The sequence below is a fragment of the Micromonospora sp. WMMB482 genome, assembly GCF_019038635.1.
In the GTDB taxonomy this organism is placed as follows: domain Bacteria; phylum Actinomycetota; class Actinomycetes; order Mycobacteriales; family Micromonosporaceae; genus Micromonospora; species Micromonospora marina.
This window is the reverse complement of the sequence record NZ_JAHOPD010000020.1, coordinates 4,196,795-4,308,954: the sequence shown is the minus strand read 5'-3', so window position 1 is coordinate 4,308,954 and position 112,160 is coordinate 4,196,795. Positions and strand designations below refer to the sequence as shown.

General features: G+C 72.6%; 104 protein-coding genes, 6 tRNA genes, 2 pseudogenes and 2 riboswitches (2 of these 114 running past the window's edge). Of the genes and pseudogenes, 46 read left to right on the top strand and 66 right to left on the bottom strand.

The window, feature by feature from the left end; all coding sequences use genetic code 11:
* Positions 1-30, bottom strand: the 5' portion of a protein-coding gene (locus tag KSK32_RS33540) for a cellulose binding domain-containing protein (protein ID WP_289256354.1). 303 nt of this gene lie to the left of the window's left edge; 30 of the gene's 333 nt are visible here — the first part of the coding sequence; it begins with the start codon at positions 28-30; the stop codon falls past the left edge of the window.
* Positions 31-259: 229 nt separating this feature from the next.
* On the opposite strand from KSK32_RS33540, the gene KSK32_RS21490 reads away from it, so the two are divergent.
* Both KSK32_RS21490 and KSK32_RS21485 read left to right on the top strand, forming a co-directional pair.
* On the top strand, positions 260-1,105 hold the full coding sequence (locus KSK32_RS21490) for a class I SAM-dependent methyltransferase (RefSeq protein ID WP_216932816.1): 846 nt from the start codon (positions 260-262) through the stop codon (positions 1,103-1,105).
* A gap of 137 nt (positions 1,106-1,242) precedes the next feature.
* Entirely contained in the window at positions 1,243-1,572 is a 330-nt protein-coding gene (locus tag KSK32_RS21485; RefSeq protein ID WP_216932815.1) for a cupin domain-containing protein, read from the top strand.
* Between the two features lie 292 nt (positions 1,573-1,864).
* Here the strand turns inward: KSK32_RS21485 and KSK32_RS21480 are convergent, their stop codons facing one another.
* The 4 genes from KSK32_RS21480 to mraY all read right to left on the bottom strand — a co-directional run bounded on the left by KSK32_RS21480 (position 1,865) and on the right by mraY (position 5,477).
* Positions 1,865-2,842, bottom strand: coding sequence for a phosphotransferase family protein (locus KSK32_RS21480; RefSeq protein ID WP_216932814.1), 978 nt, complete (start codon positions 2,840-2,842; stop codon positions 1,865-1,867).
* Between the two features lie 181 nt (positions 2,843-3,023).
* Positions 3,024-3,920, bottom strand: a complete 897-nt coding sequence (locus KSK32_RS21475) for a hypothetical protein (protein ID WP_216932813.1) — start codon at positions 3,918-3,920, stop codon at positions 3,024-3,026.
* On the bottom strand, positions 3,917-4,300 hold the full coding sequence (locus KSK32_RS21470) for a PadR family transcriptional regulator (RefSeq protein WP_216932812.1): 384 nt from the start codon (positions 4,298-4,300) through the stop codon (positions 3,917-3,919). Before KSK32_RS21470 ends, KSK32_RS21475 begins: the two co-directional genes overlap by 4 nt.
* A gap of 73 nt (positions 4,301-4,373) precedes the next feature.
* On the bottom strand, positions 4,374-5,477 hold the full coding sequence (gene mraY, locus KSK32_RS21465) for a phospho-N-acetylmuramoyl-pentapeptide-transferase (protein ID WP_216932811.1): 1,104 nt from the start codon (positions 5,475-5,477) through the stop codon (positions 4,374-4,376).
* Positions 5,478-5,604: 127 nt separating this feature from the next.
* Between mraY and KSK32_RS21460 the strand changes: the two genes are divergently transcribed.
* Positions 5,605-5,814 carry a hypothetical protein gene (locus KSK32_RS21460; RefSeq protein ID WP_216932810.1) on the top strand — a complete coding sequence of 70 codons (210 nt, stop codon included), beginning with the start codon at positions 5,605-5,607 and terminating at the stop codon, positions 5,812-5,814.
* 95 nt (positions 5,815-5,909) lie between these two features.
* A complete protein-coding gene (locus tag KSK32_RS21455; protein WP_216932809.1) occupies positions 5,910-6,758 on the top strand; it encodes an aminoglycoside adenylyltransferase domain-containing protein in 849 nt (282 codons plus the stop codon).
* A 58-nt stretch (positions 6,759-6,816) separates the two neighbouring features.
* On the opposite strand, the gene KSK32_RS21450 is transcribed toward KSK32_RS21455, so the two are convergent.
* The 7 genes from KSK32_RS21450 to KSK32_RS21420 form a co-directional block, all read right to left on the bottom strand.
* A complete protein-coding gene (locus KSK32_RS21450; RefSeq protein WP_289256353.1) occupies positions 6,817-7,746 on the bottom strand; it encodes an ECF transporter S component in 930 nt (309 codons plus the stop codon).
* The gene (locus KSK32_RS21445; protein ID WP_216932808.1) at positions 7,743-9,374 is read right to left on the bottom strand and encodes an ABC transporter ATP-binding protein; all 1,632 of its coding nucleotides are present in this window, start codon (positions 9,372-9,374) and stop codon (positions 7,743-7,745) included. Before KSK32_RS21445 ends, KSK32_RS21450 begins: the two co-directional genes overlap by 4 nt.
* Complete coding sequence (locus tag KSK32_RS21440) at positions 9,371-10,573, bottom strand: CbiQ family ECF transporter T component (protein ID WP_216932807.1); 1,203 nt, start codon at positions 10,571-10,573, stop codon at positions 9,371-9,373. Before KSK32_RS21440 ends, KSK32_RS21445 begins: the two co-directional genes overlap by 4 nt.
* Entirely contained in the window at positions 10,566-11,495 is a 930-nt protein-coding gene (locus KSK32_RS21435) for a hypothetical protein (RefSeq protein WP_216932806.1), read from the bottom strand. The genes KSK32_RS21440 and KSK32_RS21435 overlap by 8 nt, the downstream gene beginning before the upstream one ends.
* A complete protein-coding gene (locus KSK32_RS21430; RefSeq protein ID WP_216932805.1) occupies positions 11,492-12,946 on the bottom strand; it encodes a cell wall anchor protein in 1,455 nt (484 codons plus the stop codon). The genes KSK32_RS21435 and KSK32_RS21430 overlap by 4 nt, the downstream gene beginning before the upstream one ends.
* Before the next feature lie 159 nt (positions 12,947-13,105).
* Positions 13,106-13,178, bottom strand: a riboswitch (cobalamin riboswitch).
* Between the two features lie 127 nt (positions 13,179-13,305).
* Positions 13,306-13,791 (bottom strand): hypothetical protein, encoded by a 486-nt coding sequence (locus KSK32_RS21425; RefSeq protein ID WP_216932804.1) that lies wholly within the window; start codon positions 13,789-13,791, stop codon positions 13,306-13,308.
* Between the two features lie 35 nt (positions 13,792-13,826).
* The gene (locus KSK32_RS21420; protein WP_216932803.1) at positions 13,827-14,870 is read right to left on the bottom strand and encodes a peptidase; all 1,044 of its coding nucleotides are present in this window, start codon (positions 14,868-14,870) and stop codon (positions 13,827-13,829) included.
* A gap of 97 nt (positions 14,871-14,967) precedes the next feature.
* A riboswitch (cobalamin riboswitch) is annotated at positions 14,968-15,114 on the bottom strand.
* Between the two features lie 296 nt (positions 15,115-15,410).
* Between KSK32_RS21420 and KSK32_RS21415 the strand changes: the two genes are divergently transcribed.
* A complete protein-coding gene (locus KSK32_RS21415) occupies positions 15,411-16,514 on the top strand; it encodes an FUSC family protein (RefSeq protein WP_216932802.1) in 1,104 nt (367 codons plus the stop codon).
* Positions 16,515-16,565: 51 nt separating this feature from the next.
* Here KSK32_RS21415 and KSK32_RS21410 read toward each other — a convergent pair whose 3' ends face one another.
* Positions 16,566-17,333, bottom strand: a complete 768-nt coding sequence (locus tag KSK32_RS21410) for a helix-turn-helix domain-containing protein (RefSeq protein ID WP_216932801.1) — start codon at positions 17,331-17,333, stop codon at positions 16,566-16,568.
* Between the two features lie 29 nt (positions 17,334-17,362).
* Here KSK32_RS21410 and KSK32_RS21405 point away from each other — a divergent pair, with 29 nt between their 5' ends.
* A complete protein-coding gene (locus KSK32_RS21405) occupies positions 17,363-17,803 on the top strand; it encodes a nuclear transport factor 2 family protein (RefSeq protein WP_216932800.1) in 441 nt (146 codons plus the stop codon).
* 50 nt (positions 17,804-17,853) lie between these two features.
* Here the strand turns inward: KSK32_RS21405 and KSK32_RS21400 are convergent, their stop codons facing one another.
* The 3 genes from KSK32_RS21400 to KSK32_RS21390 all read right to left on the bottom strand — a co-directional run bounded on the left by KSK32_RS21400 (position 17,854) and on the right by KSK32_RS21390 (position 21,118).
* Positions 17,854-18,240 (bottom strand): glyoxalase/bleomycin resistance/extradiol dioxygenase family protein, encoded by a 387-nt coding sequence (locus KSK32_RS21400; protein WP_216932799.1) that lies wholly within the window; start codon positions 18,238-18,240, stop codon positions 17,854-17,856.
* Positions 18,241-18,244: 4 nt separating this feature from the next.
* Complete coding sequence (locus tag KSK32_RS21395) at positions 18,245-19,219, bottom strand: hypothetical protein (protein ID WP_216932798.1); 975 nt, start codon at positions 19,217-19,219, stop codon at positions 18,245-18,247.
* A 942-nt stretch (positions 19,220-20,161) separates the two neighbouring features.
* Positions 20,162-21,118, bottom strand: a complete 957-nt coding sequence (locus KSK32_RS21390) for a YafY family protein (RefSeq protein ID WP_216932797.1) — start codon at positions 21,116-21,118, stop codon at positions 20,162-20,164.
* 58 nt (positions 21,119-21,176) lie between these two features.
* Here KSK32_RS21390 and KSK32_RS21385 point away from each other — a divergent pair, with 58 nt between their 5' ends.
* Complete coding sequence (locus KSK32_RS21385) at positions 21,177-21,920, top strand: alpha/beta fold hydrolase (protein WP_216932796.1); 744 nt, start codon at positions 21,177-21,179, stop codon at positions 21,918-21,920.
* A gap of 28 nt (positions 21,921-21,948) precedes the next feature.
* On the opposite strand, the gene KSK32_RS21380 is transcribed toward KSK32_RS21385, so the two are convergent.
* The 5 genes and pseudogenes from KSK32_RS21380 to KSK32_RS21365 all read right to left on the bottom strand — a co-directional run bounded on the left by KSK32_RS21380 (position 21,949) and on the right by KSK32_RS21365 (position 25,865).
* Entirely contained in the window at positions 21,949-22,458 is a 510-nt protein-coding gene (locus tag KSK32_RS21380; RefSeq protein ID WP_216932795.1) for a DinB family protein, read from the bottom strand.
* A 450-nt stretch (positions 22,459-22,908) separates the two neighbouring features.
* Positions 22,909-23,217, bottom strand: coding sequence for a hypothetical protein (locus tag KSK32_RS33535; RefSeq protein ID WP_289256352.1), 309 nt, complete (start codon positions 23,215-23,217; stop codon positions 22,909-22,911).
* The gene (locus KSK32_RS21375) at positions 23,214-23,393 is read right to left on the bottom strand and encodes a hypothetical protein (RefSeq protein WP_216932794.1); all 180 of its coding nucleotides are present in this window, start codon (positions 23,391-23,393) and stop codon (positions 23,214-23,216) included. The genes KSK32_RS33535 and KSK32_RS21375 overlap by 4 nt, the downstream gene beginning before the upstream one ends.
* 258 nt (positions 23,394-23,651) lie before the next feature.
* Positions 23,652-24,863: pseudogene (locus KSK32_RS21370) on the bottom strand (helix-turn-helix domain-containing protein).
* A gap of 219 nt (positions 24,864-25,082) precedes the next feature.
* Positions 25,083-25,865, bottom strand: coding sequence for a transposase family protein (locus KSK32_RS21365; protein ID WP_216932793.1), 783 nt, complete (start codon positions 25,863-25,865; stop codon positions 25,083-25,085).
* Positions 25,866-26,475: 610 nt separating this feature from the next.
* Here KSK32_RS21365 and KSK32_RS21360 point away from each other — a divergent pair.
* On the top strand, positions 26,476-26,766 hold the full coding sequence (locus KSK32_RS21360) for a barstar family protein (protein ID WP_216932792.1): 291 nt from the start codon (positions 26,476-26,478) through the stop codon (positions 26,764-26,766).
* Positions 26,767-27,343: 577 nt separating this feature from the next.
* Here the strand turns inward: KSK32_RS21360 and KSK32_RS21355 are convergent.
* The 4 genes from KSK32_RS21355 to KSK32_RS21340 form a co-directional block, all read right to left on the bottom strand.
* A complete protein-coding gene (locus KSK32_RS21355; protein WP_216927931.1) occupies positions 27,344-28,609 on the bottom strand; it encodes an IS701 family transposase in 1,266 nt (421 codons plus the stop codon).
* Between the two features lie 569 nt (positions 28,610-29,178).
* A complete protein-coding gene (locus KSK32_RS21350) occupies positions 29,179-29,892 on the bottom strand; it encodes an IS3 family transposase (protein WP_216932791.1) in 714 nt (237 codons plus the stop codon).
* The gene (locus KSK32_RS21345) at positions 29,889-30,200 is read right to left on the bottom strand and encodes a transposase (protein ID WP_216932790.1); all 312 of its coding nucleotides are present in this window, start codon (positions 30,198-30,200) and stop codon (positions 29,889-29,891) included. The genes KSK32_RS21350 and KSK32_RS21345 overlap by 4 nt, the downstream gene beginning before the upstream one ends.
* Positions 30,201-30,235: 35 nt before the next feature.
* A complete protein-coding gene (locus KSK32_RS21340) occupies positions 30,236-30,925 on the bottom strand; it encodes a tetratricopeptide repeat protein (protein ID WP_289256351.1) in 690 nt (229 codons plus the stop codon).
* Between the two features lie 1,129 nt (positions 30,926-32,054).
* Here KSK32_RS21340 and KSK32_RS21335 point away from each other — a divergent pair.
* Positions 32,055-32,534 (top strand): DUF4279 domain-containing protein, encoded by a 480-nt coding sequence (locus KSK32_RS21335; RefSeq protein ID WP_216932789.1) that lies wholly within the window; start codon positions 32,055-32,057, stop codon positions 32,532-32,534.
* 86 nt (positions 32,535-32,620) lie between these two features.
* Complete coding sequence (locus tag KSK32_RS21330; protein WP_216932788.1) at positions 32,621-32,812, top strand: hypothetical protein; 192 nt, start codon at positions 32,621-32,623, stop codon at positions 32,810-32,812.
* Here the strand turns inward: KSK32_RS21330 and KSK32_RS21325 are convergent.
* A protein-coding gene (locus tag KSK32_RS21325) for an IS3 family transposase (RefSeq protein WP_216932787.1) occupies positions 32,800-33,968 on the bottom strand; the annotation gives its coding sequence in 2 pieces (ribosomal slippage) (positions 32,800-33,681 and positions 33,684-33,968; 1,167 coding nt in all). The two genes, KSK32_RS21330 and KSK32_RS21325, sit on opposite strands and share 13 nt — an antisense overlap.
* Here KSK32_RS21325 and KSK32_RS34590 point away from each other — a divergent pair.
* The gene (locus tag KSK32_RS34590; RefSeq protein ID WP_216936519.1) at positions 33,861-34,409 is read left to right on the top strand and encodes a hypothetical protein; all 549 of its coding nucleotides are present in this window, start codon (positions 33,861-33,863) and stop codon (positions 34,407-34,409) included. The two genes, KSK32_RS21325 and KSK32_RS34590, sit on opposite strands and share 108 nt — an antisense overlap.
* A 150-nt stretch (positions 34,410-34,559) precedes the next feature.
* Here KSK32_RS34590 and KSK32_RS21315 read toward each other — a convergent pair.
* The 3 genes and pseudogenes from KSK32_RS21315 to KSK32_RS21305 form a co-directional block, all read right to left on the bottom strand.
* A pseudogene (locus tag KSK32_RS21315) lies at positions 34,560-34,775 on the bottom strand (transposase); the annotation flags it as partial.
* A 622-nt stretch (positions 34,776-35,397) separates the two neighbouring features.
* A tRNA-Val gene (locus KSK32_RS21310) sits at positions 35,398-35,472 on the bottom strand.
* 50 nt (positions 35,473-35,522) lie between these two features.
* Positions 35,523-36,062: a TIGR02611 family protein gene (locus KSK32_RS21305; RefSeq protein ID WP_216932786.1), complete on the bottom strand. Its 540-nt coding sequence runs from the start codon at positions 36,060-36,062 to the stop codon at positions 35,523-35,525.
* Positions 36,063-36,336: 274 nt separating this feature from the next.
* Between KSK32_RS21305 and KSK32_RS21300 the strand changes: the two genes are divergently transcribed.
* Positions 36,337-36,768, top strand: coding sequence for an SsgA family sporulation/cell division regulator (locus KSK32_RS21300; protein ID WP_007457244.1), 432 nt, complete (start codon positions 36,337-36,339; stop codon positions 36,766-36,768).
* Between the two features lie 73 nt (positions 36,769-36,841).
* Here KSK32_RS21300 and KSK32_RS21295 read toward each other — a convergent pair whose 3' ends face one another.
* Positions 36,842-37,618 (bottom strand): RhlG family 3-oxoacyl-ACP reductase, encoded by a 777-nt coding sequence (locus tag KSK32_RS21295; RefSeq protein ID WP_216932785.1) that lies wholly within the window; start codon positions 37,616-37,618, stop codon positions 36,842-36,844.
* 187 nt (positions 37,619-37,805) lie between these two features.
* Here KSK32_RS21295 and KSK32_RS21290 point away from each other — a divergent pair, with 187 nt between their 5' ends.
* Both KSK32_RS21290 and KSK32_RS21285 read left to right on the top strand, forming a co-directional pair.
* Positions 37,806-38,723 (top strand): helix-turn-helix transcriptional regulator, encoded by a 918-nt coding sequence (locus KSK32_RS21290; protein WP_216932784.1) that lies wholly within the window; start codon positions 37,806-37,808, stop codon positions 38,721-38,723.
* A 7-nt stretch (positions 38,724-38,730) separates the two neighbouring features.
* Positions 38,731-39,186 carry an Rrf2 family transcriptional regulator gene (locus tag KSK32_RS21285; protein WP_013284925.1) on the top strand — a complete coding sequence of 152 codons (456 nt, stop codon included), beginning with the start codon at positions 38,731-38,733 and terminating at the stop codon, positions 39,184-39,186.
* Between the two features lie 19 nt (positions 39,187-39,205).
* Here the strand turns inward: KSK32_RS21285 and KSK32_RS21280 are convergent, their stop codons facing one another.
* Positions 39,206-39,769 (bottom strand): flavin reductase family protein, encoded by a 564-nt coding sequence (locus tag KSK32_RS21280; protein WP_216932783.1) that lies wholly within the window; start codon positions 39,767-39,769, stop codon positions 39,206-39,208.
* 361 nt (positions 39,770-40,130) lie between these two features.
* Between KSK32_RS21280 and KSK32_RS21275 the strand changes: the two genes are divergently transcribed.
* Both KSK32_RS21275 and KSK32_RS21270 read left to right on the top strand, forming a co-directional pair.
* Positions 40,131-40,304 (top strand): DUF4236 domain-containing protein, encoded by a 174-nt coding sequence (locus KSK32_RS21275; RefSeq protein WP_064498970.1) that lies wholly within the window; start codon positions 40,131-40,133, stop codon positions 40,302-40,304.
* Between the two features lie 113 nt (positions 40,305-40,417).
* Positions 40,418-40,936 carry a potassium channel family protein gene (locus tag KSK32_RS21270; RefSeq protein ID WP_216932782.1) on the top strand — a complete coding sequence of 173 codons (519 nt, stop codon included), beginning with the start codon at positions 40,418-40,420 and terminating at the stop codon, positions 40,934-40,936.
* On the opposite strand, the gene KSK32_RS21265 is transcribed toward KSK32_RS21270, so the two are convergent.
* Together KSK32_RS21265 and KSK32_RS21260 are read right to left on the bottom strand one after the other, a co-directional pair.
* Positions 40,902-41,804: a hypothetical protein gene (locus tag KSK32_RS21265; protein ID WP_216932781.1), complete on the bottom strand. Its 903-nt coding sequence runs from the start codon at positions 41,802-41,804 to the stop codon at positions 40,902-40,904. The genes KSK32_RS21270 and KSK32_RS21265 overlap by 35 nt on opposite strands.
* Positions 41,805-41,852: 48 nt before the next feature.
* Positions 41,853-42,374, bottom strand: a complete 522-nt coding sequence (locus KSK32_RS21260) for a VOC family protein (protein ID WP_216932780.1) — start codon at positions 42,372-42,374, stop codon at positions 41,853-41,855.
* 50 nt (positions 42,375-42,424) lie between these two features.
* Between KSK32_RS21260 and KSK32_RS21255 the strand changes: the two genes are divergently transcribed.
* On the top strand, positions 42,425-42,895 hold the full coding sequence (locus tag KSK32_RS21255; protein ID WP_216936266.1) for a MarR family winged helix-turn-helix transcriptional regulator: 471 nt from the start codon (positions 42,425-42,427) through the stop codon (positions 42,893-42,895).
* Positions 42,896-42,943: 48 nt separating this feature from the next.
* A complete protein-coding gene (locus KSK32_RS21250) occupies positions 42,944-44,503 on the top strand; it encodes a tetratricopeptide repeat protein (protein ID WP_216932779.1) in 1,560 nt (519 codons plus the stop codon).
* A 4-nt stretch (positions 44,504-44,507) separates the two neighbouring features.
* On the opposite strand, the gene KSK32_RS21245 is transcribed toward KSK32_RS21250, so the two are convergent.
* On the bottom strand, positions 44,508-45,911 hold the full coding sequence (locus KSK32_RS21245; RefSeq protein WP_216932778.1) for a cell wall metabolism sensor histidine kinase WalK: 1,404 nt from the start codon (positions 45,909-45,911) through the stop codon (positions 44,508-44,510).
* Entirely contained in the window at positions 45,908-46,564 is a 657-nt protein-coding gene (locus KSK32_RS21240) for a response regulator transcription factor (RefSeq protein ID WP_216932777.1), read from the bottom strand. The genes KSK32_RS21245 and KSK32_RS21240 overlap by 4 nt, the downstream gene beginning before the upstream one ends.
* A gap of 95 nt (positions 46,565-46,659) precedes the next feature.
* Here KSK32_RS21240 and KSK32_RS21235 point away from each other — a divergent pair, with 95 nt between their 5' ends.
* Entirely contained in the window at positions 46,660-47,778 is a 1,119-nt protein-coding gene (locus tag KSK32_RS21235) for a sigma-E factor regulatory protein RseB domain-containing protein (protein ID WP_216932776.1), read from the top strand.
* A 241-nt stretch (positions 47,779-48,019) separates the two neighbouring features.
* Complete coding sequence (locus KSK32_RS21230) at positions 48,020-50,239, top strand: AAA family ATPase (protein WP_254188352.1); 2,220 nt, start codon at positions 48,020-48,022, stop codon at positions 50,237-50,239.
* Positions 50,240-50,795: 556 nt separating this feature from the next.
* On the opposite strand, the gene KSK32_RS21225 is transcribed toward KSK32_RS21230, so the two are convergent.
* Positions 50,796-51,218, bottom strand: coding sequence for a hypothetical protein (locus KSK32_RS21225; RefSeq protein WP_216932774.1), 423 nt, complete (start codon positions 51,216-51,218; stop codon positions 50,796-50,798).
* Between the two features lie 265 nt (positions 51,219-51,483).
* On the opposite strand from KSK32_RS21225, the gene KSK32_RS21220 reads away from it, so the two are divergent.
* Positions 51,484-51,858 carry a hypothetical protein gene (locus KSK32_RS21220; RefSeq protein WP_036346738.1) on the top strand — a complete coding sequence of 125 codons (375 nt, stop codon included), beginning with the start codon at positions 51,484-51,486 and terminating at the stop codon, positions 51,856-51,858.
* A gap of 62 nt (positions 51,859-51,920) precedes the next feature.
* On the opposite strand, the gene KSK32_RS21215 is transcribed toward KSK32_RS21220, so the two are convergent.
* The 3 genes from KSK32_RS21215 to KSK32_RS21205 form a co-directional block, all read right to left on the bottom strand.
* Positions 51,921-52,910 (bottom strand): sporulation protein, encoded by a 990-nt coding sequence (locus tag KSK32_RS21215; RefSeq protein ID WP_216932773.1) that lies wholly within the window; start codon positions 52,908-52,910, stop codon positions 51,921-51,923.
* 103 nt (positions 52,911-53,013) lie between these two features.
* Positions 53,014-53,790: a DeoR/GlpR family DNA-binding transcription regulator gene (locus KSK32_RS21210; protein WP_216932772.1), complete on the bottom strand. Its 777-nt coding sequence runs from the start codon at positions 53,788-53,790 to the stop codon at positions 53,014-53,016.
* 34 nt (positions 53,791-53,824) lie between these two features.
* Positions 53,825-55,834 (bottom strand): beta-galactosidase, encoded by a 2,010-nt coding sequence (locus tag KSK32_RS21205; RefSeq protein WP_216932771.1) that lies wholly within the window; start codon positions 55,832-55,834, stop codon positions 53,825-53,827.
* Between the two features lie 279 nt (positions 55,835-56,113).
* Here KSK32_RS21205 and KSK32_RS21200 point away from each other — a divergent pair, with 279 nt between their 5' ends.
* The 4 genes from KSK32_RS21200 to KSK32_RS21185 are packed head-to-tail and all read left to right on the top strand — an operon-like array spanning position 56,114 to position 61,512.
* The gene (locus KSK32_RS21200) at positions 56,114-57,445 is read left to right on the top strand and encodes an ABC transporter substrate-binding protein (protein ID WP_216932770.1); all 1,332 of its coding nucleotides are present in this window, start codon (positions 56,114-56,116) and stop codon (positions 57,443-57,445) included.
* Between the two features lie 22 nt (positions 57,446-57,467).
* Complete coding sequence (locus KSK32_RS21195) at positions 57,468-58,424, top strand: carbohydrate ABC transporter permease (protein ID WP_216932769.1); 957 nt, start codon at positions 57,468-57,470, stop codon at positions 58,422-58,424.
* Positions 58,421-59,302 carry a carbohydrate ABC transporter permease gene (locus KSK32_RS21190; RefSeq protein ID WP_216932768.1) on the top strand — a complete coding sequence of 294 codons (882 nt, stop codon included), beginning with the start codon at positions 58,421-58,423 and terminating at the stop codon, positions 59,300-59,302. The genes KSK32_RS21195 and KSK32_RS21190 overlap by 4 nt, the downstream gene beginning before the upstream one ends.
* Complete coding sequence (locus KSK32_RS21185) at positions 59,299-61,512, top strand: alpha-galactosidase (protein WP_216932767.1); 2,214 nt, start codon at positions 59,299-59,301, stop codon at positions 61,510-61,512. The genes KSK32_RS21190 and KSK32_RS21185 overlap by 4 nt, the downstream gene beginning before the upstream one ends.
* Positions 61,513-61,519: 7 nt before the next feature.
* On the opposite strand, the gene KSK32_RS21180 is transcribed toward KSK32_RS21185, so the two are convergent.
* Positions 61,520-62,086, bottom strand: coding sequence for a hypothetical protein (locus KSK32_RS21180; RefSeq protein WP_216932766.1), 567 nt, complete (start codon positions 62,084-62,086; stop codon positions 61,520-61,522).
* Positions 62,087-62,251: 165 nt separating this feature from the next.
* Complete coding sequence (locus KSK32_RS21175; RefSeq protein WP_216932765.1) at positions 62,252-63,640, bottom strand: cellulase family glycosylhydrolase; 1,389 nt, start codon at positions 63,638-63,640, stop codon at positions 62,252-62,254.
* 295 nt (positions 63,641-63,935) lie between these two features.
* Between KSK32_RS21175 and KSK32_RS21170 the strand changes: the two genes are divergently transcribed.
* Together KSK32_RS21170 and KSK32_RS21165 are read left to right on the top strand one after the other, a co-directional pair.
* Entirely contained in the window at positions 63,936-64,898 is a 963-nt protein-coding gene (locus KSK32_RS21170; RefSeq protein WP_216932764.1) for a TIGR03557 family F420-dependent LLM class oxidoreductase, read from the top strand.
* Between the two features lie 180 nt (positions 64,899-65,078).
* Positions 65,079-65,735 carry a GAP family protein gene (locus tag KSK32_RS21165; protein ID WP_216932763.1) on the top strand — a complete coding sequence of 219 codons (657 nt, stop codon included), beginning with the start codon at positions 65,079-65,081 and terminating at the stop codon, positions 65,733-65,735.
* Here the strand turns inward: KSK32_RS21165 and KSK32_RS21160 are convergent.
* The 6 genes from KSK32_RS21160 to KSK32_RS21135 all read right to left on the bottom strand — a co-directional run bounded on the left by KSK32_RS21160 (position 65,722) and on the right by KSK32_RS21135 (position 71,020).
* Positions 65,722-66,519 (bottom strand): endonuclease/exonuclease/phosphatase family protein, encoded by a 798-nt coding sequence (locus KSK32_RS21160; protein WP_216932762.1) that lies wholly within the window; start codon positions 66,517-66,519, stop codon positions 65,722-65,724. The two genes, KSK32_RS21165 and KSK32_RS21160, sit on opposite strands and share 14 nt — an antisense overlap.
* 4 nt (positions 66,520-66,523) lie before the next feature.
* Complete coding sequence (locus KSK32_RS21155) at positions 66,524-68,014, bottom strand: phosphatase PAP2 family protein (protein WP_216932761.1); 1,491 nt, start codon at positions 68,012-68,014, stop codon at positions 66,524-66,526.
* A 98-nt stretch (positions 68,015-68,112) separates the two neighbouring features.
* Positions 68,113-69,114, bottom strand: a complete 1,002-nt coding sequence (locus KSK32_RS21150; protein WP_216932760.1) for a YihY/virulence factor BrkB family protein — start codon at positions 69,112-69,114, stop codon at positions 68,113-68,115.
* Positions 69,107-70,117: a diacylglycerol kinase family protein gene (locus KSK32_RS21145; RefSeq protein ID WP_216932759.1), complete on the bottom strand. Its 1,011-nt coding sequence runs from the start codon at positions 70,115-70,117 to the stop codon at positions 69,107-69,109. The genes KSK32_RS21150 and KSK32_RS21145 overlap by 8 nt, the downstream gene beginning before the upstream one ends.
* Positions 70,118-70,208: 91 nt before the next feature.
* Positions 70,209-70,784, bottom strand: coding sequence for a Clp protease N-terminal domain-containing protein (locus tag KSK32_RS21140; protein WP_216932758.1), 576 nt, complete (start codon positions 70,782-70,784; stop codon positions 70,209-70,211).
* Positions 70,784-71,020 (bottom strand): HTH domain-containing protein, encoded by a 237-nt coding sequence (locus KSK32_RS21135; RefSeq protein WP_216932757.1) that lies wholly within the window; start codon positions 71,018-71,020, stop codon positions 70,784-70,786. Before KSK32_RS21135 ends, KSK32_RS21140 begins: the two co-directional genes overlap by 1 nt.
* 98 nt (positions 71,021-71,118) lie before the next feature.
* Here KSK32_RS21135 and KSK32_RS21130 point away from each other — a divergent pair, with 98 nt between their 5' ends.
* From KSK32_RS21130 to KSK32_RS21115, 4 genes are all read left to right on the top strand, one after another.
* Complete coding sequence (locus KSK32_RS21130; RefSeq protein WP_216932756.1) at positions 71,119-71,919, top strand: PP2C family serine/threonine-protein phosphatase; 801 nt, start codon at positions 71,119-71,121, stop codon at positions 71,917-71,919.
* A gap of 83 nt (positions 71,920-72,002) precedes the next feature.
* Complete coding sequence (locus KSK32_RS21125) at positions 72,003-72,830, top strand: universal stress protein (protein ID WP_216932755.1); 828 nt, start codon at positions 72,003-72,005, stop codon at positions 72,828-72,830.
* 128 nt (positions 72,831-72,958) lie between these two features.
* On the top strand, positions 72,959-75,361 hold the full coding sequence (locus KSK32_RS21120) for a phosphoketolase (protein WP_216932754.1): 2,403 nt from the start codon (positions 72,959-72,961) through the stop codon (positions 75,359-75,361).
* On the top strand, positions 75,358-76,224 hold the full coding sequence (locus tag KSK32_RS21115) for a universal stress protein (protein ID WP_216932753.1): 867 nt from the start codon (positions 75,358-75,360) through the stop codon (positions 76,222-76,224). The genes KSK32_RS21120 and KSK32_RS21115 overlap by 4 nt, the downstream gene beginning before the upstream one ends.
* A gap of 1 nt (position 76,225) precedes the next feature.
* Here KSK32_RS21115 and KSK32_RS21110 read toward each other — a convergent pair whose 3' ends face one another.
* A complete protein-coding gene (locus KSK32_RS21110; RefSeq protein ID WP_216932752.1) occupies positions 76,226-78,574 on the bottom strand; it encodes a heavy metal translocating P-type ATPase in 2,349 nt (782 codons plus the stop codon).
* A 166-nt stretch (positions 78,575-78,740) separates the two neighbouring features.
* On the opposite strand from KSK32_RS21110, the gene KSK32_RS21105 reads away from it, so the two are divergent.
* On the top strand, positions 78,741-79,751 hold the full coding sequence (locus tag KSK32_RS21105) for a nitroreductase (protein WP_216932751.1): 1,011 nt from the start codon (positions 78,741-78,743) through the stop codon (positions 79,749-79,751).
* Between the two features lie 93 nt (positions 79,752-79,844).
* Positions 79,845-81,512 (top strand): GAF domain-containing sensor histidine kinase, encoded by a 1,668-nt coding sequence (locus KSK32_RS21100; RefSeq protein ID WP_216936265.1) that lies wholly within the window; start codon positions 79,845-79,847, stop codon positions 81,510-81,512.
* A gap of 7 nt (positions 81,513-81,519) precedes the next feature.
* Here KSK32_RS21100 and KSK32_RS21095 read toward each other — a convergent pair whose 3' ends face one another.
* Positions 81,520-82,158, bottom strand: coding sequence for a response regulator transcription factor (locus tag KSK32_RS21095; RefSeq protein WP_216932750.1), 639 nt, complete (start codon positions 82,156-82,158; stop codon positions 81,520-81,522).
* Between the two features lie 187 nt (positions 82,159-82,345).
* On the opposite strand from KSK32_RS21095, the gene KSK32_RS21090 reads away from it, so the two are divergent.
* Positions 82,346-83,320, top strand: a complete 975-nt coding sequence (locus KSK32_RS21090; RefSeq protein ID WP_216932749.1) for a nitroreductase — start codon at positions 82,346-82,348, stop codon at positions 83,318-83,320.
* Between the two features lie 33 nt (positions 83,321-83,353).
* Here KSK32_RS21090 and KSK32_RS21085 read toward each other — a convergent pair whose 3' ends face one another.
* Positions 83,354-84,355: an NAD-dependent epimerase/dehydratase family protein gene (locus KSK32_RS21085; RefSeq protein ID WP_216932748.1), complete on the bottom strand. Its 1,002-nt coding sequence runs from the start codon at positions 84,353-84,355 to the stop codon at positions 83,354-83,356.
* Between the two features lie 1,066 nt (positions 84,356-85,421).
* On the opposite strand from KSK32_RS21085, the gene KSK32_RS21080 reads away from it, so the two are divergent.
* Positions 85,422-86,000, top strand: a complete 579-nt coding sequence (locus tag KSK32_RS21080; RefSeq protein WP_216930105.1) for a hypothetical protein — start codon at positions 85,422-85,424, stop codon at positions 85,998-86,000.
* A gap of 65 nt (positions 86,001-86,065) precedes the next feature.
* Here the strand turns inward: KSK32_RS21080 and KSK32_RS21075 are convergent, their stop codons facing one another.
* The 3 genes from KSK32_RS21075 to KSK32_RS21065 form a co-directional block, all read right to left on the bottom strand.
* A complete protein-coding gene (locus KSK32_RS21075) occupies positions 86,066-87,712 on the bottom strand; it encodes a PKD domain-containing protein (RefSeq protein ID WP_216932747.1) in 1,647 nt (548 codons plus the stop codon).
* A gap of 167 nt (positions 87,713-87,879) precedes the next feature.
* Positions 87,880-87,951, bottom strand: a tRNA-Val gene (locus tag KSK32_RS21070).
* 11 nt (positions 87,952-87,962) lie between these two features.
* Positions 87,963-88,035, bottom strand: a tRNA-Gly gene (locus KSK32_RS21065).
* A gap of 158 nt (positions 88,036-88,193) precedes the next feature.
* On the opposite strand from KSK32_RS21065, the gene KSK32_RS21060 reads away from it, so the two are divergent.
* Positions 88,194-88,439, top strand: coding sequence for a DUF6458 family protein (locus KSK32_RS21060; RefSeq protein WP_216932746.1), 246 nt, complete (start codon positions 88,194-88,196; stop codon positions 88,437-88,439).
* Between the two features lie 136 nt (positions 88,440-88,575).
* Here KSK32_RS21060 and KSK32_RS21055 read toward each other — a convergent pair whose 3' ends face one another.
* The 4 genes from KSK32_RS21055 to KSK32_RS21040 all read right to left on the bottom strand — a co-directional run bounded on the left by KSK32_RS21055 (position 88,576) and on the right by KSK32_RS21040 (position 89,772).
* The gene (locus KSK32_RS21055; protein WP_216932745.1) at positions 88,576-89,394 is read right to left on the bottom strand and encodes an isocitrate lyase/phosphoenolpyruvate mutase family protein; all 819 of its coding nucleotides are present in this window, start codon (positions 89,392-89,394) and stop codon (positions 88,576-88,578) included.
* Between the two features lie 112 nt (positions 89,395-89,506).
* A tRNA-Val gene (locus tag KSK32_RS21050) sits at positions 89,507-89,581 on the bottom strand.
* A 13-nt stretch (positions 89,582-89,594) separates the two neighbouring features.
* A tRNA-Cys gene (locus tag KSK32_RS21045) sits at positions 89,595-89,665 on the bottom strand.
* Between the two features lie 34 nt (positions 89,666-89,699).
* A tRNA-Gly gene (locus tag KSK32_RS21040) sits at positions 89,700-89,772 on the bottom strand.
* A 274-nt stretch (positions 89,773-90,046) separates the two neighbouring features.
* On the opposite strand from KSK32_RS21040, the gene KSK32_RS21035 reads away from it, so the two are divergent.
* Positions 90,047-90,649 (top strand): TetR/AcrR family transcriptional regulator, encoded by a 603-nt coding sequence (locus tag KSK32_RS21035; RefSeq protein WP_216932744.1) that lies wholly within the window; start codon positions 90,047-90,049, stop codon positions 90,647-90,649.
* Positions 90,650-90,679: 30 nt separating this feature from the next.
* On the opposite strand, the gene KSK32_RS21030 is transcribed toward KSK32_RS21035, so the two are convergent.
* Positions 90,680-91,492 (bottom strand): hypothetical protein, encoded by an 813-nt coding sequence (locus KSK32_RS21030; RefSeq protein ID WP_216932743.1) that lies wholly within the window; start codon positions 91,490-91,492, stop codon positions 90,680-90,682.
* A 190-nt stretch (positions 91,493-91,682) separates the two neighbouring features.
* Here KSK32_RS21030 and KSK32_RS21025 point away from each other — a divergent pair, with 190 nt between their 5' ends.
* From KSK32_RS21025 to KSK32_RS21010, 4 genes are all read left to right on the top strand, one after another.
* Positions 91,683-92,351, top strand: coding sequence for a methyltransferase (locus KSK32_RS21025; protein ID WP_216932742.1), 669 nt, complete (start codon positions 91,683-91,685; stop codon positions 92,349-92,351).
* A gap of 9 nt (positions 92,352-92,360) precedes the next feature.
* Positions 92,361-93,524, top strand: coding sequence for a cytochrome P450 (locus KSK32_RS21020; protein WP_216932741.1), 1,164 nt, complete (start codon positions 92,361-92,363; stop codon positions 93,522-93,524).
* A gap of 133 nt (positions 93,525-93,657) precedes the next feature.
* Positions 93,658-94,590, top strand: a complete 933-nt coding sequence (locus KSK32_RS21015; RefSeq protein WP_216932740.1) for an ABC transporter ATP-binding protein — start codon at positions 93,658-93,660, stop codon at positions 94,588-94,590.
* Positions 94,587-95,408 carry an ABC transporter permease gene (locus tag KSK32_RS21010; protein WP_216932739.1) on the top strand — a complete coding sequence of 274 codons (822 nt, stop codon included), beginning with the start codon at positions 94,587-94,589 and terminating at the stop codon, positions 95,406-95,408. Before KSK32_RS21015 ends, KSK32_RS21010 begins: the two co-directional genes overlap by 4 nt.
* 21 nt (positions 95,409-95,429) lie before the next feature.
* Here the strand turns inward: KSK32_RS21010 and KSK32_RS21005 are convergent, their stop codons facing one another.
* Genes KSK32_RS21005 through KSK32_RS20990 form a run of 4 tightly spaced genes read right to left on the bottom strand, consistent with a single transcriptional unit; the run spans position 95,430 to position 99,616 of the window.
* On the bottom strand, positions 95,430-96,107 hold the full coding sequence (locus tag KSK32_RS21005) for a response regulator transcription factor (protein WP_289256349.1): 678 nt from the start codon (positions 96,105-96,107) through the stop codon (positions 95,430-95,432).
* Entirely contained in the window at positions 96,104-97,702 is a 1,599-nt protein-coding gene (locus KSK32_RS21000; RefSeq protein WP_289256348.1) for a sensor histidine kinase, read from the bottom strand. The genes KSK32_RS21005 and KSK32_RS21000 overlap by 4 nt, the downstream gene beginning before the upstream one ends.
* Positions 97,703-97,748: 46 nt before the next feature.
* Positions 97,749-98,483: a dethiobiotin synthase gene (gene bioD, locus KSK32_RS20995; RefSeq protein WP_216932737.1), complete on the bottom strand. Its 735-nt coding sequence runs from the start codon at positions 98,481-98,483 to the stop codon at positions 97,749-97,751.
* On the bottom strand, positions 98,480-99,616 hold the full coding sequence (locus KSK32_RS20990; RefSeq protein WP_216932736.1) for an 8-amino-7-oxononanoate synthase: 1,137 nt from the start codon (positions 99,614-99,616) through the stop codon (positions 98,480-98,482). Before KSK32_RS20990 ends, bioD begins: the two co-directional genes overlap by 4 nt.
* A 161-nt stretch (positions 99,617-99,777) precedes the next feature.
* Here KSK32_RS20990 and bioB point away from each other — a divergent pair, with 161 nt between their 5' ends.
* Genes bioB through KSK32_RS20975 form a run of 3 tightly spaced genes read left to right on the top strand, consistent with a single transcriptional unit; the run spans position 99,778 to position 101,506 of the window.
* Positions 99,778-100,773 carry a biotin synthase BioB gene (gene bioB / locus KSK32_RS20985; protein WP_216932735.1) on the top strand — a complete coding sequence of 332 codons (996 nt, stop codon included), beginning with the start codon at positions 99,778-99,780 and terminating at the stop codon, positions 100,771-100,773.
* 7 nt (positions 100,774-100,780) lie between these two features.
* Positions 100,781-100,996 (top strand): hypothetical protein, encoded by a 216-nt coding sequence (locus KSK32_RS20980; protein WP_216932734.1) that lies wholly within the window; start codon positions 100,781-100,783, stop codon positions 100,994-100,996.
* A 3-nt stretch (positions 100,997-100,999) separates the two neighbouring features.
* A complete protein-coding gene (locus KSK32_RS20975; protein ID WP_216932733.1) occupies positions 101,000-101,506 on the top strand; it encodes a GNAT family N-acetyltransferase in 507 nt (168 codons plus the stop codon).
* Positions 101,507-101,569: 63 nt separating this feature from the next.
* Here the strand turns inward: KSK32_RS20975 and KSK32_RS20970 are convergent, their stop codons facing one another.
* Both KSK32_RS20970 and KSK32_RS20965 read right to left on the bottom strand, forming a co-directional pair.
* On the bottom strand, positions 101,570-104,005 hold the full coding sequence (locus KSK32_RS20970; RefSeq protein ID WP_216932732.1) for a non-reducing end alpha-L-arabinofuranosidase family hydrolase: 2,436 nt from the start codon (positions 104,003-104,005) through the stop codon (positions 101,570-101,572).
* Between the two features lie 205 nt (positions 104,006-104,210).
* Positions 104,211-107,081 (bottom strand): glycoside hydrolase family 9 protein, encoded by a 2,871-nt coding sequence (locus tag KSK32_RS20965; protein WP_216932731.1) that lies wholly within the window; start codon positions 107,079-107,081, stop codon positions 104,211-104,213.
* Positions 107,082-107,508: 427 nt separating this feature from the next.
* On the opposite strand from KSK32_RS20965, the gene KSK32_RS20960 reads away from it, so the two are divergent.
* Positions 107,509-109,089 carry an aldehyde dehydrogenase family protein gene (locus tag KSK32_RS20960; RefSeq protein ID WP_216932730.1) on the top strand — a complete coding sequence of 527 codons (1,581 nt, stop codon included), beginning with the start codon at positions 107,509-107,511 and terminating at the stop codon, positions 109,087-109,089.
* Between the two features lie 176 nt (positions 109,090-109,265).
* Here KSK32_RS20960 and KSK32_RS20955 read toward each other — a convergent pair whose 3' ends face one another.
* Together KSK32_RS20955 and KSK32_RS20950 are read right to left on the bottom strand one after the other, a co-directional pair.
* Complete coding sequence (locus KSK32_RS20955; RefSeq protein WP_216932729.1) at positions 109,266-110,354, bottom strand: GNAT family N-acetyltransferase; 1,089 nt, start codon at positions 110,352-110,354, stop codon at positions 109,266-109,268.
* A gap of 80 nt (positions 110,355-110,434) precedes the next feature.
* A complete protein-coding gene (locus tag KSK32_RS20950) occupies positions 110,435-111,139 on the bottom strand; it encodes an amino acid-binding protein (protein WP_216932728.1) in 705 nt (234 codons plus the stop codon).
* Positions 111,140-111,290: 151 nt separating this feature from the next.
* On the opposite strand from KSK32_RS20950, the gene KSK32_RS20945 reads away from it, so the two are divergent.
* On the top strand, positions 111,291-112,160 hold the 5' portion of the coding sequence (locus KSK32_RS20945; RefSeq protein ID WP_216932727.1) for a phosphotransferase family protein. 204 nt of this gene lie beyond the right edge of the window; only the first 870 of its 1,074 coding nucleotides appear in the window; it begins with the start codon at positions 111,291-111,293; the stop codon falls past the right edge of the window.

Genomic DNA, 112,160 nt, shown 5'->3' with positions numbered 1-112,160 from the left:
CACGTTGCCGGCCGCGTCCCGGGCCCGCACGTAGTACAGGTTGCGCAGCGGCGTCGGCGGGGCAGCGACGCCGTGTGCGTGGTGCCCGGCACGGTGGCGACGCGGGTCGAGGTGAACCAGCCATCGAACCGGTAGACGTCGTACCTGAGCCCGCCGGCGTCGTCGGTCGACGGCGCCCAGGAAAGCGTGGCGGTCGAGGCGGTCACCTCGCCGCGGGCTGACGCCGGAAGCCGTCGTCGGCTAGCGTGAGGACACACCATTGATCTGCTTCCTCGGGCGGGGCGTTGCCGACGACGACGGTTTCGACGACCACGAGCGGTCTCGATGGGCAGGACGATCAGCGGCCTACGAGCGGAGCTTCGCACCGCTCTGCGCCTACTCCGCAGACGCCCTACTGGACGCCGCGTGCGTCGAAGCCGGTAGCAGGGTCCTCGATGTCGGGACCGGACCAGGAACGGTCGCGGCGCTGGCATGCGGCCGGGGTGCACTTGTCACCGCGGTCGATGCCGAGCCCAGCATGGTGGATCTGGCGCGCCGACGGCTTCCGAAGGCCGAGGCGGTGCGCCACGCGGCCCTGCCCGACCTGCCGTTCCCGGATCGGCATTTCGACGCGGCAGTGGCGAACTTCGTGATGAACCATGTCGGACACCCAGCAGCCGCGATCGCCGAGCTTCGACGGATCGTGCGGCCGGGTGGCCGCATCGCGGTGACGATCTGGCCATACCCGCTGCCGCCCTTGCAACAGCTGTGGGGGCAGATCTTCGATGCCGCGGGCGGCAGGCGTCCGGCCGTCGCGCACAGGGTCGATCCGGACAAAGACTTCCCGCGAACCGCGGAGGGCCTGACGAGCCTACTGGCTGGTGCCGGACTCGACGGCTCGCGATGCGACACCATCACCTGGGTGCATCGCACGGATCCCGAGGACTGGTGGAGCGGTCCGGCCAACGGCATCGGAGCCCTGGGGCTGCTGCTGGAGAGCCAGCCACCGGAGATGGTCGTTCGCATTCGGAAGGCGTACGACGAGCTGACGGCCGCTTATCGGGACGATGACGGACTCCTCGCTCTGCCCACCGCCGCATTGCTGGCATCAGCCCTCGTCGCGTAGCGCTGTCCACCCGTCCTGCCCTCCCCGGCGTCGGGCGATCCGGCCGGGGCGAGGCCGGCAGGCCTCTCCGGTATGCCAGAGTCGATCCGAGCCGGCCGGCTCGGGTAGACCGGTAGGACGAGAGGACGGGACACCTCATGCAGAAGTCATCCCTGACCGCACTGGCCCGCGAGCATCTGAAGCTCGCGCACGCCTCCTCCAGCGGCCGCAGCAGCTCCACCGTCTACGGCGGACACGAGCACAAGCTCCGCCAGACGATGATCGCGCTGACCGCCGGCCAGATGCTCAGCGAGCACGAGAACCCAGGCGAGGCCACTGTCCACGTCCTGCACGGCCGGGTCCGGCTCGGCGCGGGCGAGACGTCCTGGGACGGCGCACCCGGCGATCTGCTGATCGTGCCGGACCGTCGGCACACGTTGGAGGCGCTCGAAGACTCCGCTGTGCTGCTCACCGTCGCCAAGCGCTGACGGCCGCGAGCCCCGGGGAGGCGTCTCGCCCGCTGGTGGACGGCGGCCGGCCGCCGAGCTAGACGGCTTCCGCCCGGACCGGACGAGTCCGTTCACCCCATCGGACGACCGCCGGAGCGACCAGTCCGACCGCGACGAAGACGGCGCCCATCAGCAGCCAGCCCGGGGGGCGCCAGAGGCGATGCAGAGCAGGCCCAGGACGGAAGGGGCGGCGACGTTGGCCAGACCTGGGCCGACCCTCGCGCGCGGATGAGCGGATGTCGCGTCCCGGTCCTCCGGTGCCGGGCTGCCCTCAGGTTGCGGCGATCGCCCTGATGATGTTCCGCTCGGCGAGGTCCAGCATCCACTTCCGGTCCGGGAAGTCGGTGTCCGCGATCCGCAGTGGCCCTTCAATCAGGGACAACGTCTGCGCGTACCGGTAGAGCGCCAGCCGGCAGGGATCAAGATCGACCGGACGCAGCGCCGGGTAGGCGTCGCCGAAACGCATCCGCAGCCAGGCATGGTCCCACTCGACATCGAAATACGTCAGCCCCTCGAAATCGATCATGACGGCCTCGCCGGCGGTCGTGACGAGCACGTGATCCGGCCCGAGTTCACCGTGAACCAGCCCGTACTCCTCGCGCGGGGTGACCGCGCTCCTGAGACGGCGTACGTGGGCGGTGATCCGGTGATGGGCATCGGCCAGCCGGGCGTCGCGGGCCGCCGCCGCGTCGAGGTGGCCGAGCGCCCGGTCGACGATCACGTCCTCCGTGCGCCGCGTCTGGGACGCCTCACCTCGGGCGACGGTAGCGACCTTGCCGTAGTGCGGCCCGAAGGCGGTGTGCATTCGGCGCAGGGCGTCACCGAGCGCGGACAGCGGCGTGGCGGCGATGGCCGGATCGTGTTCCAGCAACGCCTCCAGCCGCAGTGCGCCGGCATCCTCGACAAGCGCGATGTCGGCGTCGAGGTGACGGCCGTCCCGGTCGATCATCATCAGATGCGGGACGCGCACTCCTGCTGCGGTGAGGGCCGCGTGACCGGCGGCGAAGAGATCCGCGCCCGACGCGTCCGTGAACGGGTCGTCCGGGACGGTCGGTGACGGAGGCCAGTAGTTCTCGTCCGCGGCCCACACGTACAGCATCACGGTCGTGCGGTCGTTCAGCCGGAGCCGGTAGACGCCCTTCTTGGTGCCGCCTGTCAGTCGGTCCAGGACAGCGAGCCGCCGGTCGGAGCCGAACTGGTCCGACACGAGGTCGTGCAGGTCATCCGGCTGCAGGAAGGTCCGCGTCATGGCCGCCTCTCGTCAGACCGAGGCAGCCAGGTTGCCAGGCCGGGCAGCGGCGCACAACCGAGTTGACCGCCGTCCGGTGCGTCATCGCCCGGTCCGCGACCCGCCACCACAGCGCTGCGGCCGGTCGGTACTCGATTCTGCGCCGGGCGGTCCGGCCGGGGCCGGACCGCCCGCCCGCCGATCAGGCGCGAGTGCGCTGCCGATGCCGGGTCGACACGACCGCGACGACAGCCATCAGGACCGCGACGGCCAGGGACGGCAGGGCGTCCGGCCGGCGCAGCAGCTCCCCCGCCGACGCGGCGTTGTCCAGTTGGTGCAGCGTGCCCAGCAGGAGGGTGGGGACGACCGCGATCAGCATTCGCTGGTCGGCCGTCGCCACCCACAGGAAGGCGGCCACCCCGGCGATCACCATGACGGCGGCGACGATCCGCGGACCCGCGTCGACCATGCGGAGCCCACCCGCGGGAATCAGGTGCAGGGCGAGGACACCGGCGGTGACCAGTACGGCGTTGGCCCGGGGCGCCGGCGGCACGTCCGCCGGCCGCCGCAGGCCCAGCACGACCAGGGGCGCGGCGACGACCGGCGCCCACCACTGCGGCAGGCCGTTGAGGAACAGGTACGGGGAGATCACGGTCGGCACCACCGCCGCGGCAACCGCCAGGACGGCGGCGGTGCGGGTGCGGCCCGCGACGAGCGCCACCAGCACCGCGCTCAGCACGACCTCGTGGACGCCTTGATTCCGCAGGACGGTCAGGGGGTCCGAGAGCCCGCCGTACTGAAGCGCCTCGATGATGTCGTCCAGGCCGATGAGCACACCCAGCGCCAGCACCGCGACGGCGCCGAGGTGGATGCCCTGCCAGAACAGCACCGCGGTGGGCCGAGGCGCGGTGCTGCCGCCGTACACCCTCAGGCCGCCCCGGACGAGCGAGGCCGCCTCCCGGAGGCTGGGCCAGCGACGGGCGGTGGGTTCGTCACCGATCAACGTGTCGAGCAGCTCGTCGGCGCGTTCGCGACGGTAGCCGGCCGGGTAGGCCCGCAGCAGCATGCGGTAACGCTTCTCCAGGACATCGGAACTCATGCGGGTCTGATCCTCACGGTGGAAGGTTGACGGGCGCTTGCCTGCGATGCGGCCCGGCGCGGCAGGCGGTCCATGACCACCCGGGCGGCCTGGGCGAGCCGGTCGGCCTCGTCGGTGAGTACGCGACAGCCCTCGTCGGTGAGCCGGTAGTAGCGGCGCGCACGCCCGTTGACGATCTCCTCACCGTCGGCGGTGACGAGGCCCTCGCCGAGCAGCCGGTCGATCACCGAGTACAGCGATCCGGCGGCGAGGGTCACTCGTCCGCCGGACAGCTCGGTCACCCGCTTGATCACGGCGTAACCGTGGAGCGGCCCGCCGAGCAGGGCAGCGAGGACGAAGTACGACGGTTCCCGTAGCGCGGGACGCGGAGCTGATCCCATGAGTATGAATATACAAGTTGCTTGAATATCCAGCCAGGGCGAACATGCACAGTGGCCGCACGACCGCGGCTGGCTACCCCACGGCCGCGAGGAAATCCGAGTAGAACAGGCCCAGGCCGGCCGCGACGCAGACGCCGGCCACGATCCAGAACCGGACCACGATGGTGGACTCGCTCCAACCGGCCAGCTCGAAGTGGTGGTGCAACGGCACCATCCGGAAGACGCGTCGTCCGGTGGTCCGGTACGAGACGATCTGGATCACCCAGGTCGTGGTGATGATGACGAACAGCCCGCCGATCAGGATCGAGAGCAGCGTCGTACGGGTCACCACCGCGAGCCCGCCGATCAGGCCGCCCAGCCCGAGCGCGCCCACGTCACCCATGAAGATCCGCGCCGGGGACGTGTTCCACCACAGGAAGCCCACGCAGGCGCCGGCCGCCGCTGCCGCGATCATGGCGATCTCCAGCGGATCGCGGACCTGGTAGCAGTACTCGTTCACGCGGGCGTACCCGTCGTCGGCGCACCAGTGCCGGTACTGCCAGAAGCCGATCAGCGAGTACGCGCCGAGCACCAGGATCGACGCGCCGGTGGCCAGGCCGTCGAGGCCGTCGGTGAGGTTCACGCCGTTCGACATCGCCGTGATCACGAAGATGAAGACCAGAACCGCGCCGACCTTGCCGACGTCCAGCCAGCTGATGTCGCGGATGAGCGAGATGTGCTCGCTGGCCACCGTCTGGCCGTTGGTGCTGGGCACATACAGAGCGGCCACGCCGAACCCGCCGCCGACGAGCGCCTGCCCGAGCAGCTTGCCCTTGGCCGACAGCCCGTCGGAGTTGCGCTTGCGCACCTTGAGGAAGTCGTCGAAGAAGCCGACCGCGCCACAGAAGACGAACAACCCGAGCAGCACCAGGGCCGTCATGGTGGGCCCCTCCTGCGCGATCTGCCGTTCGGGCAGGGTGGTCAGGGCGAGATGCCCGGCGACGTACGCGAGGACCGTCGCCACGATGAACACGACGCCGCCCATCGTGGGCGTGCCCACCTTGTGCTCGTTGCTGGCCAGCCCGATGGACCGGATCGGCTGACCGGCCTTCAGCGCGCTGAAGACGCGAACCGCCACCGGCGTGCCGAACAGGGAGACGACGAACGCGACAGCGGCCGCGACGATGACCGCCCTCATCGGCCGGCCTCCACGAGACCCGGAATCTCATCGATCACGACATGTGAGCTTGCCATCCGGCGGCGGACGGAGCAGCCCCTGAGCTTCACCACGCCGAAGCTGGCGCGTAAGCCGTAGCGTCGACGGCATGAGAACGATTGTGGTGTCGCTCGCGGTGGCCGTGGTGGTGGTGCTCGCGCTCGTCGTCTTCGTCGCCCGGCGGGACCGGACGAGGCGCCCGCCGGACGAGGACTCGGCTGCGGTCCGCCGGGCCGCCGCCGACCAGCACCGGCACGACGCGCAGCGGCAGGCCGCGTCGGGCCTCGCGGAGCGCCACCGCAACCCGCCGAGCACGTAGGCGCGCCCGGGACGCCGACGCCGAATTTCGCGTACGCGTGCAGCCAGTCGGCTTACTCGGTGGCGATCCGGCGAGCAGCAGCGCAGGATCACCTGGTGGTCCCACCCGACATGGTTCTCGCCGATCTCCGTGAGACGTGGCGCCGCGCGCTGGCCGGCCGGCTGCTGGGTCTCTATCTGCACGGCTCGCTCGTGGCAGGCGACTTCGCCGTGAACCGCAGCGACCTCGACCTGGTCGCGATACTCACCGACGACCCGGACGAGAAGCTCCTCGACGTACTCGCCGAACTGCATGCGGACCTCGACCGGCGGCACCCGCGGTGGGCCGGCCGGGTCGAGGTGGAATACGTGTCGCTGGACGCGGTACGCGACGCAGCGCACGGCGACGGCCGGGACCACGTGATCGCCCGGATCAGCCCCGGTGAGTCGTTGCACCTGCTGCCCGCCACCACCCACCGCGTCGTGACCTGGGCCGCTGTTCACGACCACGGCCGAGCGCTGCTGGGACCGCCGGCAGGCGAACTGCTGCCCGCCGTCGAACCCGGCCGCGTCCGGGCGGCCCTGCTGGACCACGTCCGCGACTGGCCGACCTGGGTGCTCCAGATGACCACGCCGGGCGCCCAGTCGTACGCGGTGCTCACGCTCTGCCGGGCCTTTCAGCGTCTGCGCAACGGCCGGCAACTGTCCAAGCGGCAGGCCGCCGAGCAGACCGTCGTCGCCTGCCCTCGATGGGCGGACCTGATCGTCTGGGCCCGCGACTGGTGGTACGACTCCGGCCAGGACACCGATCCCAGCCGGTTCGACGAAGTCCGGGACTTCGTGCACGAGCTGAGCGCTGCCGTCCTCGCTCCGGAACGCGACGCGGAAGAAGTCACAAGCATCTCCGCCGGGTGTTCACCTACCCGGCCGGCGAGCACACCAGCACGCGGATTTCCGGAAGAATGACCACGGTGGCCGAGACCGCGGCCGCCGCCCCCTCGACCGCCCACGCCTTAGCAGATCACTACTCACTGTTCGGCACCATCGCTTCGCCCGTCGGCTGTGGCCGGGCGACGTCGCGGCGGTCAGGGTGGGGTGGCTGCGGCATGCGGGGCGAGGTCATGTCGTCACGATCCATCAGGGGCGTGGACGGGCCGGGCACCGCCGCGAAGGTGACGGGCGCGCCGAACGCGGCCCGCCGGGAGGCGCGGCGCAGCGCGGCGAGGACGGCCGGACCGGCGAGGACGATCGCCACGGCGGTGGTGATCGCCCGGCCGGTGTCCCAGCCGAAGGTGGAGGTGACGGCGGTGAAGAGGGCGAGGCGGTGCAGGTTCTCCAGGACGGGCGCCCCGGCGACGTACGACAGCTGGGTGTCCGCGCCGACGCTGAACGGCCAGAACCACAGGTTCATCAGCAGGCCGTAGCCGTAGGCGGCGAGCGCGCCGTAGCCGGCCAGGACGGCGGTCTCGGCCCGGCCGCGCAGCCGGGCCGGAAGCAGGCCGGCGCCGAGGCCGATCCAGGAGGCGCAGAGCATCTGGAACGGTAGCCACGGTCCGACGCCCGCGGTGAGCAGGGCGGACGCGAACAGCGACGTGGAGCCGAGCAGGAACCCGAAGCCGGGTCCGAAGACCCGGCCGGCGAGGACGAGCAGGAAGAACACCGTCTCGATGCCCGCGGTCCCCGCGCCCAGGGGGCGCAGGGCGGCGTTGACGGCAGCGAGTACGCCGAGCATCGCGAGGGCTTTGCTGTCGATGCCGCCGGAGGTGAGTTCGGCGAGGGTGAGCGCCACGAGTACCGGCAGCATGACGAGGAAGACCAGCGGCGCCTCGGCGGTTCGGGCGGTGCTCTCCGGGTGCGCGGGGACGAAGAAGGGCCAGGTGAAGGTGGCCAGCGCGGCGGCCGAGGCGAGGGTCAGCACCACTGCGGTACGCGGGGCGACCCGCAGCACGCTCACGCCGGTTCCCTGGTGACGCTGATCGCGGCGGCGACCTGTTCCACTGTCAGCCAGGGTGCGGGTGCGAGGACCTTGGCCACCTGCGGCGCGAAGGCCGGGGAGGCGAGCATGACCTCCGCGGTGGTGCCGTCGGAGACCATCTCCCCCTCGGCCATCACGATCACCCGGTCGGCGAGGGTCGCGACGAGTTCGACGTCGTGGGTGGCGACGACAACGGCTCGACCGTCGCCGGCCAGCATCCGGACGATGGCGGTGAACTGCCGCTTGGCGTGGTAGTCCAGGCCGCGGGTCGGCTCGTCGAGCAGGATCACCGGCGGAGCAGCGGTGAGCTGCACGGCGAGCGCGAGGGCGAGCCGCTGTCCCTCGGACAGGTCCCGGGGGTGCCGGTCGCCGGGCAGACCGGGGGTGATCCGGTCCAGCAGTGCCCGGCAGGTGCCGGCCGCCGCGCCGGTCTCCCGGTCGGCCTGGGCGCATTCCGCGTCGACGGTTTCCAGGTAGAGCAGGTCGCCGGAGTTCTGCGGGACGAGGCCGACGTACCGGCGGGCCTGCCCGGCCCGCAGGGCCTCGGGGTCGGCGGTGCCCTGCGGCCCGGCCACGGCGACGGTGCCGCCCTGGCGGGGGCCGCTGCCCTGTACCGCCCAGAGCAGGCTGGACTTGCCGGATCCGTTGCGGCCCATCAACGCGACGATCTCGCCGGCTCGCAGATCGAGGTCGACGCCGGCCACCGCGACGGTTCCCGGATACCGTACGACGATCCTCCGTGCGGTCAGCGTGGGACGGGTGGCCGCGACCACCGGGGCCGGCGGCGGCTCCGCGCCGGCGAGCCGGTGCCGCAGGCCGGAGGCCCGCCGGCGGGCGTCGCGGACCGACAGTGGCAGCGGTGTCCAGCCGGCGAGGCGGCCCAGCTCGATGAGGGGCGGCGCGATGTCGATGTGGGTCAGCGCCGTCGCGGGCGTGCCGTCGTGCACGTGGCCGTCGCCGGGCAGGTACAGCAGCCGGTCGGCGTACTGGAGCACGCGCTCCAGCCGGTGCTCGGCCAGAACCACTGTCACGCCGAGGTCGTGCACCAGCCGGGTGACTGTGGCGAGCACGTCCTCCGCTGCGGTGGGGTCCAGCGCGGAGGTGGGTTCGTCGAGCACCAGCACCCGGGGGTGCGCGGTGAGCACCGCGCCGATGGCGACGCGCTGCTGCTGTCCGCCGGACAGCGTCCGCAGCGGCCGGTCCCGCAGATCGGCGATGCCGAGCAGGTCCAGGGTCTCCTCCACCCGCTTGCGCATCACCGCCGGCGACAGGCCGAGCTGCTCCATCCCGTACGCCAGTTCCTCCTCGACGGTGTCGGTGACGAAGCCGGCCAGCGGGTCCTGGCCGACCACGCCGACGACGTCGGCGAGGTCGCGCGGCGGGTGCGAGCGGGTGTCCCTGCCGTCGACCGTGACGGCACCGTGCAGGGTGCCGCCGGTGAAGTGCGGGACGAGGCCGTTGATCGCCCGCAGCAGCGTCGACTTTCCGGCGCCGGTACGGCCCGCGACCAGGCAGAGTTCGCCCTCGTCGATGTGCAGCGTCACGTCCCGCAGCGACGGCGGGCCGCCCTCGGCGTACTGGACGGTGACCCGGTCGAAAGTGATCATGAGCGGTCCCCCGATGAGGGTGTCGTCGGCAGGGGGACGGGCGGGTCCGCCACCGGCGGGCGGTGGGCCCGTACCACGGGCGGTGGTGGTGCCAGCCAGGCCGGCGCCGCGGCGACGCCGACGGCGAGAAGCATCAGCGGGGTCAGCTGGGGCCAGGTGAGCGGGCTGACCGGAGGGTAGAGCAGCTGGGGGTCCACCGTCCCGGCGAGCATGGTCAGTGCCGCGGCGGCCACCCCGCAGCCCGCCACGAGCAGCTCGGCCGGGCGCCAGCGGTCCGGTCGGTAACGGCTGCGGCGTACCCGGCGCCCGGCCAGCAGCATGCCGGTCACGGCGGCCGCCAGTCCGGCCAGAAGCATCGGCAGCCCCAGATAGCCGGGTCCGGCGCTGTCGAGCAGCCCGTAGGTGCCGGCACAGACGCCGACCAGCCCGCCGAGGACGAGCCCGCCGGTGACGGTCCGCTGCCCGGCGGGCACCGCGCCGGTGCGGCCGTAACCGCGGGAGTCCATCGCGGCCGCGAGCGCCAGGGACCGGTCCAGCGCATCGGCCAGCACCGGCAGGGCGATCCCGCGCAACGCCCGCATCCCCCGCCCGGTCGCGCCGCGCAGCCGCCGGGCCCGGCGGACCCGGAGCACGCTCTCCACCAGCTGCGGGGCGACCGACAACGCGACCACGACGGCGGTGCCGACCGCGTACAGGGCACCGGGTACGGCCTTGAGCAGCCGCTTCGGATTGGCCAGGGCGTTCGCCGCGCCGAGGCAGATCAGCATCGTCGCCAGTCGCAGCCCGTCGTAGAAGCCGCCGAGGATCTGCTCGACGGCGACCGGCCCGAACAGGCGGATGCCCGCCGCCCACTCCGGTAGCGGGATCTCCGGCAACCGGACCAGTACGTGCTCGCCCTGGCCGCCGCCGAACACGATCCGGAACACCACCCGCATCGCGACGATCACCACGCCGAGCCAGACGTACATGCGGAACGCCAGCGCCCACGGGGCGTCGCCGCGACGCCGCACCACCACCAGTGCGGCGACGGCGACGAGCAGGGCCAGCGGCAGCGGATTCGTGGTGTGGCTGGCCGCGGTGGCCAGGCCGAGCGCCCACAGCCACCACGCGCCCGGGTGCAGCCCCCGGGGCAGCAGCCACCATGCGGACCAGCGAGCCGGCCGGCGACCAGCGTCAGCGGTCGTGCCCGCGTCAGTCATCCGGGTCGGTGGCACGCCGCCGTCGCGCGGCGACCAGCGCGCCGGCGGCGAGCACCGCGAGCAGCAGCACCCCGGCGATCGTGCCCAGTGGCAGACCGTCGTCCTCGCGGGACGCGGCGACGTCGGTCACCACGGGCTCGTCGGAGGAGCCCTCCGGTGCCGCGCTGGTAGCAGCGCCCGGTGTGACGCTGGTGCCAGCGCCCGGTGTCGCAGCCGAGGCCGGGCCACCCGGCGTGCTGGCCGACGGTGACGTACCGGCGGGAGTCGACGGGCCGGACGTGCCGGCCGGCCGGCCGGGCTCACCGGGTCGGCCGCCGCCGGCCGGTGGCGGTACGACGGGTCCTCCCGCCGGTGGTGGCACCGCCGGCCCGCCGCCTGCCGGTGGCGGTGGTGGTGGCGGGGGCGGTGGTGGCGGTGGTGGTGGGGCGGGTCGTTTCGGCGCCACCCCCGGGCGCGGCGCGTCGCTGGCGTTGCGGTTGAGCGAGAACGACCAGCCCTCGAAGCTGCCGGCCGCCGGCTTGCGGTTGAGCACGCCCTTGTCGCTGTACGTCCAGCTGCCGCCGTTCGGGGCGTGCCAGTACGACCAGTAGGCACTGGCCGGCGGCGTGTCGACACACTTCTCCGCTGCGGCCGACGGCTTGCCCTCGATCCGGCAGATGAACCCCTCGCCCCAGCGCAGGGTGCCGGTGATCTGGAAGCCCGCGTTCTTGAGCGCCGCCAGGCCGGTGGCCTGGGTGCCCCGCGCGCAGCGCACCACAGTCCCGCCGCCGAGTTCGTTGAAATCGACCACGACGGTGACCCCGGAGGCGTCCGGGCAGTAGCCGGCCGACCCGGCGGCCGCCGCGATACCGCCCGGCCCGATCACTGTGCCTGCGGTGACCAGGGCGATGACCAGCGCGCTGCGGGCGGTACGGAGGCTCATTCCGCCCGCCGCCGGCCGAGCACGAGCAGCGTCACTCCGCCACCGACCAGCAGCAGCGCGACCAGCAGGTAGCTGCCGATCGCCGCGCCGGTGGTCGGTAGCCCGCCCAGTCCTGAGGCGGCCGGGGTCGTGATCGGCGGAGCGGCGGTGGTCGGCGCGGCCGTCGTGGGCGCGGGGGTACCCGCAGGGCTGGTCAAGCTCGGCGTCGGGCTGGCCGTGCCGGTCGGCGTCGGCGACGCGGTGGCCGTGGGAGACACCGTGGGCGAGGTCGTCGTGGTGGGCGAGGCCGTGCCGGTCGGGGTGGGCGACGACGTGGGCGGCGCGTCGAGGCCGATCCGGCCCAGCGGAACCTGGGCGAGCCCGAGCAGGGCCTGAGCGGTGGCCCGGCGCCACTGGTCCCGGTCGGTCTCGGTGATCCCGTTCGCCTTCGCCGCCGTGATTCCGTCGGTGTTGTAGGCGATGGCACCGGTGTCGGCAGAGGCTGCCCCGCCGTTGCCCGCGGTGAGCTGCAACGCGGCCAGGGCCTCCGCCGCTCGGGCGGCCTCGTCGTCGCGCCCGGCGGCGGCGAGGGCCTGCCCGGCCAGGCCGGTGCTGTTGGAGTTCGCGCCGGTGGTCGGTCCCGAGCCGCCGAAGGACCCGTCGGCGTGCTGCTGGGTCACCAGCCAACCGGCGCCCTTGCGCGCGGCGTCGCCGGCGCCGGTGGCGCCGCCCGCTGCGGCGGCCAGCAGCGCCTGCACGGCCATCGCGGTCGAGTCGACGTCGAGGACGGCGCCGGCCTGCTCGTCGCAGGACGGCGACGGCCCGTCGGCGGTGTCCGGGTAGAGCCGGAAGCCGCCCGCGGTGCACTGTTGCCGGATCAGGAAGTCCACGGTGTCCTGCGGCAGGTCGCCGCTGCGGGCCAGGCCCAGCACGGCGAACGACTGGTCGAAGGTGTTGCTGGCGTCCGGGCCGCTGTCGGCGGTGGTACGGCTGGTGATCCGTCCCCGCTGGTGACCGGCGTCCGCTCCGGCGATCAGCGACAGCGTCTCCGCCCGCAGGTCGTACCCGCCGAAGTCGGTGGGGTCGGCGCCGGCGGCGGAGGCGGCGTAGAGCAGCTTCGCGGTGGCCCCGCCGTCGGTGAAGCCCTCGTAGCCCCAGTCGTCGATGCTGTTGTAGGACCGCACGTGTGCCGCGACCTGCGCGGTCGCCGCCTGCCGGGTCGGCGCGTCCACGCCGGTGGCCGAGAGCGCGACCAGGCCGTCGATGGTCAGCCCCCAGTCCTCGGGGGTGAACGGGCCGGGAAGCGAGCCGTCGGTGAACTCGCCGGCCAGCCAGGACCCGGCGTCGCGGGCGGCGGTGACGTGGGCCGGGGCGGGTGCCGCGACCACGGTCAGCGGAGCTCCGGTGATCATGGCAAGGGTCGCCACCGTGGCTGTACCGAGACCGGTGGTGAGACGCCGGGGCAGGGGCATCAGGGGTGCCTTTCGCAGAGCGGTCGGTGAAACCTCCGGAAAGCACCCCGAGAAACGGACACCCCGCTCCGCGTGCTGCGGTGAGCGGGGTGGGCCGGACCTCGGCGGCCCGGACTTCACCCTGTAGACCTCGACAGTGGAAGCCGCTCGTCCCGGGCGGGGCATTCCGGCTCGCGAAAGGGGACTCTCGCTCACGGTTGCGGGTCAGCGCCGGTTTCGAACCGGCTTCCCCCCGCTCGGGACGTATGCAGTTGTGTGCCCGGCGCACCGGGTGCCGACACCGTACCGCCCGGGCGCGCGTCGACGCCAGAGCGGAGGCCGGCACCCGGTGCGCCGCTGGTCACGCCGCTGCCGGCGGCTCAGGGTGCGGCGATGCCCGGCGGGGCGCCGGCGCCGAAGGACCAGCCCTCCACGCTGCCCGGCGCGGGGTTGTAGCTGGTCGCCCCCGAGGTGCTGTAGGACCAGGAGCCGCCGCTGGGGGCGTGCCAGTACGACCAGTACGCCGTGACCGGCGGGGTGTTGACGCACGGCTCGGTCGCGGCGGTGGGCTTGCCGTTGATCCGGCAGACGAAGGCCAGCCCCCACCGCTTGGTGCCGGTGACGGTGAAGCCGGCGCCCTGCAGCGCGGCCAGCCCGGTGGCCGGATCGCCCGGGGCACAGCCGACCTGGACGCCGCCGCCGAGCGCGGCGAAGTCGACGACCACGGTGACTCCCGAGGTACCGACGCAGGCGGCGGCGTGCGCCGCCCGGGGCGTGGGTTCGACGGCGGTAAGCGCGACGCCCGCCACGACGGCGGCCAGCAGACCGGCCAGCCAGTTGCGGACTGTGGAACGGGGACGGAACACGGGTCCTCCTGTGATCGGGTGAGCGGCGAGAGGGTTCACGGGCAGGCGAGCGCCGGTGCGCCGGGTTCGGCGCCGGCGGCGGACAAGCGGGCGTACCCGGTCCCGGTGAGACCGAGGACGGCCTGGGCGGTGGCCCGGGGTGCGGTGGCCGGGTCGAAGCCGCCGCCGTCGAAGTCGACCGCGCCCCGGTCCGCCGGTGCGGCGGCGCAGCCGAGCTGGAGACCGGCGAGGAACCCCCGGGCGCGCGCCCAGGCCAGCGGCCGATGGCCGTCGCGCAGGGCCTGCGCGGCGAGGCCGGTGCTGTTGGCGTTGGGCGTGCCGGCGACGTTGGTGAAGCCGCCGTCGGCGCCCTGAACGGACACCAGCCAGCGCACCCCTGCGGCGGCGTCGGCCCGACGCCCCGCGGCGCGCAGCGCCTGCGTCGCGAGCGCGGTGGCGTCCACGTCGGACACGCAGACCGGCTGCGCGGGCAGCAGCGGGTAGCCGCCGTCCGGGCATCGGGTGCCGGCCAGCCAGGCGGCCGCCGCAGGAGGCGCACCCAGCGCGGTGCGGTCCAAGGCGAGGACCGCGAAGGACTGGCTGAACGCGTTGCTGTAGTCGCCGTACGCGGACCGGTCGCTGAACCGCCCGGCCGGCGTCTGGAGCGAGCGCAGCCGGGCGATCAGGTCCACCCCGCCGACGTCGCCCGGGTCGCCGCCGCGCACCTGCACGGCGAGCGCGAGCTTGGCTGTCGCACCCGCGTACGCCTCGGAGACACCGTCGCCGAGGTAGCCGTCGCGGACGTCCGGCCGGGTGACCCAGGCCAGCGCGTCGGCGCCGTAGTCGTCGGCGGCGCCCGCAGCGGCGAAGGCGAACACGGCGTCGAGGGTCAGCCCCTGGTCGGGGTAGGCGACACCGTCGAAGACCGCCTCGAAGCGTTCGCCGTCGACGAGTTGCCGGGCGAGCCAGCCGGCGGCGGCCTCGGGGCGGGTGGCTCCGGCGCGCTCGGGTGCGGCGACGGCTGGTGTGGTGAGGGTGAGGGCGGCGAGCGCGCCGCAGAGGAGCGCGAGCAGGCGGTGCCGGCTTCGGCGGACGACCATCGGAAGCGCCTTTCCGGCCCGGCGGTCGTCGAAAGCCCTACCGACGCGGCAACGCCGGGTCGGTAGGGACTCCGACCCGTGGGCCACGACGGGTGGGGAGCGGATGCACGCGTACGACGGGTATTCGGGCTCGCCGCCCAGAGTCCACTGGACGGCCTACCGTTGCGGGCCAGCGCCGGATTTCGACCGGTCTTCCCCCGCACGCACACGCGTTGGTTGAGTTGTCGCGACAGTCTTATGTGGCCGCAGCTCCGATGTCAATGCGCCAGGAGCCGGACACGTGCCGTGACGGACGGCGGAGGCGGCGGTCTCACGTCCCGCCGCCGTCGGCGAGGGTCGTGGACCTGCGATCAGCCGCTGCCCCTGCGGCTCCCGAAGCCCGGCACGCTCTTCGTGGCCGCCGACAGTTACCCGGCGAGCCCTCGAACGAGCCGCCCGTCACCCGAGCGATTGAGCAGGTCACAGCCGGGGTAGTGGCCCTCCTCGCGGAAGATCGATCGGCGGCCGGGCCCGGTCTGCCCGGCGAGAGGGGTACCACCGGTGCGGACCTGGGTGCGCGACGCCGCCGCGCGGTTGCGCAGCGACGGGATGACGGTGGTCGAGCTGACCGCCGCCGCTGTGGTCGCGTGGATCGTGGCGGCGGTGGTGATCCGTCACCCGGACCCGTTCTTCGCGCCGACCGCCGCGCTCGTCGTGCTCGGCGAGTCCCGCGGGCGACGGCTGCGGCAGACCGTCGAGATCCTGCTCGCCGTGGCGGCCGCCGTGCTCGTCGCGGAGCTGCTGGTGTACGCGTTGGGTCCGGGCACCGGGACGGTCCTACTGGTGCTGCTGCTGACCACCACGACGCTCGTGGTGATCGGGGCCCGCCGCGCCCTGGTCGTGCAGGCCACCCTCTCGGCCATGTACCTGGTCGTGGTCTCCGCGCCGAACGGGACGCTGATGCCGTTCCGCTTCGTCGACGCGCTCATCGGCGGCGCCGTCGCGCTTGCCGCCAGCCAGCTGATGGCCGCCCGTGACCCGCTGGCCCCACTGGTGGCCCAGGCCCGGCGCAGCTACACCGACCTGGCCGACCTGCTCGACCGGGTCAACGCGGCGCTGCGGGGCTGCGACGAGGACGCCGCCCGCGCCGCGCTGGACCGGGCGCGGCAGGTGGACGACTGCGTCGCCGAGATGCAGGCCGCCGTGCTCGCCACCGGCGAGACGCTACGGCTCGGACTGCGCCGCCGGCACCTGGGCAAGCTCGCCGAGGTGGAGGCCACGCTGCGGCAGCTCGACTACGCCGCCCGCAACATCCGGGTGCTGGCCCGGGCCGGCGTGACCCTGACCCGCCGGCACACCGCCACGCCGCCGGAACTGGCCGCCGCGATCGGCGCGCTGACCTCCGCCGTACGGTCGGCCGGTGAGGCCATGGCCCACGACCTCACCGGCGCCGACGCCGACCGGCACGCGCAGCGGGCCGACGCGGCGGCCCTGGAGGCGGTACGGCTCGCCGCGGGCCTGCTGCGGACCGATCCGCCGCTGCCGGTCACCATGATCGTCGGGCAGATCCGGGCGACCGCGATCGACCTGCTGCGCGGTGTCGGCCACGACGACGTGACGGTGCTGGACCGGGTGGACGAGGCGCTCGGCCTGAGCCGGGCATGACACCCGGCTGCCGTGGGCGACGTTGCCGGCGCCCGTCGCCGAGGCAGCACGCTACGTCGTGAAGTAGGCGGCGCTCTCCGCGTCGGCCGGGTAGTAGGACTCGATCGCGATCTCGTCGATCGTGATGTCCGTCGGGGTGCCGAATGTGGTGATGGTCGAGAACAGCCGCAGCTCCCGTCCGCCGACGCGAAGGATCATCGGTATCACGACGTCCGTTTCGATCCGCCGGCCCGGCGTGTCCTCCGGTTCGGGCGCCAGCAGCTCTTCGTAGAGTGCGGTGAGCTCAGGGTCGGGAGCAGTGGCGAGCTGGCGTGAGATCCGGCTGCGGAACACCGCGCGCACGTCGGCCAGATTGACGACCATGCGCCCGAACCCGCGCGGGTCCAGTCCCAGCCGTACCAGGTTGACCGGCGGCCGCAGCAGGTCCGGAGCCACCTGCGCGAAGAACGGGTCGACGGCGCGGTTGGTCATCACGATGTTCCACCGGCGATCGAAGACCACCGCCGGGTAGGGCTCGTGGGCGCGGAGCACCCTCCGGACGGCGTCGTGAACGGCTGCCAGTGAGTTGTGGTCGAGCGGCCGCTCGGCGTACCGAGGTGCGAAGCCCCCGGCGAGCAGCAGCCGGTTGCGATCACGCAGCGGCACGTGGAGCTGATCCGCGAGTCGAAGGATCATGTCGGAGCTCGGCTTGGACTTACCGGTCTCGACCAGGCTGACGTGACGAGCCGAGACGTCCGCAGCGATCGCGAGATCCAGTTGGCTGAGTCCCCGGCGCTGCCGCCACTGCCGCAGGAGTTCCCCGACCGTGTGCACGCTCATGGAGCGTACTCATCGTTGACCGAGAAGCCATGAAATCCGAGTTCATCGACAATCGCAGCGGGCACGCGAACACTGCGTCCATGACCACGGCGAACAAGAGCATCGTCCAACGGGCGCTGGCAGGACTGATCGAGACGGGCGACGTCGATGCGCTCGCACCGTTTCTGAGTGATGACTTCGTCCACCACAGGCCGGGTACCACCACATCGACCAAGGTGGAATGGCTCACCGCGGTTCGCGCCGCGCTGGTACCGCTCGCCGGCATGCAGGTCGAGATCCATCAGGTGCTGGCCGACGGCGATCACGTGGTGATGTACTCGCGGCGCTGGCTTCCCGACGCAGGGCCGGAGATCGCGGTCGTCGACATCTGGCGGATCGACGACGGGCTGATCGCCGAGGCGTGGGAGATCATCGAGCCGGTGGCCCAGGTGGACGCCAACCTCGCGTGGTGGAAACCTGCGCAGCACTGACCGTGCGTATGCCACCTGCGATGCCGGATCGCAGCAAGCGGCCGGCAGCCTCAGAGGGATTGAACGATCTGGATCGGGTTGCCGTCGGGGTCGGCGGTCCACGCGATCAGTAACCGGCCGAGCCACACGTGTGGAGGCGCGAGAGCGGGTGCTCCGCCTGCGACCAGGCCCTCGTAAGCCGCTGTGGTGTCTTCGGTCCAGAGGACGACCGCGACGCGCTGGCCTTCGGCGACCGGGTCCAAGCCGTGGTCCTCGCGGGTGGAGGCCACCGAGGCGATCCCGATCTTGTATCCGTCGAGGACGAGATCGATGTGAACCGGTTCGCCGTCGGTCGGTACCCGGAAGGTCTCCCGGAATCCCAGCCGGGTGTAGAAGGCGGCCGCCCGAGTCAGATCGTCGCTGAAGAGAATCACCTGGGGACTGCGGAAGGTCCACATGCGCTCACCCGGCGATCCGGCCGCACGCACTCCGGGTGCTCGGTAGTCCGGCCTCCTTGAAGACGAGGCGGCAGCTCCCGTTCGTCGGATCCCAGAGTTGGTCGTTGGTCACCAGCGCCCGAACCAGCGCGCGTTGCGGTTCGGTGAGCGGCCGGCGCTTCGCGTACGGCTTGGGGAACGCGAACCGCACCAACGCGCCCCAGCCGTCGTCGAAGCCGGCCCAACTGTCCCGGCCAGCCATTCGGCAGGCAGCCGCCGCGATCTCGTCGAAGTCAGCGGCGACGCGGATCGCCGCGGCGACGAGCGCGTACTGGTGCACCCCCGGAGGTGGCGGCAAGGCCAGCGCGGCCAGGATCAGCTCACGGGCGCGCGGGTCGTCCTCGTGAGCCAGCGCGGCCTGCAGGCGGACCGCCGGGTCCGGATCGGTGAGCCGGTCGCGGAGGTCGACGCCGAGTCGGCCGAGGCAGTGCAGCCACTCCGCCTGCGGTTCGATGCCTCGCTCCGACCACTGCAGGACGAGCACCGCCAGTTCCTCCCGCCGGCCCGCGAGGGACCGCATCCGCGCGATCGCCACAAGATTCTCCGCGCGGAACAGCGCCCGGCCCGGCGGTGACGCCGCGAGCAGCGGAAGCACCACCGGGTACGCCTCGGCCACGGCTTCGGCGAGGTCCGGCAGGAGCTCGGTGAAGTAGCGGTCGTCGGCGAGGTCGATCACGCTAACCGCCGCATCGCCGAGGAACTCCAGAAGCGGCTCGACGGTGTCCGGGTGGGCTCGTCCCTCGGCGAGCAGCGCGGTAACGGCCCGAACCGCAGGCGCGGTCGCCGTCTCCGGGAAACCCTGGTGCAGCACCTTGATGTCGAGGTGATACAGCGCAGCCTCCCGGGCGTCGGCGTCACCGGATTCCAGCGCGGCCAGGTGCCCTGGGGTGTCGGTCGCCCGGCCCCACGCGTGCGTGAGCCGGCTCCAGTCAACAGTCATCGCCACGTCCCCCGCGGTTGGCCAGGAGATGGTTCAGGGCCGACCTGAACTCGACGAAGCTCCCCCGGCAAAGCTCACCGCCGTACCGTACCCGTCTTCGGGTGAGCCGCTGCTCAGCGAAGGCATGGCCGGGGCCACGCCGCCGACGTGCCAGGGCATGCCTGCTGTACCGCCGTGTGGGTGCTGCGGTGAGTTCACCGTCCTCAGTGACCGAGGTTCGGCCACTCCGGCAGCGACGCTCACTGACGGGCCCCACCCACCGACCATCGCGCGGCCGATCTCGGATGCCGTGACTCGGCTGCGATGTCACACTGCGGCAGTGGAGCGCTTTCGGTGTGCGGGCTGCGGGAACACGCTGAGCGTCCCGGTCCGGTTGGTGGAACTGCCGGCGCCGCCGCACTGGTCGGTCCTGGACTGCCACCACGTGAACCCGCCGCTCCTCGACCCGGGTGCCTACGCGATCGACGAGGCCGCCTACGGCCGTGATCAGCTCACCGGCACCTTCGTCCTCTCACCCGGTGACGTACGCGGGACACGCTTCGTCCATGACCGTGTCCGCACGGGCTGCTGGTCGATGGTGGGATGGATCCCTGCGTCGCCTGTCGAGGCTGCGGGGCCGTGGTCGCCTCGCGGGCCGACGACTGCGGGATGGCGCAGGAACTGCGCTTCCATCCAGCGATGGTTGTCCGGGAGCGGTGTGAGGATGAACCGGACCGCGTGACCGATCCTTTCGCGCTGATCGCCGATTGGGACCGTCCTGCGCCCGACACCAGACCGCACCGAGGGGTGCCCGAGCCGACCCGTCCTCGACCCGAACTCGTCGCCACCCGCTGGGGAGGCCGAGGCTTGAGGGAAGCTCTCTTCCGAGACGATCCGCCGGCCTGACCCAGCCGCGCGCCATCCGCACTGGGCCGAGGCGGCTCTGACTACCACTACCGAGCCTCAAGCGTCAGCGTCGGTGAGCAGTCGGGCGGCCAGGGCGCGTACCTCGTCCTTGAGTTCGTCCGGTCGGTCGATCGTGAACGACCAGCCGAGCCCGGCGAGCATCTGTGCCGCACCGTCGAGCCGTTCGGCTCGGGCGGTGAGGCGTACTCCGCCGGGAACCTCGGTGAGCGTGCCGACCGAGGGCGGGATCCGTCGCTGCGCCTGCTCCAGGCTGGTGTGCAGCACCACGGAGATGTCGTGCGCGTACGGCACTGCTGCCAGACCGGTGAGGACCTGCGTGGTGGGATCGAAGCCGGCCGGGATGTCGAACCTGCCCGGGGCGGGGCGGGCTGTCCCGATCCGGTCGAGCCGGAACGTCCGTACGGCCCGGCGGTTGTGGTCGTGGCCGGTGACGTACCACCGGCCGGCGTGGAAGACCAGCCCGTACGGGTCGAGCCGGCGCTCGCCGGACTCGCCGCGCCAGGTGGTGTACGTGATGTTCACCGGTTGCTGATGTCGGGCCGCGTCGGCGAGCACCAGCAGCGCCTCGATGCCGGCCGGGGCGGGCTTCCGGACCCGTGCGGTGAAGTCCACTGTCTCCAGCAGCGAATCGATCCGCCGGGCGAGAACGGCCGGCAGCACCCGGCGGATCTTCGCGGTCGCGCTCTCGGTGGCCGCGCCTTCGGCGGTGACCAGCCCGGCCCGGCCGGCGGCCACGAGCCCGAGCATGACGGCGACCGCCTCCTCGTCGGTGAGCATGAGTGGCGGCAGCTTGTATCCGGGCGCGAGCCGGTATCCGCCGTAGCGACCGCGCCGGGCCTCGACCGGGATGCCCAGGTCGGCGAGGTGCGCGGCGTATCGGCGGACCGTTCGCTCGTCGACGCCCAGCCGACCGGCCAGGTCGGCGAGGGTGAAGCCGCCGCCGGCCTGGAGGATCTCCAGCAACGCCAGTACGCGCGCGGTCGGCCGGGTCACAAATCCCCACTCCTAATCCGGGCGGAACCTGTCCGGTATTGATCGTAGCGTGTCATGCATGACGACCTTCGTACTGGTTCCCGGGTTCTGGCTCGGCGCATGGGCCTGGCGCCCCGTCACCGCCGCCCTGCGCAGGCACGGCCACGAGGTGTACCCGCTGAGCCTGACCGGCCTGGGCGAACGCGCCCACCTGGCCCGCCCGGACACCGACCTCGACGTCCACGTCACCGACGTGGTCAACCTGCTGCGCTACGAGGACCTGCACGACGTGGTTCTCGTCGGGCACAGCTACGCCGGCGCGGTCGTGACGACAGCCGTTGCCGACCGCATGACCGACCGCATCGCCCAACTGGTCTTCGTCGACACCGGCCCGCTGCCCGACGGGGCGGCGAACGACGACTTCAGCCCGCCGCCGGAGCGTGAACGCAACGCGGCGGTGGTCGCCGAACACGGCGACGGCTGGCGGCTGCCGCCCCCGCCGTGGGCCGAGCTGGCGGCGAGCGCAGCAGACGTGGATGACTCCGTCGTCGCGTTGCTCGATGAGCGGTCGGTGGCCCAGCCGTGGGCGACCGCCACCACCCCGGTGCGGCTCACCGGGGCGTGGGAGAAGCTGCCCCGCCTCGGCGTGCTGTCGAGCTTCACCGCCGAGCAGGCACGCGAGATGGCCGCCACCGTGCCGCTGTGCTGGCACATGGCCGGTGACTCGTGGCGGTACGAGGAACTGCCGACGTGGCACTGGCCGATGCTCAGCCGACCGGCCGAGCTGGCCCGGATCCTGCACGAAGCCAGGCCGACGGCATAGCCCGCGGTGCCCGGGCGACCCGCGTGAGCTACTCGCCGGTCGGGCCGCCTGCCAGTTCCGCCACGATGTCCAGGTGCCCGAGGTGGCGGGCGTACTCCTGCACGAGGTGGAACAGCACCCGTTCCAGCGACGCCGGCTCGGCGCCGTCCCAACGCTCACCGGGCGCGCCGATCGCGTCGAGGTCGCTGCCCTCCACCACCGCCCGCGTGTGCCGGCCCTGCGCGCGCAGCGCGGCCAGCAGGTCGGCCCGGGTCTCCTCCGGCGCGACCCACCACCGGTCGTCGCGCCGGTCACCCCACGGGTCGCCGACGTCGCGCCCCTGGAATCCCCACTCGATCCAGCGCAGCTCCACGTATCGCAGGTGCTTGACCAGTTCCAGCGGCGTCCACCCGGACGGCAGCGCGCTGCGGCGTACGTCGTCCTCGGACAGCGCGAGCACCTTCGCCACCACCGTGTCCCGGAAGTAGTCGAGGTAGCGCAGGAACACTTCCGTACGTCCGGCGGCCGGAACGGTGGGCGAAGGAAACTCGATGGTCACCCGACCAGTATCCGCAGGCACGAGTGGGTCGCGCACCACAAGAACCAGTATCGCGGGTGGTTGCGGCGGACCTCAGACGGCCTCTCCGCCAACGGTTCCTACACTCGGCTGGTGCCGGAACCGCGCTTCGAGATGGTGATCGCCCACGTCTTCGACGTCACGGGCCGCCCAGTGATCGTGTCCGGGTCTTGTAGTCCGACCGACCTGCGCCAAGGCGACATGGTAAAAGTCCTGTGCGGCGGCAACGTCGTGGCCGAAACCCGCGCCTACGTTGAGCTGCACTCGCGTCCCGGTACCGCATCTCTCGTACTGCCTGACGTGGCAGCGTCTGACGTAGAGCCAGGCTATGTCCTTCGAGCTCTTGGGCAGACTGAGGCCGACAGCGGAAGTCGCGCTGACCGCTTCGGTGTGCACTCCCAGCGAGCCGATCGGATCAGGCTTGATATGAGGTCAGACGGGCTGATCACGCGCTGCCCGGCTCGGTTCGGCTGGCACGGATGCTGTACGTCGCTGCTGTACTGCCGGCATGGGCTGGTCGGCCGCCCTGGTCCAACCGAGGAAGCGACAGTGCAGCACCCCCGCCGGCGTCCAGGGCATGTCCTCGGTGGCCTGGACGAGGTAGGCACCGAGGTAGAGGGCCAGCGACACCGGAGCATCCGCGTACTCCGCCCGCAGCTCGCGCTTGCGGGTCGGACACGGCCAGGGCAGGTCGCAGCCGCCACAGCTCCAGACCGGCATGACCGGGCCGTGGCTCGTCACCGCGCACCCTCCAGGAACCGCGCGGTGATCGCCCGCGCCTGCCGACTGGTCGCCCATTCCACCTGCCAGCACGGGTACGGCGTGAGCCGCGCCCACCACGCCCGGCAGCCGGCACACATGCCGTCGAGCCCTCGTACGTGAACCGCGACGATCGCCTGTTCCTGCCCGCTGGTCACTGCTCACCCTCCGACGGCCAGTGGCCCCGATTGATCGGAATCCGATGCCGGGCGCGGCAGGGCAGGTCGGACCCACAGCGGCAGATGCGCCGCCAGAGCCGCCACGACCACACCGGCCGGTGCCTGCGAGCAAGAGTCAGCGCGGTGGCAGAAAGGGGGACGCGGCGACCAGGCGATACCCGCACCGCCCGCCGCATCCCGTGAGCAGGAGGCTACGGTCGGTCGCGGAGCGGAATGGGTAAGGTTCCTACCCCTGGATCAGGAGAGGAGCCCGACCTTGACCGCGAGGTCACGGGCGTCGTCACGGGCGGAGCGTGGACCGTCGAGCAGGTCCAACGTGATCTGGCGGGCGTACCCGTTGAAGCGGATCGTCTCCGGGGCCGACTCGTACGCCTGCCTCAGCGTCGTCACGGCCGCTTCCTTGTCGTCCTTGCCGTAGTGTGCCCGCGCCACCTCGATGAGGTGGCGTGCCCGGCGCGGCCTCGACGGGATGGCCGCCGAGTCGTGGCGGCGCGCCTGCCGTACCGCCTCGCCGGACTTCTGCAACTCCACCGCCACTGTCACCGCGTGGGCGCCCATGATGACCCGGGAGAACGACGTCTGCGGCTGATAGAAGCCCTCCGGCAGACGCTGCGCCACCCGGTCCGCCCGATCCCAGTACCGCCAGGCCCGGCCTTCCTCGCCGGCACGCGCGGCGGTGTACGCGGCCTCGAAGTTGAGCGCACCTCACAACGCCAGCAGATTCGCGCCCCCGTCAGCCGCCCTCGGCTCCAGACCCGACATAACGTCGTGGGTCACCACCATGGCGGTGTCCCAGTCCCCGGCGTCCCGATGCACCTGACACAGGAACCATGCCGCGAGAGCCACCGCCTCCGGGTCACCGGAATCCTGCGCCGCCACCATCGCCCGATCCGCGACCCGCCACAACAACTCGGCAGCCGGTTGGTACGCAAGGAACATCTGCGTCAACCCGAACGTCTCCGCCAACAGCGACTGCGCCCGCCGACGCTCAACGCCCTCGTACACCAGCGCGGCCCGCTGCACGTCGTGCAGAAGTCTCGGCAGCAGCCCACCCAGCACCGTCCGGTGATCGGACGCCTGATGACGCGCCCGCCACGCCACCGCAAGCCGCTCACGCAAACCGGCCAACGACTCCACAGCGGCCTCGTCGGAGAGCACGACACGGTTAACGGCGTCCCGCACAGACGCCAGCGCCGGATGCTCAGGCCCGTTCACCACCGCGGACCGGTCGCTCAGCTCGCCGGCCAGGGCGGACACGTCGACCTTCAGTGCCCGCGCGATGCGATCCAGCATGTGGATGCGCGGCGGCAGGATCCGGTCGGTCTCGACCGCCTTGACCCACTCGGCGCTTCGCCCCACCAACCCACCAAGCACCGCGCGAGTCTTTCCGGACCGCTCTCGGTAGACCTTTAAGCGCTGCCCGAAGGTCAACTCCGGCAAGGATTCCATCCCGGACCTCCTCTTAGCGCGGGATGCGCCACCGGCCAACTGGGCCGCCGTGGCACCAACGCTACCGAGCTACGTGCGGCCGCATAACCCCGAACACACCGGCACGCTGCCCGGAGCCCTCGTGTTGGCTCCAACCTAGACGTGCGTCCACTTCACCTGCGCTGGCTTGCTCGACGCGCTGGCCGCGCCACGTCGCGGCCTCACATCATTGAGCCATTTTCATCCTGCGTTGCGGTCGGCTTCATCGTGGTGCAGGACGAGGATGGCCTGCACGATCGCGGTCGCTCGGTGTGGGCAGCAGCGCAGCTTGGCCAGGATCTTCCAGGTCTTGAGGGTGGCGATCGCGCGTTCGCCTCGGGCGCGGATCTTCGCGTGCGCCCGGTTGACGCCCTTTTGCCGGCGTGACAGCTTCGGCCGGAAGCGGCGCCGCTTGAACGGAGTGCGCACACTGCCGCTGGCGCCTTGATAGCCCTTGTCGGCGAAGGTCATCACGTCGGCGCTGGTCAGGGCGTCGATGATGCCGTGGGTGCGGGCGGCGGTCAGGTCGTGCGTCGAGCCGGGCAGCGCGGTCGAGGCCCAGACGAGACGCCCGGCCGCGTCGGCGATGACCTGCACGTTCACTCCGTGACGCTTGTGCTTGCCGGAGTAGTACGGCTTCTGGTCGGCGACCCGGTCGATCGGGATCAGGGTGCCGTCGAGGATCGCGTAGGCGAGCAGCCGGATCCTGGTCATGGCCGCGGCCCGGTTGTCGGCGGTCGCGGCGAGTAGGTCGATGGCCTCGCGGACATAACGCCAGGCCGTCGTGACGCCGATCTCGAAGCCGGCGGCCAGGCGGGTCAGGGTGTCGCCGTTGCGCAGGTGGGCCAGGGCGAGCAGGGCTTGCCGGCCGAGGTCGAGGCGTCGCCACCGGGACCGTCGCTGCTGGCGGCGGGTTCGGATGAGGGCGGCGAGGTGATTCAGGCTGCGGGTGGACAACGGAATCGCGGCAGGGTAAGACAGCACAGCGAGGCTCCCGGTTGGGGCATCTGATCTTGGTCGATTGCTGTCTTACCGGGAGCCTCGTCCTACATAGACACCGGCCTCCCCGCACCGCCCGTGACCTGCACCGTCACGATGAAAATGGCTCATTGGTCGCTGGTCACCGAGGCTTCACGCCGTCTTGTGCCCCGGGTGTGCCCCAGGCCCGGCGAGCGGTACTTCCTCCGGCGCCGGAAACCCGCCCCCGTCATCCCGCCGCCGATCGCCCCCAACAACGCCTCGTTGAAGGGTCCTGGCTGCTCTACGTAACCCAGAGCGACCATGAGTCCGACCACGGCCGCCACCACGCCCCCAGCCAGCATCGTCAGGTAGAAAAGGCGGCCACGCACCCCACTAGTAGAGCAGTCACCGGTCATCGGCCGCATGTCGCACGGTCAGCCTGGCGATCGGGTTGATCTATACGGTGGGTAGTAGCAGCATCAGGAAGATCGCTACCGAACGTTGATCGCCGGGCAGCTCACGTGGCCCTGTCGCCCCGTGTTGACCGCTGTGTCGGGCATGGATCGGGCACGGGCCTGGCCCAGACGAGACGCGCGTCGGTGGCGTAGCTGCCAGCAGGGACGGGTGAGGACACGTGCTCTTGGAAATCGACGGCCGCAAGATGCGAACCGAAGCCGACCTTCACCAACTCCTGGCCCGCGCTCTCGACTTCGGGCCGTACTACGGTGCGAACCTGGATGCTCTGTGGGACCGACTGAGCAAGGATGTTCCCCGCCCGGTCGCCGTGGTCTGGACTGACCGGCAGGCCAGCGAGAAGAGTCTTGGAGCGGAGCGATTCGAAAGGATCTGTGGCCTCCTGCGAGCCGTGGAGGCCGAGGACCAAGAGGCTGGCCACGAGAAGCGGTTCACGTTTGAGCTGCGCTGATCTCTTCGCTCCGAAGGAAACCACAATGCGGTGGCCTGCGGCTGCGGGAGCGATCACCTGCACGAACGATCCGACAACGTCCGAGTATGCACGGCACGGTCGTCACTCAGTAAGTCACCCAGCGCCTGAACTTCTACGTGGAAGCACACGAAGCGTTACTAGATCCACAAAAAACATGGTGCCAAACCGAGCTTGACGCTGGATTGACCCTCGCCCAAGTGGGGTCTGCGAGAAATGGGCGGCCTCAATTGCTAGCGCCACGACAGCCACGAGTGCAGACACTAGAAATACCACAACACACGGAAGAGCTAGAACCAGTCCCGTGGTGTTACCAACGATGTTCTTGATCGACAGAAACTGAATCAGTGCGCCAAGAGCAAGCGCGAGCAAGTTGCTCCGCCAGGAAAGCACGAGTAAGCGGTAGGAGTTACGGTTCCTGACTTTACGGCGCTGGCCACTCCAAGAGGCCCAGCCGCGTTGCCAATCATCGAACAAGACTCTCACCGCCGCAAGGTTCGCTACCACCAAACAGTGCCCATCATCTGTTCCACCCTAGTACGGCAGCCGCCGTTTGGGATCATGGTTGAAGTTCGAGGTTGAGCCGGCGTGTGTAGTGGGCTCGTCGGGCTCGGGCTTGATGCCGTCGTCGCCAGCCTGACCAGTGCAAACGATGGGCGAGGTCGGTGATCGGGCGGATGAGGCAGGCGTTGATCAGGCGGCGGACCTCGTTGACGGTCAGCGTGATCAGTCCCGTGTCGGTGGGCTCGTCGTGGGTGGCGTCAGCGGCGCTGATTGTCAGCACGGCGAGGGCGGCCAGGGCGAGGGTGGTGAATCGGTGCCAGGAGTCCCAGCGGCGGACCTGGTGCTGGTCCAGGCCGACCTGGCTCTTGGCGGCCTGGAAGCTCTCCTCGATGCTCCAGCGGATTCCGGCGACCCGCACGAGCTGGACGAGGGTGGCCGGTCTCGGGGTCCAGCAGCGGTAGAAGGCCAGCTCACCGGTGGTGATGTTGCGGCGGATCAGCAGGCTGTGCCGGCCGCCGTCGTCGGGGTCAGCGTCGGTGCACACGTCATCGAGCCAGGCCCAGTCGTAGAAACGCGGCCCCTTGGATCCGGCGCCGGCTGAGCGGCGCTGCCACGCCGAGGCGGGCAGGTCAGCGGCGATCCGGTCGGCGCGGATGCGGGTCTTGCTGCCGTCGATCGGCACCAGGTGGCTGCGGGACACCGCAAGGACGTAACCGATCTCGTGTTCGCGCAGGCCAGCGCGGAAGGCGGCGCTGTTGCCGTAAGCCTCGTCCGCAGCCACCCACCCGGCCGGCACCCCGGCGTCAAGGGCTGCGGTGATCATGTCGGCGGCCAACTCCGACTTGGTGGCGAACTCGATGTCCTCGGGCACCCCGGCAGCAGCACACCGGTCGCGGTCGTCGGTCCACGACGCTGGCAGATACACCCGCCGGTCGATCAGGGTGTGCCCGTCGGCGCCGGCGTAGCCCAGGAACACCCCGACCTGACTGTTCTCGATCCGCCCTGCCGTGCCGGTGTACTGGCGCTGCACCCCGACCGTGTGGATGCCCTTCTTCAGATCGCCGGTCTCGTCGACGGCCAGGACCGCGTCCGGACCGCCGAACCGGCCGGCGATCATCTGCCGCAGGTCGTCGCGGACGGCGTCGGCGTCCCACACCGCCCGGTACAACAACCGCTGCATCGCATCCGGCCCGGCGTGCCCGGCCTGCTCGGCCAACTGCCAACACGTCTTGACCTCAAGGTCAGCCAGCAGCCCGGTCACGAACTGTCCGGCCGCCCGGCGCGGTTCCACCCGCCCGAACCGGCCCGCGAAGCAGCCCAGCACCTCGGCCAGCACCCGCTCCCACCGTGCAACAGCTAGGCTGTGGCACGCGGCCACCGCAAGATCTGAAGTTATGTCCACAACGTACAGACGATCACGCGGTGGCCGCCCCGCGTCCACCCCAGGTCACCAGCAGAATCTCAAACGGCGGCTGCCGTACTAGACGCCGGGATCATGGACAGTTCCGGCTGCGTCCGCCGCCTGACCGTGTCCCGTGCTCCGCAATCACGCGTCGCTACGTGTCCCTGTCTGCCGCCGGCCCACACCTGGGCCATGGTCTGCTCGGCTTGCCTGGGTCGGTGGCTGGCGGGATGGCATCCCACCTCAACCAACCATGACGCGGAACCGTGCGGCAACTCCATTTGGAGCCGTCTGGCCCCGCCGAAGGCAGCAAGCAGAAGGGCCGCCTCCCGAGTGCCCTCTCCGGTGTGAACTGTCGGCGGGCCGGTCGGATCAGGCTCCTATGAGGTCACTGCCCGCCCGGCCAGCACCACTGGTGCTGCACCGCCAGGCAGACGACAGATCAACAGCAAGGACACCCAAACCGCGGGGTCAGTCGTAAGCAAGAGTCAGGCCGCCTGACGGCGCCTCAAAGTCTCACAGTCGTAGGAGTCGCCGACGGAGCCCATCGAGGGCAGGATCCCGTTGTCCTGTAAGCGTTCGGAGAAGCGGAACGACGTGTAGTTCGACCCGCGGTCCGAGTGGTGGATCAACTGGCCGTCGCGGACATCGCGGGACCAGATGCCGTATTCGAGGGCGGCGAGGATCAGGTCGGTGTCGCAGCGGTCAGACGTCTTCCACCCCACGATCCGGCGGGAGAAAACGTCGCGGACCGCGGCGAGCCAGAACACGCCCTCACCGCACGGGATGCGGGTGGCGTCGGCGACCCAGAGGCGGTTCGGCCCGTCGGCGGTGAACTGCCGGTTGACCAGATCCGGCGCCGGCGTGTGCCGGGGATCCTGCCGGGTGGAGCCGCCGCGCCAGCCTCGACGCAGGAACGCCCCCTGCCAGCCCTGCTGCGCCATCAACCGCTCGATCCGTTTGCGGCCCACCCCGATGCCGTCACGGCGCAGCTGCCGGTGGACCCGGTCCGCGCCGTAGGTGCGTCCGGAGGTCTCCCAGATCTCGTGGATGTTGGAGATCAGCCCCAGGTCGACCACGTCCCGGTCGCAGGGCTGCTCGGCCTGCTTGACCCACGCGTAGTAGGTCGAGGCGCCGATGTTGAGGACCCGTAGCAGGAGCGCGACCGCGAACTGGTCACGGTGTTCGTGGATGAACCTCATGACCGTCGCCGGGTCGGGTCGAGCTCCGCCGCGAAATACGCGCTCGCAGCCTTCAAGATCTCGTTCGCCCGTCGAAGCTCGGCGTTCTCCTTCACCAGCCGCCGATTCTCCTCCAGCATCTCGCTGGTCGGCCGGTCAGTGCGCTCGCCCGCATCGGCCTCGGCCTGACGGATCCAGTTCCTGAGCGCCTCGTGATGAACACCGAGCTGCTCGGCCAGGCGCCGGATCACGGGCTTCGGGTCCGACTCGCGATACAGGCGCACAGCGCGCTGACGTAGCTCATCGGGGTACTTCTTCGGTGCTGCCACGGACGACTTCCTCCCCCACGGCCATCAGACCATGGTCAAGAAGCTCCATGAAAACGGGGGTGGCTCACTGCGACAAGTTGACGGCTCAGTTCGACCGCCTCCGCGGCCGCCGCCAGAGCCTCCGCCGTCCGTCGTACTCCCGCCAGATAAACCGCCTGGTTCTTCAGAGCAGTCGCCAGGTAGGCCAGACTCCGCGGCTGGCTGCCCGTCATCGACTCACGGAGATGTGTGACCGTCTCGGCGCCGACGTCGACCGCTTCCTCCCACCGCCCTGCCTCGAACAGCCGGTTCGCGTGCAGGCTCAAGACCCTGCCCAGGGCGTCGTGCATCTGCGAGCCGACCGGTTGATCCACAGCCAGCCTACGCAGCAACTGCAGGGCACGGTCGCTGACCTGCAGCGCCTCGGCGTGCTGGCCGGTCGCCGCCAACGCCATCGCGTAGGCCTCAAGCAGCCGCGACAGCAGCACGTCAGGACATACGTCCATCAACGCCAACGCCTCACGGCCGGCAACCAGCGCCTCCGGCGTTCGGCCACAACTCATAAGTCGCCTGGCGAGCGCCTCCAGGGCCTCCGCGAGCTGCTCCTCATGACGGCGGTCGATGGCGTAAAGCTCCCGGGCCAGCCGGACCGCCTCCTCCGCACGCACCAGCGCCTCCGCCAGCCGGCCAGCGTCCGACAAGTAGTAGGACAGGTTGGTGCATGCCAAGACGAGAGTGGGCAGCACCGTGCCACGGTCCCGCGCTGTCAAGCCAGACAACATCTCCACAGCCCGACGGCCCATCTCGACCGCATCATCGAAACGACCAGCGCGCGAGAGCTCCACCGCCTCATCAACAACTGCCCCGACCTGGCGCAGCGAAGCGTCAACCCGCGTCCCCCGCCGCAGCCATCTACGCCAACCCGTCGACTTCACTAGGGCGAATATAGGCCCGAATGATCAGCCCGTCGGCCCCCGTATGCCGAGCCGCAGACACTTCGGGCACGCCGAAGGGCTCACCGCCCAGGAAGCGCTGGTCAGCGCGTTGCTGGTGGGATTCGAGTCTCAGCCCTCGGAATCACATCGACGCGAGCACGGCGCGAGCCAGAGTCATGCGTCGATATAACAGGGCTCTCTCGACCGGTTTCAACGGATCCCCGGCGACAGCCGGGCACCAGCAGGACTGGGAGCAGCGCACCCTGACCACTTCGGCGTTCTCTGGGAGGTCACGCCGGACCGCTCATCCACGTCACCGCAGGTCAAAGCCCTCGGCTCTGCCCGTTGTCGGTGAGCACTTCGGACACGGTGACCACTTCGCCACGCTGCACCCACCTGCAAGGCATGAACACTCACAAGGTCCTTACCGTCTTGAGCTGCGAATACTCCCCTACCAGCCGACATAGAGTGCCGTTGACTGCTGTTCAATGCCGTTGAGTGCAGTTGTGTGAAGCAGGACGCCGCACCGACTCTGACCTGCGAAAACGCGAAGCCGCAGGCAGGGGTGGGTGCAGTTGGGTGCGACCAGCTGCCGTTCGGTGCGGTTCAAGGCCGTTCAGGGCACCCTGTTGCTCCCAACCTGCTCCCCCGCTCAGGGGCTCGCGCCCGGGCTGCTGCGTCCAGCCTGCGTCGGCCCGTCCTGCACGTCGTTCGTCAGACACTGTGGCCACTTGCCCGAGCCGTCCTAGCTGACGCCGACGCCCGGTCAGCGACCCTTGGGCACAGTTGCTCCCGATCCGCTTCCACGGCCCGGTTGTCGACCCGACATGCTCAGGTATGCCGCGCCTTATCAGCGGCATGCGCGGATGTCCCGATCGGCGCTGCGGAGTGAGAACAGGCAGCTCTTCGAGGCATTCCAGGGGCGTATGCTCTCCGGATCGTGGACAGCGATGAAGACCAGGGTGTCACCGGCCCTGCGGTGGTCGGGTGCATCCAACGCGCCTACCTGACGGTGGCGCCTGCGGGGGATGCTGATGGGTTGGACTTCGATCCGGCACACGTAACGCGGCTGGTCGGGCTGGAGCCCACGCGGGTTCACAGGCGCGGCGAAGCCTCGGGGCCGCGCGTGCGCAGATCGAGCGGCTGGTACGTCGACGTGCCGCAGCGGGATGAGTACGACACGGAGCTACTTCTCAGGGAGTTGCTCGATGTCATCGAGCCTCACGCCGAAGGGCTGGCGCACGCCCAGCAGGTACTGGAACTCCGGGCAGGGATCAACGTCGTGATCGAGATGTGCTCCGGACGAGACAGAGCCGGCGACATCCTGGTGACAACTCCCGCTTTCCACCTCACCGCGGCGACGATGCGGCGAGTGGCTCGCCTAAATCTGTGGCTCGACTGCGATCAGTACGTCTACTGAAGTTCCCCGAGTTTCCCGGAGGTGTCCGGTCTCAGGGGGCACTTCACTTCCTTGCTGACCAGCCCTCGGCGTGACAGCATCCGCGCATGGGCATCTTCGGCTCCATCGCACGCGGCTTGGGTAGCCTCCGCCCGCTGTCCGACGCGGATCTCGAAGACGAGCGGGAGGCGTTACGACAGCGCTACGTGTCGAGCGACAATATCGGCGAGGCGTCGAACCTTTACAACGAGCTGGGGTCTGCTGCACCGATAGGTGACAGTTTCAGTCACGCGGCCTGACTGGCCGGTCGGGTCATGATGGTCTCGTACTCGATGGGGGTCAACCGGGACAGGGATCGTTGGCGTCGTCGGCGGTGGTAGGTCCGCTCGATCCAGGTCACGATCGCGGTCCTGAGCTGTTGCCGGGTCGTCCAGGTTCGGCGGTCGAGGACGTTGTTCTGTAGCAGGCCGAAGAAGGATTCCATGGCAGCGTTGTCGCCGGCGGCGCCGACGCGGCCCATCGACCCGGTCACGTGGTGCTGGTTGAGGGCGTGGACGAATTTCCGGCTTCGGAATTGGGATCCGCGGTCGGTGTGTAGCACGCAGCCGGCCACGTCACCACGACGTGCTGCGGCGTTGCGCAGGGCATTGACGGCCAGGCGAGACTTCATCCGTGAGTCGATGGAGTAGCCGACGATCCGGTTGGACCACACGTCCTTGATCGCACACAGGTAGAGCTTGCCCTCACCGGTGCGGTGTTCAGTGATGTCGGCCAGCCACAACCGGTTCGGGCCGTCGGCGGTGAAGTCGCGGCGTACCAGATCGTCGTGCACTGGCGGACCGACCTTGCCGCCCTTGCCCCGACGCTTGCGCTTGCTGAACGCGCTCCACCAGCCCATGTGGGAGCAGATCTTCCAGGCGGTGCGTTCGACCATCGGCTGGCCGGCAGTGCGGGCCTCATCGGCCAGGAACCGGTAGCCGAACTCCGGGTCGTCGCGATGCGCGTCGAACAACGCGTCCGCCCGATACGCCGCCACCAGCTCGGCGTCAGTGACACGGCGGGCAAGCCACCGGTAGTAGGGCTGACGAGCGATGGTCAATACCCGGCACGTCACCGCCACGGGGACCCCGTCAGCGGCCAGCTCGCTCACGAGCGGGTAGAGCCTTTTCCCGGCAGATGCGCCTGCGACAGGTAAGCCGCAGCCCGGCGCAGGACCTCGTTCTCCTGCTCCAGCAGCTTGATCCGCTTACGGGCCTCACGCAGCTCGGCTGACTCGCCGCCGCTGACACCCGGTCTGGTTCCGGCGTCGACGTCAGCCTGGCGCAGCCACTTGAACAACGTCATCGGGTGGACTCCGAAGTCCTTGGCGATCTGCTCGACCGTCACGCCCGGATCGCGGTCACGGGCCACCCGCACGACATCGTCGCGGAACTCTCGGGGATAGGGCTTGGGCACAGCGACATCCTTCCAGCTCGCCGTCAGGGCAAGCCATCTCAGATGTCACCTATCGGTGCAGCAGACCCACTCCTCGCCGCGGGCCTGCTAGGTGCCGTCCTCTTTCTCTCCGCCTGTAGCGACGACAAGCCGGAGGCAAGCCGTCCCAGCCCTGACCAGTACAGCCGCAGCGGCTGCATCTTGCTGGCGCAACGGTTGAAGGAGAATGACCACGGCTGGATCCTGAATGGCAGTGTCGCGACCCGGGCTGCTCGCTCGACAGACCCCGCGATAAGCGCTGCCGGCAAGGAGTTGGTGCTGGCCGTGCAGGAGGCCGGCGACCTGGACGTGGGCAGCAAGGGCAAAGCGGACATGACGCAGGCCGAGGCCCGGGTCACCGAAGCTCAACAGAAGCTGAAGGCAGCGTGCCGTGACCTGCTAGGCGAAGAACCCTGGTCCTGACCACGCGGCCGTGCCGTGTCCTGCACCGCGGAACCTTCACGCCCTGGGCTTAATCGCTGGCGGACTCGGCTCGAACGTGCAAGCTGCGCCACGGAGGTCACGTCCGCGCTGATGGTGTAAGAGACGGCCATCGCGTGATCCGGTCTGATGCTATGCGGCGATCGGGGTGGGGTCGGGTTGGTCGGTGTCGTGTTGGCTGGTGTCGACGGTGATCAGGCGGGCTTTTGCGAGGAGTTCCAGGCCCATGTAGCGGCGACCCTCGGTCCAGTCGTCGGTCTGCTCGGCCAGGACAGCACCGACAAGGCGGATGATCGCCGCCCGATTGGGGAAGATCCCGACGACGTCGGTGCGCCGGCGGATTTCCTTGAGTGCCTTCACCGCCTGGTCGCCGGAGGTGTCGCTGTCGAGCAGGACGATTACGGCAGGTCGGTCGACGTCGCGGCCTCGCGCGAGATACACCAGGTTGGGGATGTGCGGCGCGGACCCGGCCGGCACGAGCGTCACGGTGTTGAGATCGAGGTTGTCGGCTGATCGGCAGCGACCACAGCGCCGGACAGGCAGAAGAGTGGCTGGCGCAGTTTCCCGCGTGGACGCTGACTGATCGCGAGATCCTCGACCACTTCTCGTCAAGGAACGCATCGAAGTGGTCGGCGAAGTCCCGGCAAAGCACCGAGGGCTGGGTACACGGCCTCGCGATGTGGACCGGCGAGCGGGCGGCCCACCGGACCGACGGCCGTCGGTCACGCCGGTGAGCCAGAGCGGGCCGCCCTTTCGTCAGGCGGGTGCCGGTCGCGGTACGTCCGGCTTCACGAACAGCCGGCGGGCGCGGTCAGGAACGCGAACCCAGTACGGCGGTCGGGCGGCCGACGGCGGTGGGACACCTAGGCCGGGACCGCCTGCTCCCAATCTGCTCCCAATTTAAGGGGCAACAGCGCGGAAGCCCATTACCGGCCGAACCGGTGACGGGCTTCCTACCTGGGCATATCCATGGTGGGCGATACTGGGATCGAACCAGTGACCTCTTCGGTGTGAACGAAGCGCTCTCCCGCTGAGCTAATCGCCCTCAGCGCGCATGACTCTACCCGATCACCCGCCCGGACCAAAAACCGGGCCTCAGTGCGTCGCGAGGTAGTGCAGCGCCTGCGCCACCACGTCGATGCCGAGGCTGTACTTGAGCGACAGCCACACCACCACCGACACGAACGCGAGCCCGACCACGCCCAGCACGAATCGCACGCCCAGCGACTGGCTGGTCACCCAGCGCGTCCAGGAGTTGACGTGCCGGCGGGTGAACGCGAGCAGCCGTCGGGCCCAGTGGAACTCGACCGCCCAGACGCCGAGGCCGGCGATGACCAGCAGCCAGCCGGGCCCGGGCAGCGGGATCAGCGCGATACCGACGGTGACGACGATGGCGCCGAGGATGCCGATGAAGATCTTCAGGGCGACGCGGCCGGTGGGGTTGGCGCGGATGAGGTCGAGCGTGGTGTGCAGGCGTCCGCGCCAGCCCCGTCGTCGCCGGCGCTGCTCCATGAGAGCGCCTTGCGACCGCCCTTCCACCGGCACCTCGTACCCCCGACTTTCGGCTGCTCGGGCCGCACCTTTCGGCGATTCGGCCGTGGTCCGCGACGTCACCGAGGATGCCCTCGTGACCATTTCCACCCCCAGTGTCGCCCGGGACCGTCACCCCTGCTGACGACTGGACGTTACCGGAGTAAGTCGACGACTGAACCACCCGTTGCCGGGCGGGACGACGGAGTGGGCGGAACCCGAAATTCTACGCGGGGCCTAGCGGTCCCGGGGGCTTTCGGAACCCCTTCCCACCACTGAGTGAAGTCAGCGTATGGCGGAGCGTAGCCAGGAGCAGCACCTGAGTATGGGAAAAGCGGGACACGCGCGTTCCGCACGCGGTGCCGGGGGGAGAACGTCCATGAGTGTCATCCGACCGACGACCGTAGAGGTCGAGACGTCGCTAAGGCTCGTCGCGCCTGACGCCACCGCCTTGCCGGTGCGTGCCAGTCTGCGTTACGACCCTGCTGACCCGTATGCGGTCCATGTCCTGTTCCATGCCGAGTCCGCCGGCGGCGAGGCGGTGAGCTGGTCGTTCGCTCGCGAACTGCTGGTCACCGGGCTCGACGAGCCGGCCGGCATCGGTGATGTGCGGGTCTGGCCGTGGGCCACCCCGCGCGGCGACTTCGTCGCGCTGGCGCTGTCGTCGCCGGACGGCAACGCCCTGTTCGAGGTTCCGCGCAGCGTGCTGGTGCGCTTCCTGCGCCGAACCTACGTCGTCGTCCCGCGCGGCCGCGAGGCCGAGCACCTGGACGTCGACACCGCGGTGAACCGGCTGCTGGCCGGTCGCTGACACGGCGACACCCGGGGCCGCGCGGATCTGCCGAGTCCGCGCGGCCCCGGGTCGTCTCCGACCGGGGTACGCCTCAGCCGCGCGTGGTGATCCCGCCGTCGACCGGGATGACCGCTCCGGTCAGGTACGCGCCGGCGCGCGACGCCAGGTAGATCGCCGTGCCGGCCATGTCCTCGGGGCGGCCGATCCGGCCCAGCGGCACCTGCTTCTCGATGGCCGCGCGCGACTCGGGGTCGTCCAGCGCGAAGGCCATCATCTTGCTCTCGAACGGTCCCGGCGCGATCGCGTTGACGGTGATCTGCTCGCCGGCGAGCTGGTGGGCGAGGCCGCGGGTGAGCATGTGCACGGCTGCCTTGGTGGCCGAGTAGGCGTACACCTCCATCCACGGCACCCGGATGCCGTCGATCGACCCGATGTTGATGACGCGGGCCGGGTCGTCGGCGCCGGCCGCGGCGCGCAGTTGCGGCAGCAGCGCGGTGGTGAGCCGGAAGACGGCCTTGACGTTCACCGCCCAGAGCTTGTCGAAGGCGCTCTCCGGGTACTCCTCCAGTGGCGCGCCCCAGGTGGCGCCCGCGTTGTTGACCAGCACGTGCAGCCGGTCGTGGCGCTCCCGCACGGCCTCGGCGAGCGCCAGCGCGCCCGCGTCGCTGCCCAGGTCGGCCGGGATCGCCTCGCAGTGGCCCTCGGCGGACAGTTCCTTGGCCACCGACTCGCACACGTGGGCCTTGCGCGAGGAGATGATCACCCGGGCGCCGGCCCGGACGAAGCCCTGCGCGATCATCAGCCCGATCCCGCGTGAGCCGCCGGTCACCAGGACCGTCTTGCCGTCGACCGAGAACAGATCCGTCATGTTCGTCCCATCGCCGTCTCCCGGCCGCGGGCCGGTCGGCCGGGGCCGCGTGGCCGGGTGCGGAGCGCACGCCGGCCCGGGTCTTACCGATCGGTAACCTAACCGTCCGGCTCGGGTGCCGACAAGTGCGGCCCGAGCGGGTGAAACCGTCGAGATGCAACGTGCGCGCGGGCCGGTTACCGTCGGGATGATGGTCACTACCGGTCAGCCCTCCCCGGCCACCCGCACCGGTCTGCCGGAGTTGCGCCCCGGCACCGACGAGATCGTCACCGGTGTGCTCGGCGACCTCGCCGCCGAGCCCGGCTGGCCCCGTCCGGTCCTGCTCGACCGCGATCTGCTGGTCCTGGTCACCCACGGTCACGGCACCGCCGAGCTGGACTTCCGGCCGGTCCCCTGCCGTCCGGGCACGCTGCTGCGCGCGCGTCCCGGCCAGGCGCTGCGGTTCGTCGGCGCCCAGCTCGACGCGACTGTGGTGAGCTGGCGGCCGGACGCGCTGCGCGGACTCGACGTCGACCCGGACGCGGTGCCCGCCCACCGACAGCTCGCCGGTGAGGACGAGGACGCGGTGATCAGCGAGGTGAGCCAGCTCGCCGTGGACGCCGATCGGCACGCGCTGGTGCCGGCCGCCGCGGCGCTGCTGCGCCATCAGCTCGCCGTCCTGCTGCTGCGACTGAGCCTGCTGCCGCATCCGGGTGACGGCGCGACGCCACGGGCCGAGACGGAGACGTTCCGGCGGCTGTGCCGCGAGGTGGAACGCGGCTACCGGCACACCCGCCGGGTGGAGGACTACGCGGCCCAGATCGGCTGTTCGGTGCGTACCCTGACCCGGGCCTGCCTGGCGGTGACCGGCCACAGCGCCAAGCAGGTGATCGACGAGCGGGTGGCGTTGCAGGCGTGCCGGCTGCTCGCCGCCACCGACGAGTCGATCGCCGCGATCGGCCGGGAGCTGGGTTTCCCCGAGCCGACGAACTTCGGCCGCTTCTTCACCCGCGAGGTCGGGGTGAGCCCGGGGACGTTCCGGGCCGAGCGCGAACGCCCGCTGGCCGTCCGCCTGGTGCGGCCCCGGCCGCCCGCCGACTCCCCCGCACCCGGCGGCCAGGCATGATGGCACCGTGCAGATCTCCGCGCGCGGTGACTACGCGGTCCGGGCGGCCCTGAGCCTGGCCACCGCGTACCCCACCCTGCTGTCCACCCAGGCCATCGCGGCGGAGCAGGACATGCCGCGCAAGTTCCTCGAGGCCGTCCTGGCCGACCTGCGCCGGGCCGGGGTCGTCCGGGCCCAGCGCGGTGCCGAGGGCGGGTACACGCTGGCCCGGCCGCCGCGGGAGATCACCATCGGGCACGTGTTGCGCGCCGTCGACGGTCCGCTCGCGGGGGTACGCGGGCTGCGCCCCGAGGAGACCCGGTACGAGGGGGCGGCGGAGAACCTGCCCCGGCTCTGGGTGGCGGTGCGCGCCTCGGTGCGCCGGGTGGTCGACGAGGTGAGCCTGGACGAGTTGGTCAGCGGTCGGCTGCCGGCTCACGTGCGGAAGCTGACCGCTCAGCCGGACGCGTGGGAGCCGCGCTGATCTCAGCGCGGCGGCGGGGTCACCACGCCTCGGGCCGGTCGCCGAGCGTGGTGGTGTAGCCGCCCCGGTGGTGCAGCAGCGGGTCGCCGTCCTCGCCCGCGCCGAGCGCGAGCGGCTCGCCGAGCAGGATGGTGTGGTCGCCCGCCTCGATCCGGCGCACGACCCGGCACAGCAGCACGGCGAGCGCGTCGCCGATCAGCGGCACGCCGAACGGCCCGATGGTCCAGCCCGGGTGGGCGGTGAACCGGTCGATGCCGCTGGTGGCGAAGATCTGCGCGATCTCCTGCTGGCCGGAGGCGAGCAGGTGCACCGCGACGTGTTCGGCCTGCTCGGCGGTGGGCCAGCTCGACGACTCGCGGCTCAGGCAGACCGAGACCAGCGGCGGGTCGAGCGACACCGACGTGAACGAGGTGGCGGTGAAGCCGGCCGGCGGCAGGTCCGGTCGCATCCGGTTGCCGCGCAGGCCCGGGGTGGTGACGACGGTGACCGTGGACGCCTGGCGGCGCAGCAGGCCGCGGAACGAGTCGACGTCGACGGGCCGCAGCTCGACGTTGGCGGCGCCGGGGCGGTCCACGGTGGTCACGACGCCACCAGCTGTCGGCGCGACGGAGCGGGCACGTGGTCCACGGAAGCCTCCAGTCCAGGGGTAGCAGCGGCGGCACGGTGTTCTCTTCCGATACCCCTGGATGACCGAAGCGATGCGGGGCGGCCAGCACTCATGCTGCCGACCACTCTCCGCACCGGTCAACGACCTTCCAAAGAGTGAGACTTTCGTCGCTGACTATGCCGCTAGCGGTCGCTACCAGCGTTTACAACTCCATAAGGCCTACCTGTTGGGTAGAGGTCAGCCTCACCGTCCAGTACGGACCGGGCATGGTTTCGCGAATCGTCGATCCGGGCATTCTCGATGCCGTAGAGGCAGGGAGACGAAGGAGGCACCCCCGATGGGCGTCCAGTTCCGCAAGCGCAAGAAGTACGGACCGCTGATCCTCCACTTCACTCAGAACGGCTTCTCGTCGTGGAGCATCAAGATCGGCCGCTGGTCCTGGAACTCGAACACCCGCGCCCACCGCGTGGACCTTCCGGGGCCGCTGTCCTGGAAGCAGGACAAGGCCTGACCTTCCAGGCGACGAGCGGGGTGCCGGCGATTCGCCGGCACCCCGCTCGTCTCTTGCGGACCGGGATCGCGGTTCCGGCCGCCACGGCGTCCCGGTGACCGGAGAATCGCCGCATGGCGGACCTGTCCCTGCGGCGGACACGACGGCGGGCCGCGGCGGCCTGCCTGCTCATGCTCGTCGGCTACTTCCTGGTGCCGGTCGAGGCCGATCCGAACGGCCTGCGGCTGGTCCTGCGCTCGGCCGGCACCCTCGTCCTGGTGGTCGTTGTCGCGTTCCTGGTCACCGGCCAGGTCCGCCGCCAGCTCGTCCGGGACCAGCCGACCGGCGGGAACGAGGACCGGGCGCTGACCCGGCTCGCGGTCGCGCTGATCGCCGGACTGCTGGTCTTCGCGCTCGGTGACTACGTGGTCGCGAACACCAGGCCCGGTGAGTTCGTCGGCCTGCGGACCCGTGTCGACGCGCTCTACTTCGCGCTCGCGACGCTCACCACGGTCGGCTACGGCGACGTGCACGCCCAGGGCCAGATCGCCCGGGTGGCGGTGTGCGCGCAGATGGTGTTCAGCATCGGGGTCGTCGCCACCGGGGCGTCGATAGTGGTCAAGCAGATGACCCAGCGGTCTTCTCGGCGCTGATCGACACGTCCCCCCCGAGCCGGCCGTGCTCCGGATCGCGGGTCACCGCGCCGGAGGCGAGCAGCGAGGTCAGCGCCCGGTTGACGTCGGCGGCCCGGTAGACGGTCGACGTGGTGGCGAAGCGGCGCAGCTCGGTGACCGTACGCGGGCCGGAGCGGGCCAGCTCGGCCAGCAGTTCCCGGCGCAGCGGGCCGGGATCGGGGTCGAGCGAGATGTCGAGCAGCCGTCCCTGCGGGTCGGCCGGGTCGCGGTAGCGCACACCGGCAAACTCGTCGACCGCCCAGAGCGCCTCCTTGACCGCCTCCAGCCCGTGGTCGGAGCCGGTGCCGTAGCCGAGCAGCCGCGCCGGAGCGTCCCCGTCCGGCACCAGCTCCACCTCGGTGACGAGCGGGAACCCGGCGCCGGTGAGCGCCGGGCGCAGCGACCGGCCGGGCGCGGTGACGAGCAGCAGTTCGGCCGGGCGCCCGGACGCGGCGGCGGCCAGCAGTGCCGGGTCCGGGTCGGCGCCGTCGGCCACGGTGAGCAGCGGCGCACCGGCCGCGCCCGCCGCCTTGAGCGCCACCGGCAGCCGGTCCGGGCCGCCGGGCACCAGGTGCACGGCGACGTCGGCGGGCAGCGCGGCCTCGGCGGCGCCGAGGCGGGCCGGCAGGTCGGTGCCGTCGTCGGCCACCACCAGCACGGTCAGCCGCCGTCCGCGCAGCCGGTCGGCGAACTCGGCCACCACCCGCAACGCCTCCTGGGCGCCGCCGGCGTCACCTCCGGCGTACGCGAGCGCGAGCGTGGCCCGCCGCGCCCGGTGCAGCGCGGCGGGGAGCCAGTGGTCGAGCCGGCGGACGAGCAGCTCGCGCAGGACGGCGTCGGTGGACATGGTGCCGTTTCTACCGCACAGCGCGGCGGGCCCGGCCGTGAACCCCGCTCAGACCGGGACGGAGATGCCCACGCCGCCGCGGGTCTGCCCGCCGTAGCGCTGCCGCTCGCGGTCGAGGTCGAGCCGCCCGATACGGGTACGCGCGGCGAGCGCGTCGTCGTCGAGCCGGTCGGCCGGGACGATCCAGACGATCTCGAACTCCAGCCCGTCCGGGTCGCGGCCGTAGAGGCTCTTTGTGGTGCCGTGGTCGGACGCGCCGACCAACGCTCCGGCGGCGGACAGCCGCTCGGCGGTCGCGCCCAGCTCGTCGAGCGTGTCCAGCTCCCAGGCCAGGTGGTAGAGGCCGACGGTGGCCCGGCCGGCCTGGGACGCCCCGGCCGCCGCGCCGATCTCGAACAGACCGAGGTCGTGGTCGTTCGTGGAGTCGGGCGCCTGGAGGAAGGCGGCGCCGCGGAAGCCCTCGGGCGTCATCGGCACCCGGCGGAAGCCCAGCACGTCGCGGTAGAAGGCGACGCTGCGCTCCAGGTCACTGACGTAGAGGACGGCGTGGTTGAGTCGGTGGATGCCCATGCCACCGACCGTACCCCGATTTGGTTGAGCGCTCAACTATCGGCGCTATGATGGGCGTCATGACCCGGTGGCTGGACCCCGACGAGCAGCGGACCTGGCGGGCCTTCCTGACCGCCTCCCGGGCGCTCATGGACGTGCTCGACCGCGAGCTGCAACACGACGCGGGCATGCCGCACGCGTACTACGAGATCCTGGTCCGCCTCTCCGAGGCCCCGGACCGGCGGCTGCGGATGAGCGAGCTGGCCGAGCTGACCGGCTCGTCGCGCAGCCGGCTCTCGCACGCCGCCGCCCGGCTGGAGGCGTCCGGATGGATCCGCCGGGAGGACTGCCCCACCGACCGCCGCGGCCAGGTCGCCGCGCTCACCGACGCGGGCTTCGCCACCCTGGCCGCCGCCGCACCCGGCCACGTCGAGGGGGTACGCCGGCACCTGTTCGACGCGCTCAGCCCGGCCCAGGTCGACCAGCTCCGCCGGATCAGCGAGACGCTCGCCGACCACCTGACGGATTCGGGACCAAACTGATCCACTCCGGGTCTTGTACATACCGTCGCCGGACGAGCACGATGGGGCGTGTCCTCCGGCTTCGCTGACCTGACCGTCCAGGCGCACCAACTGGTGTCCGAAGGCGACCTCGACAGCGCGCAACGGCTGCTCGCCGACGCGCTCAGCGACGCGGATCCCCGTCCCGGCAACGCCTCCCCCGAGCTGGCCGAGGCCGCCGGTCTCCAGGCCCGGGTGCTGGTCGCGCTCGGCGAGCCGCACTCCGCCCGTGGCTGGGCCGCGTTCGCGTACGCGGCGGCCACCCGCCTGTTCGGCCGCTCCGACGAGCGCACCGTCACCGCCGCCGCGACGCTCGCCGCGGTGCTGCACCGGGTCGGCAGCGACGCCCGGGCCGCCCGGCTCTACTCCGACGTCATCATCGAGCTGACCGCCCGCGACGGCCCGGAGTCGCAGCGGGTGCTCGCCGCGCACGCCGACCTGGCCACCGTGGAGTACGCGCGCGGCCAGTGCGAGGTGGCCCGCGACCGGTTGCAGGACGCCTGGGAGCTGCACCGGGAGGTCTACGGCGACGGCCACCCCAGCGGCATCAAGATGCTGGCGAAGCTCGGCGCGATGGAACGCGACTGCGGCCGGTACGCCGACTCCCACGAGCACCTGACGCTCGCCGAGGAGCTGTGCCGCCTGCACCTGGACTCCGACGACCCGCTCGCCGCCCAGGTGGCCGGGCTGGCCCGCGCCGCCGCCGACCCGGACCACGTCTGTCCGGCGCCCGCCCCGGCTCCCGAGCCGCCGCCCGCCCAGACCACGCCGGTGGTGCCCGCCGCCCGGGTGCCCCCACCGGCCGAAGGGCCGCACGACCTGCCGCCGTACTCGCCGCCCGCGCTCGACGACCCGGTCGAGACGCCGCTCTACCATCCGCCCGGCCGGGCCGCCGAGACCGCGCACGTGCCGACGCCGCGTACCGCGCCGGAGGCCGACGGGTTCGACGACTACCCGTGGCCGCCCTCGGCCGAGCAGCCGTGGCGCCCCGGTGCCGACCCGCTGCCGCCCACAGTGGTCGGGCTCGCCGACGACGAGCCGGACGGGGTACGGCGGGTGCCGCCGCCCCCGCCCGAGCCGCCGTCGCGCTACCTCCCGGTGCACGTGCCCCGGCCACCGGCGGTCGAGCGGCGCGCCCGGCCGTGGCTGCCGCTCGTGGTGCTCGGCGTGGCGGTGGCGCTGCTGCTCGGCACCATCGCGGTGATCGCCGGGGTGTCCCGGGTGGACGACGGCGGCGACACCCCGCCACCGGCCACCAGCGCGCCGTCGCCGACCTCCGCCGGTCCCGCGCCGACCACTCCCGCAGCCGCCGAACCGGGCACGCCGCCCGGGCGGTTCACGCTCACCGACCGGCGCGACAGCATCGTGCTGAGCTGGACGTACCCGGCCGGCGCGGAAGGGCCCGTGGTGGTCGCCGGGGGCCGGTCCGGGCAGCCGCAGGGCACGTTCGCGACGCTGCCCGCCGGGTCGGCCGACTACATCGCCTACGGGCTCGACCGCACCACCGACTACTGCTTCACCGTGGCGCTCGTCTGGTCCACCGACACGGTCGCCCGCACCGGCCCGGCCTGCACCAAACGCCGCCGCTGACCGCTCACTCCGCGTCCGGCTCGGCCAGCGCGGGCAGCCGTACCGTCGCGCGCAGCCCCGGCGCGGCGGCGCCGGGCGTCGCGTCGGCCAGCTCCACCGTGCCGCCGGCCCGGCGCACCAGCTCGCGCACGATGGCCAGGCCCAGGCCCGCGCCGCCCGCGTCGCGGGCCCGCGCGTCGTCCAGCCGGGTGAACCGGGCGAACACCCGCTCCCGGTCCGCCGCCGGGATGCCCGGCCCGTCGTCGGTCACCGTGATCAGGTGGTACGCACCGTCCGGCCCGCTCACTGCCAGTTCCACGGCGGTGGACGCGTGCCGCAGCGCGTTGTCCACCAGGTTCACCAGCACCCGGCGCAGCTCCCCCGCGTCCCCCTCGACCCAGCACGGCGCGTCCGGCGGCGTCAGCCGGACCGGCGGCGACGGGTAGCGGGCGGCCACACCGCGCAGCAGCTCCCCCAGCTCCACCGGGCCGAGCGGGGACGGACGGGCGTCCTGCTCGTCGAGGCGGGCCAGCAGCAGCAGGTCGTCCACCAGGCGGCTGAGCCGCTCGGTGTCGGCGAGCAGGTCGTCGGCGACCGCCGACCAGTCGGTGTCGTCGCCGAGCCGCCGGGCCACCTCCAGCTCGGTACGCATGTTCGTCAGCGGGCTGCGCAACTCGTGCGCGGCGTCGGCGACGAACGCCCGCTGCCGGTCCCGGGACACGGCCAGCCGGTCCAGCATGTCGTTGAGCGTGACCGCGAGCCGGTGGATCTCGTCCTGCCCGGCCGGTACGGGCAACCGCTCCGCCCCGGCCCGCCCGGTGATCTCGGCGGCGCCGCTGCGCAGCTGCTCGACCGGGCGCAACGTCGCCCCCACCACCCGCCAGGCCACCACGCCGAGCCCGGCCACCAGCAGCGGGAAACCGACGAGCAGCAGGTTGCGGACCACCTGGAGGCTGTGCCGCACGTCGGTGAGCGACTTGGCGACCAGCACCGTACGCGGCTCCTGCGCCGTTCCGGCCGGCACCGTGACCACCCGGACCGGGCCGGGCATGCCGACGCGCCGCCCGTCCACCACCAGCCGCTGCCGCTGCCCGGGGCGCAGCTCGTCCGGGCCGAGCATCGGCACGAGGCGGTCCGCGTCGATCGAGGCGGCCCGGATCCGGCCCTGCGCGTCGACCACCTGCACCCGCAGCTGCCCGCCGGCCACCGGCAGCGGGTCCGGCAGCGCGTCCTCGGCGGTCAGCAGCGCGACCGCGTCGGCGGTACGCAGCGCCTCCTCGTCGACTGAGCGCTGCAGCGTCCAGCCCAGCGCGCCGAGCAGCAGCGCGCCACCGAACACGAACCCGACCACCAGTCCCGCCACGCCGAGCGCGAGCAGCCGCGCCCGCAGGCCCAGTCGCGGCAGCGGGCCGCGTACCCACCGGCTCATGTGGTCAGCCGGTAACCGGCGCCGCGCACCGTCTCCAGCCGCTCCCGGCCGATCTTGCGGCGCAGGTAGCCGACGTAGACCTCCACCGCGTTCGGGGCGGTGTCGATCGAGGCGTCCCAGACGTGGTCCAGCAGCTCGGTCTTGGAGACCACCTCACCGGGGCGGCGCATCAGGTAGTCCAGCAGCGCGTACTCGCGGCTGGTCAGCACCACCTCGGTGTCGGCCCGGGTGACCCGGCGGCGGGCCGGGTCCAGGCGCAGGTCGCCGACGGTGAGCACGGTCGGCCGCCGGGGCGCGCCGCGGCGCAGCAGCGCCCGCAGCCGGGCCACCAGCACCACGTACGAGAAGGGCTTGGTCAGGTAGTCGTCGGCGCCGCAGTCCAGTCCGTCGGCCTGGTCGTACTCGCCGTCCTTGGCCGACAGCATCAGCACCGGCAGCCAGCGCTGCTCGGCGCGCAGCCGGCGGACCACCTCGTACCCGGACAGGCCGGGCAGCATCACGTCGAGGATCATCGCGTCGTACTCGCCGTGCCGGGCCGCGTCGAGCCCGTCCGGGCCCGTGGCCGCCACGTCGACCACGAAGCCCTCCGCCGACAGGCCCCGGCGAAGCGCCGCCGCGAGCCGCGTCTCGTCCTCCACCACCAGCAACCGCACCGGTCCAGGGTGCCACCATGGGGTCACCCGTAGGGGATCTCCTCAGCGTGGTCACAGCCACGATCGCGCAGCATGGTGCGCAGGAGGTGCACACTATGTCAGTGATGAAGAACCGCGCCGTGCTGCGCTGGCTGGTCCCGGTGACCGCGGGGGTCGCCGTGATCGGCGGTGGCGCCGCCGTCGGCACGTTCGCCGCCGGCGCCGACCCGGCCCTGCCGCCGCGCAGCGCCGCCCAGCTCCTGGAAGACCTGCGCACGTCCCGCCTGGACGGGCTCTCCGGCACCGTGGTGCAGCGCGCCGACCTCGGCCTGCCGCCGATCGCCGCGCTCGCCGGCCGGGCCACCGGCAACGACCTGGCCGGCCTGGTCTCCGGTACGCACACGCTGCGCGTCTGGTACGGCGGCGAGGACCGGCAGCGCCTGGCCCTGGTCGACACGCTCGGCGAACAGGACATCCTGCGCAACGGGCGCGACGTCTGGACCTGGAACAGCCGGGAGAACACCGCCACGCACCGGGTGCTGCCGGCCGACGCACCGGACCGGGCCACTGTGCCGGCCACCCCGGCCGACGCCGCGGACCGGGCGCTGGAGGCGATCGACCCGACCACGGCCGTCACCGTCGGCCGCACCGCGACGGTCGCCGGGCGGGACGCGTACGAGCTGGTGCTCACCCCGCGCGACAAGGCGTCACTGGTCCACCAGGTGCGGATCGCGCTGGACGCGAAGGAGCATGTGCCGCTGCGCCTGCAGGTGCTCGCCGACGGCCAGGACGAGCCGGCCTTCCAGGTGGCGTTCACCCAGGTCGACTTCCGCACGCCGGAGGCCGACCAGTTCCGGTTCAACCCGCCGCCCGGCGTGAAGGTCACCGAGGCGACCGAGGGCGAGCGGCCCGGACCGGCCGGTAAGCGGTTCGAGAAGTTCGAGAAGAAGGACGCCGAAAAGCCTGACGTGCGTACGGTCGGTACCGGCTGGACCACGGTGGTGGTCGCCAAGATCGGCGATGCGGCGACCGGCGGCGGCGCGAAGCCCGGCGCGGACGCGCCGGATGCCCAGATGCTGGCCGGCGTGCTCGGTGACCTGCCGAAGGTCAGCGGCGACTGGGGCAGCGGCCGGCTGCTCAGCGGCAAGCTGTTCAGCGTGCTGCTGACCGACGACGGCCGGGTGATCGCCGGCCTGGTCACGCCGGAGCGGCTCTACGAGGCGGCCAAGGGCTGAGAACTGCCGTGCCCGGGGCTCGGTCGGCTGACGCCGGCCGGGCCCCGAGTCGTGTCCGGGCTTGGTCGGGTGGCGGCCGACGCGCTATCTTTCTCAGTTCAGGCACAAAAAAGGAATGGCTTCTGAATGCCATTCCTGCGGCAATTCTAGTCAATGAGGAGCCGGATTGTCAACGCACTCCGACGTGTCGGCTGACCTGCGCCCGGACGACGAGATCGGCCGGGAACAGGAATACGTCTCGATGCTGTACGACCGGCTGGACGGCATGCGGGAACAGGCCGCCCGGCGGCTCGACGAGGAGTTGCGCCACACCGGCGGCACACAGCAGGCCCGGTCGCAGCGCGACTCGACGGTGGCGATGTACGCCGACCAGGTCGAGCAGTTCTCCGCGGTGGAGAGCGGCCTGTGCTTCGGCCGCCTCGACGGCGACGACGGCGCCGTCCGCTACATCGGCCGGATCGGGATCTTCGACACCTCCGGCGACTACGACCCGCTGCTGATGGACTGGCGCGCCCCCGCGGCCCGCCCGTTCTACCTGGCCACCGCCGCCAGCCCGCAGGGCGTACGCCGCCGTCGCCACCTGCGTACCCGGGACCGCAAGGTGACCGGGCTCAACGACGAGGTGCTGGACATCACCGCCGCCTCCCCCACCGCGCACGAGGAGCTGACCGGCGAGGCGTCGCTGCTCGCCGCGCTCAACGCCGGGCGCACCGGCCGGATGCGCGACATCGTCGAGACCATCCAGGCCGAGCAGGACCGGATCATCCGCGCCGACCTGCCCGGCGTGATGGTGGTGCAGGGCGGGCCCGGCACCGGCAAGACGGCGGTGGCGCTGCACCGGGCCGCGTATCTGCTCTACACCCACCGCCAGCAGCTCTCCACCCGCGGCGTGCTGCTGGTCGGCCCGAACGCCACGTTCCTGCGGTACATCTCCCAGGTGCTGCCCACGCTGGCCGAGACCGGCGTGCTGCTGCGTACCCAGGCCGACCTGTTCCCCGGCGTGCACGCCCGGCGCACCGAGCCGGCCACCACCGCCGCGCTCAAGGGCCGCGCGGTGCTGGCCGACGTGCTCGCCGCGGCGGTACGCGACCGGCAGTGGGTGCCGGACGAGCCGGTCACCATCGAGCTGCCGCAGCGGGAGGTGCTGACGCTCGACCCGCAGACCGTGCGGCAGGCCCGCGACCGGGTACGCCGCACCGGCCGCCCGCACAACCTGGCCCGCGCCCTGTTCGACGTGGAGATCGTGCACGCGCTCGCCGACCAGGTCGCCGAGCGGATCGGCGCCGACCCGCTGGGCGGGGAGAACCTGCTCTCCGAGGCCGACCGCGCGGAGATCCGCCGCGAGCTGCGCGAGGAACCGGAGATCCGGGCCACGCTGGACGAGCTGTGGCCGGTGCTCACCCCGCAACGCCTGCTCGCCGACCTGTACGCCTCGCCGGAACGGATCGCCACCGCCGCGCCGATGCTCACCGACGCCGAGCGGGCCGCGCTGCACCGCGAGCCGGGCGGCTGGACGCCCGCCGACGTACCGCTGCTCGACGAGGCCGCCGAACTGCTCGGCGAGGACGAGCGCGCCGCCGTGGCCCGCCGGGAGCGGATCCGGGCGCTGGAACGCGAGTACGCCGAGGGCGTGCTGGAGATCTGGCGCGGCTCCCGCTCCATCGACGTCGAGGACGAGGCCGACGGCGGTGAGATCCTCGGCGTCACCGACCTGATCGACGCCGACCGGCTCTCCGAGCGCCAGGAGGAGTCCGACCGGCTCACCACCGCCCAGCGCGCCGCCGCCGACCGCACCTGGGCGTTCGGGCACGTGATCGTCGACGAGGCGCAGGAGCTGTCTCCCATGGCGTGGCGGCTGCTGATGCGCCGCTGCCCGAGCCGGTCCATGACGATCGTCGGCGACGTGGCACAGACCGGCGCGCTCGCGGGCACGCCGTCGTGGGGCGAGGCCCTGGCGCCGTACGTGGCGGACCGGTGGCGGCTGGAGGAGCTGACGGTCAGCTACCGCACCCCGGCCGAGATCATGGCGGTCGCCGCCGACGTGCTCGCCGAGATCGACCCGGCGCTGCGGCCACCCCGCTCGGTACGCGCCACCGGCGTACCGCCGTGGGACCGGACCGTACCGGCGGACCGGCTCGGGACGGAGCTGGTCGAGGCGACGGCCCGGGAGGCCGCGTCGCTCGGCGACGGGCGGCTCGGCGTGCTGGTGCCGACCGGCCGGGTGGCCGAACTGGGCGGCGCGGTGGTGGCGGCGCTGCCGGAGGCGGCGGTGGGCGAGCAGCCGGAGCTGGCGAACCGGATCGTGGTGCTGACCACCGAGCAGGCCAAGGGCCTGGAGTTCGACTCGGTGCTGGTGGTCGACCCGGCCCGGATCGTGTCCGAGTCCCCGAGGGGCCACAGCGACCTCTACGTGGCCCTGACAAGAGCCACCCAGCGCCTGGGCATCCTCCGCACCCCCTAACCCCCGCCCTGCCGCGTTGATCATGAAGTTGACGGCGATGTCGATCTCCTCAGCTGCCGTCAACTTCATGATCGACCGGCCCGGGCACGTGCCGCCCGACGTTCCGCAGGCCCCCCCGTGCTCCTCGCGCCCCGCCCCTGCTCCGCGATCATGAGATTGCGGCCCCGGAAGGATCGACAAAGCGGACATCTTTCGGGCCTCGAGTGCAAGATCGGCGCTCCTGCGCCAACTCGGGGAAGTTGCTATGTCACGCCCGCCGTGACCACACCACCTCCCCGAGGTGGCGGGACGCCGTCAGCGCGAGCCGGGAGGAAGCCCCACCGCCGGGTAGGACGGTGGAGGTCGGGCTGACAAGCCACTTCGCCGACGTGGCGACGCGGGCGCCATATCGGGGAAACGGCTACCTCACGCCCACCCTGACCACACCACTTCCCCGAGGTGGCGGCGGCAGCGTCCGCACGAAGCGGACAAACGGGGCCGGGGAGGGGATGGGGAGCGAGCGCAGACAGAGTGGCGGGGGCGGCCGGAGGCCGCTCCCGCCACTCGTTCGTGTCGGTCAGCCCGGGTTGGGGCGGTTGTTGGTGAAGTTGCCCACCTGGGCGCCCGTGGCCGAGTTGTCACTTGTCGAGCCGCCGGCCGGGGTGCTCAGGCCACCAGTGCTCGCGTCACCGGTCGTCGTCGGCGCGACCTTGCCCGGGTGCTTCTCCGGCTGGCGGGCCACCCGGCGCACACTCGCCGGGCCGGCCGTACCGCCGGTCGTGGTCACCGCACCCTGACCCCGGGTCGGTCCGCCGTCGCGCAGCACCGTCGGGTCGACCGGCACGTCCGCCGGGTCGTCCGGGTCGAGTTCCTGCCGCATCCGCTCGACGTCGGTCTGCGGCACCGTGACCTCGTCCAGCGCGCCCTCGCCGTACACGCCTCCGGCGACCCGCTGTTCGGCCCGCCGGGCGGCGTCCTGCCGCATGTCGTCCTCACGCACGTCAACCACCTCGCAGCTCTCTCGGGGTATGGGTGTTGCGTGCCCGAGGGTGGGTGGCTGAAACCGGAGCCGGCACCCGAGCAGCCCGATGCGTACCCGGATGTCCGTCTCGGCAAGATGACGCCGACCGGCGGTTACCTTGTCTCCGGGCCCGGGTAGACCCAGGGTGCCCCCGCCACCGAGCGCGAACCGCGCCGTGGCCGACCTGCGGTAGCGGGGCGAGGGTGTGCAGGTTAACGACTCATCAAATCCTGAGGAGGACCAGATGAGCACGCAGGCTGCATCCACCAGGCCGATGAACCGGCCGATGTCCGACGTCCAGAACCGGTCGAGCATGCAGGACACGTCGACCCGGCAGATGCCGTCGATGCACGACGGTCACCGGGAGCAGATGCCGTCTCCGGGTACGGAGACGAAGCAGGCGTTCCTGACCACCGAGTTCTGGGTCTACGCCGCAGCGGTCGCGGTCGTCGTGATCGCCGCGTTCTGGCGAGGCGCCGCCACCGACGGCCTGAACATCAACAACCCGAACCAGGCCTGGTGGTACCTGACCGCGCTGACCGGCGCGTACCTGGTCAGTCGTGGCCTGTCGAAGGCGGGCAGCGCGCGCCGCTCCGGCAAGGAGCGCCGCGGACGCTGACCGCACGCCGCGCGAACGGCGACGCCCCCGGGGATCCGTCCCGGGGGCGTCGCCGCATGTGCTCACTCCTCGCCGAAGTCCCCGACGTCGTCGCCGCCTTCGAACGCGTCCTCGATCATCTCACCGGCGATCATGCCGCCGGCGACACCGAGCGCGGCGCCCGCGACCACGCCGCCCATGCCCGGGCCGCGCCGCCCGTGGCCGGCGTAGCCGTGGTGACCCGGGTAGCCGTGGCCGCCGCCGTGCGGCATGCCGAAGCCCTGGGCCCGCAGGCTGCCGTAGCGGCCGGTGGTGTCCCGCAGCCAGCCGTCGACGACCTGCACCCAGTCGGTGCGGGCGGCGTCGCTGTGCGGGATCGAGTACCGCCCGATGGCGTCGTGCCCGGCGCTGAGGAAGCCGCCGCGCTTGTCGCACTCCAGGATCACCTCGACGCCCTGCTGGCTCGTCACGAACGTCAGCTCGACCTCGGTGACAGTCTGCGCGTACTGCGGCGCGGCGAAGAACTCGATCTCCTGATAGAACGGCAGCGTCTGCGGCACGCCGTAGATGTGGCCCCGCTCCAGGTCGGCGTGCTTGAACCGGAAGCCGAGCGCCTGGAACGCCTCCAGGATCCGCTCGTGGATCGGCAGCGGGTGCACCGACACCTGGTCCAGGTCCGACTTGTCGACCGCGCGGGCCACCGCCAGCTCGGTCCGCAGGCCCATGGTCATGCCGTGCAGGCGCTGGCCGTACACGTCGGTGATCGGGGTCTCCCACGGCACCGGCATCTGGAACGGGATGGAGAGCTGCTGCTTCGGTGCCAGCTCGAAGGCGCCGCTGACCGGCATCCGGTGGAACTCCATCACGCCCGCGAACTCGTGGTCGCCGCTCTCGATCTCGACCCGGGTCACCAGACCGACGGCGATCTGCTCGATGCGGGCCGGGGCGTCGCCGCCGACCAGGTTCACGTGCCCGTCCAGGGCCAGGCCCGGCCGGGTGTTCGGGTTGGCGAGCACCGTGTCGACGCTCGGACCGCCCACGCCGAACGCACTCAACATCTTCTTGAAGACCATCGGTCACTCCCGTGCAACTGCGCTCCGACATGGACCGTCGGGCACTTCGTCAGGGCACCCTAGACGGCGGGGCTGAGAAGTGCCTGTGAGGCACGCCGTGGCCTCAGTCCGCCCGGACCACCACCAGCTCGCCGACCTGCTCACCGAGCTGCCGGCGGGCCTCCGGCGGCAGGCCGACGTCGGTGATCAGGACGTCGGCCTCCTCCAGCGGCGCGATGGTGGCGATGCCGATGGTCTCCCACTTGGTGTGGTCGGCCAGCACCACCAGCCGCCGGGCGGACCCGATCAGCCGCCGGTTCACCGCCGCCTCCAGCAGGTTGGGCGTGGTGAAGCCGGTACGCGGGCTCATCCCGTGCACGCCGAGGAACAGCAGGTCGACGTTGAGCGCGGCGATGGCCGCCTCGGCGACCGGGCCGGTCAGCGCGTCCGACGGGGTACGGATGCCGCCGGTCAGCACCACTGTCTGGTCGGCGCGGGGGTTCTGGTAGAGCGCGTCGGCGACCGGGATCGAGTTGGTGACCACAGTCAGCCCGCGTACCTCGGCCAGCCGGGCGGCCAGCGCGGCGGTGGTGGTGCCGGCGGACAGCGCCACCGCCATTCCCGGCTCGACCAGCCCGGCGGCCCGCTCCACGATGGCGCGCTTCTCGGCCTGCTGGCGGACCGACTTGGCGGCGAAGCCGGGTTCCTCGGTGGAGCCGGGTCCGGCGAGCGTCGCGCCGCCGTGCACCTTGTCGATCAAACCGCGGTCGGCCAGCACCTCCAGGTCGCGGCGGATCGTCATGTCGGACACACCGAAGCGGCTGACCAGGTGACTGACCCGGACGCCGCCGCGCTGGCGGATCAACTCCAGGATGGCGCTCTGCCGTTGCTGGGCGAGCATGGGAACCTCCTCGGCGCGAACGGCCACGTACCGGTCAGGCGGTCGCGGGCACCGGCGCGGGCTGCTCGCGGACCACCGCCACCTCACCCGCCGGCACCTCCAGGGTGCCGTCGCACCTGACGCCACCGAGCAGCTCGACTCCGCTGACCGCCAGCCGGGCCGGCTCCGCGGTGTGGTTGACCACGAACAGCCAGCTCCGGTCCGCCGAGCGCCGCCGGACCACCTCCACACCGGGCGGCGCGCTCACCGGCGGACGAACACCGGTCTCGTCGAGCAGGCGGGCCACCAACCGGTCGGTGGCGTCGTCGTCGAGCCGGGTGCCGACGTACCAGGCGGCACCCGCGCCGACCGCGTTGCGGGTCAGCGCCGGCACGCCGGGCAGGGGCCCGTCGGTGTACGCGGCCAGCACCTCCGCGCCCTCCGCGTGCAACCACTCGGTCCACACGTCGGCGCGGGCGCCGTCGTCGAGGCGTACCGTCTCGTCTTCCCGCAGCGGGAAGAACTCCTCGACGCGTACGCCGAGCAGGTCGCGGAACCCGCCGGGGTAGCCGCCGAGCCGGATGTGGTCGTGCTCGTCGACGATGCCGCTGAAGTAGGTGACCACGGCGGTGCCGCCGCCCTCCACGAACCGGCGCAGCGCGGCGGCGTGGGCGTCGCGGACGAGGTAGAGCGTCGGCGCCAGGACCAGCCGGTAGCGGGACAGGTCGGCCGACGGGTGCACCACGTCGGTGGTGATCCCGGCCCGCCAGAGCGCGGCGTGCAGCGCGGACAGCCGGTCGGTGTACGTGACGTCGACGCTCGGGTGGGAGTCGAGTTCGGCGCCCCACCACGCCTCGTAGTCGAACAGGATCGCCACGTCGGCGTCGACGCGGCTGCCGCGTACCTCCGCGAGCGCGCGCAGGTCGGCGCCGAGCCGGCAGACCTCGCGGAACACCTTGGTGTCCGGCCCGGCGTGCGGCACCAGCGCGGAGTGGAACTTCTCCGCGCCGGCCCGGGAGGCCCGCCACTGGAAGAACAGCACGCCGTCGGCGCCGCGCGCGACGTGGGCGAGGCTGTTGCGGCGCATCTGGCCGGGCGTCTTGGCCACGTTGCGGGGCTGCCAGTTGACAGCGCTGGTGGAGTGCTCCATCAGCAGCCACGGCGCGCCACCGGCGACGCCCCGGGTGTGGTCGGCCGCGAGGGCCAGGTTGACCTGCGGCTGCGGGTCGGCGGCGGTGAGGTAGTGGTCGTTGGCGACCACGTCCACGTCGGAGGCCCAGGAGTGGTAGTCCAGGTACTTGATGCCGGTGCCGATCATGAAGTTCGTGGTGACCGGCTGTGGGACGAGCCGGTTCAACAGCTCCCGCTCGGCGCGCAGCTGGGCGCGCTGCTCGTCGGAGGAGAACCGCAGGAAGTCCAGTTGCTGGGTCGGGTTGGCGAACGTCGGCGCGGTACGCGGCGGGTTGATCTCGGCCCAGTCGTGGTAGCGCTGGCTCCAGAAGGCGGTGCCCCAGGCCGCGTTGAGCGAGTCCAGGTCGCCGTAGCGCTCGCGCAGCCAGCCGCGGAACGCCTCGGCGCTGACGTCGCAGTAGCAGTGCACGTTGTGGCAGCCGAGTTCGTTGGAGACGTGCCAGAGCACCACGGCGGGGTGCCGCGCGTATCGCCGGGCGACTGCTTCGACCAGGGCGAGCGAGTGGCCACGGAACACCGGCGAGCTGGGGCAGTACGCCTGCCGGCCGCCGGGCCAGAGCACTGTGCCGTCGGCCCGGCGCGGGAGCGTCTCCGGGTGCCGGTGCGCCAGCCACGGTGGTGGGCTTGCGGTGGCGGTGGCCAGGTCGACGCCGATGCCGCCGTCGTGCAGCAGGTCGATCGCGCGGTCCAGCCAGTCGAAGACGTACCGGCCGGGGGCGGGCTCCAGCAGGGCCCAGGAGAAGATCCCGACCGAGACCAGGTTGACCCCCGCGCGTCGCATGAGGTCGACGTCCTCGGCCCACGTCTGCTCGGGCCACTGCTCCGGGTTGTAGTCCGCGCCGTACCAGATGCCTTCGCCCCGCCAGTTCCGCATGACAGCAGAGGTTGCCCCCGAACAGCACCCAAGTCAACACTTTCCAACATCGACTGAAGTTCCAACGTTTACCGCGTCTTTGCGCCGCTTGACCGCCGACAGCGTCGCCTTTTTGCCCTCTTGACAGCGCCGCGCCAAGGGGTAGCTTCAAGCGCCACCGGCTGTTTGTGTTCGGACGTGTGGATTCTCGGTGGATCTGTCGCGACCGACACGAACACCGCTCACCACCAACGATCACGGTCCATGAGCGCAGCGCACCTCTTCCACGCAGGAGGCACCATGTCCCGTCCCCGCTCGCAAGCCGAATACCTCGCTCGGCTCGTACCCCCGTCCGTCGCCTGCCTGAACCGGCGTTCGCTGCTCGCCGGCGCGGCCGGCGCGGGGGCGCTGCTCGGCACCGGTCTGCTCGCCGGCTGCGGCGACTCCGACTCCGGGTCCGGCGGCGACGCCACGAGCGTCTCCCTCGGCTCGAACCAGTCCGACCCGAAGCCCAAGGACGTCGTCGCGAAGGTGATGGACGGCTTCAAGACGTCCTCCGGCGTGACCGTCGACATCAACACGGTCGACCACAACACGTTCCAGGAGAACATCAACAACTATCTCCAGGGCAAGCCGGACGACGTGTTCACCTGGTTCGCCGGCTACCGGATGCGGTTCTTCGCCGCCAAGGGCCTGGCCGGGGACCTCAGCGACGTGTGGGGCAAGCTCGACGGCTACTCCGACGCGTTCAAGAAGGCGTCCACCGGCGACGACGGCAAGCAGTACTTCGTGCCCGCGTCGTACTACCCGTGGGCGGTCTTCTACCGCAAGTCGGTGTGGCAGCAGCGCGGCTACGAGGTGCCGAAGACGCTCGACGACCTGAACACGCTCGGCGCGCAGATGAAGAAGGACGGCCTGGTCCCGATCGCGTTCGCCGACAAGGACGGCTGGCCGGCGATGGGCACGTTCGACATCCTCAACCTGCGGATCAACGGCTACCAGTTCCACATCGACCTGATGGCCGGCAAGGAGGCGTGGACGTCCGACAAGGTGAAGAAGGTCTTCGACACCTGGGCCGGGCTGCTCCCCCTGCACCAGCCGGACTCGCTCGGCCGCACCTGGCAGGAGGCGGCCCAGTCGCTGCAGCAGAAGAAGAGCGGCATGTACCTGCTCGGCCTGTTCGTCGGCCAGCAGTTCAGCGGCGCCGACCTGGAGGACCTGGACTTCTTCACGTTCCCCGAGATCGACTCCACGATCGGCGCGAAGGCGCTGGACGCCCCGATCGACGGCTACATGATGGCCCGCAAGCCGAAGTCCAAGGACGCGGCGCAGAAGCTGCTGACGTACCTGGGTTCGAAGGAGGCGGCGGACATCACCGTCAAGAACGACCCGAGCACACTGGTCGCGAACAGCGGCGCGGACACCGGCGCCTACACCGCCCTCCAGAAGAAGGCCGCCGAACTGGTCGGCTCCGCCACCGAGATCGCCCAGTTCCTCGACCGGGACACCCGGCCGGACTTCGCCTCCACCGTGATCATCCCGGCGCTGCAGCAGTTCATCAAGGATCCGAAGGACATCAGCGGGCTGCTCACCAGCATCGAGAACCAGAAGAAGTCGATCTTCACCAGCTGACGGCGGAAGGGGGAAGGACATCATGTCCGACCTGCCCCTGATCCAAGCGGATCGCGCCGTGCCGCCGGCGACCACGACCACCACCGGTGGTGGTCGCGGTCGCCGGCTACGGCTCCTGTCCCGCACCGACCGCGTGGTGATCACGCTGATGGTGCTGGTACCCCTGCTGCTCGTCACCGGGCTGGTCTGGTTGCCCGCGGTGGCGACGGTGCTGCTCTCCGGCACGAACTGGGACGGCATCGGCCCGATCAGCGAGATCGAATGGGTCGGGGTCAAGAACTACGACGACGTGGTGAACATCTACCCGCCGTTCGTCCCCGCCGTGCAGAACAACCTGCTCTGGCTGGCCGCGCTGTTCGTGGTGGCCACCCCGTTCGGCATGTTCCTCGCCGTGCTGCTGGACAAGGAGCTGCGCGGCAGCCGCTTCTACCAGACCGCGCTCTACCTGCCGGTGGTGCTGTCGCTCGCGCTCATCGGCTTCGTCTGGCAGCTCATCTACAGCCGCGACCAGGGTCTGCTCAACGGCGTGTTCGGCGGCGACACCGACTGGTACGGCGACCCGGACGTCAACACCTGGGCCGTGCTCGTGGCGGCCGGCTGGCGGCACGTCGGCTACATCATGCTGCTCTACCTGGCCGGCCTCAAGGGCGTCGACCCCTCGCTGCGGGAGGCCGCCGCGGTGGACGGCTCCTCGGAGACCAGCACGTTCTTCCGGGTCGTCTTCCCGGTGATGCGCCCCATCAACATCATCGTGCTGGTGGTGACAGTGATCGAGTCGCTGCGCGCGTTCGACCTGGTCTGGGTGATCAACAAGGGCCGCAACGGGCTGGAGCTGATCTCCGCGCTGGTCACCCAGAACGTGGTCGGCGAGGCCAGCCGGATCGGCTTCGGCTCCGCGCTGGCGACGATCATGCTGGCCGTCTCGCTGGTCTTCATCACCATCTACCTCTGGACCGTGATGCGGGAGGACAAGCGATGACCGCCGTCTCCGCCGGCCGCCGCCGCCCCGTGCGGCCCGCCCGGGTCGTCCTGCACCTGTTCCTGGGTACGGTCGCCGTGGGCTGGCTGTTCCCCATCCTCTGGGCGGTGCTCACCTCGTTCCGCTCCTACGAGTACACAGCCGTGAACGGCTACGTGTCGCTCGGCGGCTGGACCGTCGACAACTACGTCACCGCCTGGCGTACCGCCGAGTTCGGCAAGCACTTCCTCAACTCGGCGTACATCACGATCCCGGCGGTCCTGCTCACGCTGTTCCTCGCCTCGTGCGTGGCGTTCGTGATCGCCCGGTTCAGCTGGAAGCTCAACATCGCGCTGCTCGGCCTGTTCACCGCGGCGAACCTGCTGCCCCAGCAGGCGCTGCTCATCCCGCTGTTCCGGATGTTCACCGAGATCCCGCTCCCTGCCTGGATGAGCGACTCGGAGCTGCTGTACGACAGCTACTGGGGGCTGATCCTGGTCAACGTGGCGTTCCAGTGCGGCTTCTGCGTGTTCGTGCTCAGCAACTACATGAAGGCGCTGCCGCACGAGCTGTACGAGGCCGCGATGGTCGACGGGGCGAACGTGTGGCGGCAGTACTGGCAGGTGACGATGCCGCTGTGCCGCCCCGCGCTCGCCGCGCTCGCGACGCTGGAGGTCACCTGGATCTACAACGAGTTCTTCTGGGCCACAGTGCTCATGCGGACCGGCGACAAGTTCCCCGTCACCAGTTCGCTGAACAACCTGCGCGGCGAGTTCTTCACCGACAACAACCTGGTCTCGGCCGGTTCGGTGCTGGTCGCGATCCCCACCCTGGTGATCTTCTTCCTGCTCCAGAAGCAGTTCGTCCGGGGCCTGACGCTGGGAGCCTCCAAGGGATGACGATCGTCCACCTGCGCCGCGCGCGGACCAGCCTGGTGCTCGACGCGCGTGGCCCGGGGCTGCCCCGGGTCGTGCACTGGGGTGCCGACCTCGGCCCGCTGCCCGACGGGGATCTCCCCGCGCTCGCCGACGCCACGGTGCCACCGGTGGTGCCGAGCAGCTTCGACGCGCCCACCGTGCTGTCGCTGCTGCCCGAGGCGAGCGCCGGGTGGAGCGGGCGGCCCGGTCTCACCGGTCACCGCGACGGCCGGGACTGGTCGACGGCGTTCCGCCTCACCGGCCTCGACGTGCACGACGAGTCCGTGGCACCGCCGCCGCCCGACCTGTTAGGAGGGGACCCTTCACATGCACCAGGCGTTAACAAGGGGCCCTTCCTTACATCCGGGCGGGTGGTGGTGCGGGCGGCGGACCCGGGCGCGAGGTTGAGCCTCACCGTCGAGATCACGCTGGACGCGGCGGGGGTGCTGACGCTGCGGCACCGGCTGCGCAACGACGGCGACGGCCGGTACGAGGTGCGGGAGCTGACGCCGGTGCTGCCGGTGCCGGCGGTCGCCACCGAGCTGCTCGACCTGACCGGCCGGTGGTGCCGGGAGCGCGCGCCGCAGCGGCATCCGTGGCCGATGGGCGCGTGGGTACGCGAGGGGCGGCACGGCCGCACCGGCCACGACGCCACGTTGTTGCTGGTCGCGGGCACGGCCGGGTTCGGTTTCCGGCACGGCGAGGTGTGGGCGGTGCACACCGCGTGGAGCGGCGACCACGTCACCGCCGCCGAGCGCCGCCCGACCGGTGAGTCCACGCTCGGCGGCGGTGAGCTGCTCGCGCCGGGCGAGATCGTGCTCGGGCCGGGCGAGGAGTACGCCACTCCCCTGCTGTACGCGGCGCACTCGGCCGACGGGCTGGACGGGCTCAGCGACGCGCTGCACACGCACCTGCGGGCCCGCCCGTCGCACCCGCGCACGCCGCGGCCGGTGACGTTGAACGTGTGGGAGGCGGTCTACTTCGGCCACGAGCTGGACCGGCTGCGGGCGCTCGCCGACGCGGCCGCCGAGGTCGGTGTGGAACGCTTCGTGCTGGACGACGGCTGGTTCCGGGGCCGGCGGCACGACCAGGCCGGGCTCGGCGACTGGTGGGTCGACGGCGAGGTCTGGCCGGACGGCTTGCAGCCGCTGATCGACCACGTACGCGGGCACGGCATGCAGTTCGGGCTCTGGGTGGAACCGGAGATGGTCAACCCCGACTCCGACCTGTTCCGCGCCCACCCCGAGTGGGTGCTCCAGGCGCCGGGCCGGCTGCCGCCGCCGTGGCGGCACCAGCAGGCGCTCGACCTGGTCAACCCGGACGCGTACGCCTACCTGCTCGAACGGCTCGACGCGGTGCTGGGCGAGCACGACGGGATCGCGTACCTGAAGTGGGATCACAACCGCGACCTGACCGAGGCCGGGCACGCCGGACGGCCCGGGGTGCACGCGCAGACCCTTGCCGTCTACCGGCTGCTTGACGAACTGCGCGCCCGGCACCCGGGCGTCGAGATCGAGAGCTGCTCCTCCGGCGGCGCGCGCGTCGACCTGGAGATCCTGCGCCGTACCGACCGGGTCTGGGCCAGCGACTGCAACGACGCGCTGGAGCGGCTGTCCATCCAGCGCTGGACCGGCCTGCTGCTGCCGCCGGAACTGGTCGGCACGCACATCGGCCCGGAGCGCTCGCACACCACGCACCGCGTGCACGACCTGAGCTTCCGCGCGGTCACCGCGCTGTTCGGCCACCACGGCATCGAGTGGGACATCACCGCGATCGACGCCGCCGAGCGGGCCGAACTCGCCGCCTGGGTGGCGCTGCACAAGCGGCTGCGCCCGCTGCTGCACACCGGCCGGGTGGTCCGGGTAGACCATCCGGACCCGGCCGTGCAGGCCCACGGCGTGGTCGCCCACGACCGCGCCCACGCGGTGTACGCGGTCAGCCGCGTGGCGACCTCGGCGGCGCAGGTGCCGGGGCCGGTACGGCTGCCCGGGCTGGACCCGGCGCGGCGCTACCTCGTGCGCCCGCCGGCCGGGGTGCCGGAGCCGGCGCTGCTGGAGCTGTCCCCGCCGGGCTGGCTGGCCTGGCCGGGCGACGGGATCACGGTGAGCGGCTCGGTGCTGGGCTCGGTCGGCCTGCAACTACCGGCCCTGCACCCCGAACAGGCCCTTCTGCTGGAGGTGGCCGCGGCTTGATCCGTCGTCAGGCCCCGGCGCGGCGGACTGTGTCACGCAGCGCCAGGGCCACGGCGGCGAACAGGGCCGCGCCGCACCCCACGCCGGAGATCAGGCCGACCGTGCCGGCGCCGGCACCCAGCGCGTGGGCGAGGAAGCCGGCCAGGCCGAGCGCTGTCATCACGCCACCGAGCCAGTGGTAGAGCGGCATCCGCCAGACGTGGGCCAGGCCGAAGAAGTGCACGCCCACGACCACCGCGACCCAGGCGACCGCCACGGCGGGGCGGTCCAGCACGTTGTTGATCACGGACAGGCCACCGAAGAGCGCGACCGCCTCCAGCGCCACCACCAGCCAGTAGCGGCGGTCCATGAACCCGGCGGCCTCCCGCTGCGGGCCGGGCGTCTCGACCCGGGCCACCCGGAACACGCCGACCAGGAGCAGCGCGGCCACCACCAGGCCGGCCGCCCGCACCACGAGCGGCCACGGCGCGGCCAGACCACCGCTGTTGACCAGTACGAACACGGTGCCGAACGAGATGGCCACGAGCGAACCGACCACCAGTCCCGACGGCCGTCCCCTGGTCCCTGCGCTCATGGTGTCCCCTCCCGACGGCCGCACGCCGCTCGATCCGGCGCGCGCCAGATCGTACGGCAGCCCACCCCCTGCCCCCCGCCCCGGAACCCGAACCCGTGATCAAGGAGTTTGTGTCGCGATCGGCCCTCGACGGTGACACAAACTCCTTGATCATCGGATCGGGGTTCAGGCGGGGGTGCAGGTCACCGCGGGGGTGGAGTTGGTGCCCTGCCAGCCGGCGATGAAGCCGAAGCTGGTGCTGGCGCCCGCGCCCAGGCGGCCATTGTAGTCGACGTTGCGGGCGGTGTACGCCGACCCGCTGTTGCTGACGCTCGCGTTCCACGCCTGGGTGACGGACTGGCCGTTGGCGTACGTCCAGCGCACCGTCCAGCCGGTGATCGCCGCGGTTCCGGCGGTCACCTTGACCTCACCCTGGAAGCCGCCCTGCCACGAGTTGACCACCGTGTACGCGGCGGTGCAGCCACCCGAGGGCGGAGGCGTGGTGGTCGGCGGCGGGGTCGGAGTCGGGCTGCTCGTCGGCGTCGGGCTGGCGGTCGGGCTGCCGGTGGGGCTGGCGGTCGGGGTGCCGCCGGCGTACACCGACGCCTCGCGGGACGTGGCCGCGATGCCGTTGGCGCCGTTGAAGATCCGCTGACCCCAACTGGTCAGCTGGGCCGGGTTGAACGCGGTGGTCATGTCCAGGTACTCGACGCCGCCGCCGTTGCCGCTCCACGACCAGCCGAGGTAGCCGATGCCGTTGGCCTGGCTGTACGCGAGGATGGCGTCCTCGTCCGGGTTGCCGTCGGAGTGGTTGAAGCCGAACTCGCCGACCACGATCGGCAGCCCGGCGGCACGGAACCGGCCCAGGTAGTCGCTGATCTCGGCGGCGGTGTCGAACACGCCGTACATGTGGATGGAGAAGACCGTGTTGCGCTGCGGGTCGGCGGCGAACACGGTGCCGGCGTTGTCGCGCATGGTGAACGACCAGTCCTGGCCCCAGTTCGGCGCGTCCACCATGATCGTGTGGGTCAGGCCGGCAGCGCGCAGCCGCTTGATCGCGTTCGACGTGTCGGTGGTCCAGGCGCTGTAGCCCTGGTTGCCGAACGGCTCGTTGCCGATGTTGACGATGACGTACTTCTCCTGGCCCTTGAGCACGTCGGCGATGCTCAGCCAGTAGTCGGTGGCCTTCGCCAGTGTGGTGGCGGCGCCGTCCTCGCCGTACCCGGTGGTGTCGTGCACCTCCAGCACGCAGATCAGCCGGTTGGCCTTGCACAGCGAGATCACGTTCGCCACGTCGGCGGCGCTGTTCTTCGTCCAGCGGTCGCCGCTGGACAGCACCACCCGGACGGTGTTCGCGCCGAGCGCCTTGATGTCGGCGAACGAGCTGGTCTGCTGCGGGTACCAGGTGTGCGCGTGGTTGACCCCGCGCATCACGAACTCGACGCCGCCTGCGTCGTAGAGACGCCCGTCGGAGACGGAGAACCCGGTGGCGGCGTGGGCCGGCTGCCCGAGGGCGAAGACGGCGGCGAGGGCCGTCAGCAGGGCGGCGCCCGCGACGGAGAGCAGTTTCTTCATGGCTGTCCTCAGGGGAAGGTCTCCCCCGTGCCCGAACGGGGGTGCGGTGACGGTGACGAGGTGGTGGCGGCTGAGCCCGGCAGCCGCCGCCCGGTTCCCGAACGGACGCCGGCATCAGCGTAGGGCGATGGACGGCTTTAGGCAACCGGTTAAGCGAGGCGAGCCCGGAGACGTCGTGACATGGCCGCGCCGAATCGACTGAACCGGTTAAGAGACCTCGGCGGAAGCGGACAGCAGGGTTGACGCGCGCCGGGTGGGGTATCCGGGGACGATCCGCCCGGGAAGGAGACGTGCCATGGTCAACGTCGGTTACACCCTCATGTGCGAGCAGGCCGGCCCGAAGGAACTGGTCGACCACGCCGTACGCGCCGAGGCCGCCGGCTTCGACCATCTGGTCATGTCCGACCACTACTACCCCTGGCTGGAGTCCCAGGGCCACTCCCCGTACGCCTGGTCGGTGCTCGGCGCGGTCGCGCACGCCACCAGCCGGGCCGAGCTGATGTCGTTCGTGACCTGCCCGATCCGGCGGTACCACCCGGCGGTGGTGGCGCAGAAGGCCAGCACCATCGGAGTGCTCTCGGACGGGCGGTTCACGCTGGGCCTCGGCGCCGGGGAGAACCTCAACGAGCACGTGGTGGGCGGATGGCCGCACGTGCAGCAGCGCCACGAGATGTTCGAGGAGGCGTTGCAGATCATCCGGCCGCTCCTGAACGGCGAGACGCTGACGTTCTCCGGCAACCACTTCGACGTGCCCGACGCGTACGTCTGGGACCGGCCGGAGCGGCCGGTGCCGATGGCGGTGGCCGCGTCCGGGCGGCAGTCGGCCACGCTCGCCGCCGAGTACGCCGACGCGATGATCTCCACCGACCCGCTGCCCCACCTGATCGACATGTACGAGGAGGCGGGCGGCGCGGGCCGCCCCCGCTACGGGCAGGTGGCCATCTGCTACGGCCCGGACGAGGACGAGTGCCGCAAGATCGTGCACGACCAGTTCCGCTGGTTCGGCCTGGGCTGGAAGGTCAACGCCGACCTGCCCGGCCCCGATTCGTTCGAGGCCGCCACCCAGTTCGTCCGGGAGGAGGACGTGGCCGAGGGCATCTCCTGCGGCCCGGACACCGACCGGCACGTCGAGGCGTTCAAGCAGTTCGTCGACGCGGGCTTCACCCACGTCGCCCTGGTCCAGGTGGGCGGCGGCACCCAGCCGATGTTCCTCGACTGGGCCCAGGAGGAGCTGCTGCCCCGGCTGCGCGAGCTGTGACCGTTGAGGAGTTGACGCCATGCGTATCGGGAACACCGAGATCCGGCCCGCCGGGGGCGGGCTCGGCTGCCTGCTGATGATCCTTTTCTCGATCGTCGCCTCGGTGGTGCTGACAGTGCTGCTCAACCTGGTCCTGTAGAACCGGGCCCGGCGGCAGCGGCCGCGGCACCAGAATGGGGCATGCCCCTGCTGACCGCGCTGCCGCTGGCGCTGGAGATGGTCGCCGGGTCGAAGCTCGTCAGCGCCGTCGTCCTCGCCGCCGGCCGCCACCCGCGCCGCAGCTCGCTGGCCTTCCTGGGCGGCGTGACGCTCGGCGTGCTCGGGCCGCTGACGCTCTGGTACGCGGCCTTCCGGGTGGTGCGGCACACCGCCGTGCACGGCATCGGGGTGGACGGCAGCCGCCGGCTCATCGACTGGATCGTGCTGGGCCTGCTGGCGGTCCTCATGGTGGTCACGTTCCGCAGGCGGCGACGGGACCGGCCGCCCCGGTGGCTCCGCCGGTTGCAGGATCCCCGGCCCGCGTACGCCTTCGGTCTGGGGCTGCTGCTCGCCGTCGCCGTGCCGAGCGACGAGCTGGTCATGGCGTCGGTCGCGGGCAGCACGGCCGGGCACGACCGCCCGTGGTGGCATCTGCTGCCGTTCACGGCGCTCACCGTGCTGCTGCTGGCCCTGCCGCTGCTCACGCTGCTGCTGTTCGGCGACCGCGCGGGGCGGATGCTGCCGGGGTTCCGCTCCTGGACCGACAGGCACTCCTGGCTGATCAGCGAGGCGGTCATCGGAATCTTCGCGGCCTTCGTGGTGGCCGACCTGGCGTCGGGGTCGTTCAGCCGGCCGTGAGGTCCACCTCGGCCAGCACCGGATAGTGGTCCGACGCCGCGTCCGCGTCACCGCCGCGGACCACCCGCACCGCGCGTACCCGATCGGCCAGCGCCGGGGTGGCGAGCAGGTAGTCCAGCCGCATCCCGGCGAACTCGGCGCCGCCGTGCCGGGTCGGCACGGTCCGGCCGCCGGGTTCGTCGCCGCCGGAGCGCGGCCACAGGTCGACCAGCCCGGCGTCGAGCAGCCGGGCCACCGCGCGGGTGTCCACGGTACGGCCGTCGCGGCGCAGGTGCCGCCGCCGGTACGGGGCGGCCAGCTCGGCCAGCCGGGCGGTGTGGTCGACGGCGGGCTCCAGCGTGTTCAGGTCACCGGCGAGCAGGGCCAGCTCTCCCCCGGTACGCCGGAGCGCGGCGGCGAGCCAGTCCGCCTCCATCCGCCGCCGCCCGCCCGAGTACGGGCTCAGGTGGGTGCTGAACACGGTGAGCGGTCCCGCGCCGGTGGCGACCTGGACCCGGGCGGCGGCGTGGTGGAACGGGCGGCGGACCCGGCCGGCGCGCAGCACCCGCAGCGGCGGGCGGACCAGCACGGCCACCGGCTGGCCGAAACAGGACCGGGCGAGGTGCGCCGCCATCCCGAGCCGCCCGGCCAGGCCGCCCAGCGTGGCGTCCATGCCGCGCAGTTCCTGCAGGGCCAGCACGTCGGGGCGCTGCGCGGTGACGACCGAGACGATCCGGTCCCGGCGGTCGGTGCGGTCGCCGTCCCGCCCGCCGGTCCGGATGTTCCAGGTCATCACCCGCAGCATCGGCTCAGCCCGGCCGCGCGGCCTTGGCCAGCTCGTCGTCCAGCTCGTCCACCTGCTCGGACTCGATCGCTGGCCGGTTGCCCTCGTGGACGTCGGCGTTGGGCCGGATCACCCAGTACAGCAGCGACAGCCACAGCGCGCCGAGCAGAATCGCGCCCATGAAGTCGGTCGGGTGGTGCATGCCCCGGTACATCCGGGAGGTGGCCACGCCGACCGGCATCAGCACCGCCGTGCCCACGAACAGCCACCGCCACCACCTGTCGGTACGCGGGAACACGATGACCGCCATGGCCACCCAGAGGCAGATGGTCGCCGCGATGTGCCCGGAGGGGAACGACGAGGTGGGCATCGGCCCGTCCAGGTTCTCCACCGGCGGCCGGGGCCGGTCCACCACCCGGGCGCTGGCGAGGAACAGGCTCAGCTCGCCGAACATCGCCAGCGCCACGTACAGCACCGGCCGCCACCGCCGCCACACGGCCAGCACGATCGGGCAGAACACCAGCGACACCAGCAGGATCGCGTGGGTGTCGCCGAACTTGCTCCACCACCAGCTCAGCTCCGTCAGCGCGGCGGTGTGCCGCTCGGCGAACCAGCGCGGCACCTCGGTGTCGAGCGTGTCGAAGAACGTGCCCTTGGCGTGGTAGCTGACGAACATGCCGAAGGCGTAGAGCACACCGAAGACGAGCACCCAGCCGACCAGCAGCTCGGCCACCGCCGAGCGCGGGTGCTCCAGCACCTTCTCCTCGTCCGGCGCGAGCGCCAGCTCGTCGCCCGCCTCCGGTTCCAGGCCCTCGCGCAGCGGCGGCACCGGCCGGCCGCGCTCGCGCCGCCACAGCCGGAAGGCGTACGCGGTGACACCGAGCCAGGCCGCGCCGAGCAGCCAGCCGCCGATCACGTCGGACACGAAGTGCACGCCCAGCGCGATCCGGGTCAGCCCGACCAGGAAGATCAGCACGCCGGCGATCGCGATGGCGGGCTTGCGCCAGCGCGGCGACATGGCCGGCAGGAACACCAGCAGCAGTGCCCCGTACGCGACGAACGAGCCGAGCGCGTGACCGCTGGGGAAGCTGTTCCCCGGCGCGCTGGCGATCGGCACGTCCACCACCGGGCGCAGCCGCCCGACCAGTGCCTTGAGCGACGGGTCGAGGATCAGCCCGCCGGCCCCGGTGACGATCAGGTAGACCGCCAGCCGGGACTGGCGGCGGATCAGCAGGCCCACCACAGCGATGGTGACCAGCCAGATCAGCACCGGCCTGCCGCCCAGGTCGGTGACCGCCTGGAGCACGGTGACCAGCGGGCCGTGCGGGGCCACCAGGCCGTTGAACCACTCGGCCACCGCGTGGTCGGCGTCGCCCAGCGGGCTCCACCGGAACCGGACCAGCATGAGCAGCAGCCCGAACCCGACGCCCGCGCCGGCCACGGCGAGCAGACCCGCCAGGCTCCGCTCGGCGAAATGGCCCAGCGGCCGGCGCCCGGTTTCCTTGACCGTGGTCACACCGCACCTCCTCTTCTTCTGCGAGGCGCGCTGTACCCGATCGGCGTGTCCCGTACACGCGGCACCGGCGCGGCGTGCACACCGGAGGGGCTCCGGCGTCAGAGCGAGGTCATCTCACCGGTGTCGAACAGCTCCTCGCGTTGCGCCTCCGGCTCCCACAGGTCCGGTTTCGCGGGCTCCTCCACCCCGATGCGCATCGCTTCGAGCTGCGCGGCGAAGGCCAGTCCGCCGAACAGCGCGATCCCGGTGAGGTTGGCCCAGAGCAACAGGGCCATCATGCCGGTCAGCGCGCCGTAGGTCTGGCCGAATCCTCCGCTGTACTTCACGTAGGCGGCGAGCAGCAGGCTGGCCAGCCACCAGAGCGCGATGGCGATGGACGCGCCGAAGAAGAGCCAGGACAGGCCGGGCTGACGGCGTCGCGGGGCGTGCCGGAACAGCACCGCGACGGCGAGCACGGTCAGGCCGAGGCTCAGCGGCCAGCGGATCACCTCCCAGGTGGCCATGGCGAGGTCGCCCCACTCGTAGTGCCGCCGCACCGACTCGCCCATCGCCCGGCCGCCGACCAGGATCAGGAAGCCGGCAAGCGCCGGTACGCCGGCGAGCACCGCGAGGATCGCGGCACGCACGTACTTGGGCAGCGCCGGGCGGTCCCGCTCCACCCCGTAGATCCGGTTCGCGCCCCGCTCGATCTGCGCCATCGTGGTGGTCAGCGCGACCAGCCCGGTGAGCAGACCGAGGGTCAGCGCCAGCTCACCGGCGTCCTCGGTGCGTTCGCTGTCGGTCAGCAGGTCCTGCACCATGGCTTCGCTCTGGCCGGGCGTGATGGCCAGCACCGTGTCGGCGACGACCTTGCCGCCCTCGTCCACTCCCAGGTCGGTGATCAGCCCGGTGAGCGCGATCAGGAACGGCACCACGGCCAGGCAGAGCTGCAACGCCAGCGCCCGGGAGTGGCTGAACCCGTCGCCGTAGCGGAACCGGATGAACGCGTCCCGCAGCAGGCACCAGCCGCCGTGCCGGCGCAGCGTGTGCCAGGCGTCGTCGGCGGACAGCTGGTCCTCGGCCATCAACCGGGTCTCGGGGACCAGCTCGGTGCTACTCACGGCGGGCCTCCTCGATCAGGTGCTCGCCGCGCTCGGCGGCCGCGTCGGCGTCCACCGCCAGGTCGGGATCCTCCTCCGGGCGCGGTACGCAGAGCCAGAGCGACTCGGGGCGGATGGTGGCCTTCAGCGAGCGGCCCGGCTCGATCAGGTCGCCGTCGAGCTGCCGGGGCTGCGCCCGGGTGCTGGTGATCTCGACCGAACGGGCCCGGAACACCTCCAATTGGGGCACGCTGTCGCGGCGGCGCAGCACCGCCCAGCCCATGGCGACCCAGTGGCGCAGCGTACGCGGCGTCAGCACCGCCACGTCGAGCCAGCCGTCGTCCGGTTCGGCCTCGGTGAGCAGGCGCACCCCGCCCTGGAGACGCCCGACGTTGGCGACCAGGACCGAGCGGGCCCGGCGGCGCATCGGCGGCTTGCCGTCGACGCGCACCGAGACCCGCATCGGCCGGTCGCGCAGGTGGCGGGCGGCGCCCACCACGTACGCGGGCCACCCGATCCGCTTCTTCGTGGTCTCGGAGGTGGAGTCGAGCATCTGGGCGTCGAAGCCCATCCCGGCCATCACCGCGAAGCACTTGTCGCCGACCACGCCGACGTCGAGGCGGCGCATCCCGCGCTCGACGGCGACCTCCAGCCCGGCGGCCAGGTCGTTCGAGAGGCCGAGGTTGGCGGCCAGCAGGTTGCCGGTGCCCTGGGGCAGCACTGCGAGCGCCACGTCGGTGCCGGCCAGCGCGGTGACGCAGGCCATCACCGTGCCGTCGCCGCCGCAGGCGAAGACGACCTCCGCGCCCGCCTTCACCGCCTGTTCCGCCTGGCCGCGGCCCGGGTCCTCGACTGTCGTCTCGTACCAGGCCGGGGCCGGCCACCCGGCGGCGGCGAGCGCGCCGTCCACGGTGCGGCGGAACTCGTCCAGGTCGGCCACCTTCACCGGGTTGACCACCACTGCCGAGCGCGGGGTGCGGTTCTCCGCGTTCATCACCGGGCGCTTGTCGTCTGCACCGTCCACGGCGACAGTGTGCAGGACACGGGGCGTGACGGCGACCCGGCGCAGCGGGACGTTGCGAGGACCGCAAACAGGTTTGAAACCCGGGTGCGGGTCAGGCCGCCTCGCGCAGCGCCGCGTCGACGCGCCGCCGCAGGTCGTCGAGGTCCACCCCGGCCTCGGTGAGCACCGCAGCGGCCGGGCCGTTGCCCTCGCGCAGCAGGCCGAGCAGGATGTGTTCGGTGCCGATGTGCCGGTGGCGCAGCCGCAGCGCCTCGCGCAGCGACAGCTCCAGCACCTTCTTGGCGCGGGACGAGAACGTGCCGTGGTGCGGCCCGCGACGCCACCACCGGCGAGGGCGCGGCGGCGCCTCGCGTAGCGCGTCGGGGCCGAAGGACTCCTCGATCCGGGCCACGATCGCGGCGAGGTCGATGCCGATCTCGCGCAGCGCCGCGGCGTCCGCCGCGCCGAGCCCGTCCACGCCCTGCGCGGTGTGGCGGGCCACCGCGGCGCGCAGGGCGTCGGCGTCGGCACCGCCGGCCGCCAGCAGCCGTACCGCCAGGCTGTCGCGGTCGGCGAGCACGCCCAGCAGCAGGTGCTCGGTGCCGACCGGCCGGCGTCCCTCGGCGCGGGCCTCGTCCAGCGCGTGGTGCACCACGGTCCGGGCCCGGTCGGTGAATCGTTCGAACATCACGCCTCCCAGCTCTCGCGCACCGCCGGTCGTCCGGCGTGCTTCTTGTGGACCGCCTGCCGGCTGACCTCGAGGGCTTCGGCGATCTCCTGCCACGACCAGCCCTGCCGCCGGGCGTTGTCGACCTGGATCACCTCGAGCCGTTCGAGCAGCCGGCGCAGGGCGAGCACGGCGCGCAGGCCGACCTTGGGGTCGGTGCTGCCGGCCGCCGCCGCGAGTTCCGTCGCCTGACTCATACTGTCAATGTAGGTTGACAAACCCGCATCCGTCAACCCTGGTTGACACGCGACCCGGCCTGCCGCCGCCCGGCCCGTCCCGGTGTTACGGTCCGCTGGTGTTCCGCCGCCGCCCGCTGGACCGGCCGGTCGAGTCCGCGCGCCGGCTCACCGCCGGCCGCCTCACCCTGGAGATCGCCGGCGGCAGCGTGGTCGGGCACCGCTACCCGGAGAACTACGACGTGCTGCACGTCGACCCGGAACTGCCGCTCACCGTGGTCTGCGACGGGATGGGCGACGGCGAGGGCAGCCGGGTGGCCGGCACGACAGCTGCGGAGACGTTCACCGCGCGGGTCCGCGCCGGCTGGCCCGCCGTCGGCGCCACCACGCTGCGGGCCGCCGTCGCCGAGACCCAACGGCGGGTACGCCAGGCCGGCGCCGCGCAGCCGGGCCTGACCGGGTGCACGCTGACCGCGCTCGTGGTCGAGCCGGACGGCGACCAGGGCTGGCTGGTCCAGCTCGGCGACTCGCGGGCCTACCGGCTGCGCGACGGGCTGCTGGAACTGGTCACCGTCGACCACACCATGGCCTGGCTCGGCCTGCTGCACGGCTGGTGGCCGGCCGACTCGCCGGAGGCGGCACGGGCGCGCTACCAGCTGCTGCGCTACGTCGGCCACCCGGACCGGCCCGAGCCGGACCTGCTCGCCGTGCCGCTGCGCCGGGGCGACACCTGGCTGCTGTGCACCGACGGCATCAGCGACCAGCTCGGCTACCACCGGCTGCGCGACCTGCTCTCCGCGCGGCGCGACCCGGCGCGCACCGCCGAGGCCCTGCTCGCCGCCAGTCTGGACGAGGGCGGCGAGGACAACGCCACAGCCGTCGTGCTGCGCGTCCACCCGGCGCTGCCCGCCCCGCGCTGACCGCCAGTTCCGCCGACCCGCTCCGGCGCACCCGGTCCCGCGACTACGGTGGGTGAAAAGCAGGGGTCGGGAGGTGAGCCGGGGTGGCCGCACCCAGCCACGGCGCGGTGGTCGTCGGCGTCGGCCGGTCCGAGGCCGATCTGACGCTGGTCCGCACGGCCGCCGCCGAGGCCGCCGCCCACGGCCGGCCGCTGCACCTGCTGCACGCGTTCAACTGGCCCGCCACCGGCCCCGCCCCGGCCGGCGGCACCCGGGTGGACGCGGAGAACGTGCTGGCACACGCCGGACGGGTGGCCACCGAGTACGCGCCGCAGACCCCGGTCAGCGGCCGGATCGTCGAGGGCTCGCCGGTCGAGGCGCTGCTGCGGGTCGCCGACACCGCGTTCCTCATAGCACTCGGTGACGGAGGCGGCTCGGCTCACCCGGACCGCGTACCGGCCGACACGCCGGCCGTGGACGTGGCCGCCCGGGCCGGCTGCCCGGTGCTGGTCGGGCGCACCGAGCCGGCCCCGCCCGGGCCGCTGCTCGTCGGCTTCGACGGCTCGTCCAGCTCCCGTTCCGCCCTCGCGTACGCCTTCGACTGCGCGCAGCACCGCGGCGCCCGCCTGCTCGCCGTCCGGGTGATCGAGCCGGAGTCCGGCGACCGCGACGACGGGCGGCTGGACGAGGCGGTCACCCGGCAGGCCCTGCGGTACCCCCGGGTCACCGCCGACTGCGAGACCGTCCACGGTGAGCCGAGGTCCGTCCTGCTCGACCGCTCCCGCGCGGCGCAGCTCGCGGTGGTGGCCGCCTGGGGAGACGGGCCGGTAGGGTCCACTCTGGGCGCGGTCAGCCAGTCCCTGCTCTACCACTCGCCGGCCCCGCTGATCGTCGTCCGGGGAGTCGCCACGGACGCCGGGGACGGGTCATGACGCCCGCGCGAGGCGGGACCTACGGCCCTGACCGGCGCCCCCGGATGGAGGCGAGGCTGGACGTGCCGGGGAAGAAGACGTGGTCCCCGAGTGGCAGCCGACCCCGAGCCACGAGAGGCTAAGGCAGCATGGACACCGCGGTGAACCTGCACAGCCCCCTGACCGAGGACGAGTTGCGCCGGCTGGACGCCTACTGGCGCGCGGCGAACTACCTGACCGTCGGGCAGATCTATCTGCTCGACAACCCGCTGCTGCGCGAGCCGCTCAAGCCTGAGCACGTCAAGCCGCGCCTGCTGGGCCACTGGGGCACCAGCCCCGGGCTCAACCTGCTCTACACGCACCTCAACCGGGTCATCGTGAACCGGGACCTGTCCGCCATCTTCGTCACCGGCCCCGGCCACGGCGGGCCGGCGCTGGTGGCGAACACCTGGCTGGAGGGCACCTACAGCGAGCTGTACCACCACATCCCCCGGGACGAGACCGGCATGCAGCGGCTGTTCCGGCAGTTCTCCTTCCCGGGCGGCATCCCGAGCCACGTGGCGCCGGAGGTGCCGGGTTCGATCCACGAGGGCGGCGAGCTGGGGTACGCGCTGAGCCACGCGTACGGCGCCGCGTTCGACAACCCGGACCTGCTGGTGGCCTGCGTGATCGGCGACGGCGAGGCGGAGACCGGCCCGCTGGCCGGGAGCTGGCTGTCGAACGTGTTCCTCAACCCGGCCCGCGACGGCGCGGTGCTGCCGATCCTGCACCTCAACGGCTACAAGATCGCCAACCCGACGGTGCTGGACCGGATCCCCGGCGACGACCTGCGGGACATGATGCGCGGCTTCGGCTACGAGCCGTACGTGGTCGAGGGCGACGATCCGGCGGCCGTGCACCAGCTGCTGGCCGCCACGCTCGACCGGGCGGTCGACGAGATCACGGCGATCCAGCGCCGCGCCCGCTCCGGCGAGCACGTCGAGCGTCCCCGCTGGCCGATGATCGTCCTGCGCACGCCGAAGGGCTGGACCGGGCCGTCGCAGGTCGACGGCAAGCAGGTCGAGGGCACGTTCCGCGCCCACCAGGTGCCGGTCTCGCAGGTCCGGGACAACCCGGAGCACCTCGCCGAGCTGGAGCGCTGGCTGCGCAGCTACCGGCCGGAGGAGCTGTTCGACGCCACCGGCGGCCCGGCCGCCGAGGTGGCCGAGGCGCCGCCGACCGGTGACCGCCGGATGAGCGCCAACCCGGTCGCCAACGGCGGCAGGCTGCTGCGCAACCTGGAGCTGCCGGACTTCCGCGACTACGCGGTCGACGTCCCGACGCCGGGTGAGCCGATGGCCGGCGCGACCGGTGTGCTCGGCCCCTGGGTCCGCGACGTGATCGCGCGCAACCCGGAGACGTTCCGTCTGTTCGGCCCGGACGAGGTCGCCTCGAACCGGCTCGGTGCGGCGTTCGAGGTGACCGACCGCGCGTTCGTGGGCACCGAGGTGCCCGGCGACGACCACCTCTCCCCCGACGGCCGGGTGATGGAGGTGCTCTCCGAGCACCTGTGCCAGGGCTGGCTGGAGGGCTACCTGCTGACCGGCCGGCACGGCATCTTCACCAGCTACGAGGCGTTCATCCACATCGTCGACTCGATGGTCAACCAGCACGCCAAGTGGCTGAAGGTGACCCGGCACATCCCCTGGCGGGAGCCGGTGGCGTCGCTGAACTACCTGCTGTCCAGCCACGTGTGGCGCCAGGACCACAACGGCTTCTCGCACCAGGATCCGGGCTTCATCGACCACGTGGTCAACAAGAAGGCCGAGGTGGTCCGGGTCTACCTGCCGCCGGACGGCAACACGCTGCTGTCCACCATGGACCACTGCCTGCGCAGCCGGCACTACATCAACGTGGTGGTCGCCGGCAAGCAGCCCGCGCCGAACTGGCTGACCATGGACGAGGCGGTCCAGCACTGCCGCCGCGGCCTGGGCATCTGGGACTGGGCCAGCAGCGACGACGGCACCGAACCGGACGTGGTGCTCGCCTGCGCCGGCGACGTGCCGACGCTGGAGACGCTCGCCGCCGTCGACCTGCTGCGCCGGCATCTGCCCGACCTGAAGGTGCGGGTGGTCAACGTGGTCGACCTGATGCGCCTGCAACCGTCGTCCGAGCACCCGCACGGCCTGCCGGACAACGAGTTCGACACCATCTTCACCCGCGACAAGCCGGTGATCTTCGCGTACCACGGCTACCCGTGGCTGATCCACCGGCTCACCTACCGCCGGACCAACCACGAGAACCTGCACGTACGCGGCTACAAGGAGGAGGGCACCACCACGACACCGTTCGACATGGTGATGCTCAACGACCTGGACCGCTTCCACCTGGTCATCGACGTGATCGACCGGGTACCGGGGCTGCGGTCGCGCGCCGCGCACCTGCGCCAGGACATGGTGGACGCCCGCCAGTCCTGCCGCGACTACACCCGCCGCCACGGCGAGGACGACCCCCGGGTCGCCGAGTGGCGCTGGATCCGCGAGAACGACGCGGCCGTGCGGAGTGCCGAATGAGCGGCGAGGAGATCCTGGTCGGCTACGACGGGTCCGCCGACGCGGCGGTCGCCCTGAACTGGGCGCTGGACGAGGCGGGCCGGTCGGGGCGGCCGGTACGCCTGGCGTACGTCTTCGAGTGGTTGACCGTGACCGGCTGGATCGGGCCCGGTGTGGCGCCGGGGGTGTGGCCGGACGAGGCGGCCCGGCAGCAGGTCGAGGAGCTGGTCCGCAAGGCGGCGGCGGACGCCGCCGCCGATCGGCGGGGCCTGACCGTGCACGGTGAGGTGTTCGACGGGCCGCCCGCGCTGGTGCTCCAGGAGCGGTCCGCCGAGGCCGGGATGCTGGTGCTCGGCAGCCGGGGCCACGGCGGCTTCGGCGGGCTGCTCGCCGGTTCCACGGCGGTCTCGGTCACCGCGCACGCCCACTGCCCGGTGGTGGTGGTCCGCGACGGCCAGGCCGCCACGTCCGGGCCGGTGGTGGTCGGCTCGGACGGCTCCGAGTCGGCGCTGCGGGCGCTCGGCTTCGCCGTCGAGCGGGCCGCCGAGCGGGACGTGCCGCTGCGGGTGCTGCGGGCCTGGGAGCCGCCGGGTGACCGGTGGGTGCCGCCGGACTTCGACCCGGAGCAGGTCGCCGCGAGCGAACGGGCCGCCGCCGAGGCGGAGCTGGCGCCGTGGCGGGAGAGCTTCCCCGACGTTCCGGCCGAGATCGAGGCGGTCCCCGGCAGCGCGTCGTCGCTGCTGGTGGAGGCGAGCCGGTCGGCGCAGCTGGTGGTGGTCGGCAGCCGGGGCCGGGGCGGCCTGCGCGGCATGCTGCTCGGCTCGGTCAGTCAGCAGCTCATCCAGCACTCGCACTGCCCGGTCGCCGTGGTACGCGAGCGCTGACTCAGCGGCCGGGCGCGGTGGAGCCCTCCTCCGGGTTGAGCGAGAAGTAGTCCTCCTCCTCCTGGGCCAGGTGCAGGCGCAGCACCGCGTCCAGGCCGTAGAGCGCGGCGAGCAGATCGGGCACCTCGTCACGGCGCAGCCGGCCGTCCGGCTGTGCCGTCAGGTGCCCGCCGATCCGCTCCACCAGCCGCACGATCTCCACGTGTGCCCGGCTCATCGTGGAGGTCGCCTCGGCGCTGCCCAGCGGACCGGCCAGCGCCGGGTAGAGCTGCCGATCCTCGGCCGCCTCGTGCGGCAGCACCTCGTCGACCAGGCGCCGGTGCACCTCGCGCAGCGCCGGCAGGCACGCCGGGTCGTCCGGGCGGGTGGCCACCAGGTCGGCGGTGTCGCGCAGCCGGGCCAGCACGTCCCGTACGCCGCCGTGCTCGCCCGCGTATCGGTCGAGCAGTTCGCGGGTGTGCGCGGGCAGGTCGCGCCGCCGCAGGCCGCCGCCGAGCGCGCGCAACGCGTTGAGGATCACCAGGACGTCGATGCCCTCCTGGAGGAACGCGCCGGCCACCGGGGGCAGCCGCCCCGCGGCGGCCACCAGCATCGCCAGCACCGCCAGGCCCATGCCGACGGTGGCGCTCTGCACCGCGATGCGGCGGGCGTACCGGGCGATCTCGACGGCGTCGGCGAGCCGGTCCAGCCGGTCCACGGTGAGCACCGCGTCGGCCACGTCCGCCGAGGCGGTCGCCCCGGTCGCGCCCATCGCCACGCCCACGTGCGCCTCGGCCAGCGCGGGCGCGTCGTTCACGCCGTCGCCGACCATCACCGTCACGGCGTGCGCCGACTCCTGGCGTACCCGATCGGCCTTCTCCTGCGGCGAGCACCGCGCGATCACGTCGTCCACGCCCACGACCTGCGCCACCTGCCGGGCCGTGCCCGAACGGTCGCCGGTCACCATGACCAGCCGGGAAAGGCCCGCCTCGCGCAGCCGCCGCACGGTCCGCCGGGCGTCCGGGCGGACCGGATCCTCCAGCAGGATCGCGCCGAGCGGCCCGTGGTCGTCGCTGACCCACACCGCGGAACGCCCGGACCGTTCGGCGCGCTCACCGAGCCGGCCCGCCCACTCCGGCGGTTCCCCGGCGAGCTGCCCGACGTGCACCGTCCGCCCGTCGACGCGCCCGCTCACCCCGTGCCCCGGCTCCTCTGTGACCTGCGCCGGCCCGGCCAGCGCCAGCCCGCGCTCACGGGCCTGCCGGACCAGCGCGGCGGCCAGCACGTGCGGGGAGAGCTGCTCGACCGAGGCGGCCAGCCGCAGCACCTCGTCCCGGTCGCCGCCCGGCGCCACCACCACCTCGGCCGCCCGGGGCCGCCCGGCGGTGAGCGTGCCGGTCTTGTCGAGCAGGAGGGTACGGGCGCGGCCGAGCTGTTCCAGCGACCCGCCGTCACGGACCAGCACACCGCGGCGGGCCACCCGGGACAGCCCGGACACCACGGCGATCGGGGTGGCCAGCAGCAGCGGGCACGGAGTGGCCACCACGAGCACCGCCACCGCCCGGGTGAACTCGCCGGACAGCAGCCACGCCAGCCCGGCCAGCACCAGCGTGAACGGCACGAACGCGGCGGCGTACCGGTCGGCCAGCCGTACCATCGGGGCCTTGCGGGCGGTGGCCTCGCCGGCCAGGCGGACGATGCCCGCGTAGGTGCTCTCCGCCGCGTTGCGGCGGGCCCGCAGCCCGAAGCCGGCGCCCGCGTTGACGACGCCGCTGGCAACCTCGTCCCCGGCCGCGCGGGTGACCAGCTGCGACTCGCCGGTCACCACCGACTCGTCCAGCGTGGCCGCCTCCTCCACCACGCCGTCCACAGGCACCACGTCGCCCGGCCCGACCAGCAGCCGATCCCCCACCTCGACGCGGTCCAGCGGCACCACCTCGATCCCGCCGTCCGGGGTGCGACGGCGCGCCTGCCGGGGCGCGTGTTCCAGCAGCGCCCGCAGGTCGCGGGTGGCGCGGCGCCGGGCGTACTCCTCCAGCGCCCGCCCGGTGGCGACCATCACCGCGATCACGGCGCCGGCGAGGTACTCCCGCACCAGCAGCGCGCCGACCAGCGCCAGCACCGCGATGACGTCCACCCCGAACTGCCGCAGCCACAGCTGGCGCAGCGTCGTCCAGGCCGCCGGCACCAGGGCCACCGACGTGACCGCCGCCCAGACCAGCCGGGCGGCGTCGTGGGCTCCGGCGAACCACAGCGCCGCCCCGGCCAGCACGGCCACCGTGAGCAGCACCAGCGGCGCCCATTCGGCCCGGGCCCACCGCCGGGCACGAGCCGGCTGCTCGGGTACGCACTCGCGTGGCTCGCTTCCCACGTGCGGATCGTCTCAGTCCGGACGTGGACAGGGCGGGGCGACGCGGGTAATCCGGGGGCGAAGGACCCCTGCGGGGGCGGCCGGGCATGCCCGAGGATGGAGCGGCATCCCCACCCGGTCGTCCCGGGCGTGGGGCACGATGGGGAAAACAGGAAAGGTCGTGACGATGAGCCACGAGACGCCGGCCGGCGATCGCCCGTTGACCACCGCGCTCGCGGAGGCCGCCGGAATGGCCGGCCACGCCCCCTCGGTGCACAACACACAGCCGTGGCACTGGACGGTCCTGCCCGACGCGCTGGAACTGCGGGTGGTCCGCGAACGGCACCTGAGCGCCCTGGACCCGGAAGGGCACCTGCTGGTGGTGAGCTGCGGCGCCGCGCTGCACCACGCCCGGGTGGCGCTGGCCGCCGAGGGGTGGACCCCGGTGGTGGAGCGGCTGCCCGACCCGGCCGAACCCGACCTGCTGGCCCGGATCACCGGCCTCCAGCACACCGGTGCCGACCCCGACGCCATGCGCGTCGTGCAGTGCATGCAGGTGCGGCACACCGACCGGCGGCCGGTCAGCGACGAGCCGATCCCCACCGCCGCGCTCGGCGACATCGACCGGGCCGCCACGCTGGAGGGCGTGAACCTGCAACTGCTCGACGACACCCAGAAGATCCAGCTCGCCGGCGCCGCCCAGCAGGCCGCCGCCGTCGAAGCGGACAGCCCGGAACTACGCGAGGAGCTGGCGTACTGGGTCAGCCGGGCCGGGACCGGCACCGGGCTGCCGCCGGAGGTGCTGCCCGAGCAGGCCCCGCAGACGACCGTTCCGGCCCGCGACTTCGGCCGCGCCGGCTCGCTGCCGATCGGGCCCGGCCACGACAAGACCGCCGTGTACGGGATCCTCTGGGGCTCCGACGACGAGCCGATGAGCTGGCTGCGCGCCGGCGAGGCGCTCTCCGCCGCGTGGCTCACCGCCACCCGGCACGGGGTGTCGCTGGTGCCGCTGTCCGGAGTGGTGGAGGTCGAGAGCACCCGCCAGGTTCTGCGGCAGATGCTGTCCGGCCTGGGGTTCCCCTACATCAGCATGCGGCTCGGCGTGGCCGACCCGACGCACGCCGGCCCGCCGCACACGCCCCGGCTGGACGTCGCCCAGACAGTCGACACCTCGGCGGTCCGCGACCGCCTCGCCTGACCGGTCTCGATCACGGCGGCCACCGGGCGATACCATCGCCGGGTGGCCGCCGCACCCCAGTCCCGGCACGAGCACCTCACCCCGTCGCTCGGGCTGACCCCGCTGTCCCGCGTCCGCCTGGACGAACTGCTCCAGGAGATGCTCGACCGTGTCGGCGAGGTGGTGACCAGCCGCGAGCGGCTCCGGGCACTGCTGGACGCGGTCGTCGGCATCGGGTCCGACCTCGACCTGCGCAGCACGCTGCAACGGATCGTGCAGTCGGCGTGCGAGCTGGCCGGCGCCCGCTACGGCGCGCTCGGCGTGATCGGCCCGGACCGCATGCTGCACGACTTCATCGTGCACGGCATCAGCCCCGAACTGCACGCGAAGATCGGCGAGCTGCCGCACGGGCGGGGCGTGCTCGGCCTGCTCATCGACGACCCGAAGCCGGTCCGCATGCCGGACATCACCAAGCACCCCAACTCGTACGGCTTCCCGCCGAACCACCCGCCGATGCACAGCTTCCTCGGCGTGCCGGTGCGCATCCGCGACCACGTCTGGGGCAACCTCTACCTGGCCGAGAAGCAGGGCGCGGCCGAGTTCACCGAGGACGACGAGGAGATCGTGGTGGCGCTGGCCGCCGCGGCCGGCGTGGCGATCGAGAACGCCCGCCTCTACGCGCTGGCGCACCGGCGGGAACGCTGGCTGGCGGCCGCCGCGGAGATCACCTCGGTGCTGCTCGGCGAGGTACGCCGTACCGACGCGCTGACGCTCGTGGCCCGCCGCGCCCGCGAGGTCGCCGAGGCCGAACTGGCGCTGGTGCTGCTCTACGACGAGGACGAGGCGCAGTTCACCGTCGAGGTCGTCGACGGCGCCGACCCGGTCACCCGGGAACTGGTCGGGGCGGTGCTGCCGGCCGCCGAGACCAGCTTCGCCACGTCCGTCACGCAGGGCCGGCACGACCAGGTCGACGACCTCGCCGCCGCGGCGCCCTGGCCCCGGCCGGTGGTCGCCGGGCCGGCCGTGGTCTCCCCGCTCGCCGCCGCCGACACGCTGCACGGCGTCCTGGTGATCGGCTACCGGCCCGACCACGGGCCCGCCGCCGACGACGACCTCGCGCTGCTCGCCAGCTTCGCCGGGCAGGCCGCGCTGGCCATGGAACGGGCCCGCGGGCAGGAGGAGCGGGAGCTGCTGGTGGTCCTGGAAGACCGCGAACGCATCGCCCGTGACCTGCACGACGTGGTGATCCAGCGGCTGTTCGCCACCGGCCTGCAACTACAGAGCGGCGCGATGAACGCCCGCCCCGAGGCGGCCAGGCGGATCAACCAGGCCGTCGACGACCTGGACGCCACCATCCGCGACATCCGCCGCACCATCTTCGAGCTGCGCACCCCGATGAGCGCGGCGCTGCGCACCGAGATCCGCGAGGCGATCGAGGTGGCCGCCGAGTCGCTCGGCTACCGGCCGGACCTGGAGCTGATCGGCCCGATCGACAGCGCCGTCCCGGACGACCTGCGCCCCGAACTCACCGCCGTGCTGCGCGAGGCGCTCTCCAACGCGGTACGCCACGCGCAGGCCGACCGGGTGTCGGTGCGCGTACGCGTCGACTCCGGCCGGGTCGAGATCACGGTCACCGACGACGGGGTCGGCTGCGACCCGGAGGCGGCCCGCAGCGGCCTGGTCAACCTGCGGGAACGGGCCGAGCGGCTGGGCGGCGAGTTCTCGCTGCGCCGGGCCGAGCCGCGCGGCACCGAGGTGCGCTGGAGCGTCCCGCTCGACTGACAGCCGGTCAGCTGTTCTTGCCGAGCAGCCGGGTGGCCAGCACCGCCGCCTGGGTACGCCGCTCCAGGCCCAGCTTCGCCAGCACGCTGGAGACGTAGTTCTTCACCGTCTTCTCGGCCAGGAACATCTTCCCGGCGATCTCCCGGTTGGTGAGCCCCTCCGCCACGTACTCCAGGATCCGCCGCTCCTGCTCGGTGAGCGACTTCAACTCCCGCGGCTGCTCCACGCCGCTGCGGATGCGCTCCAGCACGCGGGTGGTGATCGCCGGGTCGAGCAGGGACTGCCCGGCCGCCACCCGGCGGACCGCGTCCACCAGGTCGGTGCCGCGGATCTGCTTGAGCACGTACCCGGCCGCGCCCGCCATGATCGCCGCGAACAGCGCCTCGTCGTCCTCGTACGAGGTGAGGATCAGCCCCTTGATCGAGGAGTCCACGGCCCGGACGTCCCGGCAGACGTCGATGCCGTTGCCGTCGGGCAGCCGGGCGTCGAGGATCGCCACGTCGGGGCGCAGCGCCGGAATGCGGCGCGCCGCCTCCTGGGCCAGGCCGGACTCGCCGACCACCTCGATGTCGCCGCTGCTCTGGAGCAGGTCGGCAAGGCCACGACGGACGACCTCGTGGTCGTCGAGCAGGAACACCCGGATCATCCGTTCTTTCTACCCGCTTTCCCGCCCCGGTAGCACGGGTCGAAAGTCCCGTCCTGCCCGCGCGCGCCGGGACCGACGGCCGGGCCCAGGTGGGGACCTCCGGCCCTGCTCACCGCACCGCCCGCTGACGCACCGTAGTGGTGTACCCGGCCGGGGAAGCCGGCGCCGCACGAGAGGGAGCACCACCATGACGACCGAATACACCGGCGAGCAGCTGCGGGCCGCGGTCGCCGACGCGGTCCGGGCGCCGTCGCTGCACAACACCCAGCCGTGGCGGTTCCGGCTCGTCGACGGCGGCATCGAGGTGTCAGTCGACCCGCTGCGCGGTCTGCCCGCCACCGACCCGACCGGCTGGGGCGCGCGGATCGCCGCCGGGGCGGCACTGTTCAACCTGCGGCTGGCGCTCGCCGTGGCGGGCACCCCGGCCACGGTCCGGCTGCGCCCGTACCCCGCCGACCCGGACGTCGTGGCCCGGCTGGTGCCGGACATGCCGCGCCGCCCCACCCCGGTCGAGCAGAGCCTGTACGGGGCGATCAGCCACCGGTTCAGCAACCGCGCGCCGTTCTGGCCCGACCCCGTCCCGGCGGAGGCCCGCTGGCGGCTCGGCGAGGCGGCCCGCGCCGAGCAGTGCTGGCTGGAACTGGTGATCGGCACCAGCGCCGTCAACGCGGTCGCCGAGGTCGCCCGCAGCGCCCACCGCGTGCTGGAACGCGACCCCGCGTACGTGGCCGAACGGGCCGAGTGGATCCGCTCCGAGCCGGCCCCGGACGGCGTGCCCTCCGGCGCCGGCGGACCACAGAGCGAACCGCAGGACCTGCTGCCCCAGCGCGGCTTCGGCGGACGCAACCGCGCCCCGGGCCGCGACTTCGAGCCGGAGCCACTGGTCGCGGTGCTCGGCTCGGCCGGCAATACCTCCGCCGACCAGATCCTCGCCGGGCAGGCGCTGCAACGGGTCCTGCTCACCGCCACCGACGCCGGGCTGAGCGTGTCGATGCTGTCCCAGCCGATCGAGGTGCCCGCCGCACGCGAGGCGCTGCGGATGTCGCTGGGCCGGTTCGGCACCCCGCAGATGGTGATGCGGATCGGTTACGGCCAGCCCGGCCGCGCCACCCCGCGCCGCCCGGTCGAGGAGGTGCTCGACCTGCCGGTGGTGCCGGCCTGACCCGTGGCCCCTGCGCGGCCCGGTCTCTCCGGGTCAGGCGGGGAGCGCGGCCAGCAGGGCGGCCTCCCGCTCCGGTGCCAGCCCGACCGGAGCGCGCGCCGGACGCCCCGCCCGGTCCGGCACGCGCCCCACCTCGCGCAGCCACCGCCAGGTGTCGGCCACCGTCTCGGTCACCGGCCGGCAGACCAGCCCCGCCGCGTACGCGCGTTCCACGTCCCGCTCCTGCAACCAGCGGTACTCGTGCCCGCGCGGAATCCACACCGGCAGGTCGTTCCACGGCTCCACCCCCGCGGCCAGGATCGGCTCCGGCGCGGTCCACCGCAGCGTCGCGTCCGACCCGGTCACCGCCACCGCCGCGTCGAGCAGGTCACCCATCGTCGCGTGCCCGGTGCGACCCACCACGTTGTACGCCCCGCCGACGCCCTCGGCACCCCGGTCCAGCAGCCAGGTCGCCAGGTCCCGGACGTCCACGTACTGGATCGGCAGGTCACGCGGCCCCGGCGCCAGCACGTCCCCGCCCCGGGCGACCCGGTTCAGCCACCACGGCAGCCGCCCGATGTCCTCCCCCGGCCCCAGGATCAGTCCGGCGCGCGCCAGCAGCGCCCGGTCGCCGAAGGCCCGCGTCGCGGCGAGTTCCCCGCCCGCCTTGTTCGCCGGGTAGTCACAGTCGTCGGCGTCCGGGTCGGCCGGCACCGTGGGCGCCTCCTCGCCGCTGCCGGGCGCGACGGGTGGCGCGTACACCGACCCGCTGGACACGTACACGTAGTGCGGCACCGTGTCGACGAGCGCCGACGCCGCGTCCCGCACCGCCCGGGGCGCGCCGTCCCAGGTGTCCACCACCAGATCCCACTCGCCGCCGGTGAGCGCGGCCAGCCCGTCCGGCGCCGTCCGGTCACCTCGCAACCGGTGTACGCCGTCCGGCACCTGACCGTGCACACCCCGGTTGAACACGGTCACCTGCCAGTCGCGGCGTACCGCCTCGGCCACGACCGCACCGCCGACAAAACCTGTACCGCCGAGCATCAGAAGTCGCATGCGGCCCAGCGTGCCGCCCACCACCGTCCGGCAGGTGCCCCGTTCACGGTCAGCGGATCTGCCAACGGCAGAACCCGGCCTCCCGCCCTGCGCTGTCCGGAGCCGGCCGCACGCCCTCGCCTCACACCGTCACAGATCTTGGAGTTGTGGCGCCTCGGATGCCCGGTTAGCGCTTTTGGCGAGGTGCCACAACTCCAGATCGGCGGGTTGGCCGAGGTTCGCGGGAGTTCTCGTCGGCCCGGCCGAGAGCCGTTCGGTGTCCCGCCGGTGCCGCCGCGTGATCTTGCACTTCGGTGCCCCGCAAACCACGCGAATGGGGTGTCCAGGGGGCGCGAACTGCAAGATCGCGTGGTGTGGGTGATGCTCCGGCGCTTCGGTCCCGCCCCTTGCGGGCTCGCTCGGTCCCGCCGGCCCGAGCCCGCGCGAGCCCGCCGGCTCGGTTCCGCTCGACCTGGCCGGTCCGACCGGGTCGATCATGAACTTGGCGGTGTCTGGTGTCCGTTTCGTCGCCGTCAACCTCATGATCGACGTTCTGCGGGGTGCCCGGGGAGGCCCTTTCGGCAGGTGATCAAGGAGTTTGGGTCCTCGGCGGCGCCGGGAACTGCCGCAAACTCCTTGATCACCCGGGGCGTGGGGTGCGGTGCCTCGGCTGGGCCCGGTCGGGGGTCGGGTGTGTGTGGGGGGGCTTGTGGGTGGTGTGTCGGGTTCGGGGGTGGTGGGCGGCACTGTGGGGGTGGAATCGGCGGCGGGTGGGTGGCGTTGTAACCGGGTGAACGGCCGAGCACCGCGGCGCCCTCAGCGGGCGGTATCCGCGAGGCCCCGGGAATGATCCCGGTCGGCTGGTCGTTGAACACGGTTCCGACGACGTGAACCCGCGCCGCTCGACGGTGGCGTGAGGCGCCCGGGAGTGATGCCGGGTGGCGGGTCGTTGGACATGCTTCCGGCGCCGCGATGTGGCACTCCCTGCCTGCGTGTGCGGCCGGATCCCCCAGTCTTTCTGAGCGCCTGACGGTGCCCACGCATCCCGCCCCGGCGGGTGTGTCGACCCCCGAATGGAGCGTGTGTGATGAACACGATTCTGCGGAAGAGCGTTCTGGGTATTGCTGGTCTGGCTTTCACCGGTGGTGTGTTCGCCGGTCCGGTGGCCGCCCACGCGGCGGACACCACCGCCCACGCGGCCAAGCCGGTGAGCGTCTCGGTGCAGGGCGACAAGCTGGTCCCGCATGGTGTGCAGGGTGAGCAGTCGCGGATCGAGCTGAACGACGAGCAGGTCGCGAATGTGAAGGCGATCATCGCGGCGACGAAGAAGGCCGGGATGGACGAGCGTGCCGCGGTGGTGTCGATCGCGACGGCGTTGCAGGAGTCGAAGCTGGAGAACCTCGGTCACCTGGGTGACCGTAACGACCACGACTCGCAGGGCCTGTTCCAGCAGCGCCCGTCCAGCGGGTGGGGCACGGTGGAGCAGATCACCGACCCCGAGTACTCGACCATGGCGTTCCTGAAGGGTCTGAAGCAGGTCGACGGCTGGCAGGACATGCCGCTGACCAAGGCCGCCCAGACCGTCCAGGTCTCCGCCTACCCCGACCACTACGCCCAGTGGGAGCAGCAGGCCGCCGACCTGGTCGCCGAACACTGGACCAAGTAAGACCCACAGCGAGACAGGCCGGCACCCCGACGACGGGGTGCCGGCCTTTTCACGTACCCGATGGGTCAGGCCGGAGGCAGGACGAACGTCCACGTGGTGGTGGTCGTGCTGGCCGCGGCGCCGGTGGCGGTGAGCCCGCCGTAGCTGCCGGTCGGCACGCTGCTCGCCGAGTCGGCGAGCAGGCCGGTCACCCGGCCGCCGCCGGTCTGCGAGGTGTTGCTGCGCACCGCCACGCCGGACGGCGGGGCGAGCGCGGTGGAGGTGCTGTCGCCGTGCAGCCAGTACGACACGGCCCAGCTCTGCGCGGCGGTCACCGGCGCGGACGGGGTGATCCGGGCGGCGCTGCTCGCCGGGTCGGTGGCCCTGGCGAAGACCGGCGCGACCGGCGCCACTCCCCGGTACGCGGCCAGCACCAGGTTGCCCTTCGCCTGACTGTCCAGTGTCACCCGGACCGCCGTGCCGGCGTCACCCGCGCTCGCGGTCTTCGACCAGACGGTGGTGGTGGCGAAGCCGCCGTCGACGCGGTCGAGCCTGGTCCAGCCGGTCACCCCGGTCGGCTCACCGGTGCCGGTGTGCGTGTTCTGGCTGAGCAGGAGCAGCAGCGTGTCACCGGGCTGCACGCCCGCCGGAACGGTGACGGTGTGGCTGGTCCAGTTGGCGTTCGCGGTGGCCTGGCCGACGAACGAGATCCGCTCCGGTACGGGCGCGACGGTCACGTCGACAGTCGCGGTGCCGGTGGCGCCCCGGTCGTCGGTGACGGTGAGCGTGACCGGGTAGGTGCCGGCCGCCGCGTACGTGTGCGACGTGGTCGGTACGGAGGCCGTGCCGGTGGTGTCCCCGTCGCCGAAGGTCCAGCTGTGGTCCTGGATCGCGCCGTCGGCGTCGGTGGAGGCCGCGCCGGAGAACGTGCACACCAGTCCGGAGCAGGTGGGCGTCACCGCTGCCACCGGCGCCTGGTTGGCCGGACCGCCCGATCCCTTCAGGATCTTCACGTAGTCGATGTCGCCGGCGAAGTAGTCGCAGGTGACCTTCGTACCGTCGCACTGGCTCTTGCCGCCGGCGGACAGCGGCCACGTGTTGGCGATGGTGCCGGTCGGCCCGTTGAGGCGGCTGGTCCGCACGCCGTCGACGTACATCTCCACGTACGCCGAGGTGCGGTTGCACGTGACCGTGTGCCACTGGCCGTCGGAGATCGGCACGTCCGTGTAGCCGGTACGGGAGGCGCCGTCCGCGCCCCGGAACAGGCACTTCGGCTTGCCGTTCGGGGCCTCGAACTTCCAGTAGCCGCCGGCCGTGTTGCCCTGTCCCTTCTGGAGGATGTTCCCGAAGGAGTACGTGGTCCGGTAGCGGATGGTCACCGAGAAGTCCCCGGCGTCCGGGTTGAAGTCGGTGCTGTGCGGCACCAGGTCGACGTGACCCGGGACGTACTCCTTGTCGGTGGGCAGGTGGGTGGCGAAGCGGTGGCCGGTCGCCCCGGCGTAGAGCGCACCGGTGACCACCTCGCCGCCGATCGTGCCGTGGCGGCCGTTGCCGCTGTAGTCGGTCAGCACCGTCGAGGACGCCGGCTCGTCCATGCTGAAGAACGCCACCGTCCGCGTCGCGGTGGCCTGCGCGGACACGGCCGGGACCGTCACCCCGGCCGCCGCGACGACAGTCGCCACCCCTAACCGGGCGGCCCTTCGCCGCCACCGTCCCCGCTCGATCGTGTGCATGTGACCGCCTCCCTGCGTATCGGGCATCACAGTGACACGCGTGGTGGCGGCGGCTGAATAACCCGCACGGTGGAGCCGGGTGACCGATGTGGCCGGTACGAACCGCCCGGTGGGATACGCCCGCCGATCGACCGGCGGCACCGGCGGGCGGGGAGGGTGACTCTCGGTGGGCGATACTGGGTTTGAACCAGTGACCTCTTCCGTGTCAAGGAAGCGCGCTCCCACTGCGCCAATCGCCCGGGCAATCGCGAGCGGACGACGGGATTCGAACCCGCGACCCTCACCTTGGCAAGGTGATGCGCTACCAGCTGCGCTACGTCCGCGTGCCGCCGGTTCGCGCCGGCGACGGGGTGAACTCTACCCGATGCCAAGATCGCCGTGCGGCGGACCCCCGCCGCGCCCGGTGGGCGTGTGGTTGCGCTGTTCACCGCCGGGGTATTGAGGCCGGTGACAGCACAACCATCCCCCGAAGGAGGCTGTCGTGGGTATCGGTACGAGCATTTTCCTGATCGCGGTCGGCGCGATCCTCACGTTCGCGCTCAACGCCAGCGTCGGCGGGGTCGACCTCGACGTCGTCGGCTGGATCCTGATGGCGGCCGGTGTGCTCGGCCTCATCATGACGACGCTGGTCTGGAGCCGCCGTCGCCAGGTGGTCACCACCGACGCCGAGCAGCCGGTGGAGTACCGCCGGGTCGAGGAACGCCGGGACGTCGCCCCGCCGATGTGACGGTGACCGGGGCCGACGGAGCTGATCGGTCCCGGACAGGGCCGGCCGGATCACCAGATCCGCCGGCCCGTTCTGCTGTGGCCGCTCGCCGGCGGTGGCGGTGCGCGCGCCGGTGGCGGTGCGCGCGCCGTCCGGTTCAGCTCCGCATCAGCTCGTTCAGCGCGTCGAAGTCGAGCCCGCCGGTGAGTGCGCCGTACGTCCCGGCGCCGAGCACCTCCGCCGCCGCCCGCTGGGCCACCGCGTAGGCGGCCTCGGCCACCGCCGGCCCGATGCTCACCCGGGCCACGCCGAGCCGGGCCAGCTCGGCGATCGGCGGCGCGCCCGGCCCGGCCAGCACGTTCAGCGGCGCCGGGATCGCCGCCGCCAGCGCGGCCACCGTCTCCGGTTCCACGGTTCCGGGTACGAAGATCCCGTCCGCGCCGGCCGCCAGGTACGCCTCGGCGCGCGCGACCGTCTCCGGCACGCCACCGGACCCGCGCAGAAAGGTGTCCACCCGCGCGTTGACGTACAGCGGGATGCCGGCGCGGTCGGCGGCAGCCCGGACCGCGGCGAGCCGGGCGACCTGCTCGCCGACCGGGCGCAGTGGTCCCCCGCCGTCGTGCCGGGAGTCCTCCACGTTGACGCCGACGGCCCCGGCGGCGAGCACTGCGGTGATCGTCTCGGCGACCTCGGCGGGGCTGTCGCCGTACCCGGATTCGATGTCGGCGGTGACCGGCACGCGGACCGCGCCGGCCACCCGGCGGATCACGTCGACGGCGGTGTCCCGGGCCAGCGCGTCGCCGTCCGGGGCGCCGCGGCTCCACGCCACCCCGGCGCTCGTGGTCGCGACCGCCCGGGCACCGGCCGCGGCGACGATCCGGGCGCTCAGCGCGTCCCAGGCGTTGACCAGGATCAGTGGCTCACCGGGCAGGTGCAGGGCACGGAACTGCCGGGCTCGGGTCTGCTGATCGTCCACCGGGCCAGTCTGGGTGGGGTCGTCCGGCCGCGGCAATGGCCAGCGGCGCGGCACTGGACTGGTCGACGACGACGAGAAAGGCCGTGTCGAATGATCGACACGGCCTTTCCGCTGGTGGGCGATACTGGGTTTGAACCAGTGACCTCTTCCGTGTCAAGGAAGCGCGCTCCCACTGCGCCAATCGCCCTCGTCTAATGCCGAGGTGGAGACGGGATTTGAACCCGTGTACACGGCTTTGCAGGCCGTTGCCTCGCCTCTCGGCCACTCCACCGAGGTTGCCCCCGAACTGCGTGGCGGCATCTCCGAGCGGACGACGGGATTCGAACCCGCGACCCTCACCTTGGCAAGGTGATGCGCTACCAGCTGCGCTACGTCCGCACGTCCCCGGTGTTATCCGGTGACGGATGAGAACTTTAGCCGAGCCCGGGAACGGTTGCCAAATCGGGGGCCCTTCCGGCGCGTCCGGATGTCGCCGGAGCCGCACCCCGCAGGCTTCCTAGGAGGCTGGGTGGATGCCGTCGAAGGCCCGCAGGCAGGGCCGCGACCTGCGGAATCCGCTCGGCGAGCCGAGTGTCCGGCATCCGACTGTCCCACCGCCGACCGGCCGCTTCGGTAACTCCCTGTGGTCATACGGATGGGTTACCGTAACGCCGTGACGAGACGAGCCGCCGAGATCCGCCTGGACGCGCTGCTGCGCACGGCCTGCGAGGTGATCGCGGAACGAGGGCTCGCCAACACCCGCACCGCGGACGTGGCCGAGGCCGCCGGCGTCAGCCAGGCGCTCGTCTTCTACCACTTCGCGACGAAGGACCGGCTGCTCGCGCAGGCCTTCGCGTACGCGGTCGAGCAGGATCTCGCCCGCCTCGACGCGGTGCTGCGCTCCTCCTCCCCGCCGCTGGCGAAGATGCGGCGGATGCTGCGCCTCTACACGCCGACCGGCCGGGCCACCTCCTGGTCGATGTGGATCGACGGCTGGGCGGAGTCGCTGCGTACGCCCGAGTTGGAGAAGCTCTCCCGCCGCCTCGACCTGCGGTGGCGGCAGGACCTGGCCGCGGTGATCACCGCCGGGGTCGCCGAGGGTACGTTCGACTGCCCCGACCCGGCCGGCGCGGCCTGGCGGATCAGCGCGGTGATGGACGGACTGGCGGTCCAGATCGCGGTGCACGAGCGGGTGATCACCCGCCGGCAGATCGCCGAGTGGATCCGCCTGGTGGCCGCCCGGGAACTGGGCCTGGAACCCAGCCAGCTCGACTGACAGATCCCTCCGCTACGCCCGGGGCGAGCGTCAGTGCCAGCGCGGGCGAGGGCGTTCGAAGGGGGGCGGGAGTTCGGGGTCGACGGACGGGCGCAGCAGGCGGCGCATCCGCAGCAGCAGACCGGCACCCAGGAACAGCAGCAGCCCGCCGAGCAGGAACGCGGCCTGCACGATGCCGAATCCGCCGCTGTCGGCCACCGGCCGCCCGGCCACGCCACCCGGCGCGGGCGGCTCCACCACCGTGGCGTCGGCCGGCTCGTCAGTGGGTTCCTCGGCCGGCGGCTCGCCGGTCGGCGTCTCCGTGGGCTCCGCGCTGGTGGGTGCCGGCGTCGGCGCCTCCTCCCCCACCACCTCACGGGAGGCGGTGCGCCGGGCCAGCAGCTGCAACTGCGGGTCGTACGCCTCGGCGGCGAAACTCACCCGCCCGCGCCCGACGTCCTCGGCGAACGCGACCCGGTAGCGGGCGGTCACGGTACGGCCGGGGCAGAGCACACCCGGGTCGAGTTGCCGGTCGGTGAGCCGGGCGGTGTCTCCCTCGGTGCGGATCTCCAGCGGGAACGAGCCGCTGTCCTCCACCCGGTCCACCTTGAGCTGGTCCAGGCGCAGGCCCTGCACCCGCACCAGCATCGACCAGCGCACCTTGACACAGCCGCCCCCGTCGGAGCGGGACACCACGGCGGACAACGTCTCCACCCGGTTCCCGGCGGTGAACTCGTCCGGCAGACCGCTCAACTCGGTGGAGAAGGCCGCCGCCGCCCGCGCCGGCAGGGCTCCGCCGTACCCGGTCCCGGCCACGAAGGTCAGCACCAGTCCGATCCGCAGCGCGTGCCGCCACCCGCTCACCACGTCTCCTCGCTCTCGGTCGTGTCCACAGGCAACGCTAGGAGCGCGCCGGGCGGGCCGGTAGACGGGCGTGTTCGCATCCAACGCCACAACAGGGGGGCTGTTTCACCGACCGTGGTGAACCGGTCACGACCGCACCGCGACACGCCCGGGATGCGGGCCCGGGCACCCGATGGGACACAATTCTCCGGTGTCCGAGCTGTCCGCCGCGTTCGTCCGGCTGCACGCCCGCCTCGCCCCGGTGGCGTTCGTCCCCGAGGTGCGGCTGCACCAGGCCGACGAGCCGATCGGCCTGTGGGAGCTGACCGAGGGCGAGTTCCGCAGCGCCCAGCCGCCGCCGTTCTGGGCGTTCGCCTGGGCCGGTGGGCAGGGGTTGGCCCGCTACGTCACCGACCACCCGGAGCTGGTCGCCAGCGCCCGGGTGCTGGACCTGGCCTCCGGCTCCGGCCTGGTCGCCATCGCCGCCGCCCGCGCCGGCGCCGCCGCCGTCCGCGCGGTCGAGGTGGACGAGCGGGCCGTCGCGGCCGTCGTGCTCAACGCCGAGGCCAACGGGGTACGCGTCGACGCCGAACTCGGCGACATCCTCGACTCCGACGCCGGTGACGCCGAGGTGGTGCTGGCCGGGGACGTCTTCTACAGCGAGGCGATGGCCCGCCGGATGCTGCGTTTCCTGCTCCGGGCCGCCCGCACCGGCGCCCGGGTGCTGGTGGGCGACCCGGGCCGGGCGTTCCTGCCCCGCGAGCGGTTCCACGAGCTGGCCGCGTACGACGTGCCGGTGTCGGAGGCGCTGGAGAGCGTACGGGTGAAGCACACCACCGTCTGGGAGCTGGACCCGAACCCGCCCGGCGCCCGCCGCTAGCGTTACCGCGTGCTGTTCCGGGGCTGGGGGGAGTCCGTCGACGGACAGTGGCCCGACGCGGCCACGGTTGTCGACCACGTCGGCGTGCCGCACCTGGTGGTGACCCGGCACGCGCTCGTACGCCGGGTGCTCACCGATCCGGTGACGTTCCGGCCGGACAACGCGCTCGACGCGGTCACCCCGATCCCGGTGGCCGCGCTGCGGGTGCTCGCCGGGCACCGGTTCCGGCTGCCGCCGACGCTGGCGAACAACGGCGGCGCAAGCCACCCGGCGATCCGCGGCATCGTCGCCGAGGCGCTGCACCCGCACCGGGTGGACGCCCAGCGTCAGTGGCTGACCGGGCTGGTCCGGGAGCGGGTGGCCGGGCTGGCGGCAGAGCTGGACGCAGGCCGCCCGGTCGACCTGTACACGGGTCTCGCCGCCGACCTGCCGCTGCTGGTGCTGGCCCGGCTGGTGGAGCTGCCGGACGCCCCGGCCGGCGCGGTGAAGGACTTCGCCCGGGCCGCGCTGGAGCTGTTCTGGGCGCCGCTGGACGCCGACCGGCAGCTCGCGCTGGCCGCCGAGGTGGGCCGGTTCCACACCGTGCTGCGGGAGTTCGCCGCGACCGGGGGCGGGCTCGCCGCGCGGCTGCGCGAGGCCGGGCACTCCCCCGACGTGGTCGTCGGCGCGTTGTTCTTCCTGCTGGTCGCCGGGCAGGAGACCACCTCACAGTTCCTCACCCTGCTGCTGCACCGGCTGTCCGGCGAACCGACGGTACGGGCCGGGCTGCGCGCCGGAACGGTCGCCGTGGACGACGTGGTCGAGGAGGGGCTGCGGCTGGAGCCGCCGATCGTCACCTGGCGGCGCGTGGCGGCAGTCGACACCACGCTCGGCGAGGTGCCGGTGGCGGCGGGCACCAGCGTGGTGGCCTGGCTGGCCCGCGCCGGCCGCGATCCGGCAGTGGTGGACGCGCCGGGCGAGTTCCGCCCGGGGCAGCCCGGGTCGCGGCGGCACCTGGCGTTCGGCGCCGGACCGCACCGCTGCGTCGGCGCGCAACTGGCCCGGATGGAGGCCGCGGTGGTGGTCGCCGAGGCGGCAGCGCTGCTCGACGGTGTGACTGTGGTGCGACCGCCGTGGTGCCCGGACAACCTCACCTTCCGGATGCCGGACGCGTTCGTGGTCCGCCGCGCCTGAGCGCTGCGGGCGTTAAGAGGGGGCCCTTCCTCTACCGGAGGCGTTAACAAGGGGCCCTTCCTTACGAAAGTCAGGGTGGGTGGCTGCCGTTCGACGGCGGTGCGGCACCCGCGCCGGCCCATAGCGTCGCCGCATGATCACACTTCGTGCGTTGACGAAACGGTTCGGCGACGTGACAGCCGTCGACGACCTGACCGTCGAGATCCGTCCCGGGCAGGTCACCGGGTTCCTCGGCCCGAACGGCGCGGGCAAGTCCACCACCATGCGGATGGTGCTCGGCCTGGACCGGCCCACCGCCGGGCAGGCGCTGGTCAACGGGCGGGACTACCGCACGCTGCGGCACCCGCTGCACGAGGTGGGCGCGCTGCTCGACGCCACCGGCGTGCACCCGGCCCGCTCCGGCGTGGCGCACCTGCGGGCGATGGCGCGCAGCAACGGCGTACCGGCCCGGCGGGTGACCGAGGTGCTCGACCTGGTCGGCCTGGACGCCCGTGCCGCCGGCAAGCCGGGCCGAGCGCTGTCGCTGGGGATGGGTCAGCGGCTCGGCATCGCGGGCGCGCTGCTCGGCGACCCGCCGGTGCTGCTGCTCGACGAGCCGGTCAACGGGCTCGACCCGGACGGGGTGCGGTGGATCCGCGGGTTCACCCGCCGCCTCGCCGACGAGGGGCGCACCGTCCTGGTCTCCAGCCACCTGATGAGCGAGATGCAGCAGACCGCCGACCGGGTGGTGGTACTGGGGCGCGGCCGCCTGGTCGCGGACGCGCCGCTGGCCGAGCTGATCGCCGCCCGGCCCGCCGCGTCGGTCCGGGTACGCGGGCCGGAGCCGGCCGCGCTCGCCGCGCTCGGCGACCGGCTGGCCACCGAGGGCGCGACAGTCACCGCCGACGAGGGCGGGATGTCCGTCGCCGGCAGCACCGCCGGCCGGGTCGGCGACCTGGCACACGAGATGGGGGTACGCCTGCACGAGCTGACCCCCGTCGCGCCCTCCCTGGAGGAGGCGTTCCTGGAGCTGACCGCCGACAGCGTGGAGTACGCCGCCGGCCCGACCCGAGGTGGCACCCGATGACCGCTCAGTCCACGCTCGACCCGGCCCGGCGGACCGCCCGGCCTGCCCCGGCCGGGCACCCGCTCGCCGGGGCGGTGGCCGCCGAGTGGACCAAACTCTGGTCGGTCCGCTCCACCTGGTGGACGCTGCTCGCGGCGGTGCTGACCATGACGGCCACCAGCGCCCAGCTCGCCATCTACGCGCAGAACGCCAACACCGACGACGACCCGGCGAACAACCCGGGCGTGGTCGACGTCGGCGAGATCGTGGCCGGGTCGTTGGAGCTGACCCAGTACGTGGTGCTGGCGCTCGGCCTGTTCGCGATCACCAGCGAGTTCGCCACCGGCACGATCCGCACCACGCTGCGGTGCACCCCGTCGCGGGGCCGGGTGCTGGCGGCCAAGGCGATCGTGGTGGGCGTGGTGACGTTCGGTCTCGGCCTGCTGCTCGGCGTGGTCGGCGCGGCGGCGGCCCGTCCGGTGCTCGGCGAGTGGGGCCGCGCCCCGCTGGGCGGCACGGTGGCCGACGTGGTCGCGTGCGCGGCGTACCTGGCGCTCATCGGTGTGCTGGCGCTCGGCCTGGCGTCCGCGCTGCGCGGCGCGGTGCTGACCCTGACCGTGCTGTTCGCGCTGCTGATGATCGTGCCGCTGTCGTTGCGGGAGCCGGACATCACGGTGCTCACCCGGATCTCCGACGCGTTCCCCGGGGTGGCGGGCAACCACTTCCTGGCCGGGGACAGCGAGCCGTACCCGGCGGCGGCAGGGCTGCTGCTGCTCGCCGGCTGGACCGTCGCCGCGCTGGCGCTGGGCCGGTGGGCGCTGGCACGGCGCGACGCCTGAGGGAACGCGGGGCGGGGCTGGTCAGCCGGTGGGCGGGACCAGCCCCGCCTCGTACGCGAGGATCGCCGCCTGCACCCGGTTGCGCACGTCCAGCCGGGTGAAGATGCTGGTCAGGTAGCTCTTCACGGTGCCCTCGACCAGGTGCAGCCGGCGGCCGATCTCGGCGTTCGACAGTCCCGCGCCGACCAGCGCCAGCACGTCGCGCTCCCGGTCGGTGAGCCCGGCCAGCCGGTCCCGTGCGTACGGGCCGCGGGCCAGTCGTCCCCCGCTCAGCTCGATCACCCGGCGCGCCACCCGCGGCGACAGGTACGCCCCGCCGTCGGCCACCGCCCGCACCCCGGCCAGCAGTTCACGCGGGTCACCGGACTTGAGCAGGAACCCGGCCGCGCCGTGGCCGAGCGCGCGGGCGATCAGGTCGTCGTCGCCGAACGTGGTGAGCATGACCGCCGCCGTCTCCGGCACGAGCCGGCGGATCTGTGCGGCGGCGCTGAGCCCGTCGCAGCGGGGCATCCGGATGTCCAGCAGCGCCACCCGGGGGCGGTGCGCGCGGACCAGTTCCACAGCCGCGAGGCCGTCCTCGGCCTCGCCGACCACCTCGACGCCGGGGTCGGCGGCCAGGATCGCCCGGACCCCGGCCCGGACCAGCGCCTCGTCGTCGGCGAGTACCACCCGCAGTGGGCGGCCGTGGTCGTCGCTCACGATCCGATCCGCTCCTTGCTGGCCAGCCGCCCGCCGGCGAAGCAGAGCCGCCAGGTCGCCTGGGCGAACGGGAAGTTGCCGTCGGTGTAGAACTCGCAGCCCGGCACCGCGCCGGTCGCGGGCGGGTCGGCCTGCCGTCGGGGCAGCCCGAGCGCGTCGCGCGGCTCACCCAGGCGCAGCCGTTCGTAGCCGGCCCGGTCGAGCACGGCGCCGGCCGTGGCGAGCGGGTAGTAGACCAGGGTCAGCATCAGCGCCAGTCCGGCGGGCGCGCCGAACGCGACGAGCAGGCTGCGCCGCAGCCGCCGGCGGGCCTCCCGCAGCCGCCGGGCCGCGTCCCCGTCCCGGCCGGGCACGCCGACGCGTCCGTCGTCGAGCGGATCGAACTCCGCGAGGTCGCCGTCACCGCGTCGCGCGACGGTCGCCCCGGAACCGTCAGCCGGGCCGATGACCGGCGCGCCGGCGTCGGCGTCCCCTGGCTCACCCCGCCGGGGTACGCCGGCACCGGCGAGCGGGACGCGGGCGGTGACCGCCCAGCCGCCGTCGCGAGGGCCGGCGTCCAGGGCGCCGCCGGCGAGGCGTACCCGCTCGCGCAGCGCCAGCAACCCGGAGCCGTGCGACGGCGGCCCGGGCAGCGGACCGGCCGGTGACGACGGGTTGACCACCGCGACGGTCACCGTGGCGGCGGCCCGCGTCACCTCCACCACCACCGGGGCGTCCGGGGCGTACCGGGCGGCGTTGGTGAGCGCCTCCCGGACCACCCGGTGCACGGCGTGCGCCACCAGCGGTGGCAGCTCGGCGGTGTCGGCACGCAGGTCGACAGTCATCCCGGCGTCGCGCGCGCCCTCGACCACGTCGGCGACCGTCTCCCCCGGCGGCCGCAGCGTGCGTTCCTCGCGCAGCACGCCGATCACGTCGTGCAGCCGTTCGGTGGCGGCGGCGACACTCGCCCGCAGCTCACCGGCCGCCGCCCGGTGGGCCGGGGACAGGTCCGGCGCCAGTTCCAGCGCGCCCGCCCGCAGCGCGATGAGGCTCAGGTCGTGGCCGAGCGAGTCGTGCATGTCCTGGGCGATGCGGGTCCGCTCGCGCAGGCGTACCCGCTCGACCTCGGCCCGGCGCTCGGCCTGCGCGTGCCGCAGCCCGGCGTCGGCGAGCGCGCGGTGCTGCCGCCGCAGCCGGCCCAGCAGCCAGGGGAACACCCCGGCGAACAGCAGCACCGAGGAGAGCAGGAACCAGGTGGACGGCTCGGTGCCGAGCAGCCCGAGGTTGAGCACCGAGCCGGTGACCGCGATGGCGGCGAAGACGGCGGCGGCCGGTGCGGCCCGGTCGCTGCGCCGCCCGGCGAGATAGCCGAAGACCGGGATGGCGAACACCACGTTGCCGTCGACGAGCGAGCCCGCCACCACCGCGAGCACCGCGACCAGCGGCCACCGGCGCCCGATCCACACCGCCACGCCGAGCAACGTCAGCGCGGCGGCCAGCGGCGGCAGCTCGTCCGCCCGCCACGGCGGGGTGAGCCGGCCGTACGCGACAGGCGCCGCGAGCACGGCCCAGAGCAGCAGGTCACCGGCCCGGCGTTGTCGTTCGCGGGGTTCCACGGCGGTCACGCTACCCACGCCCGGCCGGGGCGGGCACCGACGAAAGTCAGGTCTCCTCGGCCCAGGCCCGCCAGTCGTCGAGCACGCCGTACAGGGCGGGGGTGAGCCAGCCGGGCGCCGACCGGCGGAACACGCCCGGGTCCATCCCGCCCGCGCCGGCCGGCACCGCGCCGAGCAGGTTCGGCACCAGCTCGGACAGGTTGAGCCAGTGCACCAGCTCCGGGTCGGCCGGCCAGGCGCCGATCACCACGCCGGCCGGGACGGCCCGCCGCTCCAGCGCCTCCAGCGTGAGCGCGGTGTGGTTGAGCGTGCCGAGCCCGGCCCGCGCCACCACCACCGCCGGCGCGCCGAGCGACACCGCCAGGTCGGCCACCGTCCACGGCTCGCCGGACGGGCGCACCCCCATCGGTACGAGCAGCCCGCCCGCGCCCTCGACGAGCACCAGGTCGTGCTTGTCCGCCTCCTCGCGGACGGCGTCGACGGCGTGGTACAGCTCCAGTGGCGGCAGCTCCGCCACCCGCGCCGCGGCCAGCGGGGCCAGCGGATCGGGGTAGCTGGCGAGCGTCCGGCCGGTGAGGGGTGCGGCCAGCCGGGTCACCGAGTCGACGTCGCCGGGCTCGCCTGTCGCCGTACCCGTCTGGCCGGGCTTGACCACAGCGACCCGCAGGCCGGCCGCCTGCGCGGCGGCGGCGGCGACGGCGGCGGTCACCACTGTCTTGCCGACCTCGGTGTCGGTGCCGGTCACCAGCACCGGCCCGGTCCAGGCGTCGCCGAAGCTCATGGCGCACACTCCACGATCACGTCCAGGGCCCGGTCGAAGTCGGCCCGGTCCACGCCGGCGCTGACGGTGAGCCGCAGCCGGGACCGGCTGTCAGGTGTGGACGGGGGACGGAAGCAGCCGACCGCGACGCCGCGGTCCCGGCAGGCGGCGGCCCAGGCGGTCGCCTCCTGCGGGCCGGGCGCGGTCACCGAGATCACGGCGCCGTCCGGGGCGGACACGGACAGCCCGGCCCCGCCGAGGCGGCGCACCGCCGCCGCGACCCGGTCGGCCAGTTCGGCGCGCAGCGCGTCACCGCTGCGGGCCAGCCGCACCGCGGCGTGCACCCCGGCCACCACCGCGGGCGGCGGCGCGGTGTCGAAGATGAAGGTGCGGCCGGTCTCCACCAGGTGGCGGACGAACTCGGCCGGCCCGGCGACCACGCCGCCGGCCCCTCCGAGCGCCTTGGACAGCGTCGCGGTGACCACCACGTCGGGCGCGCCGGCCAGCCCGGCGGCGGCGACCCCGCCGGCTCCGGCCGGGCCGGTGACGCCGAGCGCGTGCGCGTCGTCGACGAGCAGCAGCGCGCCGTGGCGGCGGGCCACCGCGTGCAGCTCGGCGAGCGGGGCCAGGTCGCCGTCGACGGAGAACACCGACTCGGTCACCACCACCGCCGGGCGGCCCGGCGCGGCGGCCAGCGCCGCGGCCACCGCGGCCACGTCGGCATGCGGCGTCACGAGCGTCTCGGCGCCGGAGATCCGGCAGCCGTCGATCAGCGAGGCGTGGTTGTGGGCGTCGGAGACGAGCAGCGTACGCGGCTGGGTCAGTCCCCGGACGGCGGCGAGGTTGGCCAGGTAGCCGGAGGAGAACACGAGCGCCCGGTCGACGCCGAGCCAGCCGGCCAGGTCGTCCTCCAGCGCGTGGTGGGCGTCGGTGGACCCGCGCACCAGACGCGACCCGGTGGCGCCCAGCCCGTACGCGGACAGGGCCGCTGCCGCGGCGGCGGTGACCTCGGGGTGGGTGGCCAGCCCGAGGTAGTCGTTGCCGGCCAGGTCGACCACGGCGTCGTCGGCGGCCCGGGGGCGCAGCGTGCGGGTCAGCCCCGCCCGGGCCCGCAGCTCGGCGCGGCGGTCCAGGGCCGCCAGCCAGTCCGCCACCGTGTCGTCCCCTCCCGCCGACTCTCCCCGCCCCGCCGGGCGCTTCCGCGGGGCGAAGTTACCACCCGCGCCGAGGGCCCCGGCGTGGCGCGGTCCCGGCTCGCCGGAGGGCCGGCGGCGGCGGTTTCCCGCGCTCACGGTGGCCTGTTAGGTTACGAGCCATGCCAGAGATCCTCGACCAGGCCCGGGAGCGGGTGCTGGGCAACGGCGTCGGCCTCGACGAGGCCGGCATCCTCGCGGTGCTGAACCTTCCCGACGAGCACCTGCCCGCCGCGCTCCAGCTCGCCCACGAGGTCCGGATGCGCTGGTGCGGTCCGGAGGTCGAGGTCGAGGGCATCGTCTCGCTGAAGACCGGCGGCTGCCCGGAGGACTGCCACTTCTGCTCGCAGTCCGGCCTGTTCACCTCGCCGGTGCGCTCGGTCTGGCTGGACATCCCCGCGCTGGTCGAGGCCGCGAAGCAGACCGCCGCGACGGGGGCTACCGAGTTCTGCATCGTGGCCGCCGTGCGCGGCCCGGACGCCCGGCTGATGAAGCAAATGCGCGAGGGTGTGGCCGCCATCCGCGCCGCTGTCGACATCCAGGTCGCCGCCTCGCTCGGCATGCTCACCAAGGAGCAGGTCGACGAGCTGGTCGAGATGGGCGTGCACCGCTACAACCACAACCTGGAGACCTGCCGCTCCTACTTCCCGAACGTGGTCACCACGCACTCGTGGGAGGAGCGCTGGGAGACGCTGCGGATGGTCCGCGAGTCCGGCATGGAGGTCTGCTGCGGCGGCATCCTCGGCCTCGGCGAGACGGTCGAGCAGCGTGCCGAGTTCGCCGCCCAGCTGGCCGAGCTGGACCCGCACGAGGTTCCGCTGAACTTTCTCAACCCGCGCCCCGGCACGCCGCTCGGCGACCGCCCGGTGGTGGAGGGCAAGGACGCGCTGCGCGCCATCGCCGCGTTCCGGCTGGCCATGCCGCGCACCATCCTGCGGTACGCGGGCGGCCGCGAGCTCACCCTCGGTGACCTCGGCACCCGCGAGGGTCTGCTCGGCGGCATCAACGCGGTGATCGTCGGCAACTACCTGACCACGCTGGGCCGGCCCGCGACGGCCGACCTGAAGCTGCTGGAAGACCTGAAGATGCCGGTGAAGGCGCTCTCGGCGACCCTGTGAGGCAGCGGTGACCGAATCCTCCCCCGCCACGGCCCTCCCCGCCGCGCTCTGGTGCGACAGGTGCGGCGAGTCGGTGGCGGCCGGGCCGCACCCGGCGTGCGAGACGGCCCGTGCCTGGGAGCCGCCGCGCTGGTGCGCGTCCTGCCGGCGGCGGATGAAGGTGCAGGTCGTACCGGCCGGCTGGTCGGCGGTCTGCGTCGAGCACGGCGAGCGGCGGGGCTGAGGCGTGTTGCGGGGGCGGGCGGTGACGCTGCGGCCGGTGACCGACGCCGACGTGCCCGCGCTGGCCGCGATCCGGGCCACCCCCGAGGTGCGGCGCTGGTGGCGCGGCGGTGACGACCTGGCCGCGTCGGTGCGGGCCGACCTGGCCGACGACGAGCTGACGATCTACGCCGTCGAGCACGACGGCCGGCTGGTCGGCGCGATCCAGTGGTACGCCGAGACGGACCCGGACTACCGCCACGCCAGCCTGGACGTCTTCCTCGACCCGGCGGTACGCGGCTCGGGGCTGGGCGGCGACGCGATCCGTACCCTGGTCCGGCACCTGATCGACGAGTACGGCCACCACCGGTTCACGATCGACCCGGCGGCGGCGAACACGGCGGCGATCCGGGCGTACGCGAAGGTGGGGTTCCGCCCGGTGGGCATCATGCGCCGTTACGAGCGCGGGGCGGACGGGCGCTGGCACGACGCGCTGCTGATGGACCTGCTCGCCGACGATCTTTCCGGCTGAGCCGGACGGGCGTGCCCGGCACCGCGCGGGTGCCGGGCACGCTCTCGTCCAACGGTGTGGCGTCTAGCGCTGGAGGGTCAGCACACCCGGCCGCCACGGCAGCAGGTTGTAGTCGCCTCCCGCACCGGGGTTCTTGCCCTGGTACAGGAACTGGAGGTTGCAGGCGTCGACGGTCTTGGTCTGTTCGGGGTTGGTGCGGACCAGGTCACCGTGGCTGATGTCGTTGGTCCACGTCGCGCCGCTGTTGGCCTTGCCGGCGAACGGGTTGCTCTCGCTGGTGGCCTGCGGGGTCCACGAGCCGTTCAGGCTGGTGGACGTGAAGGACCGGAAGTAGCGTCCCTGGCTCCCGATCGCCTCGACGATCATGAGGTACTGGTTCTGGCCCTGCACCTTGTAGACCTCGACACCCTCGAACAGGTTCTCTCTCGTGTCGGTCATGATCGTCGTGTAGCTCGAGCCGAAGCTGCCCGGGAAGTTTCCGAGCGGCATGCTGGACCGGTAGATCTTGCCGTTGTCACCGGCGAAGAACAGGTACATGTTCTGGTCGTCGCCGATCAGCGTCTGGTCGATGACGCCGTACGGGGCGTCGGGCAAGGTGGCGGTGGACAGCGTCTGCGCCGAGGACCAGCCGTTGGCGTTCGTCGGGTCGCTCGACGTCTTGTAGCTGAACGAGGTCGGTCCCCACTGGTACGCCAGCACCCAGATGTTCTTCGGGGCGAAGTACAGCAGTGTGGGCGCCACGGTGCCCTGGCTCATCCCGGTCTGGCCGGCCGAGGCCATGTCGGACCAGTTGGTGAACAGGCTGAAGTTCATCGAGCCGTACTGGCCGCTGCTGTTGACGTTCGACCCGTAGACCAGGTGCTTGCCGTTGTAGACCACGTTCGTGAAGTCCTTGAGCGAGACCCAGCCGTTCTGCGGGTTGGCCAGCGCGCCGGTCGACGACCACCGGTAGGTCGACGGGAGCGCACAGCCGCCCGGCGGCGGCGTCGTGGTCGGCGGCGGCGTGGTCGGGGGCGTGGTGCCACCGAAGTTGGTCCGCCACTGCTGGTTGGTCTGTCCGTGGCAGTCGTACAACTGGACCTGCTGGCCGTTGCCGGTGCCCCAGACGTCGAGGCAGCGGCCGGACTGGACTCCGCTGATGGTGCCGTTGGAGTTGATGTTCCACTGCTGGTTCGACTGGCCGTTGCAGTCCCAGATGATGATTCCGGTGCCGTTGCCGGTGGCCGCGCCGTTCGCGTCCAGGCACTTGGTGCCGTAGACCATCAACTGCTTGTTCGAGGTGTACGTCCACTGCTGGTTCGACTGGCCGTGGCAGTCCCAGAGCTGGACGCGGGTGCCGTTGCTCTGCGTGGCGTTCGGTACGTCGATGCACCGGCCCGACTGCACCCCGACGATCCGTCCGGCGCCACCGCTCGGCGGCGGTCCCGTGGTCGGGGTCGTGGTCGGCCCGGAGGTCGGGGCGGCCGCGTTGAGGGTGTTGAGGACGGAGTTGTACGCGGCCTTCTTGTTGCCGCCGCCGTCGAACAGCAGCGGGTTCTCGTTCGAGCGCCACGAGTCGCTGTCGCGCACACCCCACACCGTGATGCCGATACAGCGCGGCACGTTCATGCACGCCTGCGTCAGCCCCGCGTACTGGCTGGTCGAGGAGTTCGTGACGTCGACCTCGGTCAGCGCCACGTCCACACCCAGGGCGGCGAAGTTCTGCAGCGTGGTCTGGAAGTTGCCCGGCAGCGAACTGCCGCCGGTGAAGTGGGTCTGCAACCCCACACAGTCGATCGGCACACCACGGGACTTGAAGTCCCGGATCATGTTGTACACACCCTGCGTCTTGCCGTACGACCAGTTCTCGATGTTGTAGTCGTTGTAGCAGAGCTTCGTCGACGGGTCGGCCGCCCGCGCGGTCCGGAACGCCACCTCGATCCAGTCGTTACCCGTGCCCTGCAGATTCGACTGCCGACGGCTGCCGTCCTCGTTGAACGCCTCGTTCACCACATCCCACGCCACGAGCTTGCCCCGATAGTGGGCCATCACCCCGTTGATGTGGTCGATCATCGCCTGCCGCAGGCTGCTGCCGTTCAGGCTCTGCATCCAACCCGGCTGCTGCGCGTGCCACGCCAGCGTGTGGCCGCGGACCTGCAGGCCCCGCTGGGTCGCCCAGTTGTAGATCTGGTCACCGGAGGAGAAGTTGAACTGACCCCGCTGAGGCTGCAACGCGTCCGGCTTCATCTCGTTCTCAGCCGTGATCATGTTGAACTCACGCGCCGCGATCGTGCTGTACGTCGAATCACCCAGCCGGCTCGCCGCGATCGCGGTACCGAAGTAGCGACCCGACTGCGCGGCGGCCGCGCCCAGCGTGCTCGCGGCGGCGTTCGCCGACGGCATCATCACCGCGACGGCGGCCACCGTAACCGCGCTTATCGCACCGGCTAGCAGCGCCCGGACGGCTGGTGATCGCCGCCGCCGGCTCCCGCCGCGATGAACGGATGGGCTCATGGCCATCTCGGCCTCCTTACTGGCCGACACCCAGGCCGCCGGGGCGAGGACGACTGGACGTCTCGATTGGGATATCTAGCTCAATCGATGCTTCCAGCGGGCGGCGGCGAGGACAACGGTGTTTCGGAAACGTTTCGGAAAAGGTTGTGCCGGGCCTGGCGTGGTGGCAGGGCCGGCGCCGGGTGCGGCACCGGCCCTGCCACGTCGACGGTCAGGAGACCGTGCAGGCGGAGCCGTTCAGCGTGAAGGCGGTGGGCTTCGGGTTGGCGCCGGTGTGGGTGCCGTTGAAGCCGAAGCTCGTGGACGCCCCCGGCGCCAGCGTCCCGTTGTAGGACAGGTTCGACGCGGTCACCGCCGGGCCGGTCTGGGTCAGGTTCGCCGACCAGGCCTGCCCGGCCTTCTGGCCGCTGCTGCCGAACGTGAACGCGAGCGTCCAGCCGTTGATCGCCGTGGTGCCGGTGTTGGTGATCGTGATGTTCGCGGTGAACCCGGTGTCCCAGGTGTTCGCCGTCCAGGTCACCGCGCAGCCGCCGCCCGTGGGCGGGGCCGTGGTGGTCACCGTGACGCCGGGCGACGCCGGCGAGACGTTGCCGGCCGCGTCCACCGCCACCACCGTGAAGGTGTACGCGGTGGAGGCGGTCAGCCCGGTCACCGCCAGCGTGGTGCCGGTGGCCGAGCCGACCAGGACGTTCCCACCCCGGTAGACCCGGTACCCGGTCACGCCCACCGCGTCGGTGGACGGGCCCCAGGTCAGGGTCAGGCCGGTCGGGCCGACCGCCGAGGCGGTGGGCGTGCCCGGTGCGGTCGGCGCTGTGGTGTCCGGCGCCGGGGCGGCCGGCGTCATGACGCTGACCGCAGCCGACGCCGCGGACCGGTTGCCGGCGCCGTCGAGCGCCCGCACGGTGAACTGGTACGTCCGCTCCGGCGTCAGCCCGGTCACGGCCAGCGTGGTGCCGGCCGAGACGGTGACGACCGGGTCGGCGCCGGCCGAGGTACGGGTCACCTCGTAGCCGGCCAGGCCGCTGCCGCCGGTGTCCGTGGAGGCGGCCCAGGTCAGCGTGAGCCCGCTCGACGTGACGGCGGAAGCGACCGGGGTGCCGGGCACCGTCGGCGCGGTGGTGTCCGGGGTGGCCGGTCCGGGCTCCTCGCCCCAGACGCGCACGCCGCCGGAGTAGAGCGGCACCTTCCGGTTCGGCCCGGCGGTGGCCTGGTAGGACGGGTCGTTCGCCGGATCCCAGGTGCCGCCCTCCGGCACCCCGATCTTGAACTGGACCTCCATCCGGTGCTGCGACTGGCCGGCGGGCGCGATGGTGTAGCCGGTGCAGTCGACCTCGACGTACCAGATGTCGCCGGAGAACTGCTTCGCGGTCGACGGGGACGGGCAGCCCTGGGTGTAGCCGGGCGTGACGGTGACCGGGCCGGTGCCGTCGGGCCGGAAGAAGTACCGGAACTTACCGGTGGTCAGCGCCCGGGCCGGGAACGCCGACTTGTTGTAGATGACCGCCTTGAGCCCGGTGGCGCGCGGCTCGGCCTGCATCACAGTGGTCTCCACCGTCAGCTCGTCCAGGTCGGGCGTCTCGGCGACCGGGAAGCCGGCGAGCGGGCTGCCGCCGTACTCGTTCGTCAGCCGGGCCAGCGCGGAGGTGAAGCCGGCGTTGTAGTCGGTGGCCACCTCGTTCATCACGTAGTCCGACCGGCTGTCGGTGTACGCGTCGTTGGCCGCCGACGGGCCGCCGACCAGCGCGCCGTAGAGCACGTGCCGGGTCTCGGCGGGTACGGTCTGGCTGTCCCACCAGGAGCCGTGTGCGGTGCGGTGGTGCGGGTTGCGCGGCGAGTTGGCGCCGAAGCCGATCTGGTAGCTGGAGTTGCGCGGGTTGTCGCCCAGCGCGTAGTTGATCTGCCGGACGGCGAAGTCGTGGTAACGCGCCTTACGCGTGGTGTCCGTGGTCTTGTCGCTGTAGACGAGCGCGGCGAACGCGGTGTTGGAGGCGTACCGCAGCGCGCCCCAGGAGTCGAGCACCGCCATCCCGCCGGGCGAGTACGGCACCCGCTGCCCGTTGACGCCCACCGTCCAGTAGTCCAGCCACCGGTTGGCGTCGTCGACGTACTTCTGCTTTCCGGTCAGGTTGGCCAGCAGCACGTACGCGCCGAACTGCTTGTTGTCCCAGGCGATGGTCCACTTGTAGGAGCGGGTGGTGGACTGCGGCTCGGTGCCGAGCCGGTCGTACTCGCTCTCGGCCTTGGCCAGGTAGGCGGCGTCGCCGGTGGCCCGGTACAGCCAGATCGCGCCCCAGACCAGTTCGTCCTGGTAGCCGCTCCACGACCGGTAGAAGCTCGTCGCGTCGGTGATGCACTCGTGGTAGTTCTTCCGCACGGTGTCGGCGAACGTGTAGAGCTGCTTGGCGTGCCCGAGCAGCTTGTCCGCGTAGGCCGCGTCGGTGGACCGGAACACCATCGAGGAGGCGGCCATCGCGGCCGCCGTCTCCCCCGCCAGGTCCGCGCCGCCACAGCTCGCGTCGATCTTGTACGCGGGCCGCGCCATCGGCATCACCTCGGCCGGACCCCACCACTTGTGGTCGTCGTCGCCCTTGCCGACCTGCCCGTAGAGGACGTTCGGGGCCGGGTGCGCCTTGACGAAGTAGTCGTTGACGAAGCGCAGGTTGTTCAGCAGGTGGGTGAGCTGGCCGGAGGCGGCGTACCCGTCGCGGTACTCGACCGCGCCCCACGCCAGCATGGTGGCGCTGAACGCCATCGGGAAGCCGAACTTCACGTGGTCGCCGGCGTCGTACCAGCCGCCGGTGAGGTCGACGCCGACGTCGGCGCCGTCGGTGAGCGCCGAGTCGCCGCGCCAGGAGACCCGGTTCCAGGAGGGCTTTCGACCCGACTGCTGCGCCTCGTAGAAGAACAGCGACTTCTGCAACGCCTCCGCGTAGTTGAACGCGGGTGCGGCCGGTGCGGCGGAGACGGATGCGGGTGGCGGGGCGGCGACGGCCGCGGCCAGGCCGACGGCCAGCGCGGCGCCGGTGGCGAACAGCCGGCGGAGCCGGGACCGGCCTCCGGGCGGCGGGATCGGACGGGGCATGGCGAGCTCCTGTGGCTGGCGCCGGGCGGCAGCCGGAGCGGGGACGGGGTTCGGGCTCCGGCTGCCGCATGGCGGTGGTGGTGGGGTGTCCGCAGGAGGCGCGGGAGCGCTCCCATGGACAACCGACAATGTAATGCGCCGTTCACCGCAGCGGAAGACCGCGCCGGTCCGGGACACCGGGGCGTACTCACGGGTAACCATCGGGAGCTGGATCACACTATCGAAGTAGACCGATATATGAACCGTTCTGGCCCAGCTCAACGACCTCGTCGCGGTCGTGGACGCGCCTTCGAGGGCGTCGGCGACGGCTCGGCCGTCCTGGCATACGAACGTACTGTTGCCCGGCCGTTCGGCCCCGCGGGACAGTACGCCTCACCTGCGGTGTCATCGATGCCGCCGCTCCCCGGACGACACTGAGGAGATCGCGATGGCTCTACGACTCGCCGAGGGCACCTCCTGGTCCGACACGCTCGCCCGCGCGGTGGCCGCCACGCCCGAGGCGTTCGGCACCGGCCCCGACGGCACGGGTGACACCGGCGTCCCCACCCTGCACAACCTCGTCCAGGGTGACTGGCGCGCGCTCGGCACGCCCACCGCCGTGCGCACCCCGGTCGACAACACCGTGCTGGTCCACCTGGCCCGGCTCGACGCCGACACGGCCCGCGCCGCCGTGGCCCACGCCGCCGACGCGCACCGGGAGTGGGCGCAGACCCCACTGGCCGAGCGCATCGCCCGGGTGACCGACGCACTCGACGCGCTCACCGGGCACCGCGACCTGCTCGCCCTGCTGCTGGTCTGGGAGATCGGCAAGCCGTGGCGGCTGGCCTGCGCCGACGTGGACCGGGCACTGGACGGCGTGCGCTGGTACGTGCAGGAGATCGAGCGGATGCTCGCCGACGGCCGGGAGCCGCTGCCCGGCCCGGTCAGCAACATCGCCTCCTGGAACTACCCGATGAGCGTGCTGGTGCACGCCGAGCTCGTGCAGTTGCTCGCCGGCAACGCGGTGATCGCCAAGACCCCGTCGCAGGGCGGCGCGGTCTGCCTCACCGTCGCGCACGCGCTGATGCGCCGCGCCGGGCTGCCCGCCACGCTGCTGTCCGGCAGCGGCGAGGAACTGTCCGAGGTGCTCGTCCGCGCGCCGGAGATCGGCGCGGTGGCGTTCGTCGGCGGGCGCTCCAACGGCGGCAAGGTGGCCGCCGCGCTGCTCGACTGCGACAAGCGGCACTTCATCGAGCAGGAGGGCCTCAACGCCTGGGGCATCTGGAACTTCTCCCAGTGGGACTCGCTCGCCGCGCACCTGCGCAAGGGCTTCGAGTACGGCAAGCAGCGCTGCACCGCGTACCCCCGGTTCGTGGTCCAGCGCGACCTGGTCGACGAGTTCCTCGACATGTACCTGCCGGTCGTCCGCTCGATCCGGTTCGGCCACCCGCTCGCCGTCGGCGACGACTGGTCGGCCGGCGACCCGCTGCCCGAACTGGACTTCGGGCCGCTGATCAGCGCCGCGAAGGCCGACGAGCTGCGGCGCAAGGTCGACGAGGCGGTACGCGGCGGCGCCGTGCCGCTGCACCGCGGCAAGCTGGACGGCGCCCCGTTCCTGGACGGGCAGGACACGTCCGCGTACGTCGCCCCGGCCGTGCTGCTGGCCCCGCCCGGCCGGTCCCGCCTCATGCACGCCGAGCCGTTCGGCCCGGTCGACACGATCGTCGTGGTGGACACCACCGACGAGCTGCTGGCCCAGATGAACGCCTCCAACGGCGCGCTCGTCGCGTCGCTCGCGTGCGACGACGAGGAGTTCGCCGGCAAGCTGGCGGTGGACCTGCAGGCGTTCAAGGTGGGCATCAACAAGCCGCGGTCCCGGGGCGACCGGGACGAGCCGTTCGGCGGCCGCGGCGCGTCCTGGAAGGGCGCGTTCGTCGGCGGCGACCTGCTCGTGCAGGCGGTCACCGTGGGCGGTGACGGCCGGCTCTACGGCAACTTCCCCGACTACAGCAGCTACCCGGCCACCTGATCGCGCGCAGACGGGCGGGGCCCCCGCATCGGGAGCCCCGCCGTGTCACCGTCCTCCGTATCGGAGGTCGGCCCCTGTGGCGCGTGACCGCGCCGGTTGCGGCCGCCGGGCCGTACCCCTCGGATGTGCCGCGCCGTTGCGGCGCACCTGCGGGGTCCGGCCGGTCGGCCGTCAGCTCACCTCGGCCGCTGCGCCGGCACGGTCGCCCCGGCCCGCGCGGCCGGCTCGACCACCGGCCGTGGGGCCAGCGGCAGCGCCGCGGTCAGCACGCTGCCGTCACGTTCCATCGCCACCGGCCGGTCCAGCCGGCGCAGCGTCCGCAGCATCGGCGTGTTCTCGGACTGGACGTGCAGCAGCACGGCCGCGTATCCGGCCCGGTCGGCGTGGCCGACCAGGCGGCGCAGCAGCGCCGAGCCGACGCCGCGGCGCTGCCAGTCGTCGCGGACCAGCAGCGCCGCCTCCGCCTCGTCGCCCTCGCCGAGCAGGTTCGCCATCGCCACGACCGGCTCCGCCGCCCCGCCGGAGCCCGCCGTGGCGAGCAGGGTCACGCCCCGGGCCGGCTCCAGCAGCCGCCGCAGCCGGGCCGGCGACGGGTCCGCCGCCCCGCTCAGGTAGCGCCGCTGCCGGCTGCGCGCCGAGCAGGCGGCGTGCAGGTCGCGTACGCCGGGGACGTCCTCGGCGGTCGCGGCCCGCACCGACACCTCCCCGCCGTCCGGCAGCACCAGCGTGATCCGGTCGGCGTCCCGCCGGGCCAGCGTCGCCGCCAGCTCGACCAGGGCCTGGGCGCGGGCGTACTCGGCCGGGGTGAAGCTGGGCTCCCGGCGGTGCAGCTCGTGGGCGCCGCCGGCCGGGTCGGCGAGCACCATCGTGGTGCCGCCCACCCCGCCCGGCGCGGCGGCGGGTGTCGGACGCCAGGTCACCGTGTCGGCGCCGAGCAGCGTCCGCAGCACCTCGCCGGTCGCCTCCGGGTCGCGGACCAGCCGCCCGGCGAGCCCGAGCAGCCGGGTCGGCTCGTCGGCCAGCCCGCGCGCCCCGCTGCGCGCGATCCAGCAGTCCCGGCCCCGGCCCCGCTCCACGGCGGCCCGCAGCTCCGCCTCGGTCACCTGCTCGGGCGCGTCGACCAGGAAGTCGTCGACCGCGCCGGCCTCGGTGGTGTGCACCTGCACGCTGAGGATGTTGACCCCGCGCAACGCGAGGCTCGCCGTGAGCACCGACAGGTAGCCCGGCCGGTCGTCCACGGTGGCTCGGATCCGCCACAGCGCCATGGTTGTCTCCCTTCCTCGGCACCGACCATGCCGTCCGCCTGTTGCGGGCCCGTTGCCCCGGGGTGACGCGGGCCGTCCGGTCAGGTGACGGTGGTCACGGGCGGCGTGCCGACCAGGTCCAGCCGGTCGCCGAGGATCACCGCGCAGGCGCGGACGAGCTGGGCGAGCCGGTCCACCTCGGTGGAGTGGAACCCGGCGGCGGCGAGCGGCTCGCTGTGGTCGCGGGCGACCACGAGCACCAGCCCGGCCCGCCCGAACGGCGCCACCGCGTAGTGGTGCCCGTCCGGGCTGGTCATGGCGCGCGCCCGCAGCGGGGTCACCTCCGGCAGGCGCGGCGGCGACGGCGCCCGCCAGCTCGCGTGCCCGATCGCGGCCACACCGGCCTCGCCGCCACGCGAGGCCCAGTCCAGGGGTACGACGGCGGCCACCGCCCAGTCCGCGGCGAGCAGCCCCGGCACCGCGTCGACCAGCGTGGCCACCCCGTCGACCGGGTTCGCCGCCACCTGGGCGAGCAGTTCGGCGTCCTGACCGGTGGTGGTGGGTGCGCCGATCGCCCGCCACACGCCGTCCACCCGGACGCCGGGGATCGCTGCCAGCCCGGCGAGCATCCGCTCCACCCGCGCCGCACCCGGCCACACCACAGTGAAGTCGTCCACCGCCCGGCCGCCGAGCCGTTCCAGCACCACCACCTGCACGATGTCCGCGCCGGAGACGCCGAGTGTCCGGGCCACCTGGCCGAGCGTGCCCGGACGGTCCGGCAGGGTCACCCGAACTCTCAGCAGCATGTCTGATCCCCTCCGCTCGGCGGGCCGGCCGAGCGGCCGGCAGGCTGGGGCCCAGCCTGCCGGTTGACCATTTCGCCCCTGTTGCAGGGGCATGTCCCGCCGGGAAAACCCCCACCTTGACAACAAAGCTGAGCTGCCATCAACTAATCGGATGACCGATCCGGCCGCCGATGTCGCCGTGCCCTCGACCGGTCCGGCCCCGCGCGGGCTCGACCTCGACCGGCTCGCCGCCCACCTGGCCGTCCACCGGCCGGACCTGAGCGGGCCGCTGTCGGCACGGTTGATCGCCGGCGGCAAGTCCAACCTCACCTACCTGCTGCGCGCCGGTGACCGCGAGGTGGTGCTGCGCCGGCCACCACTCGGGCACGTCCTGGCCACCGCGCACGACATGGCCCGGGAGCACCGGGTGATCTCGGCGCTCGCGCCGACCGGCGTACCGGTGCCGGAGGCGCTGCTGCTCTGCGCCGACGAGAGCGTCATCGGCGCGCCGTTCTACCTGATGGCGAAGGTCGACGGCGAGGTCTACCGGCGGCGGGAGCAGACCGACGCGCTCACCGCTGCGCAACGGCGCGACCTCGCCCTGGCGATGATGGACACGCTCGCCACGCTGCACCTGGTCGAACCGGCCGAGGTGGGGCTGGCCGACTTCGGCCGCCCGGAGGGCTACCTGGCCCGGCAGGTGCGCCGCTGGGGCGGCCAGCTCGACCGGTCCCGCAGCCGGGCGCTGCCCGGCATCGACGAGCTGCGCGACGCGCTGGCCGCCAGCGTGCCCGAGGGCGCGAACGCGGGCCGGATCGTGCACGGCGACTACCGGCTGGACAACCTGCTCGCCACCGTCGACCCGGTGGCGGTACGGGCCGTGCTCGACTGGGAGATGGCCACGCTCGGCGACCCGCTGGCCGACCTCGGGCTGCTGCTGACGTACTGGGACGTGCTCGGCGACAGCGACCACGGCGACGGCAACCCGGTGGCCGACGGCATCGGGCCACGCGCCGGTTTCCCGACCGGCGCCGAACTGATC

Bases quoted from the DNA above. Each gene is read 5' to 3' on its own strand.
- KSK32_RS21085 (WP_216932748.1), bottom strand. From the start codon at position 84,355: ATGCGACTTCTGATGCTCGGCGGTACAGGTTTTGTCGGCGGTGCGGTC.
- KSK32_RS21470 (WP_216932812.1), bottom strand. From the start codon at position 4,300: ATGGGATCAGCTCCGCGTCCCGCGCTACGGGAACCGTCGTACTTCGTC.
- KSK32_RS21230 (WP_254188352.1), top strand. From the start codon at position 48,020: ATGCTGTACGACCGGCTGGACGGCATGCGGGAACAGGCCGCCCGGCGG.
- KSK32_RS21185 (WP_216932767.1), top strand. From the start codon at position 59,299: ATGACGATCGTCCACCTGCGCCGCGCGCGGACCAGCCTGGTGCTCGAC.
- KSK32_RS21410 (WP_216932801.1), bottom strand. From the start codon at position 17,333: ATGAGCGTGCACACGGTCGGGGAACTCCTGCGGCAGTGGCGGCAGCGC.
- KSK32_RS21480 (WP_216932814.1), bottom strand. From the start codon at position 2,842: ATGACGCGGACCTTCCTGCAGCCGGATGACCTGCACGACCTCGTGTCG.
- bioD (WP_216932737.1), bottom strand. From the start codon at position 98,483: ATGAGCTTCGGCGACGCCTGGACCGGGCCGGTGCTGGTGACCGGCACC.
- KSK32_RS21010 (WP_216932739.1), top strand. From the start codon at position 94,587: ATGACCGCTCAGTCCACGCTCGACCCGGCCCGGCGGACCGCCCGGCCT.
- KSK32_RS21210 (WP_216932772.1), bottom strand. From the start codon at position 53,790: ATGCTCGCCCAGCAACGGCAGAGCGCCATCCTGGAGTTGATCCGCCAG.
- KSK32_RS20950 (WP_216932728.1), bottom strand. From the start codon at position 111,139: ATGCTGCTGAGAGTTCGGGTGACCCTGCCGGACCGTCCGGGCACGCTC.
- mraY (WP_216932811.1), bottom strand. From the start codon at position 5,477: ATGAGGGCGGTCATCGTCGCGGCCGCTGTCGCGTTCGTCGTCTCCCTG.
- KSK32_RS21195 (WP_216932769.1), top strand. From the start codon at position 57,468: ATGTCCGACCTGCCCCTGATCCAAGCGGATCGCGCCGTGCCGCCGGCG.
- KSK32_RS21220 (WP_036346738.1), top strand. From the start codon at position 51,484: ATGAGCACGCAGGCTGCATCCACCAGGCCGATGAACCGGCCGATGTCC.
- KSK32_RS21120 (WP_216932754.1), top strand. From the start codon at position 72,959: ATGGACACCGCGGTGAACCTGCACAGCCCCCTGACCGAGGACGAGTTG.
- KSK32_RS21385 (WP_216932796.1), top strand. From the start codon at position 21,177: ATGACGACCTTCGTACTGGTTCCCGGGTTCTGGCTCGGCGCATGGGCC.
- KSK32_RS21165 (WP_216932763.1), top strand. From the start codon at position 65,079: ATGCCCCTGCTGACCGCGCTGCCGCTGGCGCTGGAGATGGTCGCCGGG.
- KSK32_RS21290 (WP_216932784.1), top strand. From the start codon at position 37,806: ATGATGGTCACTACCGGTCAGCCCTCCCCGGCCACCCGCACCGGTCTG.
- KSK32_RS21190 (WP_216932768.1), top strand. From the start codon at position 58,421: ATGACCGCCGTCTCCGCCGGCCGCCGCCGCCCCGTGCGGCCCGCCCGG.
- KSK32_RS21435 (WP_216932806.1), bottom strand. From the start codon at position 11,495: ATGAGCCTCCGTACCGCCCGCAGCGCGCTGGTCATCGCCCTGGTCACC.
- KSK32_RS20965 (WP_216932731.1), bottom strand. From the start codon at position 107,081: ATGCCCCGTCCGATCCCGCCGCCCGGAGGCCGGTCCCGGCTCCGCCGG.
- KSK32_RS21330 (WP_216932788.1), top strand. From the start codon at position 32,621: ATGGGCATCTTCGGCTCCATCGCACGCGGCTTGGGTAGCCTCCGCCCG.
- KSK32_RS21200 (WP_216932770.1), top strand. From the start codon at position 56,114: ATGTCCCGTCCCCGCTCGCAAGCCGAATACCTCGCTCGGCTCGTACCC.
- KSK32_RS21180 (WP_216932766.1), bottom strand. From the start codon at position 62,086: ATGAGCGCAGGGACCAGGGGACGGCCGTCGGGACTGGTGGTCGGTTCG.
- KSK32_RS21270 (WP_216932782.1), top strand. From the start codon at position 40,418: ATGGCGGACCTGTCCCTGCGGCGGACACGACGGCGGGCCGCGGCGGCC.
- KSK32_RS21255 (WP_216936266.1), top strand. From the start codon at position 42,425: ATGGGCGTCATGACCCGGTGGCTGGACCCCGACGAGCAGCGGACCTGG.
- KSK32_RS21075 (WP_216932747.1), bottom strand. From the start codon at position 87,712: ATGCACACGATCGAGCGGGGACGGTGGCGGCGAAGGGCCGCCCGGTTA.
- KSK32_RS21430 (WP_216932805.1), bottom strand. From the start codon at position 12,946: ATGCCCCTGCCCCGGCGTCTCACCACCGGTCTCGGTACAGCCACGGTG.
- KSK32_RS21175 (WP_216932765.1), bottom strand. From the start codon at position 63,640: ATGAAGAAACTGCTCTCCGTCGCGGGCGCCGCCCTGCTGACGGCCCTC.
- KSK32_RS20970 (WP_216932732.1), bottom strand. From the start codon at position 104,005: ATGGCCATGAGCCCATCCGTTCATCGCGGCGGGAGCCGGCGGCGGCGA.
- KSK32_RS21015 (WP_216932740.1), top strand. From the start codon at position 93,658: ATGATCACACTTCGTGCGTTGACGAAACGGTTCGGCGACGTGACAGCC.
- KSK32_RS21400 (WP_216932799.1), bottom strand. From the start codon at position 18,240: ATGTGGACCTTCCGCAGTCCCCAGGTGATTCTCTTCAGCGACGATCTG.
- KSK32_RS21305 (WP_216932786.1), bottom strand. From the start codon at position 36,062: ATGGTCACGAGGGCATCCTCGGTGACGTCGCGGACCACGGCCGAATCG.
- KSK32_RS21115 (WP_216932753.1), top strand. From the start codon at position 75,358: ATGAGCGGCGAGGAGATCCTGGTCGGCTACGACGGGTCCGCCGACGCG.
- KSK32_RS21275 (WP_064498970.1), top strand. From the start codon at position 40,131: ATGGGCGTCCAGTTCCGCAAGCGCAAGAAGTACGGACCGCTGATCCTC.
- KSK32_RS21395 (WP_216932798.1), bottom strand. From the start codon at position 19,219: ATGACTGTTGACTGGAGCCGGCTCACGCACGCGTGGGGCCGGGCGACC.
- KSK32_RS21105 (WP_216932751.1), top strand. From the start codon at position 78,741: ATGAGCCACGAGACGCCGGCCGGCGATCGCCCGTTGACCACCGCGCTC.
- KSK32_RS21080 (WP_216930105.1), top strand. From the start codon at position 85,422: ATGAACACGATTCTGCGGAAGAGCGTTCTGGGTATTGCTGGTCTGGCT.
- KSK32_RS21445 (WP_216932808.1), bottom strand. From the start codon at position 9,374: ATGATCACTTTCGACCGGGTCACCGTCCAGTACGCCGAGGGCGGCCCG.
- KSK32_RS21485 (WP_216932815.1), top strand. From the start codon at position 1,243: ATGCAGAAGTCATCCCTGACCGCACTGGCCCGCGAGCATCTGAAGCTC.
- KSK32_RS21170 (WP_216932764.1), top strand. From the start codon at position 63,936: ATGGTCAACGTCGGTTACACCCTCATGTGCGAGCAGGCCGGCCCGAAG.
- KSK32_RS21160 (WP_216932762.1), bottom strand. From the start codon at position 66,519: ATGCTGCGGGTGATGACCTGGAACATCCGGACCGGCGGGCGGGACGGC.
- KSK32_RS21090 (WP_216932749.1), top strand. From the start codon at position 82,346: ATGACGACCGAATACACCGGCGAGCAGCTGCGGGCCGCGGTCGCCGAC.
- KSK32_RS21095 (WP_216932750.1), bottom strand. From the start codon at position 82,158: ATGATCCGGGTGTTCCTGCTCGACGACCACGAGGTCGTCCGTCGTGGC.
- KSK32_RS21235 (WP_216932776.1), top strand. From the start codon at position 46,660: ATGTCAGTGATGAAGAACCGCGCCGTGCTGCGCTGGCTGGTCCCGGTG.
- bioB (WP_216932735.1), top strand. From the start codon at position 99,778: ATGCCAGAGATCCTCGACCAGGCCCGGGAGCGGGTGCTGGGCAACGGC.
- KSK32_RS21205 (WP_216932771.1), bottom strand. From the start codon at position 55,834: ATGCGGAACTGGCGGGGCGAAGGCATCTGGTACGGCGCGGACTACAAC.
- KSK32_RS21295 (WP_216932785.1), bottom strand. From the start codon at position 37,618: ATGACGGATCTGTTCTCGGTCGACGGCAAGACGGTCCTGGTGACCGGC.
- KSK32_RS21475 (WP_216932813.1), bottom strand. From the start codon at position 3,920: ATGAGTTCCGATGTCCTGGAGAAGCGTTACCGCATGCTGCTGCGGGCC.
- KSK32_RS20955 (WP_216932729.1), bottom strand. From the start codon at position 110,354: ATGGCGCTGTGGCGGATCCGAGCCACCGTGGACGACCGGCCGGGCTAC.
- KSK32_RS21350 (WP_216932791.1), bottom strand. From the start codon at position 29,892: ATGAGGTTCATCCACGAACACCGTGACCAGTTCGCGGTCGCGCTCCTG.
- KSK32_RS21405 (WP_216932800.1), top strand. From the start codon at position 17,363: ATGAAATCCGAGTTCATCGACAATCGCAGCGGGCACGCGAACACTGCG.
- KSK32_RS21260 (WP_216932780.1), bottom strand. From the start codon at position 42,374: ATGGGCATCCACCGACTCAACCACGCCGTCCTCTACGTCAGTGACCTG.
- KSK32_RS21300 (WP_007457244.1), top strand. From the start codon at position 36,337: ATGAGTGTCATCCGACCGACGACCGTAGAGGTCGAGACGTCGCTAAGG.
- KSK32_RS21140 (WP_216932758.1), bottom strand. From the start codon at position 70,784: ATGTTCGAACGATTCACCGACCGGGCCCGGACCGTGGTGCACCACGCG.
- KSK32_RS21265 (WP_216932781.1), bottom strand. From the start codon at position 41,804: ATGTCCACCGACGCCGTCCTGCGCGAGCTGCTCGTCCGCCGGCTCGAC.
- KSK32_RS21460 (WP_216932810.1), top strand. From the start codon at position 5,605: ATGAGAACGATTGTGGTGTCGCTCGCGGTGGCCGTGGTGGTGGTGCTC.
- KSK32_RS20960 (WP_216932730.1), top strand. From the start codon at position 107,509: ATGGCTCTACGACTCGCCGAGGGCACCTCCTGGTCCGACACGCTCGCC.
- KSK32_RS21440 (WP_216932807.1), bottom strand. From the start codon at position 10,573: ATGACTGACGCGGGCACGACCGCTGACGCTGGTCGCCGGCCGGCTCGC.
- KSK32_RS21215 (WP_216932773.1), bottom strand. From the start codon at position 52,910: ATGGTCTTCAAGAAGATGTTGAGTGCGTTCGGCGTGGGCGGTCCGAGC.
- KSK32_RS21245 (WP_216932778.1), bottom strand. From the start codon at position 45,911: ATGAGCCGGTGGGTACGCGGCCCGCTGCCGCGACTGGGCCTGCGGGCG.
- KSK32_RS21135 (WP_216932757.1), bottom strand. From the start codon at position 71,020: ATGAGTCAGGCGACGGAACTCGCGGCGGCGGCCGGCAGCACCGACCCC.
- KSK32_RS21420 (WP_216932803.1), bottom strand. From the start codon at position 14,870: ATGGTCGTCCGCCGAAGCCGGCACCGCCTGCTCGCGCTCCTCTGCGGC.